The 114901-nt window shown below is 67.2% G+C and carries 116 protein-coding genes (1 of these 116 cut by a window edge); 71 read left to right on the top strand and 45 right to left on the bottom strand.

Annotated features, from left to right (window positions below; all coding sequences use genetic code 11):
• The 4 genes in view from EV192_RS48995 to EV192_RS48980 are tightly spaced (at most 10 nt apart) and all read left to right on the top strand, a layout consistent with a single transcriptional unit that may run on beyond the window.
• Positions 1–509: the 3' portion of an MBL fold metallo-hydrolase gene (locus EV192_RS48995; RefSeq protein ID WP_132125669.1), read on the top strand. It extends 178 nt beyond the left edge of the window; the window shows 509 of its 687 coding nt (coding positions 179–687); the start codon falls outside the window, past its left edge; its stop codon occupies positions 507–509.
• A gap of 10 nt (positions 510–519) precedes the next feature.
• Entirely contained in the window at positions 520–963 is a 444-nt protein-coding gene (locus EV192_RS48990; protein ID WP_132125668.1) for a DUF7144 family membrane protein, read from the top strand.
• A complete protein-coding gene (locus EV192_RS48985) occupies positions 960–2033 on the top strand; it encodes an AI-2E family transporter (RefSeq protein WP_243727566.1) in 1074 nt (357 codons plus the stop codon). Before EV192_RS48990 ends, EV192_RS48985 begins: the two co-directional genes overlap by 4 nt.
• The gene (locus EV192_RS48980; protein WP_132125667.1) at positions 2030–2515 is read left to right on the top strand and encodes a DUF1269 domain-containing protein; all 486 of its coding nucleotides are present in this window, start codon (positions 2030–2032) and stop codon (positions 2513–2515) included. Before EV192_RS48985 ends, EV192_RS48980 begins: the two co-directional genes overlap by 4 nt.
• On the opposite strand, the gene EV192_RS48975 is transcribed toward EV192_RS48980, so the two are convergent.
• From EV192_RS48975 to EV192_RS48945, 7 genes are all read right to left on the bottom strand, one after another.
• On the bottom strand, positions 2505–3620 hold the full coding sequence (locus EV192_RS48975) for an AbrB family transcriptional regulator (protein WP_132125666.1): 1116 nt from the start codon (positions 3618–3620) through the stop codon (positions 2505–2507). The two genes, EV192_RS48980 and EV192_RS48975, sit on opposite strands and share 11 nt — an antisense overlap.
• A gap of 184 nt (positions 3621–3804) precedes the next feature.
• A complete protein-coding gene (locus EV192_RS48970; RefSeq protein WP_132125665.1) occupies positions 3805–4764 on the bottom strand; it encodes an ABC transporter substrate-binding protein in 960 nt (319 codons plus the stop codon).
• Positions 4765–4768: 4 nt separating this feature from the next.
• A complete protein-coding gene (locus EV192_RS48965; protein WP_132125664.1) occupies positions 4769–5830 on the bottom strand; it encodes a serine hydrolase domain-containing protein in 1062 nt (353 codons plus the stop codon).
• The gene (locus tag EV192_RS48960) at positions 5823–7133 is read right to left on the bottom strand and encodes an amino acid permease (protein ID WP_207926881.1); all 1311 of its coding nucleotides are present in this window, start codon (positions 7131–7133) and stop codon (positions 5823–5825) included. The genes EV192_RS48965 and EV192_RS48960 overlap by 8 nt, the downstream gene beginning before the upstream one ends.
• 80 nt (positions 7134–7213) lie before the next feature.
• Positions 7214–7993, bottom strand: coding sequence for an enoyl-CoA hydratase/isomerase family protein (locus EV192_RS48955; RefSeq protein WP_132125662.1), 780 nt, complete (start codon positions 7991–7993; stop codon positions 7214–7216).
• Positions 7990–9480 carry an AMP-binding protein gene (locus EV192_RS48950; RefSeq protein ID WP_132125661.1) on the bottom strand — a complete coding sequence of 497 codons (1491 nt, stop codon included), beginning with the start codon at positions 9478–9480 and terminating at the stop codon, positions 7990–7992. Before EV192_RS48950 ends, EV192_RS48955 begins: the two co-directional genes overlap by 4 nt.
• Complete coding sequence (locus EV192_RS48945; RefSeq protein ID WP_132125660.1) at positions 9477–10109, bottom strand: TetR/AcrR family transcriptional regulator; 633 nt, start codon at positions 10107–10109, stop codon at positions 9477–9479. The genes EV192_RS48950 and EV192_RS48945 overlap by 4 nt, the downstream gene beginning before the upstream one ends.
• Before the next feature lie 86 nt (positions 10110–10195).
• Here EV192_RS48945 and EV192_RS48940 point away from each other — a divergent pair, with 86 nt between their 5' ends.
• Genes EV192_RS48940 through EV192_RS48925 form a run of 4 tightly spaced genes read left to right on the top strand, consistent with a single transcriptional unit; the run spans position 10196 to position 12338 of the window.
• Positions 10196–10468, top strand: coding sequence for a response regulator transcription factor (locus tag EV192_RS48940; RefSeq protein WP_424923449.1), 273 nt, complete (start codon positions 10196–10198; stop codon positions 10466–10468).
• Positions 10469–10500: 32 nt separating this feature from the next.
• Positions 10501–10764, top strand: a complete 264-nt coding sequence (locus EV192_RS48935) for a hypothetical protein (RefSeq protein ID WP_132125659.1) — start codon at positions 10501–10503, stop codon at positions 10762–10764.
• 35 nt (positions 10765–10799) lie between these two features.
• A complete protein-coding gene (locus tag EV192_RS48930; protein ID WP_132125658.1) occupies positions 10800–11708 on the top strand; it encodes a DMT family protein in 909 nt (302 codons plus the stop codon).
• Between the two features lie 45 nt (positions 11709–11753).
• Entirely contained in the window at positions 11754–12338 is a 585-nt protein-coding gene (locus EV192_RS48925; protein ID WP_132125657.1) for a YdeI/OmpD-associated family protein, read from the top strand.
• On the opposite strand, the gene EV192_RS48920 is transcribed toward EV192_RS48925, so the two are convergent.
• A complete protein-coding gene (locus tag EV192_RS48920) occupies positions 12335–12673 on the bottom strand; it encodes a hypothetical protein (RefSeq protein ID WP_132125656.1) in 339 nt (112 codons plus the stop codon). The two genes, EV192_RS48925 and EV192_RS48920, sit on opposite strands and share 4 nt — an antisense overlap.
• A 97-nt stretch (positions 12674–12770) precedes the next feature.
• The gene (locus tag EV192_RS48915) at positions 12771–14276 is read right to left on the bottom strand and encodes an NsdA family TPR-like regulatory protein (protein ID WP_481730822.1); all 1506 of its coding nucleotides are present in this window, start codon (positions 14274–14276) and stop codon (positions 12771–12773) included.
• Between the two features lie 117 nt (positions 14277–14393).
• On the opposite strand from EV192_RS48915, the gene EV192_RS48910 reads away from it, so the two are divergent.
• Complete coding sequence (locus tag EV192_RS48910) at positions 14394–16034, top strand: FAD-dependent monooxygenase (protein ID WP_132125654.1); 1641 nt, start codon at positions 14394–14396, stop codon at positions 16032–16034.
• On the opposite strand, the gene EV192_RS48905 is transcribed toward EV192_RS48910, so the two are convergent.
• Entirely contained in the window at positions 16023–17156 is a 1134-nt protein-coding gene (locus EV192_RS48905; RefSeq protein ID WP_132125653.1) for a glycoside hydrolase family 18 protein, read from the bottom strand. The genes EV192_RS48910 and EV192_RS48905 overlap by 12 nt on opposite strands.
• A gap of 155 nt (positions 17157–17311) precedes the next feature.
• Between EV192_RS48905 and EV192_RS48900 the strand changes: the two genes are divergently transcribed.
• From EV192_RS48900 to EV192_RS48860, 9 genes are all read left to right on the top strand, one after another.
• Positions 17312–18184, top strand: coding sequence for a hypothetical protein (locus tag EV192_RS48900; protein WP_132125652.1), 873 nt, complete (start codon positions 17312–17314; stop codon positions 18182–18184).
• A gap of 98 nt (positions 18185–18282) precedes the next feature.
• On the top strand, positions 18283–19971 hold the full coding sequence (locus EV192_RS48895; protein WP_243727565.1) for a hypothetical protein: 1689 nt from the start codon (positions 18283–18285) through the stop codon (positions 19969–19971).
• 48 nt (positions 19972–20019) lie between these two features.
• Positions 20020–20829 (top strand): inositol monophosphatase family protein, encoded by an 810-nt coding sequence (locus tag EV192_RS48890; RefSeq protein WP_207926877.1) that lies wholly within the window; start codon positions 20020–20022, stop codon positions 20827–20829.
• Positions 20830–21090: 261 nt separating this feature from the next.
• Positions 21091–22131 (top strand): phytanoyl-CoA dioxygenase family protein, encoded by a 1041-nt coding sequence (locus tag EV192_RS48885; protein WP_132125650.1) that lies wholly within the window; start codon positions 21091–21093, stop codon positions 22129–22131.
• Complete coding sequence (locus EV192_RS48880) at positions 22113–23417, top strand: DUF6271 family protein (protein ID WP_132125649.1); 1305 nt, start codon at positions 22113–22115, stop codon at positions 23415–23417. Before EV192_RS48885 ends, EV192_RS48880 begins: the two co-directional genes overlap by 19 nt.
• A gap of 1 nt (position 23418) precedes the next feature.
• Positions 23419–25059, top strand: a complete 1641-nt coding sequence (locus tag EV192_RS48875) for a GNAT family N-acetyltransferase (RefSeq protein ID WP_132125648.1) — start codon at positions 23419–23421, stop codon at positions 25057–25059.
• A gap of 5 nt (positions 25060–25064) precedes the next feature.
• Entirely contained in the window at positions 25065–26228 is a 1164-nt protein-coding gene (locus tag EV192_RS48870; protein ID WP_243727564.1) for an MFS transporter, read from the top strand.
• Positions 26206–26943, top strand: coding sequence for a class I SAM-dependent methyltransferase (locus EV192_RS48865; protein ID WP_132125646.1), 738 nt, complete (start codon positions 26206–26208; stop codon positions 26941–26943). The genes EV192_RS48870 and EV192_RS48865 overlap by 23 nt, the downstream gene beginning before the upstream one ends.
• 278 nt (positions 26944–27221) lie before the next feature.
• Positions 27222–28343 (top strand): HNH endonuclease signature motif containing protein, encoded by a 1122-nt coding sequence (locus tag EV192_RS48860; RefSeq protein ID WP_165960999.1) that lies wholly within the window; start codon positions 27222–27224, stop codon positions 28341–28343.
• 161 nt (positions 28344–28504) lie between these two features.
• Here the strand turns inward: EV192_RS48860 and EV192_RS48855 are convergent, their stop codons facing one another.
• The 3 genes from EV192_RS48855 to EV192_RS48845 are packed head-to-tail and all read right to left on the bottom strand — an operon-like array spanning position 28505 to position 36337.
• On the bottom strand, positions 28505–29827 hold the full coding sequence (locus tag EV192_RS48855; RefSeq protein WP_243727563.1) for an FAD-binding oxidoreductase: 1323 nt from the start codon (positions 29825–29827) through the stop codon (positions 28505–28507).
• 44 nt (positions 29828–29871) lie between these two features.
• Positions 29872–30360 (bottom strand): hypothetical protein, encoded by a 489-nt coding sequence (locus tag EV192_RS48850; RefSeq protein WP_132125644.1) that lies wholly within the window; start codon positions 30358–30360, stop codon positions 29872–29874.
• Positions 30361–30373: 13 nt separating this feature from the next.
• Positions 30374–36337, bottom strand: a complete 5964-nt coding sequence (locus EV192_RS48845; protein WP_132125643.1) for a ThuA domain-containing protein — start codon at positions 36335–36337, stop codon at positions 30374–30376.
• A 153-nt stretch (positions 36338–36490) separates the two neighbouring features.
• Here EV192_RS48845 and EV192_RS48840 point away from each other — a divergent pair, with 153 nt between their 5' ends.
• A complete protein-coding gene (locus EV192_RS48840; protein ID WP_132125642.1) occupies positions 36491–36934 on the top strand; it encodes a VOC family protein in 444 nt (147 codons plus the stop codon).
• Between the two features lie 179 nt (positions 36935–37113).
• Here EV192_RS48840 and EV192_RS48835 read toward each other — a convergent pair whose 3' ends face one another.
• From EV192_RS48835 to EV192_RS48800, 10 genes are all read right to left on the bottom strand, one after another.
• Positions 37114–37836, bottom strand: a complete 723-nt coding sequence (locus EV192_RS48835) for a S1 family peptidase (protein ID WP_132125641.1) — start codon at positions 37834–37836, stop codon at positions 37114–37116.
• A gap of 210 nt (positions 37837–38046) precedes the next feature.
• On the bottom strand, positions 38047–40467 hold the full coding sequence (locus EV192_RS48830; protein ID WP_243727562.1) for a LamG-like jellyroll fold domain-containing protein: 2421 nt from the start codon (positions 40465–40467) through the stop codon (positions 38047–38049).
• 72 nt (positions 40468–40539) lie between these two features.
• The gene (locus tag EV192_RS48825) at positions 40540–41511 is read right to left on the bottom strand and encodes an ABC transporter permease (RefSeq protein WP_132125724.1); all 972 of its coding nucleotides are present in this window, start codon (positions 41509–41511) and stop codon (positions 40540–40542) included.
• Between the two features lie 11 nt (positions 41512–41522).
• Positions 41523–42374, bottom strand: a complete 852-nt coding sequence (locus EV192_RS48820; RefSeq protein WP_243727561.1) for an ABC transporter permease — start codon at positions 42372–42374, stop codon at positions 41523–41525.
• 915 nt (positions 42375–43289) lie between these two features.
• Positions 43290–44408, bottom strand: coding sequence for a protein-L-isoaspartate O-methyltransferase family protein (locus EV192_RS48815; protein ID WP_165960998.1), 1119 nt, complete (start codon positions 44406–44408; stop codon positions 43290–43292).
• Positions 44405–44530, bottom strand: a complete 126-nt coding sequence (locus EV192_RS57050; RefSeq protein ID WP_279495941.1) for a hypothetical protein — start codon at positions 44528–44530, stop codon at positions 44405–44407. Before EV192_RS57050 ends, EV192_RS48815 begins: the two co-directional genes overlap by 4 nt.
• Positions 44531–44609: 79 nt before the next feature.
• Entirely contained in the window at positions 44610–44783 is a 174-nt protein-coding gene (locus EV192_RS54440; RefSeq protein WP_165960997.1) for a hypothetical protein, read from the bottom strand.
• A 14-nt stretch (positions 44784–44797) separates the two neighbouring features.
• Positions 44798–45151 carry a hypothetical protein gene (locus EV192_RS48810; protein ID WP_132125638.1) on the bottom strand — a complete coding sequence of 118 codons (354 nt, stop codon included), beginning with the start codon at positions 45149–45151 and terminating at the stop codon, positions 44798–44800.
• Positions 45152–45163: 12 nt separating this feature from the next.
• The gene (locus EV192_RS48805) at positions 45164–45388 is read right to left on the bottom strand and encodes a hypothetical protein (RefSeq protein WP_132125637.1); all 225 of its coding nucleotides are present in this window, start codon (positions 45386–45388) and stop codon (positions 45164–45166) included.
• A gap of 408 nt (positions 45389–45796) precedes the next feature.
• Positions 45797–46087: a hypothetical protein gene (locus EV192_RS48800; protein WP_132125636.1), complete on the bottom strand. Its 291-nt coding sequence runs from the start codon at positions 46085–46087 to the stop codon at positions 45797–45799.
• A 283-nt stretch (positions 46088–46370) separates the two neighbouring features.
• On the opposite strand from EV192_RS48800, the gene EV192_RS48795 reads away from it, so the two are divergent.
• Genes EV192_RS48795 through EV192_RS48785 form a run of 3 tightly spaced genes read left to right on the top strand, consistent with a single transcriptional unit; the run spans position 46371 to position 48110 of the window.
• The gene (locus EV192_RS48795; protein WP_132125635.1) at positions 46371–46697 is read left to right on the top strand and encodes a hypothetical protein; all 327 of its coding nucleotides are present in this window, start codon (positions 46371–46373) and stop codon (positions 46695–46697) included.
• On the top strand, positions 46678–47214 hold the full coding sequence (locus EV192_RS48790) for a DUF6879 family protein (protein ID WP_132125634.1): 537 nt from the start codon (positions 46678–46680) through the stop codon (positions 47212–47214). Before EV192_RS48795 ends, EV192_RS48790 begins: the two co-directional genes overlap by 20 nt.
• Before the next feature lie 11 nt (positions 47215–47225).
• The gene (locus EV192_RS48785) at positions 47226–48110 is read left to right on the top strand and encodes a helix-turn-helix domain-containing protein (protein WP_132125633.1); all 885 of its coding nucleotides are present in this window, start codon (positions 47226–47228) and stop codon (positions 48108–48110) included.
• A 7-nt stretch (positions 48111–48117) separates the two neighbouring features.
• Here the strand turns inward: EV192_RS48785 and EV192_RS48780 are convergent, their stop codons facing one another.
• A complete protein-coding gene (locus tag EV192_RS48780; protein WP_132125632.1) occupies positions 48118–48483 on the bottom strand; it encodes a hypothetical protein in 366 nt (121 codons plus the stop codon).
• 160 nt (positions 48484–48643) lie between these two features.
• Positions 48644–49030, bottom strand: a complete 387-nt coding sequence (locus EV192_RS48775; RefSeq protein WP_132125631.1) for a hypothetical protein — start codon at positions 49028–49030, stop codon at positions 48644–48646.
• Positions 49031–49543: 513 nt separating this feature from the next.
• Here EV192_RS48775 and EV192_RS48770 point away from each other — a divergent pair.
• From EV192_RS48770 to EV192_RS48735, 8 genes are all read left to right on the top strand, one after another.
• On the top strand, positions 49544–49900 hold the full coding sequence (locus tag EV192_RS48770; RefSeq protein ID WP_132125630.1) for a hypothetical protein: 357 nt from the start codon (positions 49544–49546) through the stop codon (positions 49898–49900).
• Positions 49897–50385 (top strand): ribosome-recycling factor, encoded by a 489-nt coding sequence (locus EV192_RS48765; protein WP_132125629.1) that lies wholly within the window; start codon positions 49897–49899, stop codon positions 50383–50385. Before EV192_RS48770 ends, EV192_RS48765 begins: the two co-directional genes overlap by 4 nt.
• Positions 50386–50533: 148 nt before the next feature.
• Complete coding sequence (locus EV192_RS48760) at positions 50534–51355, top strand: hypothetical protein (protein ID WP_132125628.1); 822 nt, start codon at positions 50534–50536, stop codon at positions 51353–51355.
• Positions 51356–51359: 4 nt separating this feature from the next.
• Positions 51360–52172 carry a hypothetical protein gene (locus tag EV192_RS48755; protein WP_132125627.1) on the top strand — a complete coding sequence of 271 codons (813 nt, stop codon included), beginning with the start codon at positions 51360–51362 and terminating at the stop codon, positions 52170–52172.
• Positions 52173–52297: 125 nt separating this feature from the next.
• Positions 52298–52525 (top strand): hypothetical protein, encoded by a 228-nt coding sequence (locus tag EV192_RS48750; protein ID WP_132125626.1) that lies wholly within the window; start codon positions 52298–52300, stop codon positions 52523–52525.
• A gap of 11 nt (positions 52526–52536) precedes the next feature.
• Positions 52537–53760 carry a hypothetical protein gene (locus EV192_RS48745; RefSeq protein ID WP_132125625.1) on the top strand — a complete coding sequence of 408 codons (1224 nt, stop codon included), beginning with the start codon at positions 52537–52539 and terminating at the stop codon, positions 53758–53760.
• Complete coding sequence (locus EV192_RS48740) at positions 53760–54239, top strand: zinc finger domain-containing protein (protein WP_132125624.1); 480 nt, start codon at positions 53760–53762, stop codon at positions 54237–54239. Before EV192_RS48745 ends, EV192_RS48740 begins: the two co-directional genes overlap by 1 nt.
• A complete protein-coding gene (locus EV192_RS48735; protein WP_132125623.1) occupies positions 54236–54955 on the top strand; it encodes a DUF7341 domain-containing protein in 720 nt (239 codons plus the stop codon). Before EV192_RS48740 ends, EV192_RS48735 begins: the two co-directional genes overlap by 4 nt.
• Positions 54956–55267: 312 nt before the next feature.
• On the opposite strand, the gene EV192_RS48730 is transcribed toward EV192_RS48735, so the two are convergent.
• Entirely contained in the window at positions 55268–55684 is a 417-nt protein-coding gene (locus EV192_RS48730) for a hypothetical protein (RefSeq protein WP_132125622.1), read from the bottom strand.
• A 179-nt stretch (positions 55685–55863) separates the two neighbouring features.
• Between EV192_RS48730 and EV192_RS48725 the strand changes: the two genes are divergently transcribed.
• The 7 genes from EV192_RS48725 to EV192_RS48695 are packed head-to-tail and all read left to right on the top strand — an operon-like array spanning position 55864 to position 60004.
• Complete coding sequence (locus EV192_RS48725) at positions 55864–56472, top strand: ParB/RepB/Spo0J family partition protein (RefSeq protein WP_132125621.1); 609 nt, start codon at positions 55864–55866, stop codon at positions 56470–56472.
• Complete coding sequence (locus tag EV192_RS48720) at positions 56469–57383, top strand: hypothetical protein (protein WP_132125620.1); 915 nt, start codon at positions 56469–56471, stop codon at positions 57381–57383. The genes EV192_RS48725 and EV192_RS48720 overlap by 4 nt, the downstream gene beginning before the upstream one ends.
• 4 nt (positions 57384–57387) lie before the next feature.
• Complete coding sequence (locus tag EV192_RS48715; RefSeq protein ID WP_207926875.1) at positions 57388–57780, top strand: hypothetical protein; 393 nt, start codon at positions 57388–57390, stop codon at positions 57778–57780.
• A 6-nt stretch (positions 57781–57786) separates the two neighbouring features.
• Positions 57787–58239: a 6-pyruvoyl trahydropterin synthase family protein gene (locus EV192_RS48710; RefSeq protein WP_132125619.1), complete on the top strand. Its 453-nt coding sequence runs from the start codon at positions 57787–57789 to the stop codon at positions 58237–58239.
• The gene (locus EV192_RS48705; RefSeq protein WP_132125618.1) at positions 58236–58961 is read left to right on the top strand and encodes a 7-carboxy-7-deazaguanine synthase QueE; all 726 of its coding nucleotides are present in this window, start codon (positions 58236–58238) and stop codon (positions 58959–58961) included. Before EV192_RS48710 ends, EV192_RS48705 begins: the two co-directional genes overlap by 4 nt.
• 3 nt (positions 58962–58964) lie before the next feature.
• Entirely contained in the window at positions 58965–59570 is a 606-nt protein-coding gene (gene folE, locus EV192_RS48700) for a GTP cyclohydrolase I (RefSeq protein ID WP_132125617.1), read from the top strand.
• A 32-nt stretch (positions 59571–59602) separates the two neighbouring features.
• Positions 59603–60004 (top strand): hypothetical protein, encoded by a 402-nt coding sequence (locus EV192_RS48695; RefSeq protein ID WP_132125616.1) that lies wholly within the window; start codon positions 59603–59605, stop codon positions 60002–60004.
• A gap of 572 nt (positions 60005–60576) precedes the next feature.
• On the opposite strand, the gene EV192_RS48690 is transcribed toward EV192_RS48695, so the two are convergent.
• The gene (locus EV192_RS48690; protein ID WP_132125615.1) at positions 60577–60969 is read right to left on the bottom strand and encodes a hypothetical protein; all 393 of its coding nucleotides are present in this window, start codon (positions 60967–60969) and stop codon (positions 60577–60579) included.
• A gap of 42 nt (positions 60970–61011) precedes the next feature.
• Here EV192_RS48690 and EV192_RS54435 point away from each other — a divergent pair, with 42 nt between their 5' ends.
• From EV192_RS54435 to EV192_RS48635, 13 genes are all read left to right on the top strand, one after another.
• Positions 61012–61404, top strand: coding sequence for a hypothetical protein (locus EV192_RS54435; RefSeq protein WP_165960995.1), 393 nt, complete (start codon positions 61012–61014; stop codon positions 61402–61404).
• Positions 61405–62429: 1025 nt separating this feature from the next.
• A complete protein-coding gene (locus EV192_RS57710; protein ID WP_481730789.1) occupies positions 62430–62855 on the top strand; it encodes a phage terminase small subunit in 426 nt (141 codons plus the stop codon).
• Between the two features lie 19 nt (positions 62856–62874).
• The gene (locus tag EV192_RS48675) at positions 62875–64452 is read left to right on the top strand and encodes a terminase (RefSeq protein ID WP_132125613.1); all 1578 of its coding nucleotides are present in this window, start codon (positions 62875–62877) and stop codon (positions 64450–64452) included.
• 11 nt (positions 64453–64463) lie between these two features.
• The gene (locus EV192_RS54430) at positions 64464–64619 is read left to right on the top strand and encodes a hypothetical protein (RefSeq protein WP_165960994.1); all 156 of its coding nucleotides are present in this window, start codon (positions 64464–64466) and stop codon (positions 64617–64619) included.
• On the top strand, positions 64616–65962 hold the full coding sequence (locus EV192_RS48670) for a phage portal protein (protein ID WP_132125612.1): 1347 nt from the start codon (positions 64616–64618) through the stop codon (positions 65960–65962). The genes EV192_RS54430 and EV192_RS48670 overlap by 4 nt, the downstream gene beginning before the upstream one ends.
• An 8-nt stretch (positions 65963–65970) precedes the next feature.
• Positions 65971–66696: an HK97 family phage prohead protease gene (locus EV192_RS48665; RefSeq protein WP_132125611.1), complete on the top strand. Its 726-nt coding sequence runs from the start codon at positions 65971–65973 to the stop codon at positions 66694–66696.
• Positions 66697–66724: 28 nt separating this feature from the next.
• A complete protein-coding gene (locus tag EV192_RS48660) occupies positions 66725–67951 on the top strand; it encodes a phage major capsid protein (protein WP_132125610.1) in 1227 nt (408 codons plus the stop codon).
• Positions 67952–67967: 16 nt separating this feature from the next.
• Entirely contained in the window at positions 67968–68384 is a 417-nt protein-coding gene (locus EV192_RS54425; protein WP_165960993.1) for a hypothetical protein, read from the top strand.
• A 15-nt stretch (positions 68385–68399) separates the two neighbouring features.
• A complete protein-coding gene (locus EV192_RS48650; protein ID WP_132125608.1) occupies positions 68400–68654 on the top strand; it encodes a hypothetical protein in 255 nt (84 codons plus the stop codon).
• 2 nt (positions 68655–68656) lie between these two features.
• Entirely contained in the window at positions 68657–69481 is an 825-nt protein-coding gene (locus EV192_RS48645) for a hypothetical protein (protein ID WP_132125607.1), read from the top strand.
• A gap of 1 nt (position 69482) precedes the next feature.
• Positions 69483–69968 (top strand): hypothetical protein, encoded by a 486-nt coding sequence (locus EV192_RS48640; RefSeq protein WP_132125606.1) that lies wholly within the window; start codon positions 69483–69485, stop codon positions 69966–69968.
• A gap of 61 nt (positions 69969–70029) precedes the next feature.
• The gene (locus tag EV192_RS54420) at positions 70030–70194 is read left to right on the top strand and encodes a hypothetical protein (protein WP_165960992.1); all 165 of its coding nucleotides are present in this window, start codon (positions 70030–70032) and stop codon (positions 70192–70194) included.
• A gap of 3 nt (positions 70195–70197) precedes the next feature.
• The gene (locus EV192_RS48635) at positions 70198–71229 is read left to right on the top strand and encodes a phage tail tube protein (RefSeq protein ID WP_132125605.1); all 1032 of its coding nucleotides are present in this window, start codon (positions 70198–70200) and stop codon (positions 71227–71229) included.
• 14 nt (positions 71230–71243) lie between these two features.
• On the opposite strand, the gene EV192_RS48630 is transcribed toward EV192_RS48635, so the two are convergent.
• The gene (locus EV192_RS48630) at positions 71244–71579 is read right to left on the bottom strand and encodes a hypothetical protein (protein WP_132125604.1); all 336 of its coding nucleotides are present in this window, start codon (positions 71577–71579) and stop codon (positions 71244–71246) included.
• An 828-nt stretch (positions 71580–72407) separates the two neighbouring features.
• Here EV192_RS48630 and EV192_RS48625 point away from each other — a divergent pair.
• The 4 genes from EV192_RS48625 to EV192_RS48610 all read left to right on the top strand — a co-directional run bounded on the left by EV192_RS48625 (position 72408) and on the right by EV192_RS48610 (position 76626).
• Entirely contained in the window at positions 72408–72974 is a 567-nt protein-coding gene (locus tag EV192_RS48625; protein WP_132125603.1) for a hypothetical protein, read from the top strand.
• Positions 72975–72983: 9 nt separating this feature from the next.
• Positions 72984–73328, top strand: a complete 345-nt coding sequence (locus EV192_RS48620; protein ID WP_132125602.1) for a hypothetical protein — start codon at positions 72984–72986, stop codon at positions 73326–73328.
• Positions 73329–73484: 156 nt separating this feature from the next.
• Positions 73485–75779 (top strand): BAR domain-containing protein, encoded by a 2295-nt coding sequence (locus EV192_RS48615; protein WP_132125601.1) that lies wholly within the window; start codon positions 73485–73487, stop codon positions 75777–75779.
• Between the two features lie 4 nt (positions 75780–75783).
• Positions 75784–76626, top strand: coding sequence for a hypothetical protein (locus EV192_RS48610; RefSeq protein ID WP_132125600.1), 843 nt, complete (start codon positions 75784–75786; stop codon positions 76624–76626).
• A 9-nt stretch (positions 76627–76635) separates the two neighbouring features.
• On the opposite strand, the gene EV192_RS48605 is transcribed toward EV192_RS48610, so the two are convergent.
• Positions 76636–77211 (bottom strand): hypothetical protein, encoded by a 576-nt coding sequence (locus EV192_RS48605; RefSeq protein ID WP_132125599.1) that lies wholly within the window; start codon positions 77209–77211, stop codon positions 76636–76638.
• A gap of 63 nt (positions 77212–77274) precedes the next feature.
• Between EV192_RS48605 and EV192_RS48600 the strand changes: the two genes are divergently transcribed.
• The 5 genes from EV192_RS48600 to EV192_RS54415 all read left to right on the top strand — a co-directional run bounded on the left by EV192_RS48600 (position 77275) and on the right by EV192_RS54415 (position 81754).
• The gene (locus EV192_RS48600) at positions 77275–77601 is read left to right on the top strand and encodes a hypothetical protein (RefSeq protein ID WP_132125598.1); all 327 of its coding nucleotides are present in this window, start codon (positions 77275–77277) and stop codon (positions 77599–77601) included.
• A 53-nt stretch (positions 77602–77654) separates the two neighbouring features.
• Complete coding sequence (locus EV192_RS48595; RefSeq protein WP_132125597.1) at positions 77655–79919, top strand: hypothetical protein; 2265 nt, start codon at positions 77655–77657, stop codon at positions 79917–79919.
• 121 nt (positions 79920–80040) lie between these two features.
• Positions 80041–81015: a LysM peptidoglycan-binding domain-containing protein gene (locus EV192_RS48590; protein WP_132125596.1), complete on the top strand. Its 975-nt coding sequence runs from the start codon at positions 80041–80043 to the stop codon at positions 81013–81015.
• Positions 81016–81047: 32 nt separating this feature from the next.
• On the top strand, positions 81048–81416 hold the full coding sequence (locus EV192_RS48585; RefSeq protein ID WP_132125595.1) for a hypothetical protein: 369 nt from the start codon (positions 81048–81050) through the stop codon (positions 81414–81416).
• Between the two features lie 122 nt (positions 81417–81538).
• Positions 81539–81754 (top strand): helix-turn-helix domain-containing protein, encoded by a 216-nt coding sequence (locus EV192_RS54415; protein ID WP_165960991.1) that lies wholly within the window; start codon positions 81539–81541, stop codon positions 81752–81754.
• 89 nt (positions 81755–81843) lie between these two features.
• On the opposite strand, the gene EV192_RS48575 is transcribed toward EV192_RS54415, so the two are convergent.
• The 3 genes from EV192_RS48575 to EV192_RS48565 form a co-directional block, all read right to left on the bottom strand.
• On the bottom strand, positions 81844–83139 hold the full coding sequence (locus EV192_RS48575; protein ID WP_132125593.1) for a tyrosine-type recombinase/integrase: 1296 nt from the start codon (positions 83137–83139) through the stop codon (positions 81844–81846).
• Positions 83140–83289: 150 nt separating this feature from the next.
• The gene (locus EV192_RS48570) at positions 83290–84810 is read right to left on the bottom strand and encodes a sugar ABC transporter ATP-binding protein (RefSeq protein WP_132125592.1); all 1521 of its coding nucleotides are present in this window, start codon (positions 84808–84810) and stop codon (positions 83290–83292) included.
• A complete protein-coding gene (locus EV192_RS48565; protein ID WP_243727560.1) occupies positions 84810–85898 on the bottom strand; it encodes an ABC transporter substrate-binding protein in 1089 nt (362 codons plus the stop codon). The genes EV192_RS48570 and EV192_RS48565 overlap by 1 nt, the downstream gene beginning before the upstream one ends.
• Positions 85899–86030: 132 nt before the next feature.
• Between EV192_RS48565 and EV192_RS48560 the strand changes: the two genes are divergently transcribed.
• From EV192_RS48560 to EV192_RS48525, 8 genes are all read left to right on the top strand, one after another.
• Positions 86031–87032: a LacI family DNA-binding transcriptional regulator gene (locus EV192_RS48560; RefSeq protein WP_132125591.1), complete on the top strand. Its 1002-nt coding sequence runs from the start codon at positions 86031–86033 to the stop codon at positions 87030–87032.
• Positions 87033–87036: 4 nt separating this feature from the next.
• Positions 87037–88197, top strand: a complete 1161-nt coding sequence (locus tag EV192_RS48555) for an acyl-CoA dehydrogenase family protein (protein ID WP_132125590.1) — start codon at positions 87037–87039, stop codon at positions 88195–88197.
• Positions 88198–88265: 68 nt separating this feature from the next.
• Positions 88266–88886 (top strand): dihydrofolate reductase family protein, encoded by a 621-nt coding sequence (locus EV192_RS48550; RefSeq protein WP_132125589.1) that lies wholly within the window; start codon positions 88266–88268, stop codon positions 88884–88886.
• A 4-nt stretch (positions 88887–88890) separates the two neighbouring features.
• Complete coding sequence (locus tag EV192_RS48545) at positions 88891–89226, top strand: YciI family protein (RefSeq protein ID WP_132125588.1); 336 nt, start codon at positions 88891–88893, stop codon at positions 89224–89226.
• The gene (locus tag EV192_RS48540; protein ID WP_132125587.1) at positions 89223–90425 is read left to right on the top strand and encodes an RNA polymerase sigma factor; all 1203 of its coding nucleotides are present in this window, start codon (positions 89223–89225) and stop codon (positions 90423–90425) included. The genes EV192_RS48545 and EV192_RS48540 overlap by 4 nt, the downstream gene beginning before the upstream one ends.
• A gap of 162 nt (positions 90426–90587) precedes the next feature.
• Positions 90588–91094, top strand: a complete 507-nt coding sequence (locus EV192_RS48535; RefSeq protein WP_132125586.1) for an SET domain-containing protein-lysine N-methyltransferase — start codon at positions 90588–90590, stop codon at positions 91092–91094.
• A complete protein-coding gene (locus EV192_RS48530; protein WP_132125585.1) occupies positions 91091–95134 on the top strand; it encodes a non-ribosomal peptide synthetase in 4044 nt (1347 codons plus the stop codon). Before EV192_RS48535 ends, EV192_RS48530 begins: the two co-directional genes overlap by 4 nt.
• 46 nt (positions 95135–95180) lie before the next feature.
• Complete coding sequence (locus EV192_RS48525) at positions 95181–96467, top strand: MFS transporter (protein ID WP_132125584.1); 1287 nt, start codon at positions 95181–95183, stop codon at positions 96465–96467.
• Here the strand turns inward: EV192_RS48525 and EV192_RS48520 are convergent.
• From EV192_RS48520 to EV192_RS48510, 3 genes are read right to left on the bottom strand one after another with little or no spacing between them, the layout of a single operon-like run.
• Positions 96449–96952 carry an NUDIX domain-containing protein gene (locus EV192_RS48520; protein ID WP_132125583.1) on the bottom strand — a complete coding sequence of 168 codons (504 nt, stop codon included), beginning with the start codon at positions 96950–96952 and terminating at the stop codon, positions 96449–96451. The genes EV192_RS48525 and EV192_RS48520 overlap by 19 nt on opposite strands.
• Before the next feature lie 2 nt (positions 96953–96954).
• On the bottom strand, positions 96955–97776 hold the full coding sequence (locus EV192_RS48515) for a hypothetical protein (RefSeq protein ID WP_132125582.1): 822 nt from the start codon (positions 97774–97776) through the stop codon (positions 96955–96957).
• A complete protein-coding gene (locus tag EV192_RS48510) occupies positions 97773–98132 on the bottom strand; it encodes a hypothetical protein (protein ID WP_132125581.1) in 360 nt (119 codons plus the stop codon). Before EV192_RS48510 ends, EV192_RS48515 begins: the two co-directional genes overlap by 4 nt.
• Positions 98133–98174: 42 nt before the next feature.
• Between EV192_RS48510 and EV192_RS48505 the strand changes: the two genes are divergently transcribed.
• The 3 genes from EV192_RS48505 (at position 98175) to EV192_RS48495 (ending at position 103760) form a co-directional block, all read left to right on the top strand.
• Positions 98175–101474, top strand: a complete 3300-nt coding sequence (locus EV192_RS48505) for a CHAT domain-containing protein (protein WP_132125580.1) — start codon at positions 98175–98177, stop codon at positions 101472–101474.
• A gap of 200 nt (positions 101475–101674) precedes the next feature.
• Entirely contained in the window at positions 101675–102508 is an 834-nt protein-coding gene (locus EV192_RS48500) for a geranyl diphosphate 2-C-methyltransferase (protein ID WP_132125579.1), read from the top strand.
• Between the two features lie 178 nt (positions 102509–102686).
• Positions 102687–103760 (top strand): family 2 encapsulin nanocompartment cargo protein terpene cyclase, encoded by a 1074-nt coding sequence (locus EV192_RS48495; RefSeq protein WP_243727559.1) that lies wholly within the window; start codon positions 102687–102689, stop codon positions 103758–103760.
• Here the strand turns inward: EV192_RS48495 and EV192_RS48490 are convergent.
• The 8 genes from EV192_RS48490 to EV192_RS48460 form a co-directional block, all read right to left on the bottom strand.
• Entirely contained in the window at positions 103757–104638 is an 882-nt protein-coding gene (locus EV192_RS48490; protein WP_132125578.1) for a DMT family transporter, read from the bottom strand. The two genes, EV192_RS48495 and EV192_RS48490, sit on opposite strands and share 4 nt — an antisense overlap.
• Before the next feature lie 106 nt (positions 104639–104744).
• Complete coding sequence (locus EV192_RS54410; protein WP_165960990.1) at positions 104745–105218, bottom strand: GNAT family N-acetyltransferase; 474 nt, start codon at positions 105216–105218, stop codon at positions 104745–104747.
• Complete coding sequence (locus EV192_RS54405) at positions 105215–106213, bottom strand: phosphatidylserine/phosphatidylglycerophosphate/cardiolipin synthase family protein (protein WP_165960989.1); 999 nt, start codon at positions 106211–106213, stop codon at positions 105215–105217. The genes EV192_RS54410 and EV192_RS54405 overlap by 4 nt, the downstream gene beginning before the upstream one ends.
• On the bottom strand, positions 106191–107180 hold the full coding sequence (locus EV192_RS48480; RefSeq protein WP_279495895.1) for an SCO2521 family protein: 990 nt from the start codon (positions 107178–107180) through the stop codon (positions 106191–106193). Before EV192_RS48480 ends, EV192_RS54405 begins: the two co-directional genes overlap by 23 nt.
• Before the next feature lie 30 nt (positions 107181–107210).
• Positions 107211–108167, bottom strand: a complete 957-nt coding sequence (locus EV192_RS48475; protein WP_207926870.1) for an SCO2522 family protein — start codon at positions 108165–108167, stop codon at positions 107211–107213.
• The gene (locus EV192_RS48470; RefSeq protein ID WP_165961002.1) at positions 108152–109066 is read right to left on the bottom strand and encodes an SCO2523 family variant P-loop protein; all 915 of its coding nucleotides are present in this window, start codon (positions 109064–109066) and stop codon (positions 108152–108154) included. Before EV192_RS48470 ends, EV192_RS48475 begins: the two co-directional genes overlap by 16 nt.
• Positions 109067–109068: 2 nt before the next feature.
• Entirely contained in the window at positions 109069–110904 is a 1836-nt protein-coding gene (locus EV192_RS48465; RefSeq protein ID WP_132125576.1) for an SCO2524 family protein, read from the bottom strand.
• Positions 110901–111698, bottom strand: coding sequence for an SCO2525 family SAM-dependent methyltransferase (locus EV192_RS48460; RefSeq protein WP_165960988.1), 798 nt, complete (start codon positions 111696–111698; stop codon positions 110901–110903). Before EV192_RS48460 ends, EV192_RS48465 begins: the two co-directional genes overlap by 4 nt.
• 531 nt (positions 111699–112229) lie before the next feature.
• Between EV192_RS48460 and EV192_RS48455 the strand changes: the two genes are divergently transcribed.
• Complete coding sequence (locus EV192_RS48455) at positions 112230–112625, top strand: DUF1801 domain-containing protein (RefSeq protein ID WP_132125574.1); 396 nt, start codon at positions 112230–112232, stop codon at positions 112623–112625.
• A 46-nt stretch (positions 112626–112671) separates the two neighbouring features.
• On the opposite strand, the gene EV192_RS48450 is transcribed toward EV192_RS48455, so the two are convergent.
• Positions 112672–114009, bottom strand: a complete 1338-nt coding sequence (locus EV192_RS48450; RefSeq protein WP_165960987.1) for a hypothetical protein — start codon at positions 114007–114009, stop codon at positions 112672–112674.
• A gap of 538 nt (positions 114010–114547) precedes the next feature.
• Positions 114548–114901: transposase (locus tag EV192_RS48445; RefSeq protein WP_132125572.1), on the bottom strand; the 354-nt coding region annotated here is incomplete at its 5' end.

The raw sequence follows: 114901 nt of genomic DNA, 5'->3' as shown, positions 1-114901 counted from the left end.
CCGCGCGACACGGCGCGGCCGTGGCACAGTGCGTCGCCGATCTGACCGACAAGCCGCTGAACACGATCATCTATCCGCATCACCCGTCCACGGACTGTCGCGGCAGCACCGGCGTCACCGACCCGGACGACGCCCGGTCCGGCAAGGTCGTGGTCCTCGCCGCCGGACCGTCCACCGGCCGGACGCCACGGGGTGTGTCGCCCAACCTGTGGGTCGACCGCGAATGCCTGCTGCGCCTGTCGGGCGTGACCATGCGGCTGTTCCCTGTCAGCACGGGTGAGGTCGGCGGGCTCAACATCTACCTGCCACGGCACCGGGTGGCGATCATCGCCGACGAACCGTGCCTGTGGAAACACCCCCCAGGCCGGCACTCGGCGGTCACCCCGTTCACCCGCGCGGTCAACTGGTTCCTGCGGTTCCCGGTCGAGCACCTGCTGGGCAGCCACCTGTTGCGGTTGTCCGGTCCGGAGGTCCATCTCGTGCTCAGAACGTATCTGAATCGACGGTAAGGAGGCGGAAATGACCGACTACATCCCCCAGTCCCATGCCGACACCGCGGCCCGGTCCCGGGCGGGCCGGGTCTCGGGCTGGTCGGGCTGGATCTGGTTCGCGGCCATCCTGATGATCCTCACCGGCGTGTTCAACGCCGTGGAAGGGCTTGTCGCCCTGTTGAACCGCGCGTTCTACGTCTCCAACGGCGAACACCTCGTGTTGTTCGACCTGACCGCATGGGGCTGGCTGCATCTGGTGATGGGCGGTCTGATCGGGCTCGCCGGGATAGCGCTGCTGTCCGGCGCGATCTGGGCGCGGGTGATCGCGGCCTCGCTCGCGGCCGTGAACGCGGTGGCGCAGTTGGCGTTCATCTCGGCGTACCCGATCTGGTCGACGATCGTGATCGCGCTGTGCGTGCTGATCATCTGGGCGGTCATCGTGCACGGCGACGACACCGGCGACCTGCGTTGACCACACCGTCCGGCCCAGTCGCCGGGATGCCGCGCGCCCTGGTCATCCTCCTCGGCGCCGCGGCGGCGGTGATCACGATCGGCGGGATCAAGACGGTGGCGTGGCTGGTCACGCCGGTGCTGCTCGCGCTCATCATCGTGATCGTGATCAGCCCGGCACACCGATGGCTGCGCCGAGTCGGGCTGCCAGGCTGGCTGGCGACCTTGATACTGGTCGTGCTGGTGTACGGCACACTTGTCGTCTTCGCTGTCGTGATGTTCGTGTCCGTAGCCCAACTGGCCGCCACACTCCCCCGGTACGCCGAGCGGATGGACGGGATCGTCGCGGACGTCACGACGGTGTTGACCCGGTTCGGCGTCGCGCCCACGGAGGTGCGCGACGCCGTGTCCGGGTTGGATCTCGGCAAGGTTCTGCCGTACGTCGGGTCGATCGTGCGTGACCTGACCGGGCTGACCACCAGCCTGGTGTTCCTGCTCGCCCTGCTGCTGTTCCTGAGCATCGAGGCCACCGGGGTCGACGTTCGGCTGGCCGAGATCGCCAAGGGACGCCCGCAGGCCGCGTCCGCCCTGCGCGCGTTCGCCACGCGAACCCGTCGCTATCTCGTCGTGACCACCGGATTCGGGCTCGTGATCGCCGTCCTGGACAGCATCACGTTGGCACTGCTGGGTATTCCGCTAGCTGTCCTCTGGGGACTGTTGTCGTTCGTGACCAACTACGTCCCGAACATCGGGTTCCTGATCGGGGTGATCCCGCCGGCCGTGCTCGGCCTGCTCGTCGGCGGCTGGCGGCTGGCGCTGGCGGTGATCCTGATCTACTGGGTGGTCAACTTCGTGGCGCAGTCCCTGGTCCAGCCCAAGTACGTCGGCGACTCGGTCGGCCTGTCCTCGCTGATGTCCTTTGTGGCGTTGGTGTTCTGGGCGTGGGTGCTCGGCCCGCTGGGGGCGCTGCTCGCGATCCCGGCCACCTTGCTGGTGATGGCGGTGCTCGTGGACATCGACCCGCGCGCCGACTGGGCCGCCGCACTCCTACGCGCCCCCACTCGTGACCGAACGAAAGGCAAGACACTGTGACTACTCTGACCATCTGGCGGTTCAGTTCCGCCGACGGCGCCGACCGCGCCGCGAAGATCCTGTCCCGGCTCGCCGGGGACGGCCTGATCAACGTCGAGGACGCCGCGACCGTGTCATGGCCGGAGGGCCGCCGGAAGCCGAAAACCCGGCAGTTGCACAACATCGCCGGCACGAGCGCGCTCAGCGGCGCGTTCTGGGGAATGCTGTTCGGCGTCATCTTCCTGGTTCCGCTGCTGGGCGCGGCTGTCGGCGCGGGCATCGGCGCGTTGAGCGGAACCATGGTCGACGTCGGCATCAGCGACGACCTGATCGAACGTGTCCGCCGGCACATCGTCCCCGGCACGTCCGCCCTGTTCCTGCTCAGCTCCGACGCCGTCCTCGACCGGATCCGCAACGCCTTCGAGGGCGAGACCCCCGAGCTGATCTACACGAACCTGTCGACCGCCGAGGAGGACCTGCTGCGTGCGGTGTTCACCGAATGACGTCCTCGGTCCTTCGGCGGGTCGCCCAGATCTTGACCAACGGGATGAGCGCCATCATCAGGAACAGGCGGAGGCTCTGCACCGCCGAGATGAGGCCGACGTCCGAACCCGTGGCCGCCGCCGTCGCCAGGACCGCGTTGATGCCGCCGGGCGTGGTCGCCAGCAGCGCGTCGGACAGCGAGATGCTGGTCAACGCCGAGAGCCCGCTGGCCAACAACGCCACGACGACATTGAGCACGATCGTGCACGCCAGAACGAGTGGCAGCAGCTTGCGCAGCCGCAGGACCGTGGCCCGGGTGAACCGCAGACCCACGTCCAGACCGACCATTGTGAACATCATCACTTCGAGCGCCCCGGCCGGGGCGAACTCCAGGTCGATGGGTGACGCGGTGACGATCGCGGCGATCAGCATCGGCCCCAGCAGGGCCGCGCTCGGCAACCGGAAGAGTCGTCCCACGGCGCGTCCGACCAGCACGAGCGCGACGGCTGCGACCAACGACACCACCTGTGAGTCGGCGTTGAAGATCAGCAGCCGCCAAGGGCCGTCGCCGGGCCTCGGCGAGCCGCCGGCCTGCGGAGCGGACGCCACCCACTGCACGATCATCGGCGCGCTGACCGCCACGACGGCCAAGCGCAGGTACTGCATGACGGCCACCAGCCGGGCATCGGCGCCCACGTCGTCCGCGGACGCGACCACGGCGGCCGACCCGCCCGGCATCATCCCCAACGCGGCCGTCGCCCGGCCGATCCGCCCGACCCGGGTGGCGACGATCGCGATCCCCAAGCTCACCACGACGGTCGCCACGGTGACCGCGAGCAGCGGCAGCGCCGACTGGGCCAGCCGGCTGACCGCCGACGCGGTCACGTACGTGCCCATCGACAGGCCGAGCAGGGACTGGGTGGTCAGGTTCACCCGGCGGGGCACCTGGTCGCGGATCACGTTCGACAGGGCCAGGAGCACGCCGAGCATCAACGACCCGACCAGGTGCGCGGCCGGGAAGCCCAACGCCTGGCCGCCTTCGCCGACCGCGACCGCCGCGGCGACGATCGCCACCCATCTGGCCGCGACACGGGGGCGAAAACCCCAACGGATTCCGAAGCTCATCGAGATCGTCCTGTATTTCCACAGTGCGCGGCGAACGATCTCGACGTTGATGATGGCATTCGCCAGCGACATCCAGGTGATTACTGACCGTATCCACACGGTAACCACAGTCGACGGGCTGTGCACATTGGACTAGTCCACACACGACACGCATAACCAACGCGAATCTCACAGGTCAGTACACCTAGGACAGCACCATCGGCCGGACGTCGAACGGGCCGGGCAGCACCCCGAACCGCGTCATCAGGTCGGCGACCGACTGGACCCGGCCGGCGTCCAGGGCGGAGCGGAAGCCCGGCAGGTTCGTCTGCGCGGCGGTCTCCTTGTCCACCTTCGCGTACTCCGGCAGCAGCGGCTCGATCTTGCTGCGGTCGGCGGCCTCGGACGCGGCCCGCCGCATCGCCTTCTGGAACGCCGCGATCGTCTTCGGATGATCGGCCACGAACTTGGCGGTGGCGGCGTAGGCGGTGAACGGCAGGTCCTTGAGCGGGCCGGTCGCCAGGTCGGCGATGACCGTCGCGCCCGTGGTGCGGTGCGCGAAGGTCGCGAACGGCTCGACCATCATGGCCGCGTCCACCTGGCCGCGTTGCAGCGCGGCCGTCATGTCGCCGAACGGCATCTCCACCCATTTCAGGGTGTTCGGGTCGCCGCCGTTGGTCGCGAAGGTGGATTTGACCATCAGATCGGAGAGCGTTCCCCGCGCGGTCACCGCGACCGTCTTGCCCGCGAGGTCCTTGATCGACGACAGCGGTGACTGCGCGGGCTTCACGACGACCGCGGTGTTCGGCGCGGCGAACGAGTTGTCCGCGACGAGCCGGAGATCCGCGGCCTTCTTGGCCTGGGCCGCGATGATCGGCGGGTAGCTGGAGTACCCGACGTCGTACTCGCCGTTGATCATCCCGGTCACCGTGGCCTGCCCGCTGGCCGCGACCGCGACCTTGACGTCCAGTCCCTGGTCCCGGAAGTACCCGTTGCGGACGGCCAGTTGCAGCGGCGCGGTCTCGACCGTGGTCAGGACGGCCACGGTGATCGTCGTCTGCTCCACCTGGCCGCTCGACCCGCTGTCCGGCTTCGACCCGCCGAGCGCGCCGCACCCGGTCAGCATGCCCGCCACCAGCGCCATGATCAGAAAGTATCGCCCCATATGCCTACCGTAACGGGTTCGTAGCCACCCGATAGGCGTCGTTCACGAGCGTGATCAGGGCGTCGTTGGTGTCGTCGGCCTGGTTGACGGTGGCGACGATGGAGAGCCGGCGTTCCGGGACGTATCCGATGAACCCACCCCAGAAACCGGGGTGGAACCACATGCCACCCTTGCGCTCGATGCCGAGGCCGTAGGTGCCGCCGCTCTGCGGGGTGGTGGTCAGCATGGCGTCCAGGGTCGCCTGCTGCCGGAACACCTTGCCCTCGAACAGACCCCGGACGAACGTGGTGAGGTCTTTCGCCGTGGTCACCAGGCCACCGCCGCCGAAGGTGTCGAATGTCGGGTTCCAGTACCGGGTGTCCACCGCGCCCAGGTACGCGTGCGAAAACGAACAGTGTCGCCGCTCCCAGTACTCCAGGTACGTGTCGGACATCCCGAGCGGGTCGAGAACGAGCGAACGGTAGGCCCTGTGCAGCGGTGTGCCGGTCACCTTCTCGATGACGAACCCGGCCAGGACGTACCCGGTGTCGGAGTAGTGGAATCCGGTGCCGGGCGCGAAATACGGCTGGCCGTGGGTGAACGCCCAGTCGAGGAGATCCCGGGGTGTCCAGGTCCGCCGCGGGTTCGCCTGCACCTCAGCCATGAACCCGTCGTCGGTGGCATAGTCGTACAGGCCCGCCGTGTGGTCGAGCAGCTGGCGCACGGTGACCCTGTTGTCCACGCGGGAGATCAACGCGGGGTCGAGGTACTTGCTGATCCGGTCGTCGAGCCGCACCTTGTTCTGCTCGACGAGTTTGAGCACGGTCGCGGCGGTGACCGTCTTGGTGACGCTGGCAGCCCGGAACGCGTCAGTGGGCCGCAGGTCACGGCCGCCGAGCACGAACTTGCCCGCGGCGCCACTGAACCGCACGCCCGGCCCGTTGACCGCCAGGATCGCGCCGGGAACTGGCGGTTTCACCGCGTTGGTCAGGAGATCCTGGAAGGCGGATCGCGGCGACGCTGCGGCAGCGGGTTGGGCCACGGCGAGAACCGTGACCACTGCCGCGGCGATCAGTTTGCTACGCATGAACAACTCTCCGAATCCGTACGATGTACGCGAGCAATGTGACGGCAAGGACGACGGCGACGCCGATCACGACCGGTCCGATGCCGGGTGACGTGCACACCGCGACCAGGGCGACGGCCAGGACGCCGATCACCACCCAGCTCAGCCACGGGAAGCCCCACATCCGGACCCGCAGCAGCTCCGGGTCGGTCGAGCGGCGCAAGCGGACCTGGCTGACCGCGATGAACAGGTAGATCGTGAGCGTGAGCAGCCCGGAGCAGTTGAGCAGGAAGCCGAAGACCTTGTCCGGGCTGATCAGGTCGGCGCCGAGCATCACCAGCACGCCGAGGCCGGCGCCGGTGAGGATGGCCGCGGCGGGCACGCCGGACGGCCGGACCTTGCCGAGGGCGGCGGGCGCGTCTCCGCGTTGGGCCAGGGACATGAGCATCCGGGACGATCCGTAGATCCCGGCGTTGAGGATGGACAGCACCGCGACCAGCACCACGGCGGTCATCAGGTCGGCCGCGCCCGGGATGCCGAACTTGTCGATCGCCGCCGCGAACGGGCTGTCCTCGCCGTTGGCGGGCACCTTGTTCCACGGCACGACCGCGACGATCAGCAGGACCGAGCCGACGTAGAAGATCAGCACCCGCCACACCACGCGGACCGTCGCTCGGGCGACCTCCTTGGCCGGTTCCGCGCTCTCCGCGGCGGCGATGGTGACGATCTCCGCGCCGAAGTACGAGAAGATCACCGTGACCAGCGCGGTGACCACCGCGCCCCAGCCGTTCGGCGCGAAGCCGCCGTGGTCGGTCAGCGCGGACAGGCCGACCCCGCCGTGCGGCCACAGCCCGACCAGGTACAGCACGCCGACCAGGAGAAACCCGCCGATCAGGGTGACCTTGACCGACGCCAGCCAGAACTCGGTCTCCCCGAACAGCTTCACCGAGACCAGGTTCGCGCAGGTCAACGCCACCAGCAGGACCAGCGCGCCCAACCACACCGGTAGACCCGGAATGAACGCGGCGGCCAGTTTCGCCCCGGCGACGGATTCGAACGCGATCACCGCGACCGTGAAGAACCAGTACGTCCAGCCGACCAGGAACCCCGCCCAACGGCCCAGCGCGAGCTCCGCGTACCGGGAGAACGACCCGCTGGCCGGGTGCGCGGTGGCCATCTCGCCCAGCATCCGCATCACCAGGACCACGATCAGGCCGCCGAGTGCGTACGCGACCACGGCGGCCGGGCCGGCGGACCCGATCACCGAGCCGCTGCTGACGAACAGCCCGGCGCCGATCACCCCACCGATGCCGATCATCGTCATGTGCCGTCGCTTCAAACCACGGTGTAATGCCTCTGTCATAAGGGAATCCCTTGTGGTCGCCCCTGACCCCCGGGAAATGGTCACTGGAAGTCGGGCGCGCGTTTCTCGGCGAACGCGTCGAGTCCTTCGGCCAGGTCGTGGCTGCGCATGCACGCCATCGACCCGTGTACCTCCAGGTCGAGTACACCTTCAAGATCCAGGTTCCAGGTGCGGCCGAGGTCCCGTTTGATCAACCCGACGGGTACGGGAGCGGCCGAACCGATGGTTTCGGCGACCGCGAGCACACCGTCGATCAGGTCGTCGTCGGGCAGCACACGGCTCACCAGGCCGGCGGTGAGCGCGTCCGCGGCGGGTAGCCGGTCGCCGGACAGCAGCAGGTCCATCGCACGGCCGTGGCCGACCAGGCGCGGCAGGAAGAAAAGCACGCCGTTGGTCGGGTAAAGGCCGCGCCGGACCTCCATGAACGCGAACTCCGCCGACGCGCCCGCGATTCGTAAGTCGCTGGCGATGGCCAGTTCCGCGCCGACGCCGACCGCGATCCCGTTCACCGCCGAGATCACGGTCTTCGGGTAGGCCACCAACCGCCGGGTGACGTCCTGGAACGCGGTGAGCCGCGCGAGCGTCGTCTCCTCGGTGGCGTCCCGCAGTTGTGCCCTGGTCTCGGCGAGGTCGACACCGGCGGAGAAGGCGCGGCCGGCGCCGGTGAGCACCACGACCCGGACGGCCGGGTCGTCCCCGGCCTCGTCCAGTGCCGCGTGCAGCTCGGTGAACGTGTTGTCCCGGAAGGCGTTGAGCACTTCGGGACGGTCGAACGTGATCAGTGTCGTGGTGCCTTCGCGGGTCACCTTCAGGTCGGTCATGGGGTGTCCTTCGTGCCGTCGTACTCGTCGTCACGACCGGTGGGCAGCATGTGCTTGGCGATCCGTTCCGACGGGGTCATGGGGAAGCTGTCGACGTACTGCACGAACCGGGGCACCTTGAACGGCGCCAGCCGTTCACGCACGAACGCGATGAGGTCCTTGGCCGGCACGGGCCGGGCGAGTTGGACGAACGCCTTGACCTCCTCGCCGCGCAGCTCGTCCGGCACCGGCACCACGGCGGCGGCGTGTACGTCGGGATGTTGGGCGAGGACGGCCTCCACCTCGGCGGCGGCGATGTTCTCCCCGCTGCGCCGGACCATGTCCTTGCTCCGGCCGACGAGGTGGAAGTAACCGCGGTCGTCCTGGCGCGCGAGGTCGCCGGTGTACAGCCAACCGTCGCGCACTTTGCTCGCCGTCGCTTCCGGGGCGTTCCAGTACCCCTGCATCATCGGCGCGCCACTGATCGCGAGTTCGCCGTCGACCAGCTTGGCTCGCTTGCCTTCCACTGGACTACCGACCGCGCCACTGCCCACGCACGTGTCGTCGTCGATGGGCACGGCGAGGTCGAATCCGGTCTCCGTGGAGCCGTACGCCTCGCGCCACGGCACACCCCACCGGTCTTCGAGGGTTCGGTGCAGGTCGGGAACGATGCCGGAGCACATGACGATCCGCACCCGGTGGTCCCAGTCGAGCGGGTCGGGCGGCTGTCTGAGCAGGTACACCGGCATGGTGCCGAGCAGGTAGAAGAACGTGACACCCTCGTCGCGGACCGAACGCCAGAACGTCGACGCGGAAAATCTCGGCAGGATGACCAGGGGAATGCCCGCCTTCAGGCAGAGCACGGTGTTCCACTGTGGATCCATGTACGAAAACGGTTGCGCGGTCAGGTCGACGTCGTTCTCGCGGGCGCCGATCCAGTCGCGCGCGTGCTCGGCGAGACCGAGCCAGTAGTCGTGGGTGAGCATGCACCCCTTGGGGAACCCGGTGGTTCCGGACGTGTACTGGAGGTTGACGAGATCGCCGTCGACCAGGTCGAACCCATCGTCCGCGGCGGCCAGCTCGGCGCCCGCGTCGAACGTGCCGGGGAGCGCGAGGCTGCCCGCGTCCGCCGGGTCCAGCGCGCCGACTTGGACGATTCCGCTGTCACGTAGGGCAATGGCGGTGTCGTGCGCGCCTGTCAACGCCAGGGTCGCACCGGAGTCCTTGATCACGTGTGCGAGGTCGGCGCTGCGGTATCCCACGTTCACCGGAACCATGACCGCGCCGAGCTTGGCGATCGCGAGCCACGCCACCGGGAATCCCACACCGTTCGGCAGCATCACCGCGACCCGGTCGCCGCGCGCGATGCCGTGCGCGCGAAGGACGTTGGCCAGCCGGTTGGTCCTGCTCTCCACCTCGGCGACAGTCGTGGTGGTTCCGTCGAACCGGAACAGCGGCCGGTCACCGGCGACCTCGGCCTGTTCGCGCAGCAGCCGCCCGAGGCTCATTCGAACGTCCTCGTGGCCATGGTCACCATGCTGATCAGCTCGGCCATGCAGTCGGCCAGGTCGACGGCGCGTTCCTCGAAGACCCACTGGAGCATCACGCCGTCGATGGCGCCCTGGATCACGGCGGACAGCGTGCGTCGGTCGAACTGCCGGAACTCACCGGTGTCCTGGCCCTTGCGCAGGATGCTCTCGATGTGCCGGCGGCACGGCTCGTAGGCGGCGGCGTTGAACGCCCGCTTGGCCTCGACCGTGCCGAAGCTGCCCCAGATGTCCACCAGGGCCACGAAGTTGGCCCGGTGTTCGATCATGAACGCGAAACTGCCCTCGATGTACGCGCGCAGCTTGGCCGTCGGGTCCGGCGCCCGGTCCACCCACGACTTGATCACCCGGTTGGACTCGCTGAGCAGGCTGGTGATCACCTCGGCGATCAGCTCGTCCTTGCCGGCGAAGTGGTACGAGATCACGCTCTTGGAGATCCCGACCTCGTCCGCGATCCGCGCCAGCGACGACTGGGCCAGCCCACTGCCGGCGATCGTGGTGATCGCGCTGGCCACGATCTGCCTGCGCCGGGCCTCCTCGATGAACGTGGGTGACCGCCGCCGGCTGCGTGGATCATTTTTCGACCGCATGGCCGAAATTTAGGGTCTATGGTTCGATACCCGCAAGTGACCAGCGAAAACTCTCGGGTTTTCCCTACCAGGAAGGTGGTGCCCGGGTGACCGACCTGGTCGATCTACGGCCGCGTGAGCGGGAGGTCCTGGCGCTGATGGCGCAGGGCTGCTCCAACGCGGGCATCGCACGACAGCTCTACCTGACCCCCGCCGCGGTCGAGAAGCACGTGTCGAGCGTCTTCACCAAACTCGGCCTGTCCCCCAGCCCGGACGAGAACCGCCGAGTCCACGCCGTCCTGTGGTACCTGTCGTTGACTCAGCCCGCCTTTCGACGGGTATCAGTTGTCACCCAAGGGAATCGGCCGAGCGGGCGATGATCGTCGCCGGTGCGCCCGGATAGGTTTAGACCATGCAACGACCTGTCAGGATCGCCCTAGGACTCGCCGTGGCCGGCACCGCGGCCGTCGTCGGGCTCGCCGCGCCCGCCAACGCGTCCGCCACAGTCCTCTACCACTCGTACAACTACGCGGAGGCGTGCAACTACGTCAGCCAACAGGGTCTGCTGAACCACACCTGGGTGGCCTCCTACTGCGACGAGGTCTTCCCGTCGCACTACTCCCCGTCCGGCGGCATCGTCCCCGGCCTGTACAACCTGTACGTGCAGTACAGCTGACCCGGGTGGGGGCGATCACCCCCACCACGCCCCGGATGGGCGTTACGCTGCGGGAAAGCCGGGCGTACCGAGATTGGCGACTGCTTGCCGTGACCAATTTGATCATCGCGATCACGCTGTGTGTCGCCGTTGCCGTCGCCTATGCGGCGGCCGCGCTCATCCAGGCCCGCTACGCCCACCTGAAGGTCCGTGAGCTGGCCCGAGTCCCGGCGTGGTGGGCGGCGATCGGCCTCAACGGTCTCGGCGCCGCCCTGCACGTCACGTCGCTGAACTTCGGCCCGTTGTCGCTGATCCAGCCCCTCGGCGTGCTCACCCTGGTCATCGCCGTGCCCCTGACGGCGGTGACCGCACGACGCCGGGCGACCCGACTCGAACTGACCGGGATGGCCAGCACCGTGGTCGGCCTGGTCGGGCTCACCCTGATCATCAAAACGGCGGGCAAGGCCGACACGCTGACCCGGCCCGAACTGACCGGGCTCATTGTGGTGACGATCGTCCTCGTCACCCTGCTCGGCCTGCTGGGGCGCAGGCCAGCGGCGTCGACGTTGTGGGAGGCCGTCGCGGGCGGTATCGCGTTCAGTGTCTGCTCGGCCCTGTGCCAGACCGTCGTCGTGACGGTGGGCGACGCGGGCGCGGCAGCCCTGTTATGGCCCACCACGCTCCTCGCCATGCTCGCCATCAGCACGTTCGCGATCGTGGCGACCGTGCTCACCCAACGCTCCTACCGCAAGGGCCTCAGCGCTCCCCTGGCGGTCACCAATCTCGTGAACCCGGCCACCGCCACCGTCATCGGGGTGTCCTTACTCGGCGAAACCATCGCCAGCACCGGCGCGGAGATCGTCCTCGCGGTCGCCTGCGGCCTGCTCAGCGCCTTCGGCGTGGCCCAACTGGCCCGCGCCCGCGAAACCGCCCCCACTCCCGAACCCAAAGTGCTCACTGGGTGAGCACTTTGCGCCGGATCATGGTCCCATCACCAGAAAGGGACCACGATGACCACAGTGTTCGCGAGCACGAGCGCCGACTGGCGCACCTGGCTGGCCCGCCACTGCCAGTCCGAGAAAGAAGTGTGGCTCGTCATCCACCACAAGGACAGCGGCGTCCCGAGCCTGCGCTATCACGAGGCGATCGAGCACGCCCTGTGCTACGGCTGGATCGACAGCCACGCCCGTAAACACGACGCTCACAGTTCCATGCTCCGCTTCACCCCACGGTCCGCGCGCAGCACATGGAGCCGCGTCAACCGCCACCGCGCCGCCACCATGGTCGAACGCGGCCTGATGACCCAGCACGGTCACGCCGTGATCGAAACGGCCAAAGCCACGGGAACCTGGCAGGTCCTGACCGACGAGCAGAGCACGGCCATCCCCGCCGACCTCCAGGAGCACCTCGACCGCGACGAGACCGCACGCGCGAACTTCGCCAAGTTCCCGCCGTCGTCGAAACGGCTGATCCTGCAATGGATCGCGACCGCGAAGAAGCCCGACACCAGACAACGCCGCGTCGACCGAACGGTCACCCTCGCCGCGGCGAACATCCGCGCCAATCACCCGGGCGCGCCGAAAACGCCGGTCTAGGCGATCGGCACCGCCCAGTGACCGAGCCAGTGTTCGCGCCAGGACACGGTGATCTCACGGACTCGCGCCAGTGAGTTCTTCTTCACCGCCGTCGCGCCCTTCCAGGCGTCCTCCAGTGCCACGCACAGTTGGGAGGCCGCCGGCTCGGTCTGGGTCTCGGCGAACCGCTTGGCGATGAACGACTCCGGAACGGACACCTTCGCCTTGCCGCGGAACACCGAGTTGCCGAGATCCCGGCACACCATGTACTCGAGGTTCGCGCGCACCGGCGCGCCCGGCACCGGGATCACCCGAATGGCTTCGGTAAGCGCCTCGTAACCATTCATATCGTCCATTTGTGACCTCCTCGCCGGACGTCGCGTCCGAACGTGCGACAGATACGTCGGGAAGTCACATTTGGTAGTTACAGCCTTCACTCGTTCGTTCTAGTCGTTACGCCTGGACTGATATGAACGGGTGAACCCCTTGTGCGAACAGGAAATCCCGCAGATCGCACACTTCCCGCGTGCTCGCGTCGGCAGGTGAGATCCGAGCCATCAGCCGCGATGTGGTTCGTGGAACCTGGCCGGTCCGGAATGGGACGGGCAACTTGTTCCAGGCGTGCTTGACCGTCCAGCACGCACGGTCGAGTTCACCAGCGTGAAACAGCGATGCCGCCTGATCGAGGACAAGCAATGTACGCCCGTCGTCATCCTTGACTGACAAGGGCAACTCCATTGCCCGCCTGCGCAGGGTGTTCGCCCATTGATGGCGGCCGATCACAGTGAGCGCGTTCGATTGGTGCCACCGTAACAGGTATTCCGGAAGGCGAACGCCGTCTTCCACTTTGGCCGTGCTGGGCAGTGCCGACCACATGCGGTCCGCCTGCCGGACCGCGTCGATCGCCTCCCGCGACCGACCAAGCCGGGCCTGGACACCAGCTTCGGCCAGGTAACCGAAAACCGCCGCGGAACTCAGCCGGGACCGCTCGACACCCTGTGCCGACTGGGCCAGTCCCAGCCCACTGGCCAGGGACTGGCCGAAACACGAGTGCGCGTCCGCGAAATGCCCCAGTATCCACGCTTCGGTGCTGGTGTCCTCGGCTCGCCGGGCTGCTTGCACCGCGATACGCCACCAGTTCACCGTGTCCGGGGCGTCGGCGACATCGGTCAACCTGTTCGCGACGAAACCGGCATTCCGCGCGACCACGCGATGAGCCCTTCGCTGCGCATCACTGGACCGGTCAGTCAGAAGTAAACGTTGCGCGGCGGCGATGTCCGCCACACAAGATGAGACGAAATCAGCCGGATCAGAGATGTACATCCGATAACCGCGCCGGTGAACCAGCTCTTCCAACTTCTCGACCGTCACCTGGTCGCTGTCCTCACATCGCTCGCCATCTGTTTTCTCAGTCTTCGACGGATGAGTCGCCACAATGGTGCCCACGGCGGCCGCGCGCAGAAACCGACGGCGCGCCATTCCGACATCCGCTTTCGAGTAGTCGCGACCGAATCCGAGCCGGTCCGGCCTGGTCCGATACAGTTCGCACAGGGCGTCCATATAATGACTGGTCGGGATGTCGAGACCCTTTTCCCAGCTGGAAACACGTTGGTGGGCTGGCCCGTCGGAGGGTGTACCGTGCTCACGAAGGATGGTCTTGAGAGAGTCCGACACCTCCTTGAGCGTGTATCCGAACGCGATCCGGTGGGCTCGCAGAAGTGATATCCCACAGTGTTCATGAACAGCGTTGATCACATCAACACGGCTCCGGCCGGCGGCAGTGACTTCGCTGGCCACTCGTCGCCAACAGGAACTGTCGTGCTCGGACTCCATGGCACGCTCCAGAATTGATCGACTTTTCTGATCGACATCCTCCCGAACCAGGTTCAGCGTACAATTTCGCCGACGCACGGTCGACTCATTGAATTGGTGTGCACGCAACGCGTGCAGCCCGACCATCTCGATCACCGGACGTGACGCCGGTCACTCTCGCTCCCCAGCTGACGGGACGGCTCAGCCGGAGTACGATTTAAACGAGTGGTTAATTTCTCGTCGTGGAGAGTGAGGGGGCTCCAGATGCCCGACACTGAGTCGGTTCTGGTTGTTGGTGCTGGTCCGAGTGGGTTGACGATGGCCAACGAGTTGGTGCGGCATGGCGTTGCCGTGCGGATCGTGGACCGGGCGCCGGCCGCGGCGACCACGTCGCGGGCGCTGGTTGTTCAGCCGCGGTGCTTGGAGATCTTCGAGGACATGGGCGTCGTCGACGACGTACGCAGGGTCGGCCGCCCGATCCCCAGCCTGAACGTGGTCTTCGACGTGGACAAGAGCGCGCGGGTCGAACTGGGCGATGTGTTCCTCGATCCGGTGAACTACACGGCACACCAGTCGCTGTACTCGCTCTCGCAGGACGACACCGAGCGGATTCTCACCGCGGCGCTGACGGAACGCGGTGTGCACATCGAGCGGGGTGTGGACGTGACCGGCCTTGCGACTGACGCCGACGGTGTCACTGTGTCCGTTCGGGATGGTGACCCGATCCGGTGTGACTGGGTTGTCGGCTGCGACGGCGCGCACAGCTCGGTCCGTCGGGCCGCGGGACTTCCCTTCGAGGGGGCGACGTACGCGGACGAGTTCATCATGGCGGACGCCGAGCTCGAGTGGGACCTGGCGGACGGGGACATCTATGCCTTTCCCAACCGCGAAGGGTTTTTCGCCGCGTTCGCGATGCCGGGGACGCACCGGTTCCGCATCTTCGGCAACGTCGGGGTCGGTCCGGACGGCCCGGCCGCCGAGTACAGCGAGCCGACCCACGAACAGTTCCAGGCGATGATGGACGAGCGGCTTCCGTTCCCCGCCAAGGTCGTCAAGGAGTACTGGGTCAGCCGTTACCGGCTGCACCGCCGCATTGTGCCGCACTACCGCAAGGGCCGGATCTTCCTTGTCGGCGACGCGGCGCACGTGCACAGCCCGGCCGGCGCCCAGGGCATGAACACCGGCATCCAGGACGCCTACAACCTCGCCTGGAAGCTCGCGCTCGTGGTCCGGGGCATCGCCGAGGAGCCGGTCCTGGACAGCTACCACGCCGAACGTCACCCGATCGGCGAACGGCTGCAGAAGACGACCGACCGGTTCTTCACCATCCTGTCCGGACACTCCCCCACGGCCACCTTCGTGCGCACGCGCGTGGCTCCCCAGGTGATGCCCCGCGTACTCACCCGGTTCTCGTTCCGCAAGTGGTTCGCGGGGATCCTGACGCAGCTACGGACCGCGTACCCGAACAGTCCGCTCAATCACCAGAACGGTTCCGGTTGGAAGACCGCGCCCGCGCCCGGTGACCGCGCCCGGCAGGCGGACGTCATCATCGACGGAGAACCCGGGCGCCTGCACGATCTCCTGCAAGGCACGCAGCACACAGTGTTGCTGTTCAACGGAATCGGCGACGAGGCGCAGCCGCTGACCGAACTGCGCCGCGCGGCCGAGCGGATCGAACGTGCCTACCCGGATCTGGTACGCGCGCACGTGATCAGCACGGAACTGTCCGCGGACGGCGTTGTCGGCGACCCGGATCGCTCGGCGCACGGCAGGTACGGCATCACGCGGGCCGCCGCGTTCGTGATCCGGCCGGACCTGCACATCGGCTTCCGCGGCACGCCGGTCAACGCCGATTCGTTGCTCGCGGACCTGGCCGCCCGACTGCCGGGCGCGTCACCGAGGTGACCCGGCCCATCCGGCGAAGTACTGGGCCCAGTCGTCGTCAGTGGCCGTGACGTCCACGTAGAGAGCGGCGCCGACGGCCCGCCCTGGCGGGTCGTCGCCCAGAGCCAGCCGCAGCCCGCGGAGCGCGGGCGCGACCGTCTCGGCGCTGGTGTGCATGGCTTCGATCTCGTGATACGCGGGAATTCCCAGCACGAGGTCCACGTCCGCCGGCACGACCCGCACCGCCAGTCGCGTTTGGACACTGAAGTAGCCGCTGTACGCCCCCTCGGTGGGGATACCCGTGTCGTACGTCATGATCGCGATCTGGTCGACCGCGCGGGCCACCTGACCGAAGTAGTCCACGGACCACCAATGCGGTCGGCCGAACAGCACCTGTCCCGGGATGTGCGCGCCGGGTATGGGTTCGAGTTGGTTCGTCGCGACGGACAGAACCGCGTTACGGGCCCTGGTCAGCGCACGGGTGCCGGTCAGCACGTCCAGGAAGCCGCGGCTGCCTTCCGCGACGGGTTCGAAGTCGTAGTGGATCCCGTCGAAGCCGTCGGCGAGCACCCGCGTGGCGCTGTCCAGCACCCGGGTGCGTGTGGCCGGATCGTCCAGCCTCAACCGGTCGGCCGCGACCACGTTGCCGAGCCATGCCTGCACCCGCACGGTCGGCGCGGCCCGATGCACCGACTCGATCAGCCGGTTCGCGGTGGGACGCAGCGACGGGTCGAGCGATCCGTCGTCGGCCAACGGGCCGGCGTGGACGTACAGGTCCCGGATCCCGGCCTGCCGCACCCGGCCGACCAGGGCGTCGATGTCGGTCTGGGACCGTCGCCCGTCTACCCACGCGTGCCCCAGCCACAGCGCATCGGTACCGCGTCCCCGCGCGGTTTGCGCAGGTGTGCCCATGTTCTCGACGAGCAACCAGCCGTACATCCCGCCCACCACCAGCAGCGGGGACAGCACGACCGCCCCGGTCACGAGCAACGCCCGGCGGAGGCGCGTGCCTCGGGAGCGGAACACCACAGCCGCGACCCACAGCAACACCACGGCCACCCCGGCGACGGCCCACAACCAGTCGTCGCCACCCACCCGCACACGTACCCAGCACAACACCCCGACGAGAACGACCACAGCCACCAGACACACCGACAACTCCGCCGCGGTGCGCCATCGCTTGTCCGACAAATCCATCCCCAGTTCGCCGCGTGTCCCAGAAAGGACGCGCCGACCTACCGGCCGGTTGCAACCTGCGCGGTACAGCCTTCCGTCTACCCGGTCAGAAAGGGGGCGCCATGCGCTGGAAGGCTTGGGTGACGGCCGTTGTTCTCGTGGTGGCGGGCTGCGGCCACGCGACGCCCACAACTGGGGCGGGCGCCGCGGTGGAGGTCACGCCCACCTGTCCGACGGACACGGAGAACGTGACCAGGGGCGCGGTGCCGGACGGCTTCGTCACCGCGTGGGTGCTGCGGTGTCGCAGCGAGGTCCGGGACGTCCCCGACAAGGGCAAATGGGCGGTCCGGATCGAGGAACGAGCCGATACCGCTGCCCCGGATCTGATCGCCCAACTGCGGCGGCCCTCGGACCCGGCATGGAACGGCGCCTGCTCCATGGAACTGGTGGTCCCGCCGTACTTCGTCCTGGTCGACGCCGCCGGCAAGGCGATCGTGCCCGACATCCCGAGGGACGGATGTCGGAAACCGCGCCGTGAAGCGATCGCGGCGGTGAACGCGCTGCCGTTCCACGTCGTGTCCGAGACCCAGGTGAACCAGGTGCAGAGCCAACAGTCGATCGAGTCCGGTTGCTCGGACGCCCGGAAGAACACGGTCGCTCTCAGCGAGGGCCGACCCGGCTCACCCACGCCGACCTGGCCGAAGGCCGTCACCACGATCCGTGTGTGCGTCTACGACCACGTGACCGTGGACAGTGTTCCCGTCGGCAAGCTCGCGTCCGCGCGCACGGTCAGCGGGGATGCCGCGAAGACGTTGACGGACGCCCTGGACAAGGCCGGCCCGGCCGCCGCGTGCACGACACAGGCCAGCCGATTCGCTTACCTGATGGCCGGCGGCGACGGCCCGACGGTCGAACTCGACGGGTGCCACCGCATGCTCCGCCAGAACAACACACTCGGCCAGCTTGACGACGCCACCCTCGCGTTGATCGGATAGGCAGGTCGTCTTTGTCCGGTACGCGGGCCCCGACTGAGGGTGACGTCGGCCGTCGCCCTATCCTTCCCTGGTCTGACTGTGAGATCAGGGGGTAAGGCGTGCCTGAGGCGGCACTCGACGTGGCACCGGAACAGGCGCCGGAGAAGCCGAGGTCCCGGCCGAACTGGGCGGCGATCGGCGCGGTCGTGGCCGGAACGGTCGCGATCACGCTGCACGCGTCCAGGTTCGGCAAGTGGATCGTCGATGACGCCGCGATCACGTTCGCGTACGCGCGGAGCATCGCCGAGGGGCACGGTCCCGTGCTGCAGCCCGGTGCGGAGCCGGTCGAGGCGTTCTCCAACCCGTCGTGGCTGGTGTTGCTCAGCGTCGGCCGGCTGGTCGGGCTGTTCGACCACGGTTCGATCTTCGGGATCCCGGACTACGTCGTGTATCCCAAGGCCCTGGCGGTGTTGTGCTGCGCGGGAATCCTGGTCGCGTTCTACCGCACAGCGGCCGCGCTGACCCGACGGCCCGCCTTGGTGACGTTGTGCGCGGGCATCGCGCTCGCCGCCATCCCCTCGTTCGTCATCTGGTGCTTCTCCGGCCTGGAGAACTCGCTGTTCGCGCTCGCCGTGAGCTGGCTGGCGGCGGTGGTGTGCCGGGGTGCGGTCAACGATCGGCTGTTGACACCGAGAGTAGCGATCACAGCCGGCTTGCTGGCCGCTCTCGCCGCGTTGACCAGGCCGGATGGTGCCATCTACGTCACCGCGTTCCCTGTGCTCGCGTTGCTCAGGGTGACCAAGCCGACCTGGCGGCCTGTTGTTCAGTTCGCGCTCCTGTCTGTGGTGGCGTACGCGGTGCCGTACGGCGCGTACATCGGGTGGCGGGTGCTCGAGTTCGGCCAACTGCTGTCGATGCCCGCGGTCGCCAAGGGCCAGCAGCCGCCCGACACGAGCACTCTCGGCCGGGTCAGCGAAGTGGTCACGTACGGAGGTGCGCTGGCCGCGCTGCTGCTGGCGATCTGCGTCGGTATCGCGTTGGTTCAGCCGTCCCGGCTGCGCGTCGGCCTCGCCGCGTTGCTGGTGCCGCTCACCCTCGCGCTCGTCGCGTACACCATCCTGATGCCTGACTGGATGGCCCAACAACGGTTCGCCACCCCGATCTGGCCGCTGATCTGCCTCGTCGGCACGCTCGCGATCGGCCGGGCCATCGTCCGTTCGAACATCCGCGGCCGCGTCGTGATCGTCCTCGGCACGGTTGTCGCTCTCGTGCCGTCCGTGTCGACCTTCGCCGACGCGTCCGACAGCTTCCGCGCGTCGCCCACCGTGCCGATGTGCGTTGTCCTCGAACGATTCGGCCTGCCGTTCAACCACTACGCGGACCTGCTCGGCGTCCGCCAGGGCTCAGTGCTGATGCCGGACATCGGCGGCACCGCGTTGGTCAGCCGCCTCCAGATCATCGACCTGGCCGGCCTCGCCGAGAAGCGGATCGCCCAGATCCGCGGCGGCGGCACCCTGGTGCAGCAACTGCCCGACTACGTCTTCGAAACGGCCCGGCCCACCTTCATCCACATGCACCAAGCGTGGGGCGCCTCGCTCTACGAAGACCCACGCCTGGCCCGCGACTACGAGGTCATCTACACCGCGGGCAAGGCCTACGACGGCACGGACCTCGTCCGTCGGGACGCGGTGCCCAACCCCGGAGCACTCACCGCCGCCCGCGCGTACGCCTCGCAAGCCATCGCGACCGCCAACGCCCAGGCAGTTCAGGCGCCTCTCCGCGCGTGCGGTGCCACTTTGCGCCCCTGAACGGCACAACCTCGCTCACGGTTCGCGCGTCCCCCGACCATGACCGCTGTGGACAGGTCCCTGCTTGACTTCGCTGTCGACCTGACGCTCCGGGCCGGACGGTTGGCGGCCGAACGGTTCATGAACGGGGTCGGTCCGGTCAGCGTGAAGCAGGACGGCTCCGAGGTCACCGAGGTCGACCTGATGGTCGAGGACCTGATGCGGACCGCGCTGGCCACATACGCGCCCGACGACGAGATCTACGGCGAGGAGGCCGGGACCTCCACCGGTTCCTCGGGCCGCCGGTGGGTGATCGACCCGATCGACGGCACCACGTACTTCGCCCGACGGGTGCCGTTGTTCCAGAACGTCCTCGCGTTCGAGGACGAGCACGGACCCGCGGTCAGCGTCATCAACCGGCCGATGTCGAACGAGTTGATCTACGCTGGCCGGGGCCACGGCTGTTGGCAACTTCTCGCCGGAAACGAGACCCGCCGCCAGGTCCGGGTCGGCTCCCGGCGCACCCTCGGCGGCGCCGGCACACAGACCGGGAACCCCGCCACCTGGTCCGACGAACTCCTGTTGGCGTTGCACCGCAAGGTGTTCCTGATGGGTTACACCGGCGGCGTCACGGATCTGGTGACGGACCGCGTCGACGCGGTGGTCGTGGCCGGTTTTCCTATGGGCTATGAGGATCTCGCTCCGCTGCCCGTGCTGGTCGAGGAAGCCGGCGGCAAGGTGACGGATCTCAGTGGCGGGCCGGTGTTGACCGGCGACGGCACTGTGTTGGCCACCAACGAGTCGCTGCACGGCGCTTTCCTCGATGTGGTCCGGGATCTGCCGCGATCACGCGACTGGCGGGCATTGCAGGAACACTGACCTTTTGGCCGGAACCGGCCATTCCGTTGTCACCCAATGTGTCCAATTGGCACGGCAGCGGCCGGAAGACGATCAGGCTGTGACACTTCGGTTACCGCGGGTTCGTCGAATACACCTGAACTGTCCCAGTTCGCTTGGGAAAGTCTCCCGGGTTTGCCCGGCCGTGTACCTCTGTCGTTCGGGACCGGCCGTCCTTCACGATTTGCGGTATGGTCTGGACCACTGGGACTGGTCCAGACCAACCGGCTGTGAGGGGAACACATGTCGTCATCTGACCGATACCTTTACCGAGCCGCTTCGGACATTCCGTACTTCAGCGCCGACGCGGACACCTATCTCGCCGAGACACCGTTGCGGGACTTACGTAAGACGCTGCCGCTTCGGGTGTTGTCCGAGGAGGACTTCACCCATTGGCAGACATACGGGCATGTTGTCGTCCGGGAGGCGGTTCCGGCTGCCACCGCGCGTCGACTGCTGGACTTCTCGTGGGAGTTCCAAGGGATGGATCCGACGCGGCCGGACACCTGGTACCCGGACCGGATCCACCGGTCCGACCTGGACCGCGACCTGTACATCTACGGCTTCGTCGAGGCGTACCACCACCAGTTGCTGTGGGACAACCGCCAGGCGCAACGGGTCTACGACAGTTTCGTGGACGTCTGGGACTGCGCCGAGCTGTGGGTGACGTTGGACCGGCTCAATCTCAATCCGCCCAATGTGGGCAACCGCGACCGGGCGCTCATCCCGCAGACCGAGACCGGGTTCGACATCGACCTGCACTGGGACGTCGACAGCACGTTGAGCGTTCTGCCGCAACGGGTTCAGGGCATCATCGCGTTGACCGACACGAGCCCGGACGAGGGCGGGTTCCAGTGCTGCCCCGAGTTGTTCCGGCAGTTCGACCAGTGGAAGGTCGGCCAGCCCGCGGACCGTGACCCGATTCGACCGAAGGTCGACCGGGCCGAGTTCCCGGTGGTCCGGCCCCAGCTCAAGGCCGGTGATCTGTTGATCTGGAACGGAATGCTGGCGCACGGGGTGGCACCGAACAAGTCCGCGAACGGTGTTCGCGCGGTTCAGTACCTGTCGATGATGCCCGCCGTCGAGTCCCATGTGGACCTGACGCGGTCCCGTGTCGACTCGTGGCGCCGCCTGACCACACCGGAGTGGAACAGGACGCTGCTCGGCGACGCCACAAAGCACGAGTCGCTGCGGTACCAGACGGCGACGTTGACCGACCTGGGCGCGAAGCTCTTAGGTCGCACGTCCTGGACGGGAGAGTCGGCATGCGCGAAATCTGCCTGACCCTACCCACGAACAGGGCGTGCGCCACCGCGATCGCCGCGATCGCCGAAGAGGCCGCGTACGCGGTCGAACACTTCGATGTCCGGGTGTACGTGGTCGTCCTGGACTCGTCCGACGAGGCCACGTTCGCCGAACACGCCAAGGTCATCGACGCGACATCGGCGACACCGAACGTGATCGTGCTGCATCTCGACGAAGCCGACCAACGGCAGTTCCTGCGCAACGTGATCCGAAGTGCCGAGGTGGCCAAGCCTGACCTCGTGCTCGACCTCATGCTGCCCGAAGCGTTGTCGTACGGCGCCTGCACCAACCGCGCGTTCCTCATCGCCAGCGCGCTGGGGTGCGACTCGGTGCACCGACGGGACTCCGACAGCGACTACCAGGAACTGAACGGGCGCAAGGTCTTTCCTATCCACCACGAGCTGGCGGCCATCGGGCTGCGCGCGGCGGACGTGGCGGTCAACGTCACGGAATCCTTGCTGGACAGCGATCAACTGGCCAGGACCGTGGCCATGGTGGCCGGCTCGTTCATCGGCGAGCTGTCGGTCGACATCGACGAGATCCGACAGCACGCTCCGGATGTCTACTACGATTTCGTCAGCCTGTGGGCACCTGGTGACTCGACGGACGCCCAGAAACAGGAGCTGGTCGCCGAGTCCTTCACCGGCGCCGGCACCGAACCGTTCACCCACGATCGCTCGGTTCTGTCCATTGTGGACCCGATGCGGGTGGACATGTGCAACATCAGTTTCCACCAGGTGCACGAGGACGTTCCGTTGCCGCCCGCGACCGACACCATCGGCAGCGACTACTTTCTCATCCACGTGGTCCACGACGCCGCCCTGCCGGGTGTCCTGCACAACCGGCACATCGTGAACTTCCACACCCCGGACCGCAAGACCGGCCCCGGATTCATGGCATACCAGCTACGGTATACAAAGTTCGTGCTGTCCATGCTGTACCTGCATTACGTATACACGAAGATGGCCGAAGGGTCCCTGCTCGACGAACGCGGTCGCGTCCGCGCGTCGGTGATCGCCGAGTTTGTCCGGGAAAGCACGTGGCTGGGCAAGGACGAGAACGTCCGACGGTTGGACAGCCTGGATCGCGCGTACCGCAAGCTGGGCGGCGGATACACCGAGTTCGCGGACACGCTTGTGCCGCGCCGAGAACAGTTGCTCGCCGAGGCACAGCGGGACATGGAGGACTTCGCCCTGCTGATCGACGTCTGGGACCAACTGGTCCGCGCGAGCAAGATCACCGCCGTCCCACGGGCAGCGCGTTAGGATGCGCGGGAACGCAAGGCTGCGGGCCGCATTGGCGGCCGCGGCGGAAGATCAGATCGTCTTCGATCTCGCCGGGATCGAGGAGCAGTACGACTCGCTGACCAGTGCACTGCCCGGTGTCGCCATCAGGTTCGCGATGAAGGCGTGCCCGGTGGACGAGGTGCTCGCCGGCCTGGCCGCGAAGGGCGCCGGGTTCGACGCGGCCAGCCCCAACGAGATCGCCCAGGCGCTCCGGACGGGTGTGCCGGTCGCCGAAGTCCACTACGGCAACACGATCAAGTCGGACGAGAACATCGCGGCCGCGTACCGGATGGGTATCCGCGACTTCGCGACCGACAGTGTGGAGGACGTCACCGCGATCGCCGAACACGCGCCCGCCTCCCGCGTGTTCTGCCGCGTCGCCACCAGCGGGACCGGTGCGTTGTGGGGACTCAGCCACAAGTGCGGGTGCTCAGGCCTGGATGCCGTGCACGTGTTGGACACCGCGCGGACACTGGGCCTGACCCCGGCCGGCTTGTCGGTGCATGTCGGCTCCCAGCAGATGACCGTCGACGCCTGGCACGAGGCGTTCGACGATCTGGCCGAGGTGATCGCCGCGCTGGGTGAGCGTGGCATCGTGCTCGACCACGTCAACCTCGGTGGCGGGCTGCCCGCGCTCGGGTATCTCGACCGGCGGGGCCGGCCGCTGGAACCGCCGATCGACGGAATGTTCGCGGCCATCCGGGCGGGCATGCGGCGACTGCGGGAGGTGTCACCGGGCCGGCTGGACTTCGTGCTGGAGCCCGGCCGGCACCTGGTCGCCGACCACGGCGCCATCCGGGCGCACGTGTCCCGGCTGTCCGTCCGCCACCAGCCCTGGCTGTATCTGAGCTGCGGGAAGTTCAACGGCCTGTATGAGATCGACCAGCTGCGGTACCGACTCGTATTCCCGACGCACACGGGTGAACGGATTCCGGCCGTGATCGCGGGACCGACGTGCGACAGCGACGACAGTTTCGGGCACGAGCACAGTCTCGTCGAGGTGCCGAAAGCGGTCGCGTCCGGCGATCCGGTGTGGATCCTGTCGTGCGGCGCGTACTCCACCAGCTACACCACCGAGGGCTTCAACGGCTTCGATCCGTTGCCGCGCAAGGTTGTGTACGATGTATACAGTATTCGGCAGATCCGGCGGGACGACTGGGACGGCATCGTCCAGCTGGAATCCCGGACGTACTCGGAGAAGGCGCTGTCGGAGGGGCGGGCCGCGCTGGAGTCCCGGGCCCGCTCCTCGCCGGCGACGTGTTTCGTCCTGGACGTCGACGAGCAGTTGGCGGGGTACGTCCTGGCGTTGCCGTATCCAATGTTCCGCTGCCCGGATCTCACCGAGGTCGAACAGCGTCCGTTCGACTCACGCAACCTGCACCTGCACGACCTCGTCATCGCCGACCGCTTCCGCGGCGGCGGCCTGGCCAGTCAACTCCTCGGTCACCTCACCGACACGGCCAGGTCGAATCGGTACGAACGGATGTCGCTGGTCGCGGTGGCGGGCAGCGACGCCTTCTGGTCCGCGAACGGATTCCGCGCTCATTCCGAGGTGCCGCTGCCGCGCGGTTACGGCGACGACGCCGTGTACATGTCCAGGTCGCTCCTTCCGAAAGGTTGACACACGTGAGCGCGTTCCGCAGGTCTCAACTGGCGATCGCCGCGCTGTTCTGTCTGCTGGGATTCCAGTACGCCACGTGGGCGGCCCGGATTCCGGCGCTCAAGGCGAAACTCGACCTCACCCCGGCCGAGGTCGGTGTGCTGCTGTTGGCCTGCGGAGTGGGTGCCGCCGCCTCCTTCCCGGTCGTGGCGGCGCTCATGGCCAAGTTGGGGTCCCGTCACCTCGCGTGCCTGTCCGGTCTCGGGCTCGGCGTGGTGCTGCTGGCCCTGGCCGTGGTGCCGAACTATCCGGCGGCGCTGGTGGTCATGTGCTTCGACGGGGTCGCGGTCGCATGCCTGAACGTCGCCATGAACGCGCAAGGGGCCGCACTGGAGGTCAAGTTCGAGCGCAGCACGATGGCGCGGCTGCACGCGACGTTCAGCGGCGGGACGCTCCTCGCCGCCCTCCTCGCCTCCGGCGTGACCTCGTTGACGCAGACGTTGGCGGCACATTTCGGCGTGGCAGCGGCGATTCTGGTGCTGCTGATCGGTTACGCCCGGCCCGGGCTGCTGACCGAGGACCTGCCGGGGAAGGAGAAGAAGGAACGTCGGCGGCTGTCGATGCCGTCGCGCGTGACCATCCTGCTCGGCCTGGCAATGGTGTTCGGCACGATCACCGAAGGCGCCATGAACGACTGGTCGGCGCTGTACCTGAAGGACATCGTCAACGCGTCCGCCGAACTCGCGCCGATGGGCATCGCGGTCGTGTCCGTCATGATGGTCATCGCCCGCCTGCTCGCCGACGGTTGGCGGACCCGGTGGGGCGACCGGACAATCGTCCTCGTCGGCAGCGCGCTCGCCGCGTGCGGACTGGCGTTCGCGTTGCTGCTCGGCGGTGTCGTGCCGGCGCTGGTCGGGTTCGCGTGCGTCGGCCTCGGCATGGCTGCCGTGACGCCGTGCATTTACGTCGCCGCAGCCAAAGCAGGCCCGAACGCGCTGACGCTCGTGGCGGCGATGGGCACAACCGGTCTGCTGGCCGGTCCGCCCGTCATCGGCTTCATCACGAACGCCACCACCCTGGTGTGGGGCATGGCCGCGGTCGCCGCCTCGGCCTTGCTCGTCTGCCTGTGCGTCACCCAGATCCGCTGGCCGGCCGATATGGTGAAACGTGACCAACACACCGCTATATGACGCCATCGGAACCACCTACACCGTCACGCGGCGGACCGAGCCACGGATCGCCGAGCAGATCTGGGCAGCGCTCGGCGATGCGCGGACGGTACTGAATGTCGGCGCGGGAACCGGCTCCTACGAGCCCCCCGACCGCGACGTCACCGCGGTGGAGCCGTCGGCGGTTATGCAAGCGCAACGCCCCGCAGGCGCAGCACCATGCATAACCGCCATCGCGGAGAACCTTCCGTTCGAGAACCAGTCCTTCGACGTCGCGATGGCCGTCTCCACCGTGCACCACTGGCGTGACCCCATCGCCGGCCTGCGCGAGATGCGGCGGGTCGCCCGCCGCGTGGTGGTGTTCGAAGGCGACACCAGCGACCCCAGCCAGTTCTGGCTGACCCGCGACTACCTGCCCGAGTTCGCCTCCCTGGCCGTCGGGCTTCCCACTCTGCCCGAACTGGCCCGTGCGATCGGTGCTCGGGTGCGGCCGGTGCTCATCCCTTGGGACTGCGCTGACGGCTTCTTCGAGGCGTACTGGCGCCGTCCCGAGGCTTACTTGGACGAGAACGTACGTCGCGGGATATCGGTCTGGGCTCGGGTTGGTTTGGATGTCGAGCGGCGGGTTGTTCGGCGCCTTGGTGATGACCTTGCTTCGGGTCTATGGGCCGAACGTAATCGCGATCTCCTTGGGCTTTCGGTGGCGGACTTTGGTCTTCGGTTGTTGATCTCGTGAGGTTGTCTACGCCTTCCTTTGCCCTTTTACGGACCTTTCGAAAAGAATGATTGTGCTGGGCGCGAAACGTTGTTTGGTCACCTTGGAGTGCATCTTCCAGCCTCGGGTTCCGGTTCCAGCGCTGGTTACCCTTCTGTGGTTCCATTCCAGCCAAAGACCCTCCTCGCTCAATTTTCGATTAGCCACTACCCTTAATTCTTCGGTATCATGGAGGCATGGGTGGGGAACTATCTCTCTTTCGTACACCGCTTCCGCCGGTGGACATTCCTGTGGAGGAGATGTCCGCGTCAGAATGCTTGGATGTCCTGACCGCCGCCGAACGGGTTATCGCCGAGGCAGAGGCCGCCAAGGTGCGTGTGTTGGCTCGGTTTGCCGTGTTGCGGCCACCGACCCGCCGCCACGCCGAGTTGGCTGATGGCGCGCGGGAAGAAGTGGCCATTGAGATCGGGATCAGCCCGCAAGCTGCCGCCACGCAGATCATGCGGGCACAGCGTCTCGCCACTCGGCTACCCGCGACCGTGGACGCGTTGACAGCCGGGGACATCGACTTCAAACGGGCGTTGGCGATGGATGACCTGACCGAGGTGTTGTCGGTGGAGGATGCGGGGCGGGTGGAGCGACGGGTGCTGGCCTACGGAGGCCGCACCAACCCCAGCAGGTTCCGCGACTCCATCCGCTACCACGTGATCAAGGTCGACCCGAGCTCGGCCGAACGTCGTCGGGTGGCTGCCCGGGAGGAGCGTGATGTCACCTATATGGCAGGCGAGGACGGGGTGGGGCACCTCAGCGCTGCCCTGACTGCGGAGCAGGCGTTGGCCGCCCACCAGCAGATCGACAAGCTGGCTCGCAAGGCCAAGACTCCCGATCGGACGCTGGGGCAGTGCCGGGCGGATGTGTTGCTGGGATTGATCTTCGGTGAGCAGCGGGACCGGGTGAAGGTCCAGGTGAACGTGACCGTCCCGGCCACTACCTTGATGGGCCTCAATGAGCAGCCCGGCGTGCTGTCCGGCTATGGGCCGATCACGGCTGAGCATGCCCGGGAGTTGGCGCGTGATGCCACCTGGCGGCGGATCCTCACCGACCCGGCTGGGCATCTGTTGGAGGCCAGTCCACGCCGATTCCCCTCACCGGCGATGGCCGAGCACGTCCGGCTACGCGACCAGCACTGCCGCATGCCGGGCTGTACCACCACCGCCCACCGGTCGGAGATCGACCACACCGTCCGTCATTGCGATCAGGGACTCAGCAGCACGGACAACCTCGCCGCGTTGTGTAAGTATCACAATCTGCTCCGCGAGCGCAGCGGCTGGGATATTTATCAGCCCAGTGAGGGTGTGTTGGTGTTTACCAGCCCTGAGGGTCGCCGGTACCAGACCACACCTCCAGCGCTGGTTGGGTGAGGATCATTTTTCTTTGGCTGGAATGGAACCACAGAAGGGTAACCAGCGCCGGAACCGGAACCCGAGGCTGGAAGCCACACTCCAAGGTGACCAAACAACGTTTCGCGCCCAGCACAATCATTCTTTTCGAAAGGTCCGAAAAAGAGCAATACCCAGCCGAACTACCCCAGACTAACATCACCATGAAAAAGCCCACCAGAATCCACCCGCGAGCGCACACGGTTGACCGCAAGAACCTGCGAGTCGGTCAAATGCCCCTGAGGCTGGGTACGGCTACCGACGAAGGCGGGGACAGTCCGCCCGGTGTCCCAAGGTGCCAAAGCCGCCCGGACCTTAGCGGCGCCGTCCACATCGGACGCAGCGCCTGCGTAGTGGTACACGTACCGGGCGTCGATGTGGTTGAGCACACCGCCGTTTGTGTCCGGGACGCCCAGGGCGCCGCCGGCTTGACGGAGTTCGGCTGACGTCACCGAGGTTGTACCGGCGATGCGGACGAAGTTCGTGATGCCGTCCGGGCCGAGTTCGTTCAGGAGTAGATGGTCGCCCAGGGCGTTGACTGGGTTCGGTGGGTCCATGTGGGTTTGGGGCACGTCTTCCGGGCCGGCTTCGTGCCAGGTGTCCAGCACTGGTTCGGCGACTGCCCGGAGGGGTTTGAGGAGGCTCTCGTACACCGCGCGGGCCTCGGTGAGGTCGGTTGTCTGGCTGAGCACCGCGCCGTCGACGCTGACCACGGGGCCGGACCGCAGGGCCACCGGCAGGGTTGGGATCGGCGGCAGGTTCATCACCCGCAGGGCGGTTGTCGCGATGTCCGGCGCGGTCACGGTCCAGGCCTGCCACACCTGGGCGATCTCGGCGGCGTGCGCCAGCGGCCAGAACGACGCGCCTGTGATCACCGCCGGGACTGGGAACAGGGCGATCTCCACCGCAGTGACGACACCGAAGCCGCCTCCGCCGCCGCGCACCGCCCAGAACAGTTCGGCGTCGGACTCCGCGTCCACCCGGCGCACCTGGCCGTCGGCGGTGACCAGCTCGATCGCCCGGATCGAGTTGGTCGCGACCCCGAACTTACGTCCGTAGAAGCTGATTCCGCCGCGCAGCAGGTAGCCCACGACACCGACTGTGGACGAAGTCCCGTGCACCGCGACCAACCCGTGCGGCGCCGCGGCTTCGACAACATCACCCCACAGCGCACCCGCTGGCACGCGCGCGGTCCGAGCGTCGACGTCCACCTCCACGGCGCCCTGCAGCCGCGTACGGACCAGCAACGCGTCGGTCATCGGCGCGAACGTCGGCGACGCGTGTCCGGTGGTGAAGGTACGCACGCGCAGCCCCTGGGCTTGGGCGTGCTCGACCGCGGCCTGGACGTCGTCGACTGTGGTGGCGGTGACCGCCGCGACCGGTGTGACGGGCGCCGCGGTGTTGAAGACCTTGGTCGCCTCCTCGTACGCGGACGTCCCTCGCAAACCGACTTCGAACGAGCTCACGTGTCCCCCAGTTGGCGGTATACCGACGCCGCCACGGTACATGATCAGGAGTGGGTTCGCCGCCATCGAAGCAGGATGGCGGCGGCCACCGCGAGGAGGATCACGCCGTTCACCGCGACGAGGATCACCACGGTCGAATCGTTCGACGGCACGGTCAGTGTGGGCTTGGCGGGCAGGATCTTCGACGTGACCGCCGCGGTTTTCGTCGCCGCCGACGGACGGGTCGCGATGACGGTCACCGTCCACGCCCCCACCGGAAGCGACTGTTCGCTCACGTAGAACGACTGCCCCTCGGCGGCGGCCACCATCCGGACAGGCCCGAAGGCCCGTCCGTCGGCTGTCACCGCGGTGAAGTTGAGCACGACCTCGTCGGTGACCGGATGGCCGTCGTTCTGGTAGGTCACGGTGGCGGTGACGCCTTGGCCGCCGTCGCCCTGGACCTCCAGCCGGATCGGGCCGCCGTGCGCGGACGCCGGCATGCCGGTCACGAGGAGCATGAACAGGCACGTGATCAGCACACCGGCATGTCGCATCCTCAGTCCCCTGTCATCGCACTCGGCCGCCTGGCCCGGTCAGCCGCGCGATGATCGCGTCGGTGTCCCGGGTCAGGGTCTGCTTGACGTCCACCACCAACTGGTCGGCGGCCAACTGGCGGAACGCCCGCAGTTCCTTGACGGTCTTGCTGTCGTTGCCGCCCGCCTCGGCCTTGCGGGCCTTGGTGAGCTGCGCCTGCAGCTTGTTCGCACCCGCCTGGGACAGCCAGCCGACCGCGCGGTACCGGTCCACCAGGTTGGCCAGGTCCCTGGTGGACGTGGTGACACCGAACGTGACGGTCTGCACGGTCTGGTTCCCGGCCTTGTCCACCGCTGTCACCGACAGCGAATGGATGGACAGGCCCAGTTCGTACAGTGCCTGCAGGGTGCCAGACGCGTAGGCGTTGCCGTCCAGTGCGCCGCTGACGGTCTTGATGCCCGACGTGGAGTCCACGGCCTGCCAACTGATCCGCAGGTCCTGGCTGTCGCCGTAGATCCGGCCGTCAGCCACGCCGGACACGAGAACTGTCGGCTTGGTGCCGTCGATCTTGACCGTCGCCGCCTTGTCCTGCTCGACGTTGCCCGCCTTGTCGGTGGAGTGATAGGCCACGGTGTGGGTGCCGTCGCCGGTCACGTTCACCGGCTCGGTGTAGGGCTTCCACGGTCCGCCGTCAAGCGAGTACTGCGTGCCCGAAACTCCCGCCGAAGCGTCCGTTGTGGACAGTGTCACGGGTACGGCGCCGGCGTGCCAGCCGTCGTCGTTCGGCGCCGCGAACTGGGCCGTGGTCAGCGGCGCGGCCGTATCCTTCCTGATCGGCAGGCTCGCCGAGACCGTGTTGCCGGCCTTGTCCGTCGCCCGGTACGCCACGACATGACTGCCGTCGGGGACGCTGACCGGGTCCGTGTACGCCGTCCACGGCCCGTTATCCAGGCTGACCTCCGTGCCGGCGATCCCGGACGTCGAGTCGGCCGCCGTTACCGCTACCGAGACATTCGAGGCGTACCAACCGTTCTGACCATCCGGCGCCCCAGGTGTCGTGGTGGCTGTGACGGTCGGCGCTTGACTGTCCACCTTGAACTCGACGGTCCTGGCAGTCTCGACGTTGCCCGCCTTGTCCACCGACCGGTAGCCCACCTGATGGGTTCCGTCCACGTTCACGGTGAACAGCCCGGTATACAATATCCAGTTTCCACTGTCTACCGTATACTCTGTACGGTCCACACCGCTGCCGGTGTCGGTCGCCGCCAACGTGACCGTGACGGGGTTGGTGTACCAGCCGTTGGCGTTGGCCGGGTTGGCGGTCAGGGCGGTGACTGGCGCGTCCGTGTCGGCCGGTTGGCCCCAGGAGGCGTGGAAGTAGTCGAACTTCGCCGTCTTGGACCCGGTTTGGTTGGCCCCAAGGGCGAACAACCCGACCTTGCCGGACAGCGCGTTGGTCACCGCCTGGCCGACGTCCGTCCAGGTCGTCCCGTCCGCGGAGTAGAACCCGTGGTACGTCGTGCCCTGCTTGGTCAGCCGCAACCACCACACACCCTGACCGAGGCCGGTGGCCTGTGGTTGCGGATCCTGCACGACGTCACCGGACTCGCTGCGCAACTCGATCCGGCGTACCAGAACCGCGCCCGGCGCGTTGTCGACTACATAATCCAGCTTCACGTAGTTTCCGTCGTCGGCGTATGCGATCAGGCCGCCCTGCTGGTAGGCCTCGGTGAACGCGCTGCCGTCGAGTTTCGTCTCCACGGTCCAGTCACCGCTCGGCGGTGTCTGCAACGTGAAGTTCTTAGCGTTGGTGTTGCCCGTGCCGTAGATGTCACCGGTTTGCGTGTCGATCTCCAGGTTGCCGCCGGTGACACGCTCCGCCGTCGGGTCGGGCCGGACGACCGTCGCCCAGCGGCACGTGTTCAGCGCGGTGCCGGTGAACTCGTCGTTCGGCGGCGTGGTCGCGGTGGCGTCCGGCGTGATCTGGAACCAGTCGAACGCCGCGTCGATCACCGGGCGGTTCCCGGTGCTGGCGAACGACATCAGGCCGATCCGCGGGTTGGGGATCCCGGCGATCAGCTTGTCCGTCTGCGGCATCTGGGTCCATGACACGCCATCGGCCGAGTAGGACGCGGTCAGGTGCGTGCCGTCACTGGCCAGCCGGACGTACGCGGTGTCCGGGAAGGACGCGCCGAGGTTGCCCGTGTTGGAGTCGGCGACCTCGTTCGGAACACCCTTGTCCTCACGAATGAACTGGATGATCCGGGCGTTGGCGTCGTTGGTGCCACGCGCCTCGAACACCAGCTTGGCGTAGTTGTCGTCGTCGCCGTACAACACCAGACCGGCCTGCTGGTAGGCGTTCCGCGCGGCCATGGTGACCTTGGTGGTGGCCTGCCAGGCGCCCGACGGCATCGCCTGGACAACGATGTTGGGCACCGGCGTGCTGTTGTTCGTCCCGTAGATCTCACCAAGGGCGGTCGGGATGTGCAGGCTGCCACCAGACACACTCAGGTCCTGGTTCTCCTGGATGACCGTCCACTTCGTACGGTCAAGCGGACCGTCGAACCCGTCCGACCGGCCGGTCAGGCAGCTCGTTCCCGGACTGTCCACTGTGATCGGAACGTGCTCGGTTCTGGCCGCGCCCTTGGTGTCGGTCACCGTGACCATCGCCTCGTAGCTGCCCGGCACCTGATAGGTGTAGGCGGCGTCCGAGGTGCTCGGCCGCGGCGCGCCGGCCACCCCGAAGTCCCACTTGTACGTCAGCGGGGTGTCACCGTCCGGGTCGGTCGCGGTCGTGTGGAAGTTCACCGTCAGCGGCGCCGTGCCACGGTCCGGCGTGCCGGTCACGTTCACGTCCGGTCGCTGGTTCTCGGTGACGCCCTTGCCGACGAAGTCGACCCAGTTGACGTTGAACAACCCGCCGTTGTTGCCGGCCGCCTTACGTGCCACGAAGTACAGCGGTCCGGTTGCCGTCGGCGGGTTAGCAAGCGTTAACGTCACGTCGGTGTAGACCTGCCAGCCGGCGGTCACCGGTGCTACGACCGAGCCGACCAACGGCCCGTCGGTGGCGCCCGCGTGCACCTCGATGGTCCCGCCCGAGGAGCCTGAGGACACCCGGAACCGCAGCGCGGTCACGTTGCTCAGGTTCACCGGGTCGAACGACCACCAGTCGCCGTCCTCGATGAACCCGATGTCCTTGAACCCGCCCGCCGAGTCGGCCGCGGTCTCCACCTGCACGCCGGGGTTTCCGGTCCCGGTGCCGTCCGCGACGCGGCCGGTGGCGCTGAAGAACTCGGCCTGCTTGTGCTTGGGCTGCAGGATCACCTGGGCGCGCCCGGTCAACGCCCCCGCGCCACCGGCCCCGCCCTTGTCGGTGTAGCTGGCCTCAAGCACGCCGAACACGTTGTCGCCGTCGCTGTGCCCGGACGACAGCGTGGTCTGCACCAAGCCGTTGCAGCCGGTGTACTGGTCGAGCGGGTGGCCGTGGGTGTCGTGGCCGAGGATCGACTGCAGCTTGACGTCGTCGCAGTTGATCGTGCCGTCCTCCGGATCGGTGACAGTGACACCGAAGCGAACCTGGTCGCCCCAGTCGAACACACCGCCGTTCGGCGGCAGGTTCAACGTGACCGTCGGCGCGGTGTTGCCCACCACGATCGGCACGCTGGCGGTGGCGCTCTTCCCGCTCGGGTCGGTCACGGTCAGCGTCGCGCTGAAGTTGCCGTTCGTCGGGTACGTGAACGTCGGGTTGGCGGTGGTGGAGTCGGTCGTGCCGTTGCCGTCGAAGTCCCAGGCGTACGTGATCGGCGTGCCGTCCGGGTCACGTGAGCCGTCGCTGGAGAAGTGCACGGCCAGCGGCGCCGGGCCGGACGTCCGGTCCGCCGTCGCCTTGGCGATCGGCGCCCGGTTGCCCTGGACGTAGTCGATCCGGTAGATGCCGGAGTCGGTGTTGTCGCCGCCGAAACCGGATCCCCACTCGATCAGGTACAGCGCGCCGTCCGGGCCGAACTTCATGTCCATCGGCTTCTTGAAGGTGAAGGACGGGAAGATCTGGTTGATGTCGGTGAGCTTTCCGCCGTCCTCGTTGAGCTGGAAGGAGTAGAGCTTGTTCTGGTTCCACTCGCCGAAGATCTCCTTGCCGTCCCAGTACGCCGGCCACTTGCGGTCGGACCCGAGCGCCGGGTCGTACCGGTAGACCGGGCCGGCCATCGGCGCGCCACCGCCGCCGATCTCGGGGAACGCCGGGTCGGCACTGTAGTGGTAGTAGACCATCGCGGGCAGGGCGGGCGGCAGCGCGGTGAGACCGGTGTTGTTCGGCGAGTTGTTCACGGGGTGCGCGCAGTCGAACAGCGCGCCGGAGGTGCCGGTGGCGAAGTCGTACTGGTTGTACGCCTTGTTGTTGCCGATACAGTACGGCCAGCCGTAGTTGCCCGGCTGGTTGAGGATGTCCCACTCGACCGTGTTCTCCGGCCCGCGCGTAGCGCTCGCGGTGCCGGCGTCGGGGCCGTAGTTGGCGACCATCAACTTGTGCGTCTTGGGGTCGATGCCGATCCGGAACGGGTTGCGGAAACCCATCCCGTAGATCTCGGGCCTGGTGTTGGCCGTGCCGGGCGCGAACAGGTTGCCCACCGGGATGGTGTACGTGCCGTCCGACTGTGGATGGATGCGCAACACCTTGCCGCGCAGGTCGTTCGTGTTGGCCGAGGTCCGCTGCGCGTCCCAGGACGACCGGCCGCCTCGCTGGTCGATCGGGGCGTATCCGTCGGACGCGAACGGGTTGGTGTTGTCGCCGTTGGCCAGCCACAAGTCACCGGTACCCGGGTCGAACACCATGCCGCCGCCGTGGTGACAGCACTCCGCGCGTTGCACAGGGACTTCGAGCACTACCTTCTCGCTGGTCATGTCCAAGGTGTTGTCGGCTTTGACGGTGAACCGGGACAGCCGGTCGACGTCCTTGCCGTTCGGCGAGTAGTACAGGTACATCCAGTTGTTCGTGGTGAACCTCGGATCCAGCGCGATACCGAGCAGGCCGCTCTCGTTGGCGGTGAACACGTCCAGGTGCCCGGCGGTGAGCACGCCACCGGCCGGCCGGATCACCTTCACGTCACCCAACCGGTCGATGTAGAACACGCGGCCGTCGCCGGCGACGTCCAGCATCATCGGGTTGGACGTGTTGTCGTCGAGCGTGACCTTCTGGAAGCTCTTGTCCAGCGACGCCGAACAGTCCGCGGGGACCACACCGGCGGCGGTCTGCAGGCCGCCGAGCAGCAGGTGCAGGAAGTTCGGCTCGGTGTAGCTCTCCTTGGTGTGACCGAGGCCGGTATACCAGGACCGGCCGCCGTCATAGTCCTGACACCAGGTGTTGGGGTGGTCCGCACCCATGGTGCCGCCGGTATACGACTTCTCGTCCAGCTCGGTCAACACGTGCACGTTCGGCCGTGGATCGGTCTGGTAGTCGTACCACTCGTCGGTCCGGCTCCACAGCGTCGGCAGGCCCTTCGTCGACGGGTGAGCCGGGTCCTCGACCTTGACCACAGCCTGCTGGGGCGCGGGATGCTGCTTGAAGTACGCCCCCGTCAACGAGCCGTACCACGCCCACCCGTACTCGGTGTCAGCGGCGGCGTGCACCCCGGCGTACCCGCCACCAGCACGGATGTAGCGTTCGAACGCCGCCTGCTGAGTGTCGTCCAGGACATCCCCTGTGGTCGAGAGGAAGACCACGACCTGGTACTTCGCCAGGTTCGAGTCGGTGAACGCGCCGGCGTCCTCGGTTATGTCGACGGTGAAGTCGTGCTCCTGCCCCAGCCGCTGGATCGCGGCGATGCCATCGGGGATCGAGTCGTGCCGGAACGCGGCAGTCTTGGAGAACACGAGCGCCCGAAACCCCGGATCCGCCGCGGGCGCGGCCGTCGCTGTCTGGGTGACGGACAGACCAAGCACCACAACGGCCGCGGCGGACACCAGTCGTCTGCCCACGGCCCCGAGTCGTCTGCGGATCATCTGATCTCCTCCACACAGCGTCGTTGCTTCCCGGAGAGGCCCGCATTTGTTCGTTGCCTGAACCAATTAAGAGCATGGCGGGGTCGGCGTCAAGGGGTATGTGAACAGAAGGCGCCTAAGATCCACCGGTACCGACCCGACGGGAGCGACCGAATGGCTGTCCGATACCAACTGGTGATCGACTGCGCCGACCCGGACCTGCTGGCCCGCTTCTGGGCCGCGGCCCTGGGGTACGAGCTCGAGCCGCCCCCGGACGGCTTCGCCACGTGGGACGACTGGCGGCGCGACATCGGCCTGCCCGAGGAGGCCATGGGACCCGGCGCGGACAGCATCGTCGATCCGAGCGGCGACGGACCGCGGATCTGGTTCCAGTCGGTGCCGGACCGGAAGACCATCAAGAACCGGCTCCACCTCGACATCCACGCCAGCGGCGGGCGGGCGTTCCCGATCGAGACCCGCAGGCTGCGGGTCGACGCCGAGGCGAAACGGCTGGCCGATCTAGGCGCCACCATGGTCGGCGCGATGAGCACGGCGGGTCTCGACCACTACGCGGTGGCGATGAAAGACCCAGAAGGCAACGAGTTCGACATCAACTAACCGGGCCGCCGTATTGGCCGGACCGGCACGGCTCCCCACTCCGTTGACGTCCTTCGGCCGCACCCGCCAGGACTGAATGCAGTATCCCATTGTTGGTGAATTCTGGATACAAATACGGAAGTGGGAGAGGCACCGTTGGTCAGTACCTCTCCCACTGGGGGGTTTAGCGCATCAGGCCATCAGACTCCCGTCTGTTGTTGGATCCACGCCCGGTGCGCGGCGATACCGGTGTAGAGCGTGGTGGTGGCACATTCGCCGTTGTTGTCGCCGGGACCGTGGGTCTCGCCGACCAGCGTCCAGTTTCCGCGCGTTCCGGTGACAGCTGGGCCGCCGGAGTCGCCGTGGCACGCCGACTGGCCGCGGCCGCCGGAAACACACACGTCGTTCGATGTGCCGCCGCCCGCGGCGCACCGACTGCTCGGCAGGATCGTCAGGTCGATCTCTTGCAGGGTGTTCGGCGTCGAACAGCTGGGCCAGTTCAGGCAGCCCCAGCCGAGCAGCCGGACCGGGCTGCCGGAGGCCGGGTTGGCCGTCGCCATCCGGACCGGGGTGGACCGGGCCGGTGTGGACAGGTGCATCAGGGTCAGGTCGGTGCCGGGCTTGGTGAGCCGCCGGTCGATCCGGCCGACCTCGCCACCAGAACTGTGACTGGTGGAACCGATCCGCCCCTGCGACGCGCTGCCGCAGTGGTTCGCCGTGACAATCCACTGTGGAGCAATCAGGCTGCCGCCGCATCCGTTGCTCAGCCCGACCATGAACGAGTACGTCTCGGAGGCGTTGTGCCCACCGATGATGTTCGGCTGTGCGCCGCCATCGGGTTGGGCCGCCTGCGCGGACGTGGTCCCGCCCATGGCGAGCGCGAGAACGCACGCGCCGAAAGCCGCCATGAGGACCTTACGCATAAGACTCTCCCAATCTGCAGGGTTGACAAGGGAGTCATACAACGAATGCAGCGTCCTACCATGCGGCGTGCCCGACCACCCCCAAAAGTAGGTTCCAATCCGAGCGATAAACGCAGGCTGTCAACCGGCATAAATCGAAGCGATGCACGTCCGTTATCCGAACAGTTCGGCAGGCGTCCGTTTTCCGAACAGTTTATCGCTCAATATCATTCATCGGCCGGAGTTGTACAGGGCCGCGACCTCACCGGCCGGCAGCGCCCGGTCGAACAGGTGCACCTGGTCGATCGCGCCCCGCCAGAAGTCCACCGGCCCGCCGTTGTACTTCGCCCGGCCGATCACGGTGTTGCCCGCGCCCGGCCCGCCGTCGCACATGGACGCGGCACCCGCCTGCTGACCGTCGACGTACAGGGTCAACGACCCGGCGCGCGCGTCCCGAACACCCACGAGGTGATACCAGCGCCCGGTGTCCGGCGCGGACGGGGCCAGTGCGCGCACGCCCGCGAAGCTGAACGCGAACCTGTTGTCCTGGCCGGAGTACTGCAGGAAGAACGCGCTGTGGTCCGGGCCATCCTGGCTGACCGCGGTGGCGAACCCGCCGAGGCTGTCCAGTTTCACCCACGCCGCCACGGTGTAGTTCCCGTTGGTGTCCAGCACGTTCGCCCCGGTGTCCACTGTGGACGTCGAGCCGTTGAACCGGACAGCCGAACCGGGGTGGCCGTCGGTCCAGGTCGCGTCGCCGGTCAGGGTGGCGTTGTGGTGCCCAAGGGCGTCCGCTGTGGTCGTGCCCGTTCCCTCGCTGAACGGGTAGTAGGCGATTCCGTCCGGGCCAGGTGTGCCAGGGCCGGGCGCAGTGCCGCCGCCGGAGCCGTCGGCGGTCCGGATGATGGCCTCGTTGACCGCCTTGACCTGCGGGAAGTCCATCTTCCTGACTTGCCGGTCATAGGTGAAGAAGCCGTTGACCTCATGCTCGACGTCGGTGATCTGGGTGTACACGGCCGCGCTGATGCCACACCGTTGCGCGGTGGCCATCACGTCCCGCTGGTTCTCCACGTACCGGCGGGTCAACGTCGCCGAGTCGGGCTCCATCTCGTACGCGCCGCCGTCGCCGAACCACATGTGGTCCTTGACTTCCAGGCCGAAACCGCCGTGCTCGCCGTCCACGGCCACTCGTGTCGGCGACGGCACGGGTGCCGCCGGACCCACGTACTGGTGGTAGTCGATGATGTCGCCGCGTCCCGAGTCGCCGTGCGAATCGCAGCAGTTGACGCCGGTGTGCGCGTTGACCAGGCGGGTCGGGTCCTGTTTCTTGACGTCGTCGGCGATCCGGCCGGTGGCGCCCCGGTCCCACTCGCCCCAGCCCTCGTTGAACGGCACCCAGACCACGATGGACGTGTCACTCTTGTGCTTGTCCACCATGGTGTGCATCTCGGTCTCGAACTGCTGCTGGGCGTCCGGTGGCGGCGTTCCACCGGTCCGCATCGCCGGCATGTCCTGCCACACCAGCAGACCGAGCCGGTCGGCGTGGTAGTACCAGCGGTCCGGCTCGACCTTGATGTGCTTGCGGACTGTGTTGAACCCGAGCACCTTGTGCTGTTCGAGGTCGAACCGCAGGGCCGCGTCGGTCGGCGCGGTGTAGATGCCGTCTGGCCAGAACCCTTGGTCCAATGTGGACATCTGGAACAGGATCTTGCCGTTCAGGGTCATCCGCAGTTTGCCGTCCGCACCCGGTGCCATGCCGACCTCGCGCATGCCGAAGTACGAGCCGACATCGTCGACCGTCCGGTGGCCGCGGACCAGACGAACCCGCAGGTCGTACAGGAACGGCGAGTCAGGCGACCACAGCTTTGCGTGGGGTACAGGCACTTTCAGCTCGGTGTTGGGCGCGCCGGTGGCACGGCCGACCACCCGGTTGTGGTCGTACGCGGTCGCTTCCACGGTCAGACCGTTGGTGTCGCCGGTGGTCCGCGCAGTCAGTCGCAGGGTGGAGTCAGCGAGCTTCGGGGTCTGGTCGAGTTGCGTGATGCTGGTCGACGCGACCGGCTCCAGCCACACCGTCTGCCAGATCCCCGAGCTGGACGTGTAGAAGATGCCCTTGTCCGGGACGTTGCGCTGCTTGCCGATCGGCTGCCACGTCTTGTCCGTCATGTCCGTGACACCGACGACGACTTCCTGCGGGCCACGGGATTTCAGCGCGTCCGTGATGTCCACGCTGAACGAGTCGTAGCCGCCGCGATGGGTGCTCACCTGACGGCCGTTGACCCAGACAACACTGTCGTAGTCGACCGCGCCGAAGTTCAGCCGCACCCGGTTGTTCCGCCAGTCGTTCGGTACGGTGAACGTGCGGCGGTACCACATGCGATCCTCGTGCCGCATGATGCCGGACAGCGCGGACTCGATCGGGTACGGCACGAGGACGCGTTCCGCCAGGGACTGCCCGATCGGCGGCGCCTCACCGGCGGCGGCGCCGGCGAACTCCCAGACGCCGTTCAGGTTCTGCCACCGGTCCCGGGTCAGCTGCGGCCGCGGGTACTCCGGCAGGGCGTTGTTCGGCCCCACCAGCCGCGTCCACGGCGTGGACAACGGTGGTGTCCTGGGTTTCCACACTGGCTCGGCGGACGCGGCGTTCGTCACGCCCAAGACGCTAACAGCGGCGGTGATCAGGGTAAGGATACGGATCGAGGTTCTCTTCACCGGGTAACCTCCTTATTGGTCGCGCTTCCTCCCGAGATGGGCACGGCTCAGGTACGCCTGCACGGCGACGACGACAGCCAGGAACGCGCCGCTGACCACCGACTGGTAGTACGACGACAGCGTCCCGATCTGGTTGATCACGTTCTGGATGACCGAAAGCAGCACCACGCCGGCCAACGTGCCGCCGACCGTCCCGGCGCCGCCGGTGAGCAGCGTGCCGCCGATGACGACGGCGGCGATCGCGTTCAGCTCAAGGCCAACCCCGACAATGGTGACCCCAGAAGCGATGTACGCGGCGGACAAGGCGCCCGCGAGCCCGGCCAACAGGCCACTGCCGGTGTACAGCCACATTGTGCGTCTGGCGACCGGCAAGCCCATCAGTTTCGCGGCCTCGGCGCTGCCGCCGATCGCCCGTACCGAATGGCCGAACCTGGTGCGCTGCAACACGAAGACGCCGACGGCGAACAAGACGGCCGCGATGAACACGGGATACCCGATGCCCAGCAACGTGCCCTGGCCGATCCGCGTGAGCAGAGCATCGCGGGGCATCACCCGGGTCGTCGCGCCCTCCTTGGTGATCGCCAGCAGCAGGCCACGGGCGCCAAGCAAGGTGGCCAGGGTGACGATGAACGGCGCCAACCGCCCGTACGCCACCAGAACCCCGTTGAGCAGGCCGATCCCGCCGCACACGACCAACGGCAGCGCCAGCCCCGCCACACTCCCCCACTGGATGCCCAACGCGGCCAGCACACCGCCGAGCGCGTACACCGATCCCACGGACAGGTCGATGCCGCCGGACATGATCACGAACGTCATGCCCAGCGCCACGATCGCGAGGAACGAACTCTGCATGGCGACATTGCGCGCGTTGTCGACGGTCGCGAACGAGTCGAACGCGAACGACGACACCAGCACCACGATTGCCAGCACCACAACGGAACCGCGACGCTGCACCACACCGGCGAGCCACTCACGACGGGTCATGCCCAGGGCAGTCACGCGCGTGACCTCCTCTGCAGGAACACGGCGACGATGATGATGGCCGCCTGCACCAGCAGCGAGGCCGACGTCGGCAGGTTGTTCTTGATCAGCGTCGCCGAGATGAGCTGCATCAGCAGCGCGCCCGCGACCGTACCGAGCACACGGACCCGTCCACCGGACAACGGTGTCCCCCCGACGACGACCGCGGTGATCGCGGCCAACTCGGCTAGTTGCCCGATGGCCGACGGGTCGGCCGCGGTGAGCCGTGCGGTGGCCACGACCCCGGCGACCGCGGCCAGGACACCGCTGATCGCGTACGTCACCATGAGCACCCGCCGCACCGGCAACCCGGCGAGCGCGCTGGCCGACCGGTTCCCGCCGACCGCCACCAACTGCCGGCCGAACGTCGTGTACCGCACCAGGAACCCGATGACGAGCGTGAGCGCGGCGGCGATGACCACGACGATCGGGACGCCGACCACCCGCCCGGCGCCGATCTCCAGCAACGCCGGGTTGTGAATGTCCTTGAGCTGCCCGTTGGCGATGACCAGCGCGAGCCCGCGACCCCCGACGAGCAGAGCCAGCGTGGCCACGATCGGCTGAATGCCGGCAACGGCAACAAGCGTCCCGCTGAACAACCCGCACAACGCCCCACCCAGCAACGCCACCAGCAGCGCAGGCGCCAGCCCATACCCCAGATACAACGGAAGCAGGGCAGCGGACAACGCCATCACGGACCCAACCGAAAGGTCAACCCCCTCAGTCCCGATGACCAAAGCCATCCCCAAAGCCGCGATCAGCGTCGGCGTGACCTGAACAAGCTGAGTGTTGAGATTGGTGACACTGGCGAAGTTCTGCGTGAACAAGAGGTTATAGCCAACCAGTAACACAAGCGCCGCATACACCCCATAGTCCTGAAGCAAGCGCCCACCGGTGTGTCTCGCGTTCCCGGACGGTGTGTCGCGCATTTGAATTGTGACCCTCTTGTTATGGGGTTTTGGGGAAACCGCAGGTCAGCAGTGGTCAGTGGTGGCCAAGTAAGGTTACTGTGACCACCTGGTGGTCCCCGTGGGAACACGACATGGGACCACCTTGGCCGCAAGTGGCCGCAGGCACCAAGCGGGCGGGGCACCCGCAGATCGGGGGTGTCCCGCCCGCTTGGTTTGTACGTCGGCTGCACGGCCTACCCACCTGGATGTCACGCACTGCGGTGTTCCGGACACGGGACGTGTTCGCCCTGGGGCGGCCGGTGAACAGCAGATAACCCGGATATCGGCATACCGACTACCGGTGAGCCAGCGCCCCCACATCACAGAGTGCCCCATGCGGAGCCGGGTCAGGTTGTACTCGCACCGTTCGGCCATCGTGGACGCTCCGGTGTTCCGGTCCGGATGCATCTCGGGACCGAGTCGTTCGCGTTCAGTGCGCATCCAAGTAGGCCCACGCCCAAGAGGCCCGTCACCTCTGCCTGAGGTGACGGCCCTTTCGCGTGCGGTGCCCAGCAGTCAACGCTTTCGCAGGCGAAAGCAGTCCAGCGAACCCGAAGGGTTGCACGTGCAGGGCCTGCGGCCCATTCCCGTATGTAACGGGACCAGCCATTCCACGTGACCACACCGCCACAGCACGCCGTCGGTGTGTACACAATACGGTTCGTCTCTACGGCACCGTGGACACGGGTAAGGCGGACTGGCCACAGTGTTCAGACACGGACCGAGATCCAGCGTTCAACCCTTTCGGCTCGCGATCTTCTCGACCTTAGGAGTCATGGCGGGGCCTTAGGCTCATTCGCTGGCAAGCCGAATGGTCTGGCTGTCCGGGGTGATGGTCCATTCCCAGTCAGCGCCCGCCGGTTTACCGCGATCCAGCCACCAGCCAAAGGCCGCTTCCGCGTCATCCCACAGCCGGCGAACCCCGTACTGCCGGACCACACAGCCGCCACGGTCGTCTGGCCGCACGACAGCCCACGACCCCGACACCGGGTCCATCAACCTGAGGTACTCGCGTTCCCGCAGGTCGTACTCACAAGACGGCAACGCCACCGCCAACGCCCACCGGGGCGCGAACTGCCCGAACATCAACCACGGATCATGCTCTGTGGAACGCTGCGATACGTCGCCGGCCGACTCGTCGATGAGTTCGTCGTCGGCCCACGCGACGCGCTGCGACCGCAGCTCCATGAACGCCGCGCCCATACTCGCCATCCGGCCGGTCGCCGTGCCGTCGTTGTTGACCACGAACCGCACCAGCGGCCCCGATGTCAGAGCGGCCCGCACAGGGGTCACGATCACGCCCCCTGGCTGTGTCTGTTCCACCCACGTGTAGGGAACGTGCCCGAGCTGCACGGCCGCGGTCGAGATCACTCGGTCGAACGGTTGTCCCCAGTTAGGCAGACCGTGGGCGCCGTCCTTCGTGAACACCTGTACCTCGGTGGTCTTGTACCCGCTATGGCGCAGGTTTTGTCGTGCCGTCCCAGCGAGATCGGGATCGACCTCCAGACTCACCACCTCACCGTCGCGGCCGACCAGCTTGGACAACAACGCCGTGTTAAACCCGCTCCCGGCGCCGATCTCCATTACGCAATGCCCCGGCTGCACGTCCAGCAAGGCGAGCATGCCCACCACTACGGACGGCATCGACAACGAACACGACGCCCGATCGCCAACCTCTGGCCACGAAGTGAAGCCGTCGTCGTACTGCGTGACGACCGACGTGTTCGAGTAGACCGCAGTCCACCATGCCGTCGGGTGCTCTCGCTTGCTGAGCGGCTTGCCGTCGACCCAGACGAGGTCAGAGGTAAAACGGTCACGGAGCACCTCACACAGCAGCAGGCCGAACCCGGCCGGGAGCAACCCGGCCGAGTCCAGTTCCCGCACCAGCGACTCAGGGCCGATGCGACTCATTCGTCCTTTTCCTCGTCGCCCAACACGTCCGTGTTGCCCTTCGAGCCCTGACCGGTGTGATCGGTCTCGCTGTCGTTCTCGCCTCGGTTCTTGTTGCCCATCAGGCATGCCCTCTCATCCATGTATCGACGTACCCGGTCTACCGCTCCGGTCCGAACGCACCGGACCTGTTGTCACGCAAGACAGTCACACCTCCTCTCATCACACGCTTCCCGGTTCCTGCATGTCGAGTTCGTCGAGCCACAGCATCGCTTCCGCCGTAAGCAACACCGCCCGCCCTTCCCGGTACAGCTCCCGCGTGGCATCGCCCTGACGGATTCGATCTATCAAGACCGGAATCGTCGTCGTGGCAATAGTTTCCAAGTAGTCCGCCACCGGGTTTCTGCCGCTTACCATGGGGGGCATGGGTTCCATGCGTCACACTTGATCCAGCACCGGTAGCCTGACGGGTCGTCCGCGTTCAGCCGCAACCCGGTAGGTGCGCCAACTCGTTCGGTGTCGATCAGCCCGAGGAACATCAGGTTGGTCAGTACCTGGTGCAGGTCGTCGTGGGGATACTGCGGGAACACCGCGTACACATCGGACACTAGCGGCCTCTCCATGTCCTTGCTGCGCTCGTGAACGTCCGCAAAGAACCGCATGAGGTCGTTGCCTATCCGTGCTTGGTTCTCGTCGAGGTTAGCCAGCAACTGGCCCGCCGTGGCGAGCACAGCCACCACCGTCTCGTCGTCCTCACGGCGCACCGCTCCACCTTCCTAAGCCGCGTATTTCCTGTCCCACAGCAGAGTCGCCACGTCCAGCTCGGGCACTTCGTCCCTGGACTCCACGGCATAGAGGAACAACTCCTCCGCCTCCGGGCCGTTGGTCCACACCACCCGGTACCGGCGGATCTGACGGTCGTAGTAGATCCGGACGAAGATGCTGAATTTGTTGCCAAGCATGCTGGCGAGCCGACGCGCGTTACGCGCACGCTTACTCATGTTGGCTGTCCACCACGAACGGTTGAGCTTCGATGCCGCCGGTTGTGTACTTCGGCGGCAGACCTTGACTCGCAAGCTCCAGAGCCTGAGCACCCCGGAGACCGTGCAAGGTCCTGGTATCACTCGCGTGCTGGAAGATCTCCAGACACGGCCCACACGCAGCCCCTGGAACGGGGTGAAGGACCCCAGGCTCAGCCAGCCCAACAACAGGGTGGCCACACAGCGCACGCACCCTCGCCTCAGAGATGTACGTGTAGTGGAACTGGAGGCCACCGCACGGGCCGTAGTCAGGCTCTTCGTCCCCATACAGCCTCGTTAGCGCGTCCCCTAGGAACTCGATCAGGACGTCCGTGCCCAGGTAGTCACAGTCAGCCGTGCAACATTCGTGCCACGGCTCATGCCAGGCGGTCATCGCAACCGCTTTCCGTTACGCAGGGTGAGCACGATCTTCATTCCGTTGTGTTGACAGGACACAGGACTGTCGGGGTACGAACGCCGTCCCGCGTCCACAGGGGACCGTGGACAGTCGCCCGACTCCTGGTCAAACTGGGCGAGTACCGCACGCACGTGCGCGTTGATGTCCTCGAACATCGCTCGGTGGCGCCGCGCGCCGCGATGCATCCTGATCAAGGCCGTGGCAACGAGAAGCAGGAGCGGACCGCCAAACGCTGCGACCACCAGCACGTTCCAAGCGCTCATCGATTCACTCCCTTCTGGTTCGGCAGGCACGCTTAGGCGGAGACGGCGGCTAGTGCCGCTCACCAGCGTGGCTTGGTGCCCGCCGTCAGGGGTGGCACCGGGTGGTCACCGACCAAAGACAGCTCTTGTGACCGTACGTGTCGGCGCTGTCGCCGCCCCAGGAGTTTGCTAGAGTTTTCTCGACAAGTTTCGTGCCACTAGGATTCGTTGACGCATGCCAGCTTGTCAGGGCACCATCAGGAGGTGGAGAAAATCAGCGCAAACTTCTAGTTAGGGGTACAACATGCAGCTAACGTTCCTGGGCAAAGAAACACAGGGTGGGGGCTCACCTACCCTGTTTGCCACTGACCGAGGTACCTACGTGGTGCAAGGCTGGAAGGTGGCGGGTCACGACAAGATCGAGATTCCCCAGCGCCTGCTGGCCCATCTGGAACCCCACACCTACCTCGGCACCAGGCTCAGCGATACCGGGCGGGGCACGTTCATGTTGTCGGGTGCGCCTGTCACGGATGACGTGGCACTGTCTCAGATGGACATTCCCGGGCATGAGACCTGTGTCGAAGTCCCTAAGAACGAGGAGAGTTGGTTCGGTGAACCTGCTACAGGGTGAGGCGTTCGACAAACTGTTCCACAGCTTCAAGCATGCGGCGTTTCATCTTGAAGTGCAGGACAGCTACCACACCCCGGAGGAATCTGTGCCATTTCGCCTCTTCCTCACTGGGCAGCCGGACGACTTCGCGTGGCACGCGCCTTGGCTTGCCTTGATTCGAGAGGTGACGGGCGGCGGCAAGCGCGTCACCCGGGCGCGAGTCGTCACCGTTCCCCATGGCGACTACACCCGGTGGGGCTTGACCGTAGCGGCGCACAACATCGCGGCAGGGGAAGACATCCGCTGGTTGCCGCGCCACCTCATCGATCCAGCGGAGCTCACGACGGACGACTACTGGCTATTCGACGATGAGCGCGTCGCCTTCACCGTGTTCGAGCCCGGTGGCCGGTTCGCAGGCGGCGCCGTCACCACTGATCCGGTGATCGTGGCCCACTGCCGTGCCGTCCGCGACCGCGTCTGGCAGGCAGCCATCCCATATCGCCAGTACCTCGCAAGCGAACACACCTCCTCCGCGTAAGACCGCTCGCTGTGACAAGCTCGATACATCAGGCCCGTGAAGCACTCGGCCACCGGCTCCGGGACATCCGCAGGAACGCCGGTCTAACCGGCGTGGCGCTTACGGCCCGGGCCGGCTGGCCCAGCAGCTCAAAAGTTTCAAAGATCGAACACGGCAAGCAAACACCGTCCGAAGACGACATCCGGACATGGTGCAGACACGCCGGGGCCGAAGAACAGATATCCGACCTGGTCGCCACCGTCCGCAGCATCGAATCCATGTACGTGGAGTGGCGACGGATGTTGGAAGTTGGCACCCACCACCGTCAACACGCCTCTAAGATCGTGGAGGCCCAGACAAGGCTCATGCGCTGGTACGAACCGCTCCTCATACCCGGCATACTCCACACCGCCGAGTACGCGCGAGCGGTGATGGGGCGGGTGATCGACTTCTATCGCATCCCGGATGACCTTGAAGCGGGCGTAGCGACCCGAATGGAACGCCAGCAGATTCTGTACCGAGGCGGCCGACGGTTCCACTTCGTGGTCGCCCAACAGGCACTGCACACAACCGTTGGCAACGCTGAGATCATGATTGGCCAACTTGACCGGCTGCTTGCCGTTACCTCGCTTGCCCGCGTCCTGTTCGGCGTGCTGCCGACCGGAGCCGAGTATCGTGTGCCCACGAACCAGTTCATCATCTTCGATGACCGGCTCGTCAACATCGAGACCATCTCCGCCGAGTTGGCCGTTAGCCAACCACGAGAGATCGCCCTCTACGCCAAGGCATTCAACGAACTGTCCCAGCAGGCTATCTATGGGCGAGCAGCACGAAGGCTCATCTCCGATGTTCTCGAAAACCGTCGTACGGAGCAACCGCCCGAGTGTGAACCTGAGTTGCCATCAGGCCATGAGTAGTAGATGTCTAGGCCAATCCTGACCTTGGGGGTGGACGTCCGCCCCCGCTCCGGAGCCAGCCCGAATCCAGCACGGCGTCGCGAAGGCGGAACGTGCGCAGGGGCGCGGCTACCGAGAAGTTGGCGATGGTCGTACGTGACCTTTGGACCGGGATGGACAGACCCGATGGCCCCGAGTCGTCATCGCCTGGTGGTTGGTTGTCGCGGTTGTGCTGCTCGACGTCGCTGATGAACTGGGCGAGGTCGGGTGTGATGGTGGTGCCGTGGGCGATGGCCACGGAGTAGAGGTTGGTGGGGCCGCAGACGAGGCGGTATGGCTCGTCTGGGAGTAGGTCGGTACTGGGTACGAGGTGCACCAGCTGGTGCCGGGCCATGGTCGTTCCTCCCCTTGTGCACGTCTGGCTTACGCGGTGGCGGCCGTGCCGTGCGGTGTCTGGTGTGTTCGGTGTCCCTCCTGGCTGCCGAACGCACGGTGGTTGATCGGATGAATGTTCTTCGTGTTGGCGCTGGTAGTCCTTACAGGACGATCCTCGGTCACCGCTTGGACGGTTGGGGTGGTGCCGGCTGTGGGTGGGGGTGTCGTTCGAAGCTGGCCACGATGTCCTTGATGCGTTGCTGGTCTGCCTCGGGTAGGGCGCGGATGCGGTGCATGAGGTCGACTTCTGCGGGGGTGAAGGCTGGTTCGATGGATATGCCGAGGTCGCGGATGCATGCCTGGGTGACGACTTCCAGGGGTTTGTCGAGTGCCTTGGCGATGTACTCCATGACGTTGAGTTTCGGCAGTCGTTGGGTTCTGTCGGCTGTTGACGGTCGGGTGTAGTAGGAGATCGACCCTTCGGGGAGGCCGGTGTCGCGCTCGATCTGTCGGACCGGTCGTGGGTCGGCGTCGATGAGTGTGGCGAGGTGGGTTTGCGCTGGCACGGGTGGCCCCCTTGGCGTGATGCCCCAGCGGACTGGGGTCGGCTGAGGACTAGCCCACTTGGCGGTGGACCTGATCATGCGTGCAGAGCAGTGCGGCGGTCTGCTGGTTGGAGATCTTCGCAGGGGTGGCGGGTCGACCGGCACCCCTCTTGTGTCGTGTGTCCGTTTAAGTGGTGTCCAACTGTGAGGATGTCCCTCGCGGGACAGTTCAACACAGAGTGTGCCAGCTGTGAAGATCGCTTGACAGACTGGTCGGGTTCGTGGACTGTGGTGAAACGGACAGTTTGTTCGAAACGTGATGCGGCACCAGGGGTGCCGCTGTTCGGAGCATTGGGTGAGGGGGCTTCGATGCGTGGTTGTCGCGCGCTCTGCTACGGCATGCGCGGCGTGTCGCTCGGGGCCCGGCTCGCTGATCTACCCCGGGGCTGGCCATCTTGATGGGTGACTGGCCACCCAGTGTCGTTCGTTCACCATCTGCGGCCCAACCCTGCCGTCAAAGGAGGCGGCACAGTCATGTCCTTTTCCCTCGATATCCCGACCACTGAGGACACCAGCGGCCGGGACAGACCCGACGAGCCCGATCCGGTCGGGGTGGATCTGACCGACCTGCACCTGATCTATCACGCGTTGCTTGCGGCCAAGGCTGAGGAGGAGCGCGTCGCGCAGGTGTGCGAGGACCTCAGCGCGATCATCAAGGGCCGTTTGGGTGATGCGGAGATCGGCCTCCTCGGCGGACGCCCGGTGGTGTCCTATAAGCAGGGCAAGCGCACCATCCTGCGGGCCAAGATGGTCCAGGACGAGTATCCGGACATCGCGCGGAAGTGCTCAGACACGATCCCGGTCCGGCCGTTCAAGTTGCTGACACGGTGACCACCGCCCGGCGCGTCCGCCGGGCACCGGGGACGGTCGCGGCTACGGGTGCTGTTGCGGGGGACCCGGCGGCGATGGCGGACGAGGTTTCCCGGCTGGCGGTCGTGTTGCCGTTGGACTACGGCGATGAACTGGCCCACATCACCCGGGTGTTGACGATCGATCCGCCGAACAAGTCGCATGTGGACGAGATCGTGAAGGCCATCATCAGCTCGGCGTTGATGGACCCGTTCTTCCAGACCACCGCCAACCGGTGGCGGGTGTTGCTGCCGCCGTGGGTGCGGCGCGGGTCGATGAACGGCGCGACCGTCAACGTGTTGCTGAATATGGGAATCCTGGTTCCGACCGGGCGGTACGTGCGGTGTGACGATACGACCTCGCGCAATGCCAACAAGTTGCAGCCGATTCACGCCCTGGACGTGATCGCGCTCCGTGATCTGCTTGCTCGCTCGGCCGACGCCGGTAGGTCGGCCGAGACAGCGTGATGGGCCGGTCCATGCCGGACAGTTGCCTTCCTCGCCGCGCGTAGCGGCGAGGTCCCTTTCGTCCCTTGGCGAATCCATTGTGTAAGGAGCGTTCTATGCCCTTGTTGCAGTCCGTGCCGACCGGTGCTCAGCGGGATGGCGCGGCGCGGTGACCGAGTTGGCTGTCATCACCTCGGACGCGATCGAGCGTGCGACCGACCCTGCGCATGAGGTGCTCCGGGCCTGTCAGGCCGCCAAGACGGCGTTGGACTATGCCTTGGAGCACAACAACATCGAGCAGATTGTGGAGGTGAAGTCTCAGGCTGAAGCCGTTCGAATCTACACGGTGCAAAAGCAGCTCGGTAAGGACGCCGAGCTGGCCGCCGCCGAAATCGCCCGCCGCGCGGAGCGGGGCCTAGGTCTGGCCATCCGCAAGGGTCAGCAGGCCGGGACGATCGCCGCGAAGGGTGCCCGCACCGACCTACTCGGCCCGACTGTCGGAGGCGAGACCGCAGTTGACGCACGCATGCATCAAGTGCGGCGACCTGCGGACTTCGCCGGTCGGGAGGAGTTGACCAAGGCGATCTACCCAGTCACCGATGGTGTGTCCGACGAACGGTACGAGGCTGCGCTCGCCGAGGCGAAGGTGGAGGGAAACCTCTCGCGAGCGAACGTGGTGCGCAAGGTGACGCCCACCGAGCCGGCAGAGTCCCGCCGGGATGCCACCGATCCAGCAGACACGCCGACCGCGTTGGGCACGCAGGTGCGCCAAGTGGGTGTCCGGCGGCGGCCCATTGTGGACTCCTGCCATGACGCGGCAAGGGCTGTTGTGAAGGACGCGCAACGGTTGGCGCGGCTGTTTGCCGACGACCGGTTGCCGCGCAAGCGGGAGCAAGTCGCGGACGCCTGCGCCGCGGATCTCACCCAGGCCGCGGCGATCATCGCCGCCGCGATCACCCAGCTACGCCCTACCGAGACAAGCGAAGGATAGATCCGTGTCCGAAGAAATCGTGGAAATCGTGGTCATCACGCCGGAGATGGCCACGCAGATGTTGCGACGTAACACCCGCAACCGCAAGCTGCGCGAGGAACACGTGCGGGATCTCGCGGGCAAGATGGCCCGGGGCGAGTTCCAGTTCAACGGAGACGCGATCCGCTGGAGCAGACAGCGAGAGATCCTCGACGGACAGCACCGGCTGCATGCCGTGGCGCGTTCCGGGGTGAGCATCCGCGCCGTGGTGGTGCACGGGTTGACCAGTGACAGTCAGGTCACCATGGACCGGCAGAACCGGCGCACACTGGGCCACCACTTGGACATCATGGGCGAGAGCAACACGAGGACGTTGACCGCCACGCTGAACCTTGCCGTGCAGTGGGATCGGGGCGTCCGATCGAAACTCGGCACGAGCGCGCACCGCGTCCCGAGCTACGAGGAAGCCTACGACTACCTGACCCACAACCCCGGTATCCGGGCGTCATTGGATGCTGGCAAGCAGTTGGCGTCCCGCAAGATCATGCGCGCGGCGACCGGCGCGTTCCTGCACTGGGTGTTCTCCCGGATTAATGTGGACGCCACTGAGGATTTCTTCGACCGGCTGATCTCCGGCATGCACGTGGACGAGGACGACCCGGTATGGGCGCTGCGTGAGCGGTCAAAGGACCTGCGGACCGGCAAGATGGAGAGCCCGGCCACGCTTGTCCCTTTGGCGTGCAAGGCATGGAACCTCTACCGGCGCGGCAAGGGCGTCAGGTTCCTGCGCTTCCGCACCAGCGGGGACTGCCCCGAGACGTTCCCCGAGCCGCGATAACCCCTCGCCCCTGCGCGCGGCCGTCTGGCCGTGCACCATCACCGACAGACCTACGCGGGCCAGCCCGTCCCCTGGGGGTATGGGCTTGGCTCGCGCCTTTCCGCACCCCTTTTTGGCGGACGTTGATGATCCCGGCCGACCGACACGTGGACGCCGACGCCGCCCGCCGTTGCCTGCGCGGTGAACTGCTGGCCGAACAGCTGACCACTCACGCTCGCGAGCTGGTGGTGGCCTGGCTGCATCGGCGGGGATGCACCGACGCCGCCGTGGCGGCGCGGACCGGCATGACCACCTACACCGCCGCGCGTATCCGTGCGCGGCTGCACCTTCCTGTTGTTCCACCCGACCTGTAAGAGGGGTTCTCATGGCGCGTGATCACGCTCGTATCGATGTGTCCATTTGGGACGACCCGGATTTCCTGGAGTTGTCTTGCCAGGCTCAGCGTCTGTACTTCCTGCTGTTGTCGCAGCGGGAACTGTCGTACTCGGGACTGTTACCCATGCGGTTACGGCGGTGGGCATCCCGGTCCCGGTCGACCACGGTAGAAGCCATCACTGCCGCGTTGGCTGAGCTGGATGCCGCCCGGTTCGTGGTCTGCGACCACGACGCCGAGGAGGTGCTGATCAGGTCGCTGATCCGCAACGACGGGATCTACAAGCAGCCGAACGTGTTGGCGGGCGCGTTGCGAGAGGCGTTCCTGATCACCAGCCCGGTCCTGCGGGCGGCGTTGGCGTCCGAGCTGCGGCGCCTGCCCACTGAGGTGGTCGGCGCCGGTCCGGAGATGGCCGCAGTCGCTCTGGTCGCGGGCGTGACCGAGCTGCCCGCCGCGATCAAGACCGCCGGGACTGGTGGCCGCAAGCCGAAGGCCGCCGGTGCGGAGGAGCGTCCCCGTACCCGTCCCGCGCCGTCCCGGCCGCAGCAGCCTCCGCGCTCGCAACGCCCGCCACGGTCCACACCGGAGCAGGCGCCGCCGGCTGGCCGTTCGCGCAGGTCGAACAGCCCGGCGAACCCTTCGGCGAAGGGTTCGCCGCAGGGTCAGGGGGGAGGGGGTAGGGGGCAGAGGGCTTCTGTTGCCCCCCTTACGCTGGAAACTCCTACCGTTGGCGGCGACCCGCGCGCACGTGAGCACGCGCACCCCCGCGCAGACGCACCCACACGCGAGCAGGCCGCCCGGCTGGTGGACCAGGAGATCCCTGGGCAACCCCAGGTGGTTGCCGCCCGCCTGGCGCGTGAGGCGGCCGAGCTGCTGTTGGAGGGCATCGACCAGGCGCACGTCGCGGCTGGGCTTCAGGTGTGGGCGGGCAAGCAGCTCGGGACGCGCCTGCTGCCGGATCTGGTCGCCGAGGCGATGCGCGCGCCGACGATCGCCGTCGCCTCCGCGCGCCGGGCACGCTCGACCACCGACGAGCGGGTCGCCGCAGCGTTCGCCCTGGCCGACCACTTCGCCGCTGAGGAAGCCCGTGACCGCCAGCACGACACGAGCGCACGCCCGGACGACGGCCCCAGGGTGGGTGATCTCTGGGACGGCGAGCACGGCTGGGACGGGCAGGCGGGGCCGTTGGCCGGGTTGCTGGCGGGGGTGGCCTGATGGGGCTGGATCGGTCCGAGGTCGCCAAGCTGCTTGGCCTGGCCGCGAGCCTGGATCAGCGCACGGTCGGGGTGGCGGACGTGTTCGCCTGGCAGGCCGCGCTGGAGGGGGTGACCTTCGGCGAGTGCGAAGCCGCGATCATCGCGCACGCCAAGGCCGCCCGGGAACCGGTCCGCCCGGCTGACATCCTCGTCGCGGTCCGCGATCACAGGCGTCGGCGGGCGGAGCGGACGGCGATCCCGCACAGGCCCACCGACCGCGCCACCGCCGCCGCAGCAGCGAAACACGGGATGGCGGACGTGTACGCCGAGATGGGCTGGACCTACAACGCCCAGCGCGCGGCCGCGATGACGGTGCCCTGCCCGCTGGTCGGCTGCTGGGCGCCGGTCGGTCGACCGTGCCGCAAGTACGGCAACCGCTACCAGGACATGCACCACGAACGCCACACCAAGGCAGCCACCAAAGGGGTACGCAGGTGACCGTCCACAGCGAACACGTCGATGCGGTGGTGGTGACCCGCGACGAGGCCGCCGCCGCGCGCCTGGAATGGGAGGTCGCGGTGGATCAGCTGGTACAGCCTGGTCAGGTCCTGATCACCCGGGAGAACGGGACCCGCGAGTACGCGGCGGTGCATAGCCTGCTGGACCAGGTCGCGGGCGCGGTCATGCCCGGCCACGAGCACAACGCCAAGGTGTCCGGCGGTGGCTCACGGCCGCCGGGATCGCTGGGTGCGGTGAGCCTGCTTGCTGAGATCCGCCAGGAGGTGACGCGGGCCTGTCTCGGGCATGAGGATCACGGGCAGCCTGAGGCGGTGGCGGATCGGTTGCGGTTGTGGGTCGGTCACGCGGAGGCCTGGCAGCACCAGTATCCGGACTATGTGGTCTGGGCTGCCGCTACCGTGTCGGACTGGGTGCGTCAGGCGAGGCGGTTGCTGGATCCGCCGCCACGTGTCGGGTTACGGGGCCGGGCCTGCCCGGTCTGTACGGCTCGGACAGTGCGGGTGTGGTCGGACGACGAAGGCGACTTCGTGCGGCAGCCTGCGTTGGCGATCGATCCGGAACGGGTACAGGTGGTGTGCGCCGACTGCGGCCGGTGCTGGGGTCTGGAGATGTGGACGCAGCTGGCGGCCACGCTGGATCGACAACTACAGCACGAAATCCTTGCCGTGTCAGCGGCCCCGGCGCTGTCGGGCTGAAAGTGCTTGACTGGCCCGTGTTACAGCGGCCATACTGACCCGGCTAGGTACTCCTGTGCCCGCAACCAGGACCCGGCGTCGAGACCCCCGCGCGAACCTCCCTCCCCCAGTGGTTCGCGCGGGGGTCTCCGCCATCTAGGGGCGCCGTGGTCCCCAGTTCCGGCGATGACGGGGTGGCTTGGGGCCGGTAGGCTTCCGGGGCCAGAGCCGGGTTACAGCCTTTCACAGGCTCTGGCACAGCGCTGCGCCCCCGGGACGGTTGTTTGCCGCAACCATTCGACCGGGGGCGCAGTCACACTTATGTGTTCAGTCCTAGCCCGACACTGTGACTTGTCCGGGGGTCCAGTTCCCGCTGTTCCAAGCAATCTCGGTCAGGATGCGTACCGAGGAAAAGAATCGCCGATCCCACGGGTCGCGGTCGTTCTTCCAGTTGTAGGAATCCACAAAGTCGATGATGTAGTCGATTAAGGAATCGGCCTCCTTGCTGTACTGGAGGATGCCCCCGCCGGTGAACGTGAAGTCGTTCGTCAATCCGCCGATACACACCTGGAGTCGTTCGCGTTCCCGGATGGTGATGCTGAATTGGATGTCGGCTGGCACAGGATCGTGTCCGACCAGCTTGTACAGGTCTTCGAGCATCCGGTCGGCCAGGATGTCGAGAGGGCGGACCACGCGGACTCGGTCGAATCTGGGACCGTATGTACGGTCTCCATGGACGTGCTTGTTCATTTTCAGCCTTTCACGTAACGGCGTCGAGGATGTTTGCCGCATCCCCATGCCGTGGATATCACTTACATGATCACAGGGCACCTCGATCTGGACAACGCAATACTCCGTCGGTCACTGGAATGGACCGTGACACGCATTCATTGGTTACGCGCAGCGAATGACCCGAGGCGGGTGGAGTAGTGGCGAACGTCCTTTCTCAGCAGTACGTGACCGTCCGTTTGGACGAGATCCGGCCTCACCCGGACAACCCGAACAAGGGTGATGTCGACGTGATCGGGGACTCGATCGATGAGAACGGGTTCTTCGGCGCCGTGCTGGTCCAACAGGCCACCGGGTACATCCTGGGCGGTGAGCACCGCTACCGCGCCGCGCGGCAGAAGGGGTTGGCCGAGCTGCCCGCGCTAGTGCTGGACGTCGACGACGACCGGGCGCGTCGCATTCTGCTGGTGGACAACCGTTCCGCGCAGCGTGCCGTGTGGGATGACCAACGGCTGTTGGCGATGCTGCAAGAGCTGGCCGAGGCCCCGGCAGGGGTCGCCGGTACCGGGTTCACCACGACCGAACTGGACGACCTGGCCGGGGTGATGGCTGACCGGCCGACGCTGACCGAGCTAGCCGCCCGGCACGGCGAACCCGACGAGGCGCTGATGCTGCCTGAGATCCGGCTGAAGGTCACGGCGGAGTTGTTCGACCAGTGGCGCGCCGCGCTGGATCGCTACCCCGGCAAGGACGACGTAGAGAAGCTGGCCGGACTGCTGGACGTGCTCGCAGCGGAGAGCGGCCCGTGACCGCACCCGAGCCGTTCAAGATGCTGTGCAGCTATGCGTACTTCCGGGTCAAGCGCATGGACGAGTTCCTCGGCAGCCTGCCCGGCGGTGAGGCATCCATGTTGTTCGGCGACTCAGGCGCGCACTCCGCGCGGACACTGGGTATCCACCTGACACTGGAGGATTACGCGGCCTGGTGCAGACGCTGGGATGACCAGCTGACGGTGTACTCCAACTTGGACGTGATCGGGGCGCCGGAAGCGACCTACCGCAACCAGAAACGCTTAGAGGCCATGGGGTTGCAGCCGCTTCCGGTGTTCCACACTGGCGAGCCGTGGTACTGGCTTGAGCGCTATCTGGATGAGGGGTACACCTACATCGCGTTGGGCAAGCTGCTGGGCAACCCGGTCAAGGTGGTGACTCCGTGGCTGGTCAAGGCGTTCCGCCTGGCGGAGGGCCGCGCGGTGTTCCACGGGTTCGGCATGACCGTATGGGAGCTGTTGAAGACGTTCCCGTTCTACTCGGTGGATTCCTCGACCTGGGGCCGCGGCTTCCGGTGGGGAACGATCCGACTGTTCGACCGTGGCCGGTGGGTTCTCGTGCGACTGCGCGACCGGGCTGCCGTGCTGCGCCACCGCGACTTGATCCGCAAGCACGGGTACGACCCGGTGATCTTGGCCCACCACGACACCTACGACCGCGCGGCGATGGGCGGGCTGTGCGCGGTGGCCTACCACCGCGCCGAAGCGTGGCTCCGCGCCCGGCACCACCCGGTCGGCGTGCCCTCCGGAGTGCACAACCCGTTTCGCTGTGACCCGGCCGGTGTGCCTGCCGGGCTGCATCTGTACCTCGCGGACGCCACCACGCATTGGCTGCTGCGCGCTGCCACCGGCGTACACCGCTACGACCATCCACCGACCACGAGGGAGTAACCCGTTGGATACCTTGCGGCGCACCATTTCCGTCGGACCGTTCGACATCTTCTTCACCAACGTCAACAAGGCCATGGGCCTGCGCGCGCACTCGCACTACGGCCGGGTCCTGGTGGTGTACGACACGTTGGGGCGTCATGGGTATCCGTCGTTCGCCGATACCAACGAGGCATTGAGAGCCCGGATCCATGAGTTGACCCGGCAGGTGTTCAAGGACGCCACCAACGAAGACGCGGCCGAACGGATCTTCGTGCACCTGGACGGGTGGGTCGCGCCGCAATGGGAACCGTGGGGCGGGGGCTACCGGTTGCGCGCCATCCACTTGGACGTGGTCGGCGTGCGCGACGACATCGGTCACGACTCGTCCACCACCACCTACGTCGTGAGCCGGGGGTGACACGGCGTGCACAGCATCACCGTTCGGCACAACTTCGAGACCGCACACCGGCTGCCCCACCTGCCCGGCAAGTGTGAGTCGCTGCACGGGCATTCCTGGTGGGCTGCGGTCACCCTGTGTGCCAGCGAGCTGCCCGAGGACAAAGTGGTCGTGGATTTCGGCACGGTCAAGCGCCTGTTGCGCGGCTGGATTGATCACCACCTGGACCACGGCGTCCTGCTCGGCGACGGTGACCCACTGGTCCCGGTGCTGGCCGACCACGGCAAGGTGTTCGTGATGGCCGGCTGGCCAACCGTGGAAGCGGTGGCCGAGCTGCTCGGCGAGGTCGCCGGCAAGCTGCTGTCAGGCATCCTGGACACCGACGAGGTCCACGTCGCCGAAGTGACCGTGACCGAGACCCACCTCAATCAGGCGATGTGGCGCCCACCAGCCACGCCCGTGCCGGAGGCGGGGCCGTGACCACCTCGGACCGAGCCAACACACTGGAGATCGCGGAACTGTTCGGCCCCACTGTGCAGGGCGAGGGGCCGAGCCTCGGACGGCCAGCCGGATTCCTACGGCTGGGCGGCTGCAACTTCACGTGCCTATGGTGTGACAGCGCCTACACCTGGGACGCCACCCGGTTCGACCTGCGGGTGGAGCTGGACCGACGGGACGTCGCCGACGTCGCCGAGCAGTTGCGGGCGATGGCGGTGGGCCTGGTGGTCATCACGGGCGGCGAACCGTTGATGCAACAGCGAACCCCAGGGTTCGCGGCACTGCTGGGACTGCTGGCCGACCTCGATATCGAGATCGAGACCAACGGGTCCATCCACCCCACCGATGCCCTGATGGACAACGCGACTGTCCGGTTCAACGTCGGGCTCAAGCTGGCCAACTCCGGGGTGCCGGAACACCTCCGCATCCGCGCGGCATCGCTTCGGGCCTTTTGGCGCCTGGCGGGCGAGGGTAGGGCGTGCTTCAAGGCGGTGTGCTGTCACCGGGGCGATGTCGCCGAGCTGGCGGGCCTGGTCGATCGGCTGGAGCTGGACCCGGCCACGGTGTGGGTGATGCCCGAGGGACAGACCGATCTCGACACTGTTCATCACTTGCGGCGCATCGCCGAGCCCGCGATCCAGTACGGGTTCAACATCACGCCTCGCCTGCACATCAGCATCTGGGAGACCGAAAGGGGCCGATGACCCATGATCGCCAGCAACACCGACACCACCGCGCCACAGGGGTTTGCCGACGCCTGCGTGGCGGTCCGGACGCTGCTGCGGTTCGCCGGCTACGACCCTGACCAGCCGGTGATCCGCGACACCCCGGACCGGGTGGCGCGGGCGCTGGCGGACATGACCGCCGGCTACCGTGAGGACCCCCGCGTCTACCTGGAGCGGGTGTTTCCCGAGCAGGGCGCGGACGGCATGGTCGTGGTGTCCGGTATCCGGTTCGCGTCGCTGTGTGAGCACCACATGTTGCCGTTCTCCGGGACGGCCACAGTCGGGTACGTCCCCCGTGACGGGCGACTGCTCGGCTTGTCCAAGCTGCCCCGGCTGGTCGGCGTGTTCGCGAGGCGGCTGCAAGTGCAAGAGCGGCTGACCGCGCAGATCGCACGCACTATCCACGAAGACCTTCCGGCCGAAGGCGCGGCGTGCGTGGTGTCCGCGACCCACACGTGTGTGAGCGTGCGAGGCGTGACCCAGCCGCACGCGGTCACCATGACCCGAGCCTGGGCCGGGTCCTTCCGCGACGATCCCGAAGCGCGGCTGGAGTTCCTGGGCCGCGCAGAGTCCACTCCTGACTGGTAACCCCACAGTCCGGTACGCCGCAGGGGGTGCCGATGAGCATGGACCGTCAAGCGGCTGCCGCGGAGCGCCGCGGCCGCGCGTTGGAACTGCGCAAGGCAGGCGCCAGCTATGAGCAGATTGCCCAGCAGTGCGGCTACTCCCACCGAGCCACCGCGCATCGGGCTGTCACACAGGCTCTCGCGTCGGTCGCCGACGAGTTGGCGGCCGACGTCCGGACCCTTGAGCTGTCCCGTTTGGACTCTATGCTGATGGGTTTGTGGCGCGCGGCACGTGACGGGGACGCCTCGGCGGTGGATCGGGTGTTGAAGATCATGGAGCGGCGGGCGAAGATCCTCGGTCTGGACACACCCGCCGACCAGACCGATCGCGTGGTTTCTCCGCTGGGACAGGTGCGTCAGCGGGGTCACGCCTCGTCGGGGCGGGACACCGCGTAGGGCTGTGCGGCTCGCCGACCCGAGGCCGTGCCTCCGTGTGGGTCCGGTGTGGACACGGCGGCTCGGCTGGCGAGGCGGTGAGCGAACCATGACGCGACGTCCGTGTCTGGACTGTGGTACCCCCACCACCGTGACGCGTTGCGATTCGTGCAAGCGGGCGCGGGAGCGGGCCCGATCCACGGCGCGCGGGAGTACCACCCACCGTGGCTACGGTTCGGCGTATCGACGTCGCCGCGAGGTCGTGATCGCGACCGCGACCCACTGTTGTCTCTGCGGTGTCCCCTTTGGACCTGAGGACCTGAGGACCGCTGAGCATCTTGTTCCGATTCGCTTCGGTGGCCGCGACGGTCCACTCGGCGCTGCTCACGCTGCGTGTAACTATGGGTGGAGGGGACGGGATGGGTAGGGGGTACCCAGTGCCGCGAGGCTGACCAGGGGAAACGCGACCCATCTCTTACCCTTCCAGAACTGTGTACGGGTCTGGGACCTGACGGCAACAAGCAATCGTTGGGTATCAACTCAAGAGGTGTTGACGCATGACTGTCCGGTATTCCAAGGCATGCGAGCCCCGATCAAGAGGACTTTGCCCGGCTTCGCGCCTTGTCGTGTGTATGGATTTCGTAGAGGTCAAGGCCGATCTGTTCGGAATGCTGGTCGACCCATCCTTGGAGTTCTGGGGGCCACCGCGTGCCCGTGGACCACCGCACACCGTCAAGCAAGCGTTCACGATCATCCATGTCTCGCAGGTCAATACCCCGCAGGTCCGTGTCGATCATGTTGCGTTGAGCGCTGTCGAGCCGCTTCAACGCATGGGACATCGCGTCCAGTTCGGTTTGTGTGGTGTGTTCCGTCACCGCAGGTACCACGAACGTGTCTGAGGCGAAACCGGCATCACGGCCGCGAACCAACAAGTCGGTGAGGACACGGATCAGCACGCCAGCCAGCACGCCGGCCAGCACGCCCACCAAGTCGAGGCCGAGGCCAAGGGCCCGGGCAAGGGCGGGGTCGTGTTCGCTGGTGCGTTCGAGGAGGCGGACGAGGAGGCGGACAAGGACACGGGCAAGGGTGAAGTCGAGGTTGTGGTCGAGTTTGTGGGCGAGGTTGCCGGCGAGGCTGTGGGCACGGTCAAGGAGGCGGTCAAGGACGCGGTCAAGATCGGGTGCGACACGGAGCTCAAGCTGGGGTTCGAGGACACGGTCGAGGATGACGTCGAGGACCGGGACGAAGACTGGGCCATGGGCACGGTCGAGGACGCGGTCGGAGTCGAGGAGGCGATTGAGGTCGACGGTGCGGTCGAGGGTGCGGTCGAGGTCGAAATCGGGGGCGCGATCAAGGTCGAGGGTGGGGGCGCGGTCGAGGGCACGATTGAGGTCGAGAGCGAGGACGTGGCTGTGTTCTAGGGCCTTTAGAAGCGTCAGGGAAAGTTGCATCTCGGTGTCCACAAGCCAGCTACGGGCTGCAAGGCGCTCCTGACCGGGCAGAGCAGCGAACTGGTCAGCGAACTGTGTGAGCGCGCTGTCGTCGGTGTTCGTGGGAGGTTGGTTGGGCGCAACAGGAGTGGGTGGATCGCGGTGGTGGTGCATCAGTCGGTGGACGGCGGCGCCGAACGTGGCGGGTTGTCCTGGTGCGGGTGTGAAGGCGGGGGTGCGTCGAGAGAGGACAGCCACGATTTGGGCCAGCAGCGTGGGCCCGCTCATGGGGTCTCCTGACGTTTCGTCTGTGCGTTGGGTGGCGCCGTGAGGGTCCGTGGCCGCGTCACCTTGGTTGTATGCGGCTGGGTGTTGGACATGGTCCGAGCGTTGGTGGAAGGGGCAGTATTGGAGGGCGGGGTATCTGGGGCTGGGGCGGACGGCAAGGGTAGGTACGCGGCAAGATGTCCGGCAACAACCGGAGCAGTGGCTCCGATTGCCAGCGCGGGCAGAGGCGCGGTGACCTGGCCGGCTAGTGCGGCCCCGAGGATTCCGCCCACAGCCAGTCGTATGAGTTCGGCGATGAAGTAGCCCAGCGGCCCGGCAGCCGTGCCCCCCGTGGGCGCGGTCGCCTCGGCGTCGACCTCCCAGGGCCATTTGCGGTACCTGCGTTGCAGTGCGGCGAATTCTAGGCCTTCCGCCACGAATCCGCCCGCGAGGGCCCATAGGCACGCCTGCCACCACACCATCCATTGACCCTAGATGTCCGCCAAACACCGAATCACTTTGGCCCGCAAGGGCGTAGATTCTCTGGACTGTAGAACCCGGCGAACTCGATCACCAACACGCGCCGAGTCGCCAAAGCGCCAGACAGAACCCAACGGTGGCTGACCTGTGCCGACACCTGTCAGGGGTGTGGTCTCGCCGATTGGAAAGGTGTTCGCCACAACGGTTGCGTGTCAGGGCTTCCGGTGGACGCCGTTCGTATTCGGCCCGCTGCTCCGGGAGGTATCTCCATGGCTGGTCGCGGCCCGACACCGAAGGATCCATCGAAACGGCGTCGCCGTAACGCTGACTCAGTTCCATCGACGGCGGTTAGCGCGGATGGTCAGGTTCGTGGTCCGCAGCTTCCCGACACTGTCGACTGGCCGGAGCAAACCCGACATTGGTGGCATACCTGGCGGACCTCGCCGCAAGCGCAGTCCATGACCGGGACCGATTGGGACTTTCTGTTGGACACCGCGTTGTTGCACGCGGAGTTGTGGTCGGGTGTGGCCTCGGTCGCGCCGGAACTGCGGCTGCGGGTTGGCAAGCTCGGTGCGACTCCGGAGGATCGCCAGCGGCTACGGATGCAGATCATCGAACCCGGCGCGACTCCGCCGCGTGCACCACGGCCAGGCCGCTACGCCCACCTGACCGTGGTGTCCGAAAAGGACGACTGACCACGCCTCGGGGGTTGTGATGCCGTGGCGTGGCCCGCAGTATCCCGGTGAATTTCCCTCGCTGGGCTGGTCGTTGCTGGAATGGTGGGCCGACTTCCTGCCCGCGCCGAGCGACCCGGACGCGCCGCTGCTGCTGACCGACGAGCAAGCCCGGCTGGTGGTCCGGTGGTGGGCGCTGGACCCGGTGACCGGGGCGTTGCGCTACCGCCGTGGCTGCTCACGCCGGTCCAAGGGATGGGGTAAGAGCCCCCTTGAAGCAGCCAAGGCTTTGGCCGAGCTGGCCGGTCCGGTCCGGTTCGCTGGGTGGGACGCGCGCGGGGACCCGGTCGGCCGCCCCTGGGGCACCGCTGGTGATCCATCGCCCTGGGTGCAGATCGCGGCCTGCTCGGAAGACCAGACCGATAACACCTACGGCGCGCTTTACGAGGCGTTGACGGCCAACGACGGCCGCGCCGCTGACGACCTGCGGATTGATGTCGGGTTGACCCGGTGCTTCCTGACCGACCGGCCCGGTCGGCTGGAGCCGGTCACCGCCTCGGCTGGTTCCCGGGAGGGCCAGCGGGTCACCTACGCCACGTTGGACGAGACGCACCTGTGGCTGCCGTCCAATGGGGGGCGCAAGCTGGCGCGGACGTTACGCCGCAACGTGGCCAAGATGTCCGGCCGCTCCTATGAGACCACCAACAGCTACACCCCCGGGGAACGGTCGGTCGCCGAGGACACCCACAAGGCCGCGGACCAGGGCGCGGCGGGGTTGTTCTACGACGCGGTGGAAGCCCCCGAGGTCCGCGAGGACGCCCCGGACACCGAGCTGCGCGCCGCGCTGGCGGTCGCCTACGGCGACGCGCATTGGGTGGACCTGGACCGGCTGGTCGCGGAGATCCGCGACCCGGACACCGAATGGGAAGAGGCGCTTCGGTTCTTCTTCAACCGGCCGACCGACGACCGGCTGAAGGCAGTCGAGGCCGCACGATGGACCGCGCTGGCCCGCCCGGATATCCAGGTGCCGCACGGAGCGCGGGTCGGCCTTGGCTTCGACGGCAGCATCAGCGATGACGCCACGGCGTTGCGTGGCTGTGTACTCCTACACGGCAAGCCACACACGTTCGTCATTCGCGTGTGGACTCGCCCGCCCAACGCGCCGCGCGGGTGGCGCATCCCGCGCACCGAGGTACACGAGACGGTGGCGTGGGCGTTCGACCACTACCAGGTCGGGCTGATGCTGTGCGACCCGGCGAAGTGGCACACCGAAATCGAGGGCTGGGCGCAAGCCTACGGCGAGGACCGGGTGGTGTTCTTCGACACCAACAGCCTGATCCGGATGTCCCGGGCCTGTGACAGGTGGCTCACCGCCGTGGCCGAAGGCGCGTACTCCCACGACGGAGATCCGGTCACGACGGATCACGTGCTGGCCATGCACCGCAAGAAAGTGCACGTGCGGGACGCGGATGACGACGGCCGCACCAAGTACGTGTTCGTCAAAGGCCCGGACCGCCGCAAGATCGACGCCGGGATCTCGGACGTGTTGGCGCTGCAAGCCGCCGTGACCATGCCCGACCAACCCCCAGCTGCCGACCCGTGGGCGCTGTACGGCTAACAGGAGAACCCATGACGCCTCAGGAAATCGCACTTGCTTCCCTGCTGGTCTTGGCGGCTGGTCTGGTCGTGACCGGCGTGCTGCTGCTCTCGGTCCCCATCGGACTCATGGTCGCCGGAGTCCTGGTCGCCGCGCTGGCCGCGCTGTTTCTGGTGGAGGTCTCGTGAGGCTCTCCCGCAAGGTCACTACCCCGCACGGTCGGGGCCGTAAGGAGTGGACTGAACCGCCGTTCTGGCAGCTCGATCTGTTCCGGCAGTCCTGGCAGACCGGCAGCACCTCGGACCGGGAACGGATCGAAAACGACTTCTCCGGCTACGTCCAGGCCGCGTACAAGACCAACGGTGTGGTGTTCGCGTGTGTCCTGGCGCGGCAACTCGTATTCGCTGAAGCCCGGTTCGCGTGGCGCGAGTTCACCGACAACGGACGACCGGGCGACCTGGTCACCTCGCCCGAGCTGGCCCTGTTGGCCAAGCCGTGGCCGTCAGGCACCACGGGCGAACTGCTGGCCCGGATGGAATCCGACGTGTCCCTAGCGGGAAACTTCTACGCCACCACCGTGGACGCCGCTGGGAACGTCGGGCGGGCCGCGACCGGTCCCGGTCGGCGCGTGGTGCGGATGTCCCCGGACCGGGTCACGATCGTGATCGGATCAGCCTCCGGCGACCCGGACGCGTTAGACGCGCACGTGGTCGGGTTCGACTACCAACCCCGCCAAGGGGACCCGGTCGCGTTGCTGGCCGACGAGGTGTGCCACTACTCGCCGATCCCCGACCCGGCCGCCCGCTGGCGGGGCATGTCCTGGCTGAGCCCGGTCCTGGAAGAGATCGGCTCGGACAAGGCCGCAACCATCCACAAACGCCGGTTCTTCGACAACGGCGCGGTCCCGTCGATGGTGGTCACGTTCGACAAGGACGTGCAGCCCGAGCGGTTCGAACGATTCCGCGCGGCGATGGACGCCCGGCATCGGGGCGCGCACAACGCCTACCGGACGTTGTTCCTCGGCGGCGGCGCGGACGTCAAAACCGTAGGCACCAACCTGCTCCAGGTCGATCTCACCGGCGTGCAGGGCCACGGGGAAACCCGGATCGCCGCCGCTGCCGGGGTCCCGCCGGTCATCGTGGGCCTGTCCGAAGGCCTGGCCGCAGCCACCTACAGCAACTACGCGCAGGCCCGCCGTCGGTTCGCGGACGGCACCATCCGCCCATTGTGGAGGATGGCAGCCGGGAGCCTTCAGAACCTGCTGACGCCGCCCACGGTGGGCGCGTCACTGTGGTACGACGACCGCGACATCCCGTTCCTGCGCGAAGACCGCCGCGACGTCGCGGAAATCCAGTTCCGGCAGGCATCCACCATCCGCCAACTCGTCGACGCCGGCTTCGAAGCCGCAGCGGTCACGACCGCCGTGGCCGCCGAGGACTTCACCCTGCTGCGGCACACCGGCCTGTTCTCCGTGCAGCTCCAGCGCCCCAACACCACCCCACCGCCTACCGACGTCCCGACTCCAGTGTAGGAGCAATCGTGAATACCAAACGCCTCCGGGTGGAGGTCAAGGACCCGGACCGGGGTGAGGTAACCGCCGTGTTCGCCACCCTGGACACCATCGACGCCGACGGGGATGTGACCGTGCCGGGCGCCTTCACTGACGGTGCCCCGGTTCGCATCTCGGCCTACGGTCACACCACCTGGCAAGGCGTGCTCCCAGTCGGTAAAGGCGTCATCCGCACTACCGACCGGGAAGCCATCCTGGACGGCCAGTTCTTCCTGGACACCGCCGCCGGGCGCGACACGTTCGCGGTGGTTAAGCAGATGGGTGACCTTCAGGAGTGGTCCTACGGATACGACCCGGTCACCTTCTCCTACGGCGAGCAGGACGGCCGCCCGGTCCGGTTCCTCGAAGGCATCACGGTGCACGAGGTGTCGCCGGTCCTGCGTGGGGCCGGTGTGGACACCCGCACCCTGGCCGTGAAGAACGGCCCCATGAGTTTCGGCGATGAGGCGCGGGCGGTCCTGGCCGCCATATCGAGCCTGACCGAGCGAGCCGCTGACGTCGTGGCGAAGCGGCAGGCCAAGGGCAAGGGCCTGGGTGCCCAGTCCATTGAGCTTCTGGCCCAGGTGGACACCGAGTTGGCCCGCCTCGGGTCGTTGCTCACCGAGCCCGAGATCCCGCCGGATACCGACGTCCAGCGGGAGTACGTGCGGCTGCTCGCGCGCCGGGCGAATCCGCATCCCGCACTCGACGCCTAGCGTCCCCACTGTCAAGGAGTAAACCGTTATGTCTTTCCCCGCGCTCAAGGACGCCCAGGACCGCCTGGCCGCCAAACAGAAGGCGCTGCATGACATCTTCACCGAGGCCGGTCCCGAGCTGGACATGGACCGGGTCAAGTCCCTGCCCGGGACCACCGAGGACAAGGTCACCGAGATCCGGGCCCGCAATGACGAGCTGGACGAGATTGGCCGCCAGTTCGACGACCTCCAAGCCATCGCGAAGGCATTCGCCCGCTCTCGCCAGGCCCCCGAGGAACACAGCGAGTCCGGCGCTGATCCCTCCGGCAGCCCAGCACAGCCAGACGGCACCAGGACGTTCGGCGACCTGTTCACCGAATCGGTTGCCTACAAAGGTGTTCAGGGTCAGGTCGGCCCCGAAGCACACTTGGATGTGGAGCTGAAGACGCTGTTTTCCACCACGGCGGGGTGGCTGCCCGAAACCACCCGGACCGGCAAGGTCGTTGAGTTCGCGACTCGCCCCGTCCAGCTCATCGACATCATCCCCGCGACCACCACCGGCCAGGCCGCCGTGGTCTACATGGAAGAGACCGTGCTCACCAACACGGCAGCCGAGACGGCGGAAGCCGCGGCCTACCCCGAGGCCGCATTGCAGCTCACCGAACAGACGTCCCCGGTACGCAAGGTCAGTGTCTGGTTGCCGGTCACCGACGAGCAGCTCGACGACGAGCCCCAGGCACGCGGGTACGTCAACAACCGAATGCCGTTCATGCTGCGCCAACGTTTGGACGCACAGATCCTGATCGGTAACGGGACCGCGCCCAACCTGCGCGGCATCCTCAACACCCCCGGCATCCAGACCCAGGCCAAGGGCGGCGACCCGGTCCCGGACGCGATCTACAAGGGCATGGTGAAGTGCCGGGTGACCGGCCGTGCCCTGCCGAACGCGGCGATCATCCACCCGAACGATTGGCAAGACATTCGGCTGCTGCGCACGGCGGACGGCCTGTACATCTGGGGCAGCCCGAGCGAGGCCGGACCGGACCGGATTTGGGGCTTGGGTGTGGTGCAGTCCGACGCCGGCCCGGAGAACACCGCCGTGGTCGGGGACTTCGTGAACTTCAGCGAGTTGTCCACTCGGCGGGGTGTGGACGTGCAGGTGTCCAACAGCCACGCGGACTTCTTCATCAACGGCAAGCAGGCCATTCGCGCCGACGTGCGCGCGGCCCTGCTGGTCTACCGGCCCGCCGCGTTCTGCACCGTGACCGGAATCTGACAAGGGGTGGCCAGGTATGCCGATCATCGAGAACACCGGTCGAGTCCTGGGTGGACTCGGCCTGGGCCGTATCAAGCCCGTGACCGCCGTCTACGACTTCGCGGTGGACGGGGGCGCGGTCGGGGACATCGTGTTGCGCGGCGACAGCGTCCCGGCTGGCGCGATGGTGGTGGACGCGTTACTGCACGTGGACACCGCGCTGGCCTCGGCCACCGGCACCGCCGCGTTGCGGGTCGAGACCGCCGGGGACCTGCAACCGGCCACGGCCGCGACCGCCGCCCCCTGGACGTCGACGGGGCCGAAGCGGGCCGGTCTGACCGCGACCAGTCCACCCGTGAAGACCACCGCCCGCCGACCCGTCGTGCTCACCATCGGCACGGCCGCGCTGACCGCTGGTCGGGTCACGGTCGTGGTGTGGATCGTCGAACTCTAGGAAGGAGGCACCAGGATGAGCGACCACGAACTGTCCGATGTGGTGTCCTCGGTCGAGTCCGGCGGGCAGGTCAAGATCACCCAGCGTTTGTACCGCACCACCGACGACCGGATCGTCCGCGAGGGCCACCCAGACGCCGCGTTCCTGTACGTAACGCCGGGTACGTACATCCCGACCTGCGAGGCCCAGCGGTACGGACTGCTGCCCGCGACCGACGCGGCTGTGCCGGGCAAGGCTCGCCGCAAGCCTGCCAGCTCGCGCGGGGGGTGACCGTGCCGTTCGACCTCGGGGACACCGTCACGTTGGCAGCGGACTGTCACGCCCCGGGCGGGCAGCTCGCCAACGCGGCCACGGTCGCCCTCACCATCACCGCCCCGGACGGCACGACCACCACGCCCACAGTCACCAACCCTCCCACCGTGGCCGGTCGGTACCGGTACGACGTCGTGCCGATACTGCCCGGCCGTCACCTCGCGCGCTGGGTATTCACGAGCCCGGCTGACGCCTACGCGGACGCGTTCGACGTCGACCCGGCCGACGTCCCCATGTTGCTGTCTCTGATGGACGGTAAGCGCCAGCTCAACATCACCAGCATTGATCATGATGAGGAGATCCGCGACTACCTCACTTCGGTGACCGATGTCATCGAGGCATTGTGCGGCCCAGTCGTCGTCCGGCCGATCACCGAGGTCCATCACGAGCAGTGCGCCCGGGTCTTGGTCCTGCGGCAACCGCCCGTGCTGGCCCTCCGGTCGGTGACTCCGGTCCTGACCTATGGCATCGCACCCACCGTGTCCGAACTCGACGTCGATAGCGACACGGGGACCTTGCGGCGCAAGGACGGCCGGTGGTTGACCGGCGGCCCGTGGCGGGTCGGGTACACCGCTGGGCGGCCGGTCGTGCCTGGCGGTATCCGGCTGGCCGCCAGGGTCATCCTGGATCACTTGTGGCGTACTCAGAACGGCGCGGACGGTCTTCCCGCGCTGGCGCATGACGACTACGCCGTCACCCAACCAATTGCCGGCCTGGGGTTCGCGGTCCCCAACCGTGCCCTGGAACTGGTCGACCGCTACCGGCGAACCCCCGAGGTGGGCTGACATGACTGACGTGTCCCGTATCCCCGCAGCCATTGACGGTCTGGTGGCGTTGTGCACCACCGCAACGGCCCCCGCCGAGCCGCTGCACGGGGTGCACGTCTACGACGGGCCACCCGTCACCGACCTGTCCGACCCGCTCATGCTGTTCCTCGGCGACACCCCCGACACCCTGGAATCGGTGACCGGGACCCAAACATTCGCCGAGCTGGGCGGCGCAAGTCGGGACGAAACGTTCTCGATCTCCTGTACCGCCGTGGCCCGCTCGGGCGACACCGACATGAAAGCCCGCCGCGACGCCGCGCACGCGATCATGGCCGCCGTCGAACGCCTACTCCGACCGGGGGAGCCGGGCGCGGACATCACCCTCGGCGGGGCGGTGCTGTGGGCGCAGGTGGGCGGCGACATCGTGCTCTCGCAACTCCAGTACGCCAAAGGGTCGCTCGCCCGGCTCAGGTTCGCGGTGACCTGCCGCGCCCGCCTCACCTAGGAGACCCCATCCCATGCCCCCACAGACCACACCAGACACCCGCACGGATGAGGTCCGGAACATGACCGGCGAACCGCGCGAACTCCCGATCATGTTCCGGACAATCCAACCGGGCGAGTCCGTCACCCTGCCCGCACCGGTCGCGCAGCGGCTGGCCGAGCAACCCGGCTGGGATCTCGTCACCCCCGGCAAGCCCACCGCCCCCACCGACAAGAGCGAGGAGTAACCCATGGCCACAACAGGTTCGGGCCTGTCCGCGCAACTCGGCGTTGGCGAAGAAACCACCGTCGGCACCGGCGTGCCCCCGACCCGGTTCCTACCCTTCACCAAGGAATCCCTAAGCGGGGACTTCCACACCGTCCGCAACGACGTACTCGCGGCAGGCGGCCAGTACCGGCGGGCCTCCCAAGACGTCCGCACCACCCGCACCGCCAAAGGCGGCGTGGAACTCCCGGCCACCGACCGGTCCATGAGCCTGCTGTGGAAACACATGCTCGGCGGAACCCCGGTCATCACCGACACCGCACCGACCGGCGGCAAGATCCACCGCATCCAACCCGGACCGCTCGCCGGGAAGTCCCTCACCATCCAGAAAGGCGTCCCCGAACCGGTCACCGGAAACCCGGTGTCCGCGTTGAACTACACCGGCGCCCGCGTCACTGAGTGGACCCTGGGCGTGAAAGTCAACGACCTGTTGCGGCTCAAGCTCGACATTGACGCCTTCGACGAGGTCGCCGACACACCCCCGCTCGCAGTCGCCAACTACCCGATCACCCGCCCGTTCCACTTCGCCCAATGCACCATCAAGACCGGCGGGACCGCGACCACCAGCAACAGCATCGTGTCCGTGGCCGGCGGCACCCGCCTCAACCGCGTGACCGGGTTCGAACTCAAAGGCGCCAACCCCATGGACACCACGAGGTTCTTCCTCGGCGCGTCCGGGCTGAAAGACGAGCAGATCGAAAACGACTTCCGCGACCTAGCCCTGAGTGTCGACGCGGAGTTCAACCGCGCCCAGGTCTACGACACCTACCGGGCCGGCGCGTTCCTCCCAGTCCAGATCACCTTCACCGCCGGCCTGATCGCCACCGGCGTGAACGCCGTGTTGGACATCGTGTTGCCGGCCGCCCGGTTCGACTCCAACCCGGTCAACGTCGACGGCCCCGACATCGTGCAAGCCAAGGCCGAACTCGTGATCGAGAGCGACGAGACCAACCCGCCGATCCAGGTCACGTACACCACGGCCGACACCACCGCGTAGAGAAACGCGCGGGACTACCCGCCCGGTAGAGCCACCGCCAGGTTCCGCAGGGCGTCCCGCACCGGGGACGGCATCGCCCCTCTCCGGATAAGAGGACTGCCGCGCCACAGCATCTCCGCAAGCAGAAACGCCGTGTCCGGCGCGAGCGCGGTCAAGTACGCGGCAGTGCCCGACGCCCACACCCCACCGAGGGTAGCCACGAGTTGCTCATCGCGGCCCAGCACGTGAATCACGCCGTCCACGGCAGGCACCGCCCGCCAGACCCCGGGCGCTGCGTTGCGCCCCAGCTCCCGCAACCGATCGGACGCCTGACGAACCGCGTCGGCAACCTGACTATCGCCATCGAACACGCGTTCGATCATGGCCGGCGAACGTGGGCGGCGCAAGAAGTTGGTCACTCATGCGGGGGAGTCGACGCAGGTCACGAGCGCCAAGGCAACACGTAGCGGAGCACACATGGTCCTCTCTGTGTAGCTCCCGGCTAAGGTGTGGGTCGCTGACACAAGTTCGGACACTATGAGACACGGCAGATGTAGTACGGCTGACGCCGGGCGCGACCCCAGCATCAGCCGTACCGGTTGGATACGAGCTAGCTAGCTGCGCCCTTCAAGCCGCTTAGCAACGCTACGCAATCCAACGGCCAAGACCCGGCATTCCTTCTGGACGGCCGGGTCTTGGTGTCCGACCTCAATGGCTACATCTGCCATCACGCGGAGCCAGTCTGCCGTGGACAGTCCCTGCACGCTCCCTCCTCTCTCGCCTGTCCCCACTCACGGCGGGATGCCGGGACCATACAGCATGTGCTTAGTCGCGCCATTGTGGGCGCACAATCATCCTGAGGCCGTTACGGTGATTCCGGAATCTTAGATTCGAGGCAACAGCCATTAGGCAAGTCAGACTTGCATGTCTATTCATTCGCACGTCAAGTGTGACTGGAGCAAGGCGCACGATGTGCGGCTCACGTGCGGAAACGCTGGCCGACAAGCCATTGGCCAGGCGACATGAAATGACTGTTATGCCTCGTCAATCACTCTATTGTCACCCCCCGCGTACATCTCGTTTCGAGGTAGTGGTCTGGCAGCTGCATCCGCTGACTCGTGCCGTTCCACTTGACCGACGATGTTTGTAGTGGATCTGTTGTAGCCACTCGCGATGTGCGGTGTGTCGACGGAGCCGCCATGGTTACCTCAGTCACGGTCGCAGGGACCGAGGAGTTCCGGCGCCTTGCGGTACAGCTCAAGCAGGCAGGTCGGGGCGAGTTGCGCCGTGAGCTGGCGCGGGCGATGCGGGAAGCCGCGGCTCCGGTGGTGCAGGACGCGCAAGAGCGGGTCCGGTCGCTTCCGGTGGTCGGAGTTGGTGGTGGCGCGTCCGGGCGGGCAGCTCGTGCAGCGCATGCGTTGGGCCGTCGGCGGAGATTCACCGATCGGGCGAAGATGCGGGCTCACGAGCGTGCGGGCTTGCGCACCACCATCGCCCGTGCGGTCCGTGCCCAGGTCAGTACGTCGGGTGCGTCTGCGCGGGTGCGGATCCAGGTGAACAAGAACGCGCTCCCGCCCGATCAGCGGACCCTGCCCGATCACCTGAACACAGGCAAGTGGCGCCACCCGGTGTTCGGCGACCGGGACGTGTGGGTCACCCAGGTCGCGCCTCCGGCGTGGTTCGACGACGCGATGCAGTCCGGTGGCCCGCGCGTGCGGCAAGAAGCCTTTGACGTTGTCGAACGATTCCTTGACAGATTGGAGTAACAGTCCACAATGGCCAAATTCGTGTTAGGCGGTATCGACTACCCGTTCGACACCGACCACCTGACCAACCGCGAAGTCATCGCGTTGGAGAAAGCGACCGGGGCGAGCATCGGGTACCTGGTGGATTCCTTCAACGCCAACGGCGGCACCGGCCGTGACGCGTTCTTCTGGCTCGCCCGCCGCCGCCTGGGCGAACACATCGAGTACGCCGAACTGGAGTACAACTACGCCGCGCTCCGGTTCATCCCGGACACGACGCCCACCCCCGAGCCCGGCCAGGACACCGCCCCGGAACAGCCGGACCCTACCGAGGCGCCCCACAATGGAGCGCCCCCGAACACCGCCAACGCGTAGCCGAGTACAAGCCGTACCTGTTGCTGCTGTGGAACATCACACCCGCTGACGTCAACGACATGTCCTATGCGGACTTCATGATGTGCGTCGACCTTGTCCAGCAACGCCTAGCCGACCTCAACACCAGATAACCCAGTAGGCAAGGGGTGATTCCCCTTGCGCGATCTGGTCTTCACTATCCTCGGCATTGACAAGGCGTCCCCCGCGTTCAACGAAGTCGGGGCCTCCGCCGACAAAGCACACGACAAGTTGGACGCGTTCGGCTCGTTGTCGGTCAAGAGCCTGGCCGGGGTCACGGGTGGAGCGGTCGCCGCTGGTGCCGCCGTCGGCGGTGCCCTGGCCGGCGTCACGCTGGCGTTCGGCGGGATGGGTGCCGCCGCACTGAAGAACAACGCCCAGGTCAAAGCCTCTTTCGGTGGCCTGTGGGACGAGATCCGCAAAGGCACCACCGACGCCGCACAGCCCCTCGTCCCGGTGTTCCAGAACGTGGCCGGGCAACTCTCAGACGCGTTCCGCTCGGTCCAGCCCGACCTCAAAGGCTTGTTCGCGGCGGCCGGCCCAGGGATCGAGACCCTGACAGCAGGGTTCACCGGGTTCATCACCAACACCATGCCCGGCCTCAAGGACGCGGTCGCCTCGGGCGGACCAGTGTTCGACGGGCTACGGTCGCTGGCCGAGCAGACCGGTAGCGGACTGTCGGACTTCTTCCGCAACACCAGCACGGCCGCGCCCGCCGCCGGTCAAGCCCTGTCCGGCCTGGGCGGGATCGTCCGCGACGCGCTCGGGTTCGCCGGCACCCTGTTCGCGCAACTGGCCACCTCGGGCGCCCCCGTCCTGGCCAGTCTGCGCGAGCTGTTCGCCGCGCTCACGTCCACAGTGTCCACATTGGCCGCTGGAGCGCTGCCAGTCCTGTCGGCCACCGCGACTAGCTTGATCACGATCTTTACCGGTGTGCTCAACGTGGTCCGCCCGTTGGCGGGTGTGCTCGGTCCGTTGGCCGGGATCGCCTTGAGCACTGCGGGCGCCTTCAAAGTGTTCTCCGGCATCGGAAGCGGGGTCACCGCCGCAGCGTCGGCGTTGACCGGGTTCGCCAGCCGGGCCAAGGAAGCCGCAGCCGCCGGCGGTACGCTCGGTGGCGGGGCCGGAGTGGCCACCAGCGCCCTCGGCAAAGTCGGCGGGGTCCTCGGTAAGGTCGGCGGAGCGATCCCGGTCGTCGGCGCCGCCCTGACCGGCCTGGGCGCCATCTTCGAACTGATCGGGAACGACTCCGACAAGGCCAGCCAACAAGCCGACCACCACACCACCGCGCTCGGCGAGACCGAACGCGCCACCCAAAAGGTCAAGCAGGCCCAGCAAGCCTACGACGAAGCCGTGGCCCGCTCCGGCCCCGGCTCACATGCCGCGATCGACGCACAGAAACAACTCGCCGACGCGGTGGACAACGAGGCCCGCGCCCAGAAACAAGCCTCGGACGCGACCAAGAACCACACCCAACGCATCACCGAACAAACCCTGGCCGTGTTCGGGTCCATCGGTGCGCAGCAGCAATACCGCGACTCCGTGCTCGCTGAACAGCAGGCCCACCAGAACGTGATCACCGGGCTCAAGCAGCACACCGCCGCGTCGCTGGAAGGTAAGCAGGCACAGGAAAGCTGGAACTCCGCGATCCTGCAATCGATCACCCAAGCAGGAAACTACAAGGCATCCTTGGTGACCACGGGGGTAGAGGCGGACGTCAACGCCGCCAAGCTCAAAGGAATGAACGAGGAAACCCTACGACTGGCCCAAATCTACGGCAAGGACGCACCGCTCGCGTTGCAGCAAGCAATCGGCGCGATGGACAAGGCCGCACTGTCGGCTGCCGGGATCACGGTCACAGTGGACGCCGCCGGAAGATCGATCTTCAATCTCAAGGGCACGACCATTACCTTGGACGCGAAAGACGACTTGACACCGAAGGTCAACGCGGCACAGTCCGCCGTGGACAAGCTGCGTAGCCAGCCATGGATCGTCATGTTCATGGGCATGATCCACCCACCACCGGCCGCCTCCGGCGACGGGTTTCCTTCCTTACCGCTGCCACCCATGGGTCCCGTCGCGCATTACGCGGACGGCGGTCGATGGACCCCGATGGCAGCCGGGCGGGCCACCATGGTCCCGCCCAACACATGGCGGGTCGTTGGCGACCGGTCACGGGACGACGAGGCCTACATCCCGATCAACCAGGCGCCACGCAGCCAAGCATTGCTCGCCGAGACCGCCCGGCGGATGGGGTTCGACCTCTTGCCCCGCACGGGCAACGGATCTACCGTGCCAGCGGGCAGGGGCGGCGTGAACGTGGACGACCTCGCCGAAGCGTTGCGGATCGCACTGTCCGGCGCCCGGCTGAGGCTGGACGATTCCCTGGGCCGATACGTGCGGCTGGACACCCAAGCCAACGCCCGGAGGTGACACTGTGCCGTTCTACCTCGGACGCCTCGGCGCCCTACGCAAGCTGCGGGACCCTATGAAGGGCTTGGACGCCACCAACGAGCGCATCGGGGCCACCCACCGATCACTGAATGGAACCACCAGCCTGGACGTCCTCGGCCACAAGCGAACGTACAAGATCCAATGGGACTATCTCACTCATGATGATCTGTCCTACCTGGAAGCGCTGCATCTCGGGCTAATCGACGGCCCGCTACGACTGGTCGACCCGCAACGCCGGAACCGGCTACGCGCCCAAGTCTCCTCGGGTGGCAGCCGGTCACGCACCACCGCCGGATTCACCGCGACGCAAGGCACACTCGCGTTCACCTCGGGCGCCACGCCGCCGGACGTGTTCGCCGCTGGCGCGATCACCTGGACACTCCCAGCAGCGGCCGGCGGCCGGCTGACCGCCAACGACACCCTCACCGACCGAACCCCGCTGATCCCCGGAGAGCCGGTCACGCTCTCCCTCTACGCCGCCGGGGACCCTGTCACCGTGCAAGTCGTTATCACACCGGTAGATCCGTCCGGACAGCCAGGCTCGCCCGTGTTCGGTCCACAGGTGACGCTGACCGGCAGCTACCAGCGGCTGCCCCTCACCTTCATCCCAGGCCCGTCCCATGCCGGATGCGCGGTCGGCGTAGACGTCCCCATTGGCGGACCCACCGGGACGATCACCACCACCGGGTGGCAACTGGAAGCCGCGCCCACCGCCTCACCCTGGGTGCCCGGAACCGGCTGCCCGGTCGTGGTGATCGACTCACTGACCGATGTCTACCCCGAATACGGATACCACGCGCCCACCCTGACCCTGCTGGAAACCTGACATTCTCAGTCACGGCAACGTCCACTCCACACTGTTGCTGCCGTTCACGATCTTGACCGTGCCGTCCGGCAGGAACACTTCGACCCCGCCCGAGTACTTCTTGTTCGGCTGCCAGGCCACAGTGGGCACGCCGAGACGCTGATGCGTCGGCAGGCACGGCCCGTCATAGTCGCCCCGAATCGAACCCGAGGTCACGCCACGGGCATCCACCGCCGTGAAACCCGTGACACTTTCCTGCACTTGAATGGGGTTACTGAAGTCGGGACCGGTCGCCACGTCCATCCACACCACCTTGCGGTGCGTACCCGGCGGTGGCGGCCTGTCAAAAGACGCCCCCGGCGCGCAGTCGGTCAGCTTGATGACGGTGAGCCGGATATTGCAGGCGGGGTCATTGCGGCTCTGACAATTCGGCCCGAACCCGACGTACTCACCGAATGCCCGGGACTCGACCTGTGGCCTGCTCGGTGACGTCGAGCCATGAACGGCGGTGCGCGGCGGGCCGTCTCGACTGGTGTCACCGTAGTTGCCGCACGCGGCCAGCAGTACCGCGCACCCAAGCATCACCACAGCACCGACGCGACTCATTTGTCTCCCCCTCGAACAGATCATGGTCCGCGCCCTCAGGCGTGCCACTGATGATCGACCAGCATGACGCCCTTCTGGAGCGGCCACATGGACCAACTTCCCGCGCTGGGCATCAGCGGCGCCCTCGTGCTGGTGATCGCGTACCTGCTGGCGTCCAACTTCCGCGACCGGGTCCAACACGAACGCGCTCTCGCGATGCACGACGCCGAACACGCCACCGAGCTGGCCCAGGCCCGCGCCGCCCATGACGCCGACCTCGCCGGCCTACGTGCCCGAGTGGCGGTGCTGGAACGACGCCTGGGCGAGCTGGAGACCGAGCTGGACAAGGAACGTCGACGGCGCCGAGCGGCCGAGGACGCCGCCGCACAGGCCCGCCGCACCCAGCAGTAGCCGACCGAGTCCACCCCGCGCCCAACGCCCGGCTGTGATGGAGGTGTGCCCCGATGTTATCGACCGGAACCCCCGCGCTGGATGACGCACTCGCCGAAGCTCTCGCGCAACCGGTCCGCGAACCGGTCTGGCGGCTGCTGGTCGACCTCGCCAGAGACGGCAGGTTCGCTCACCCCTGGTCGGACGTGACCAGCCTGGCCACCGACATCACCGTGGACCGCGCGATCACCGGGGACCTGCCCGAAGGCACCACCCTGACCGAGGGCTACGCCTCGGCGAGCCTGACCGCCAGCCTCGAAGGCCGGTTCTCCGATGGGACCTCCATCGTGGACGCGGTCGCATCGAAGGCTGGAAACCCGTCGTGGGTGGGGGTGAGCCTGCGCTACGACCTCGGGCTACGGACCCGGCTCGGCCCGGTCCTGCTGCGGCAGTTCACCGGCATCATCCGCACCACGTCCATGCGCGCCTCAAGCGGGTCGGTGGACATCACGGCCGCTGACGGCGCGGAACAGTTGCGCGCCGGGATCACGCTCCCGTCCATCAGCCTGGACGGCCTGCAACAAGCCAAGTACGGCGATAGCGGCTACCGGTACTGGATGAATTCACAGTGGATCATCGACTACGTGCTGCGCGCGAACGGGATTCTGACCGCCGCCGCCCCGATGCCCGGCTGTGTGCTGACGATCTCCGGCCACGGCAGCCTCGTGTCCGAAGTCGGCTTCGGTGGGCAACCCATCGGCACAACCGACACCTACACCGGTCCACTCTGGACAAGCGGGCCGGACGGGATGCTCGCCCCGAACGGCGGCGACGGCATCCCGACCTACACGTCCCGATACACCGCCGCTGGCATGACGCCGGTCCGGGGCGGTGCGGGATTTGGGATGGCCCTGTGGGTCTACCACGGCGCAGGCGCCCCGCTCGGCGGCGGCGTGTCCACCTCGCGGGTGGTGGAGGTCGTCCCGGGAGGAAACCAGATCTTCAGCCTGGTGCTCCAGCCCAACGGAGGCATCGCGATATCCACCGTTCCCGGCGGAACGGGCCTGTTCACCGTCTGCCCGATCACCCTGGACGCCACCGTCCGATGGCGACAGATCGCCGCCCACATCGCGTTCACCGGCACCGGCGGCGGCGTCTCCGGTTTCACGGTGACCTGGAACGTGGACGGGCAGATCGCGACCAGCAGCACCAACCGCGCCATGGTGAGCGGCGGGGAATACCCCTCCGCCCTCGTGAACCTCTACGTAGCCCGCCCCCTCAGCGGTGTGCAGGTCTGGGTCTTGCCCACCGCGCCCGCCCCCGACGCCTGGCCAAAGCTGCCGGCCACGCCACCGGGCGACATTGACCCCGGGCTCAACCAACTGACCTACTTCCCGGCGATCACCGGGCGGGACTCCTGGGAGCTGATCAAGGAAGTCGCGCAAGCGGAGTTCGGGGTGCCGGGGTTCAACGAGTCCGGTCGGTTCTCGTTCCTCAACCGCGACACGTTGACCAGTCGCCGATCGGCACCACCGACCGCGACCCTCACCGCCGACCAGTTGGCCGAGGTCACCGCCACCACCAGCATGGACAGTGTCCGCAACGACGTCTCGATCACCGCCGCCTCGGCCTACACCCGCAACCCCAAAGTATTGATCGAGTCCACCGATCCACTGTCCTATGTGTTCGCCGCAGGCACCCTAGAACGTCGCGTGTTGGCCCTGCCCGAAGGATCGTCCGGCCTCGTCGGACTGTTCGGGTCGTTCAACAACGGCTCCGTAGTCAGGGTCGCGTCGTCGGCTTGGAATGACACCGTGCTGACCGGGTACGCCTGTGTCCGGGCAGATCAACCCGCGACCGAGGTCACCAGCAACGTGTCGATCGTCGTGCGCCGACTGACCGCGACCAGTGCGCAGGCGTCGTTCTCCAACACCAACACGTTCCCGATCCAACTGACCACGAACGACGCCACACCCCGGCCCGCGTTCCGGCTCTCCGGGGCCGTCGTCACCCCCGACCCGCCGCTGACCGACATCCTCACCGATGACACCTCGATCGCGACCTACCGACGGCGCTCTCTCGACCTGGGAAGCGGGCCGTGGCGGCAACGCCTCGATCCGTTCCGGGCACTCGCGCAAACACTGCTGGCAGAGCTGGCCCGCCCGTCCACTGTGTACGACCGCATCCCCCTGCCCGGCGATCCCCGCCGGACACTCACCGACACCGTGACCGTGACCTACCCCGCCACCGTGACCGCGTCCATCATCGGCATCACCCGGCGACTGTCGACCACAGACGGACTCGTCGACGAGTTGACCGTCCGCCCACAGCACCCCTGACCGGACCAGTCAGAGCCTGAACGGCTCTACCGCCGCCACTCACGCCCGCACGCACCCGCACCGGGATCTCCTCCCGGTGCGGGTCGCTGGCGCGCCCACCGAAAGAAAGGGATCAATCCTCGTGACCGACTATGGCATTGACCTGTCGCACCACAACACCGTGGACGACTGGAACGCGGTACGCGGCAACAACATCACCTATGCGTCCATCAAGCTCACCCAGTCCACAGACTTCGTCGACTGGGCCGCCGGGAACCACGTCGCGGGGGCTCGCTCGGTCGGCATCAGACCCGGCGGCTACCACTACGCCACCGGCCTGGGTGACGTCGACGCGCAGGCCGACCGGTTCACCGACAACCTTCGTGCTCACGGCCTATTGGACGCGGGGTCGCTCGCGCCGATGCTCGACATGGAAGCCGCGGACCTGCGCGGCAACGCCAACCCGTTCGTGCGCGAGTTCATCGCCCGCTATCGCATCGCAAGTGGACAGTCCAAGATCCTCGTGTACGCCAACCTGGACTGGTGGACCCACGTACTGAACCCCGACGAGTGGGCCGATGACGACGTGTTCCTGTGGATCGCCCGCTACAACGGCGACCCCGGCAACCCCGGCTGGAACCACCCACGCCTCGCCCTGCACCAGCACACCAACAAAGGCACCGTCCCCGGCATCCCCGGCAACGTCGACCGAGACGCCACCATGGCCGGCTTCGGCCTCGACACTCTCACCCTGGGCGGCGACGCACCCGCGCCACCTCCACCGCCGCCCGCGCCGGCCCCGGACGACACCTACACCGTCCAGTCCGGCGACACACTCTCCGGGATCGCCGCCCGGTTCGGCACCACCTGGCAGGAACTCCAACGCATCAACGGCATCCCCAACGCCAACCTGATCTTTCCCGGCCAGGTCCTCCGGCTACACGGCGACCCCGCACCGCCACCACCGGACGAGCCACGCACCTACACCGTCGTGCGCGGCGACACCCTGTCCGGCATCGCTGCCCGATTCGGCACCACCTGGCGCACCCTCCAAGAGATCAACGGGATTGCCAACCCGAACCTGATCTTCCCCGGGCAAGTCCTGCGCCTGCCCTGAACATCGTTACCTGGCAACAGGACAGACAACCCATGGACCCGATCGACCCGGCCACCGCCAACGCGGCGCTGTGGTTCTACGCCATGGTGTTCACCGGCTGGTTCTCCAGCGCCGCAGGCCGCGGCTTCGTGCGGCTCTACACCTACCTCGACACCCTCCCATCCAGAAAGGACAAAGACAGCATGCCCACCACCGACACCCGCAACCGCGCCCTGCGGACCCTCGCCCAGAACCTCGCGTTCGACGCACTACTCGCCGTCATCCTCGTCCTACTGCCCGCGATCCAAGCCGAACACATCAACTGGTCGCTGCTGCTGGCCAGCATAGCCAAGACCGCCGCCGTGACCATCCTCGCCGGGACACAACGGTGGCTGGAAAACCGCCGCAGCGACCCGGCATGAGACCGCCCGTCAACACGCTGTGCGCCAGTGGCCCCACCCCCTCATCGGAGACCCATGCCAACGATCCACCCGGGCGACCTCCGACCTGCCGACACCAGGCAGGCCGGACATCGGAGTCCGCCATGACCGCCGACGTCCCCGAGTTACTCACCTACCAGCAGGCCGCCGACCAGCTCACCATGTCCGTCCGGTCCCTGCGCCGCCTGGTCAACGCCGGCAAGGTGCCGCATCGGCGCATCGGCCACCTGGTCCGCTTCACCACAGACGACCTCACCGAGATCCTGGCTTCCGCGCGCATCGCGCCCCTGCCGCGCTCGCCGAGGCGTCCCCGACACTGACCCTCGGCGAGTCCTGCCAGGGACGCACGCACACAAACAACGGGGTCCCCGGGGACTACCGCCCCGGGGACCCCGTCACCGACCGTGGGTTACGCCACCCGGCGAGTACCCGCGACCTTGCGCGGCGCACGCCCCGCCGACTTACGCCCTGCCGAACGCCGCACCCCCCGCTTGACCTCTGTCGCCCCCATGGACTTGCGGCGCAACGCGATCACGTTGCGGATCTCGCAGTCCGCCTCCGGCATCAAATGCCCGTAGGTGTTGGCCGTGATCCCGATCGACTCATGCCCCAACCGGCGCGACACCGCCAACAACGGCACCCCATCGGTGAGCAACCACGCCGCGTGCGTGTGCCGGAGATCGTGTACCCGGGGACTCTTGGTCAACCCGCCCGACTGGGCCAGCGTGCGAGCCCGCGCCCACGCCGTGTTTACCCGATGCTGAGGCCACCACCCCCCGTCCAGCGGGTCGGTGAACACCGGCTCATCCGGGCGCTTGCCCTCAACCAGCCGCCGCAGGACCCGCGCCGTGTCGAAGTCCACCACCACCCGCCGCTGGGACGCATTGCTCTTGAGCGCCACCCGGCCCAGCACCACACTCGGGTCCGCCTTCGAGGGCCTCGACAGTTGCCACTCGACATCCACCCACCCGGCCGCGAGGTCCTCCACATGCACGTCCGCGACAATCAGCCCGAGCGCCTCGGAGATCCGCAACCCCGTCCCCAGGATCACGTCCACCAAGTCCGCCAGCGCCGCACCCACCTCCGTAGACACCGGGTCCGCCTGGCACGCGGTCAACAACAGGTCCGCCTCATCGGTGGTCAGGAAGTTCGCGGTACGACCGCGCCGCTTCGGCGGGTCCACCAACAGCGTCGGGTTACCCGACAACGACCACGGCCCCTTCTTGTTCACCGCGTACCGGAACACCGACCGCGCCAACTCATAGGCCCGCTGTGCCGACCGGCCCCGGTCAGTGATCGCGTTCAACACCCGCCGGATCTCGTCCTCATCAATCGCCTCGATCGGTCGCCGGACCAGGTCCGCCAACCCCGCGACCTCCGAGTACAGCGTCTGGCGGTAGATCCCCTTGGTCTTCAGGCTGGCCCGGGTCCGCGACGCGATGTAGTCCTCACCGACCGACCCGAACGTCGGCCCCACAAATGCCACCGGCCGCTGGCCGGTTACCAGCTCGAACGTGACCACCCGAGGGTCCTCGTCGTACACCAGGTGACCCAGCGCCTCCACCGCGCCCTTCATCCGCCTGGCGTCCGCCGAGTCCGTGTAGGTGACCGACTGCGGCGCACCGGCCCGCTTCCCGCCAAACAGCCACTTCAACCGGTAGGACTTCGTGCCATCCCGGCGGGTGCGGGTCTCGATCGTGGCCATGCTCACTCCTGATGATCGACTATCGGGGACCGTACTCCCGTGGTGATCCCACAGGAACCGAATTACCCCATAATCAAAGGTCAGAAGGGTGGCCGATGAAAGTCGCGCGTTCCCGTACGGTGAGACTCCATCACAGCGTCCACTCTCTGGTCAGTCATCCGCGGCTCCTGTGTCGGCGAGGGCGGCGATCAGGGCCGACTCCGTCACGTCCTTGCCACGCAGTTCCGTGACGACACGGCCGTCGCGCAGGACCACGATGGTGTCCGAGCCTTCGACCACTTCCTCGAACTCCGAGGAGATCAGCACCACGCCCAGGCCCGCCGCGGCCAGTTCGCCGATCAGTGCCTGCACCTCCGCCTTGGCGCCCACGTCGATACCCCGCGTCGGCTCGTCCAGCAGCAGCACTTTCGGTTCCCGGCACAGCAGTCGGGCGAGCAGCACCTTCTGCTGGTTGCCGCCGGACAGCTCGCCGACGCGTTGGTCCGGACTGGCCGCCTTGATCCTCAGCCGGCGCATGAAAGTGTCCACAATGGCGTCCTGGCGGCGACGGGACACCAGGCCGGCCGCGGACAGCTTGGGCAACGCCGCCAGGACGATGTTCTCCCGCACGGACAGGTCGGGCAGGATGCCGTCGGCTTTACGGTCCTCCGGCAGCAGGACGATGCCGGCGCGGATCGCGGCGGCCACCGAACCCGTCCGGATCGGTCTCCCCCCGACGGAAACCGAGCCGGTGTCCGGTGGCAACGCGCCCGCGATCGCCCGCACGGTCTCGCTGCGACCTGCGCCGAGCAGACCGCCCAGGCCGACGATCTCGCCCGGCCGGACCGTCACGTCCACGTCGTGCAGCTGGTGTTTCAGCCCCAGTCCCGCCGCGGCCAACACCGGCGGGGCGTCCACCGAGCCGGTGTGGGTGTCGAACTTGGTGGTGCCTTCGCGGCGGACCTGGTCCAGGTTGCGGCCCAGCATCATGGCGACCAGTTCGAGCCGGGACAGCGCCGCCATTAGTCCATTGTGGACGAGGCGGCCATCGCGCAGAACCGTGACCACGTCACAGATCCGGTACAGCTCGTCCAGCCGGTGGCTGACGTACAGCACGGCGACCCCGTCCGCGCGCAGCCGGGAGATCACCTCGAAGAGCGTGTCCACCTCACGCGGCTCCAGTGACGAGGTGGGCTCGTCCAGGATCATCACGCGCGCGTTGGTGGCCGCCGCGCGCGCCACGGCGACCATCTGCCGCACGCCCGCGCCCACGGTCCGCAGCGGCCGAGTCACGTCCACGTGCACGCCGTACGACCGCAGCAGTTCCGTCGCCGCCGAGTTCATCGCGCGCACGTCCATCGACCCGAACCGGGTCCGTGGCTCACGGCCGAGGAACAGGTTGCTGGCGACCGACATCAACGGCACCAGGTTGACCTCTTGGTAGACCGTGCTGATCCCGGCGGCCTGCGCGTCCGACGGCCGGCCGAACCGGGCCGGCGCGCCCTGGTGGAACAGCTCCCCCGAGTCCGGCGAGTACACCCCGGTCAGCACTTTGATCAGGGTGGACTTGCCGGCCCCGTTCTCGCCCACCAGGGCGTGCACCTCGCCCGGCCGGAGCGTGATGTCCACATCGGACAGGGCGACCACGCCGGGAAACCGCTTGCCGACCCCGCGCGCCTCGAGGCCGGCCATCAGTACGAGTTGGCCAGTTCGACCGAAGCGTTATCCTTGCCGTACAACTTGTCGCTAATCACGACATTTTGCTGTACAGCTTGTCCACTAAGGAACGTCTGCAGGGTCTGGAACGCCAGCGGACCGAACCGCGGGTTGGACTCCACGACCGCGTACATCTGCCCCTCGGTGACCTTCTGCACGGCGTTGTGCGTGCCGTCGATGGACACCACCTGGACGTCCGTGCCCGGTTTCCTGCCCGCGCCGCTCAACGCCACCAGTGCGCCGAGGCCCATCTCGTCGTTCTCCGCGTAGACCCCGTTGATGTCCGGCTGGGCCTGGATGATCTGCTCCATCACCTGCTGGCCCTTGTCCCGGGCGAACTCACCGGTCTGCTGGGCGACCACCTGGATGTCCGGCGCGCTCGCCTTGAGCTCGTCGACGAAGCCGCTGGTCCGGTCGGTGGTCACGTTGTTGCCGGACGACCCGAGCAGGATCGCGACCTTTCCCTTGTTGCCCAAGGCCTTCGCCATCTGCTGGGCGGCCCGCTTGCCCTGGTCGACGAAGTTCGAGCCGAGGAACGCGACGTAGTCCTTGCAGGCGGTCGAGTTGACCTTGCGGTCGATGGTGAGCACCGGGATGTTCTTGGCGCGCGCCGCGGACAGCGCCGGCTCCAGCCCGTCGGAGTTGAGCGGCGCGACGACCAGCACCTGCGCGCCCTTGGTGATCATGTCCTGGATGTCGGAGATCTGCTTGGCCAGCTGCGAGTCCGCGTTGGTGGTCAGCAGCTGCTTGACGCCGACCTTGGCGGCCTCGTCCTTGATCGACTGGGTTTCGGCGATCCGGAACGGGTTCGCCTCCTTCTCCGACTGGGAGAAGCCGACGACCGCGTTCTTCAGGTCGATCTGGCTGCCGCCGTACTGCTGCAGCGTGCAGGTCGGGCCGCCGGCGGCGGACGTCTGCGGGGCCTGCGCGCCCCCGCTGCCGGACGGTGGCGGGGTGGAGCTGTTCTCGGCCTTGGTGCACGCGGCGGTGAGGAGCAACGCGCACAACGCGGCGCCGACGAGCCGGACTGGACGTAACTGACGCGGAAAACCGTTGGGCGGCACGGCTGGCTCCTCGTTGAGCTCGGTCCTGGTACCTGACAGGTTTCGGACGTTACATCGTTGGCACAACGTTGTAAATATGCTCCACTTGATAGGTTCTCCCCTGCTGTCGCCGCCAGGAAGGTTGGGTCTTCAGTGGCCACTCTGAAGGATGTCGCCCTGCTCGCGGGGGTCTCGGTGAAGACCGTGTCCAACGTGGTCAACGGCTACAGCTTCGTCAAACCGGAGAACGAGCGGCGGGTCCGGGAGGCGCTCGCGGCCACCGGCTACCAGCCGAACCTCGGCGCCCGCAACCTGCGCCGCGGCCGGACCGGGTTCATCGCGCTGATGGTGCCCGAGTTGAGCATCCCGTACTTCGGTGAACTGGCCGGCGGCGTGATCACCGCGGCGCACGAGCACGACTGGAGCGTGCTGATCGAGCAGACCCAGGGTCAGCGCGACCCCGAGCGCACCACGCTGGCGTCGCTGGGGCCGCACATGGTCGACGGCGCCATCATCAGCCCGGAGGCGCTGGAGAAGGACGACTTCACCCGGCACGCCCCCGGGATTCCCCTGGTCATGCTGGGCGAGCACGCCCTGGACGTGCCCATCGACCACGTCGGGATCGACAACGTCCTGGCCGCCCGGACCGCCGTGCGGCACCTGATCGAGACCGGCCGTCGCCGGATCGCCGTGATCGGCCAGAACCCGACCAGGGGGACGGCGACCCAACGGATGGCCGGTTACCGCGAGGCCCTCGCCGAGGCCGGGCTCCCCCAGTCGCCGGAACTCATCGCGCCGGCCAACCGCTACCACCACAAGGACGGCGCCGAGGCCATGGCGCAACTGCTCACCCAGGGGCACGTGCCGGACGCCGTGTTCTGCTTCAACGACATGCTCGCCCACGGCGCCGTGCGGGCCGCCGCCGAGCACGGCTACGTCGTGCCGCGTGACATCGCGATCGTCGGCTTCGACAACACCGAGCACAGCGCGTACAGCCTGCCGTCGCTGACCACCATCGCGCCCGACAAGACCGCGCTCGCCCAAACCGCGGTCGACCTGATCCGGGACCGCGCCAACGGCGGCGCCGGCGAGCCGAAGGACATCCAGATCCCGTTCACCCTGAAGATCCGGGAGAGCACGGTCGGCGCAAGATAGATCCATGAGCGATGACGTCGGCGCCGAGGATTTCGCGGACATCCTGGCCCAGGTGCGCAGGTTCGTCCGCGACGACGTGGTGCCCAGGGAGAACGAGATCCTGGCCACCGACCGGATCCCCGACGACCTGCGGGCGGCCGCGGCCGGCATGGGCCTGTTCGGGTACGCGATCCCGGCCGACTGGGGCGGCCTGGGCCTGAACCTGCGCCAGGACGTCGAACTGGCGATGGAGTTCGGCTACACCACCCTGGCGCTGCGGTCGATGTTCGGCACCAACAACGGCATCGCCGGCCAGGTGCTGGTCAACTTCGGCACGGACGTGCAGAAACGCACGTGGCTGGAGCGGATCGCCTCGGGCGAGGTCGTCGCGTCGTTCGCGCTGACCGAGCCGGGCGCGGGCTCGAATCCCGCCGGACTGCGCACCCGGGCCCGACGCGTCGGCACCGAGTGGATCCTCGACGGCCAGAAGCGGTTCATCACCAACGCGCCCATCGCCGGCCTGTTCGTGGTCTTCGCGCGGACCCGTGAGGCGTCGGACCGCGACACCGGCATCGCCGTGTTCCTCGTGCCGGCGGACACGCCCGGGGTGAGCGTCGGCCCGAAGGACGCGAAAATGGGCCAGGAAGGCGCGTGGACAGCGGACGTGATGTTCGACGACGTACGTGTGCCGGAGTCGGCGTTGGTGGGCGGCTCGGAGGAGATCGGCTATCGCGCGGCCATGACGTCACTCGCGCGTGGCCGTATCCACATCGCGGCGTTGGCTGTGGGGACCGCGCAGCGCGCGCTGGACGAGTCGGTCGCGTACGCGGCGTCGAACACCCAAGGCGGCGTGCCGATCGGCGAGTTCCAGCTGGTGCAGGCGATGATCGCGGACCAGTACACAGGGGTCGCTGCGGGCCGCGCGTTCGTCCGTGAGGCTGCGGCAGCGTACGACGACGGCACCGACCGGCGAATTGCGCCGTCGGCCGTGAAGCTGTTCTGCACGGAGATGGCCGGCAAGGTCGCGGACCTGGCAGTGCAGGTGCACGGCGGAACCGGATACATGCGGGAGGTTCCGGTGGAACGGATCTATCGCGACGTCCGGCTGCTGCGGCTGTACGAGGGCACCAGCGAGATCCAACGGCTGATCGTGGGCGGCTCACTGGTCCGTGCTCACCGAACCTGACCCGGTTGTCGATTTCGACCTCGTCCCGTTCGCCGTAGTGGCTGAGGGGGACGAGCGGAGGAGACGACATGCGAAAACTGACCGTGATGGTGTGGACGACCCTGGACGGGGTCGCGCAGGCGCCGGGTGGGCCGGACGAGGACTCGGGCAGCGGGTTCGTCCATGGCGGCTGGGCCGCGCCCTACGTCGACCGGCGGATCCTGGATGTGGCGACGGCGATGGTGACGAGGGCCAGCGCGATGCTGATGGGCCGGACGAGCTACGAGATCTTCGCCGGGGCCTGGCCCGGGGCGGACGACCCGATCGGGGCCCGGCTGAACGCGCTGCCGAAGTACGTCGCGTCCACCACCCTGGACAGCGTGGCCTGGGAGAACTCGACTCTGCTGACGGGCGACGTGGCCGAGGCCGTCCGCGAGTTGAAGCAGGGTGACGGCGGTGAGATCCAGGTGCACGGCAGCCTCGGGCTGGTCCAGACACTGCTCACGCACGATCTCGTCGACGAGTTCCTGATCATGGTCGCCCCGGTGGTGCTCGGCACTGGCAAGCGCCTGTTCGGCGACGGGGCGTTCCCGGCCGGGCTGCGGCTCGTCGGCACGATGACGTCCGGCAACGGCGTCGTGGTCAGTACGTACGCGCGGGACGGCAAGGTCCAATACGGTGAGGTCGGGCCCAAGACGGAGAACTGGTGACGTAATGCCGCAGTACGCGATTCTGATCTACGAGAAGGAACTCCCTGGCGGCGTGGCGGACATCCCGCCCGACGTGATGGAAGCGAACATCGCCGCCGAGGGCAAGATCGCCGCGATGGGTGTGCGCATGGTGCACCAGCAGGCGCTGGAGCCCGTCCGGGAGGCTCGGACGATCCACAAGGGCGGGTTGGTCACCGACGGTCCGTTCCTGGAGACCAAGGAGGTCATCGGCGGGTTCTTCGTGATCGAGGCCAAGGACATGGAGCAGGCGCTGGAGGTCGGCAGGCTGTTGCCGATCATGGATGGGGCCGTCGAGATACGGCCGTTGCTCGACCTATGACGTCTGCTCAGCAGGCGGTGGCCGACGCGCACCGGAGCGAGTGGGCCGCCGTGCTCGCCGCGACGGTGCGCGTCACCCACGACCTCGACCTGGCCGAGGAATGCGTGCAAGACGCGTACGCCGCCGCACTCGACTCGTGGCAACGCGACGGTGTCCCAACGCGCCCAGGCGCCTGGCTCACCACCGCGGCCCGGAACAACGCGCTCGACGCGTTGCGACGCGCGAAGACCCTGCGGTCGAAGTTGCACCTGCTGGTGGAGCCAGATCCGCCCGAGGTGCACGACGACCGGCTGCGGCTGGTGTTCCTGTGCTGTCACCCGGCGTTGGCACCCGAGGCGCAGGTCGCGCTCACTCTCCGACTGGTGTGCGGGGTGTCCACACCGGACGTCGCGAGCGTGTTCCTGGTGCCGCGGGCGACCATGGCCGCCCGGCTGACCAGGGCGAAGAAGAAGATCACGGCGGCCCGTATCCCGTTCCGGATGCCGCCGCCGAGCGTGTTGCCCGACCGGCTGGACGCCGTGCTCACAGTGATCCACCTGCTGTTCACCACCGGCCACACCGCGCCGACCGGCGACACGCTGACCAGAGATGATCTTGTCGCGTACGCGCTCGATCTGGCGCGCATGCTGCGGGACCTGATGCCCGACGAACGCGAGGTCCGCGGGCTACTCGCGTTGATGCTGGCCGACCACGCCCGCCGCGGCACCCGGACGGACGCCGACGGACGACTGGTCCTCCTCGAAGACCAGGACCGTTCCAACTGGGACCGGGCGGCCATCGTCGAAGCCGATGGCCTGGTCAGGAGCGCGCTGCGAGGCCGTCCCGGTCGGTTCACGCTCCAGGCTGCCATCACGCTGCTGCATGCCACGGCACCGACCTATGCGGAAACGGACTGGCACCAGATCGTGGTGCTGTACGACGAACTGGCCAAGGTGTGGCCGTCACCCGTGGTCGCCCTCAACCGCGCGGTGGCTGTGGCCATGGTGGACGGACCCGTGCGCGGCCTGCGCGAGGTCGAAGCGCTCGACGGGCAGCTCCCCGGCTACCACTACCTCGCAGCGGTGAAGGCGGACCTGCTGCGCCGTCTGGACCGGCCGGCCGAGGCCGCCGTGGCCTACCGGCAGGCGATCGAGGCCACCGGCAACGAGGCGGAACGGGCGTTCCTGACAAGTCGCCTCGACGAAATCGGTCATTCGTAACGGATTCGAACAATATCGGTTTCGCATTCTTGTCAATGAACCGATGCCTTTTCCACATATCGCCGCCGATTGAACCGCCGGGGTTGCTTCCAACGTGCCTTGGGTGAGTCCGTGGATCATGTCCGACCAGCGGAGACGGTCCCGCGTGTCCAAGGAGGTCCAGTGCCAGAGGTCGCCGAACTGACCCGAGCCGCGGTGATCCGCACCGGCGGCGAATACAAACTCGTCGCGATCGAACCGGTGGCGGCGAACACGTTCCTGTTCAGTCTCGAAGGCGAACTGACCAGCCGGCCGACCCGGTACACCGTGCAGCTGGCCGCGGACACCCACGTCGACCTGCCGGCGGAATGCCCGCTGGAGGACGTGCTGGACACGTACTTCTGGCGGTTCATGAACCACAGCTGCGAGCCGAACACGATGATCCGCGGCCGGGACGTGTTCAGCGTGACCGCGATCGAGCCGTGGCAGGAGATCCGGTTCCACTACGCCACCACCGAGTACTCGATGGCCGAGCCGTTCGAGTGCCGGTGCGGCAGCCGCCGCTGCGACGGCCTGATCCGCGGCTTCCGGTATCTGTCCACACCGGCGCGGGAGCGGCTGCGGCCGTTGCTGTCCGGCTACCTGCTGTCTGTTTTGGACGGCGCGAAAGCGGAGTCGGAAGCCCGGTGAGCGCGGCGCTGCCCGAGTTCTTCGACCGGTCGGCCCGGCTGTGGCCGGACGCGGTCGCGATCGACGTGCCGCCGGCCGAGGGACGGCCGGAACGCACTGCTGTCACGTACAAGGACCTGCAGCGCCGCGCGGACACCGCGGCCAGGGTGTTCCGTCAGGCATTACCCCACGGGGGTATCGTGGCGATCCTGTTGCCGCGGACCACAGTGCACCTGTACGCGACCCAATTGGCCGTGCTGAAGGCCGGGTGCGCGTACTTGTGCATCGAACCGTCCTTTCCGGACGACCAGGTCGGCTACATCCTGCGGGACTCGGCGGCCGCGGTGCTCGTCACCGACGAATCCGGGCACGAACGGGCAACGCGCGCCGGATACCAGGGCGCGGTCGTCCGGGTCGACTGCCCCACTGACACCTCGGGCTGGCCGTTGGACGCGTCGGCCATGCCCGAGGGCCTCGCTTACGTCATCTACACCTCCGGCACCACCGGCCGGCCGAAAGGCGTGCTGATCGGGCATTCGGGCGTCGCCAACCTGATCGGAGCGGACGTCGCCGAGTTCGCGCTGGCCCCGGGCGACCGCGTGGCACAGGGATCGTCCGCCGCCTACGACTCGTCGGTCGAGGAGACCTGGATGGCCTTCTCGACCGGGGCGACCGTGGTGGTGATGGACGACGAGACCGTCCGGCTCGGCCCGGACCTGGTCGGATGGCTGCGCCGGGAACGGATCACCGCGCTGTGCCCACCGCCGACGCTGCTGCGCGCCGCCTCGTGCGACGACCCGCAGGCCGAACTGCCGGACCTGCGGCTGTTGTACGTCGGCGGCGAGGCCCTGCCGGACGACGTGGCCGAACGGTGGTCGCGCGGCCGGCGCATGGTCAACGGCTACGGGCCCACCGAGTGCACGGTCACGTGCCTGCGCGCGGACATCGTGCCCGGCCAGTCCATCGCCATCGGCAAGCCTGTGCCGGGAATGCAGGCGTGGGTGCTCGACGAGAACCTCCTGCCAGTCGCGCCGGGCACGCACGGCGAACTGTGCATGAGCGGTGCCGGCCTGGCCATCGGGTACCACAACCAGCCCGAGCTGACCGCGACGAAGTTCCCCCAGCATCCCACGCTCGGCCGGATCTACCGCACAGGCGACCTTGTGCACGCCGAACCGGACGGCACGTTGTACTACCACGGCCGGATCGATTCGCAGGTCAAGCTGCGCGGCTACCGGATCGAACTGGAGGCGATCGAGTCGTTCCTGGCGCGCTGCGCGGGCGTCCGTGAGGCGGCGTGCCGGGTCCAGGGCGAAGGCGCGGCCGAGGTGATCGCCGCCCACCTCGTCCCGGTCGATGCCACCCAGCCGCCGAGCTTGGACGACATCAAGCAGTACCTGCGCAAGGTCCTGCCCGCGTACATGGTTCCGGCGGTGTTTGGCCTGATCGCCGACCTGCCGCGCAGCGCCGGCGGCAAGCTCCGCCGCGGCGACCTGCCCGTTCTGACGGTCGCGCGACCGGCCAAGGCCCGTGGCCAGACGCCCGGCAGTCCGATCGAGAACGCGATCGCGCGGGCCATGTGCGAGGTGTTCACCCTCACCGACGTCTCGGTGGCCGACGACTTCTTCGACGACCTTGGCGGCAGCTCACTGCAGGCGGCGATGCTGGTCTCCCGGCTCCGCGCCGACCCACTCACCAAGGGCATCGCGGTCCGGGACGTCTACGAGATGCGGACCATCCAGCGACTCGCCGGACGCGCCACTCCCCCGGAACCCGAACCACCTGCGCCGCTACCGCCTGAGCCCGAAGGAAAGCCGATCGCTGTGACGCTCGCGCAGTCCGCGTGGCTGCTCGCCGAGCTCCTCGTCGGCGCGCCCATCGCGTACCTGGTGGTGTTCAAGCTCCTGCCGTGGCTGGCCGGGTTGATCGGCCTGATCCCGCTCGTGCTCATCGCGCCGGTGGTGCTGTTCGTCTTCGGTCTGGTGTGGACACCGGTGTCGGTGCTGATCGCGGTCCGCGCCAAGAAGATCCTGATCGGACAGTACCGGCCGGTGAACGTGACCGTCTGGAGTGGACTGTACGTCCGGATGTGGATCGTCCGGCACCTGATGCGGTTCGTGCCGTGGAGCGCGTTCGCCGGCACCGAGTTCCAGTGCGTCGTGCTCCGCCGGCTGGGCGCCCGGATCGGCCGGCGGGTGCACATCCACGGCGGCGTGAACCTCGTCCAGGGCGGCTGGGACCTGCTCGACATCGGCGACGACGTGACGCTCAGCCAGGACAGCACGCTCGGCCTGGTGCAGCTGTCCGCCGGGCACGTCATCGTCGGCCCGGTCACCGTCGGCGCGGGCGCCACTGTGGACGTTCGGGCCGGCCTCGGGCCGAACACCCGGATGGGCCGGGACACCTGGCTGGCGCCACTGTCGTTCCTGCCGTCCGGTGGTGTGATCCCGGACGGCGAACGCTGGGACGGCGTCCCCGCCCAACCGTCCGGCCGGACGCCACGGCCGCCGACGCCCAGGACCACAGGGAGCCTGCTCTCCCCGATCGTGTGGGCCGTGTTCATGATGTTCTGCCGTGCCCTGCTGAACTTCGTGGTCGCGGTGCCGGCGTCGGTCTCGGCGATCGTGCTGATCGCGTACTACGACCTGAGTTACGACGCGCTGCTGGTCGGGCTCACGCATCCGCTCGACAACATGGGTTTCCTGATGACGATCGCGGTCGTCACCTGCCTGACGTTCGTGGTCACGGTGTGGTTCGAGGCCTTCGTGGCGCGCTGGCTCGGGACCGTCCGGGAAGGCGTGATCAGCCGCTGGAGCCCAGCGTACGTACGGATCTGGCTGAAGAGCGGGCTGGTGACGTCGGCCGGGAACTGGCTGTCCGGCGGGCTGTTCTGGCCGGTGTGGCTGCGCTGGGCGGGCATGCGGATCGGCCGCGGCTGTGAGATCAGCACGATCATCGACGTCGTCCCCGAACTGGTCGAGATCGGCCCGGACACGTTCTTCGCCGACGGCATCTACCTCGGCGGCCCGCGAATCCAGCGCGGCACAGTGCTGCTGCGCAAGGTCCGGCTGGACCACGACACGTTCCTCGGCAACCACGCGGTGATCCCAGCCGGACAGCACCTCCCGCCGGATGTTCTTGTTGGCATCTGCACGACGGTGGACGAACACAAGGTCAGACAGGGCAGTTCGTGGTTCGGGCACCCGCCGTTCGAGCTGCCACGGCGAGAAGTCGTGGCGTACGACCGGTCGCTGACCCACAACCCGTCGTTCGCGCGACTGCTCACACGCGTGTTCTGGGAGTGGTTGCGGTTCGCGCTGCCGTTCGTGCCGTTGGTGGTCGTCACGGCGTGGACGGCAGCCCTGCAAGTCGTGGCGGACGCGGTGCCGTACGGGGTGTTCCTGGGGATCGGCGCGGCCGTGGTTACCCTGGGCGCCGCGCTTCTGCCGTGCCTGATCGTGTTGGCACTGAAGTGGCTGCTGCTGGGCAAGGTCCGGGAAGGTGTCCACCCGTTGTGGTCCTGCTGGTGCAGCCGGTGGGACTTCCTGTACGTGGCATGGGGTGTGATCGCCAGCGGTGTGCTGTCGGCGTTCGAAGGCACCCTGTTGCTGCCGTTGTACCTGCGCCGGATGGGCATGAGGATCGGCAAGCGGGTCGTGCTCAGCGAGGGGTTCGCCCAGGTCGTCGACCCGGACATGCTGATCATCGAGGACGGGGCCACGGTGAGCGCGATGTTCCAGGCGCACACGTTCGAGGACCGCGTGCTCAAGATCGGGCACGTCCGTGTCGGCGCATACTCCACTTTGGCCGATGGCACGGTTCCCTTGTACGGCGCGGACATCGGCGCGAGCACGATGGTCGCCCCGCACAGCGTGATCATGAAACACGAACGCCTGCTGCCAGGCCTGAGATACTCAGGTGTTCCCACTACCCGTGAGACCGACCCGTTCGAGCGATCCGGTCATCGGACCACCAGGTTCACTCGGATCAGCGGACGGCTTGACGAGCCGACGGAATCCATTCAGGTTACGGTTCAACCGGTTGGTCACTTCGGCGGTTGACATCTCCCGGCCGGAAATCCAACGTGGAGTTGCCGGAGGTGCTGTGATGACCGCACTCAACGAAGAGACTGTCCGGACCGCACGCCGACGTGCCGTGGTGGCGAGCGCGGTGGGCACGTCCGTCGAATGGTATGACTTCTTCCTCTACGGGACGGCGTCGGCGCTGGTCTTCCCGAAGCTGTTCTTCCCGGGCAGCAACCCGTTCGTCGGCGTGCTCGCGTCGTTCACCACGCAGTTCGTCGGGTTCGCCGCGCGGCCGATCGGCGCCGCGATCTTCGGCCACTTCGGCGACCGGCTCGGCCGCAAGGCCACCCTGGTCACCACCTTGCTGCTGATGGGTGTCGCGACGTTCCTGATCGGCTGCCTGCCCGGCTACGAGAGCATCGGCGTGCTCGCGCCCGTCCTGTTGGTGGTGCTGCGGATCCTGCAGGGCATCGGCGTGGGTGGCGAGTGGGGCGGCTCGGTGCTTCTGTCGATGGAATGGGGTGAACGGTCCAAACGGGGTCTGATGGCCAGCGTCCCGCAGCTGGGTGTCCCTATTGGACTGTTGCTGTCCACCGGCGCGGTCAAGCTGATGAGCTCGATCACCGGTACCGACTTCGGCGTATGGGGCTGGCGGGTGCCGTTCCTGGTCAGCGTCGTCCTGGTGGTGATCGGGCTGTACGTGCGGCTGCGGGTGCTGGAGTCGCCCGAGTTCGTCGAGCTGCGCCAGGAGAAAGCCGTGCTGCGGCTGCCGGTGTGGCAGGCGATCCGGCGCTATCCACGGGAGATCCTGTGTGCCGCGCTCCTGCGGATGTCCGAACAGGCGCCGTTCTACCTTTTCGTCACTTTCGTCCTGACGTACGGCACCACCAAGCTGAAACTGAACCAGGACAGCGTCCTCGGCGACACCATGGTGGCCGCGGCCATCGGCCTGGTCAGCGTGCCACTGTTCGGGTGGCTGTCCGACCGGATCGGCCGCAGGCTGGTGTACGGCATGGGCATCGTCGCCACTGCCGTGTACGCGTTCCCCTACTTCGGGCTGCTGGACACCAAGGCCGCCGGCCTGGTGCTGGTCGGGATCGTGGTGTCCCTGATCGTGCACGACATGCAGTACGGACCCCAGGCGGCGCTGATCGCGGAGACGTTCGACCGCGACGTGCGCTACTCGGCCGCCGGCATCGGCTACCACCTGGCGTCGGTGGTCGCCGGCGGCCCGGCGCCGCTGATCGCGGCCGCGATCCTGAAGAACACCGGTTCCAGCACGTGGATCAGCATGTACATCATCGGCTGCTGTGTGGTGTCCATGATCGCTCTGCTGGCCCTGCCGCGGGCTCAGAGCGTGGCGAAGTAGTCCCGCGCCATCTGGGCGTGCTGCGGGAACGCGAGGTTCTCACTGAGGTCGAAGATGACCTTGCGTTCGGACACCTCCCTGTTCGGCACGAACGGCGGCAGGTCCTCGGCCTTGACGGCCGGCGCCTGCGCGAACAGCAGGACGTACACCGGGTCGGGCGCGGTCGAGGTGAACCACAGCGGCCGCAACGCCTCGGGCGCGATCTCGACGCCGGTCTCCTCCTGCATCTCGCGCGCGGCGGCCTCCTGCCACGTCTCGTGCCGCTCGACGAATCCGCTGACCAGGGTCAACGCCCCGACCGGCGGAATCGCCCGCCGGATGGCGAGCAACCCGGTCCGGTCGCCGTCCACCACGGGCAGCAGCACCACGGCCACCGGAGCCGGATTCACCCACACCTGACTGCCACACGCCTCGCATCGACGCGGATAGCCCGTCACGTCGGCGTAGGCGGTGCCGCAGGAGGAACAGAAGGAGTCAGCAGCCATGGTCAGGTACCTTTGCGGAACTCGGCGGTGAGCGCCTCGCCCACCTCGGACGTGAACCGGTCGTGGTCGCCCACGAACCCCAGTCGCCTGGCCACCACCACCGCGGTCAAGTCCACAGTGGACTCGATCAGGTCGGCGTAGGTTCGCACGGCCATCCGCCCCCTTGACCATCCGGTGATCCACACGACGACCGCGACAATACCCGCCGGCCACCAGAACAGGCCGGTCACCAGGTACCCCACCGCCCACGTGGCCCGGGTCGCCGCGTCGTCGAACGCGGCACGTGCCGCCCGCAGCTCCGCGCGGGTGGGGTCGTCCAGGACCAGCCACAGGCGCGGCCACCACGCCCGCAAATCGACGTCGTACTGGTTGAGCACCCGGACGTCGGACGCGGCCAACCGGTCGCCCATCCACGTCGGTCGAGCCGGGCGGGCAAGGGAGATCTCGTTGCGCCGCACGGGATCCTGCTCGTTCATCCAGCGCGCCGCCCGACGGCGGGCGCCCCACCGGGCCAGCGGCGTCCACCACTGCCCCAGCCACAGCCGTTCAGTGAGCCCGGACAACGCGCGCACAGCCAGCCCCACCCCGAAACTCGCCAGCAACACCGCCGCCAACAGCCCGATCTGGGCCACCGCCGGCCGCGTCCCCACCGCCCTGGCCCACTGGTCGGCCCGGCGGACCAGTCGGTCCCAGTCGAACGGCGCCGAGTGCCCAAGCGTGGCCCCGACGGCAGCCGTGGCCAGCACCAGCAAACCCGGCATGACCAGCAACGACAGCCACTTCTCGGCCAGTTTCCGGCCCAACTCGCCGAAGAACGTCGTCATGCCCGTTCCCTGCGCAGCGGTTCGTCAACGATCCAACAACGCTCCCGCGGCACAGGCCCACCCGGCTCACGATCCACAGCCCGATCGCACAACGTCCATGGGCACACGTAGACCTCGGCGCGCGGCCGGTCGTCCGCCCACGACAGCTGAGTCTCCAGCCAACGGGTCTGCTGCGACTCGGATCTCAGCACGTCAGCCGGGATCCCCAGCCGTTGGAGAAGATCAGCCACCGGCCGGCCCGCCTTGATCTCGGTGAGCACGCCGGCCAACTGGTCCGTCAGGCCGTTCCGGTCCGCGGCCACCTTCAACTGCGGCAACGCCCGGCAGAACGCCGCCAGGTTCTCGTCCGTGCTCATTCCGCCCATCCTGGCAGACCCCCGGTGGGACGATCGGGAGCCATGCGCGACGAACTGGTCAGGTCACTCCAGGCCCGGACGGCGGCCGCCGCCGCGGGCGACCCCGGGCCGGTGCTGGCCGACGAGGCACTGGTGGAGGCAGAGCGACTGCAGGAGTTCATCTTCGACGGAACGCAGCTGGATCTTGAAGTCCTGCAGGCGGTCGGGGTGCTGCACTCGGCGCGCTGGGGTCTGCTCGGTGACCAGGCGGGATACTCGCCGCGCGCCGCGACGGTCCTGCTGCGACTGCTGTACCTTCTCGACCGCAACGGGGTGCCTGAAGGGCTGTGGCCCCTGTTCGACCAGGACCTCAGTCCAGGCGAAGCCGGGCGGTGTCACGACCTGGCCATGGCGATCGCGGAACTCGCGTCGGTGTCCGGCAAACCCGACATCTACCCGCTCGCCGTCGGCTGGTTGCGGCTGGCCGTCGACACATGGGGCGACACGGACGACGAACGTCGGCTCATCGCGCTCGCCACTCTCGCGGACCTGACGAAACGGACCTACTTCGCCTCCCTCGAACCCGAGTGGCTCGATCAGGCCATCGAAGTCCTCCGCCAGGTGCGCGAATCGGTCGACACTGTTCCGTTGTCGCTCAACCTGGCGGAGATGCTGCACCGTCGGTTCGACATCACCGGCGACCACGAGCCGTTGACCGAGGAGATCGCACTGCTGCGCGCCGCGTCCCAGTCGACCGAACTCGACGACCAAGCACGAACCGAGGCACAGATCCGGCTGGCCTCGGCCTTGCTGGGCGCCGGCGAGCGATCGGAGGCGATGTCGATGACACGGCGGCTTCTCGACGGCCCAGCCGACCGCGCCACGGGCGTCCACTGGCACAACCTCAGCGTCGCACTGAGCAACCACAACGTAAGGACCGGCGAGCCACTGGCCGACGCCATCGAGTCCAGCCGACGGGCCGTGACCTTCGAAGGCACCCCGGCCACGTGCGAATGGCGCGCTCATCTCGCCATGCTGCTGGCCAGAGCGGGAGACCTCGATGACGCGGTGACGGCCGCCCGCATGGCGATGGCCGAGTGTCCGCCGGACAGTGGTCACCGGCAGACAGTGGTCCACAGCGCCGGTTTGGTGTTGTTCCTGCGGTACCGGCAGTTCGGCGTACCGGCGGAACTGGACGAGGCGATCGTGTTGCTACGGACCGTTCAAGTGTCTCTGCAACTGGGCGCCGCACTGCGCGAGCGGTACGCGCTCAGCCCCGATCTGGCCACCTTGACCGAGGCGATCCAGGTCTACCGCCGGATCCTCGGGGAGTTGCCGCGGACCCATGACCATTGGCCGCAGACGCAGGCCAATCTGTCGGTCGCGCTGGTCGCGCACTACAGGCACACGGACGACGAGGAAAGCTTGGCCGAGGCTGTTGACCTCGCGCGGAACGCCGTCGCCGGGACCCCTGCCGGGCACACCGACCTCGGCCTGCGGCTGATGAACCTCGGCGCCGCGCTGGGCGCGGATTACGAGCGGACTGAGGACCCGGCGACACTGCGGGAAGAACTCGAGGTGGGGCGCCGGGCCGTCGCGATCGCGTCGCCAGGAACCTGGGCGCGACAACGCTTGTTGGCGAACCTGGGTGCCACGCTGTTCCGCCTTGGGCAGGTCACTGACGACCCGGCTGCCTTCACCGAAGCGGTCGACGTCACCCGCGAAGCGATCGCCGCCACCCCGGCCGGCGATCCGAACGTGGCGTTCAGCCTGCTCAACCACGCCGTGGCCCTGATAGCCGCCAGCGAGTACCTACAGGCGCTCCGGGTCGCGCAGGCCGCGGCGGGAATCGAACTCGCGGCGCCGTCGGTCCGATTGCGGGCGTGCCGGGTCTGGGGGCAGGTCGCCGCGGTATCGGAGCTGTGGGACGAGGCAGCGGCCGGGTTCGGTCAAGGAGTGCGGTTGCTCCCCCTGGTGGCGCCCAGGAACCTGCGCTCGACGGACATCCAGGGCGTCCTGTCGAAAATGGACGCCGTGCACGTGAACGCGGCCGCGAGTGCCATCTGGGCCGACGACCCCGACAGCGCCCTGGAACTCCTCGAACAGGGGCGCGGCATCCTGTCCGCGTACGAACTGGACAGCCGCACCGAACTCACCGACCTGCGCGCCAAATCGCCCAAGCTGGCCGACGAGATGACGGAAGTCCTTGCCGCACTGGACGTGCAGGGCGAGCTCTCCACCGACCAACGGCACGCCCTGCAGTCCCGATGGACGTCCGTGCTGGGCAGGATCCGCGAGCTGAAGAACTTCGAGCACTTCCTGGAACCACCGTCCATCAAGGACTTTGTGGCCGCCGCCGAGGACGGCCCGGTGATCACCGTCAACGTCAGCGAGTTCCATTGCGCCGCACTGGTTCTGACCACAAAGGGAGTCCAGGTCGTTCCCCTGGGTGATCTGTCGCTCGAAGACCTGGAGACCCGCGTTCCGGCCTTTCTGGAAGCACTGCGCCTGACCGGAGCCGGCGACCTCGTCGAACAGATGGACGCGCAGGCGTACGTGCGGGAAACCCTGTCCTGGTTGTGGAACGCGGTCACCGGACCGATCCTCGACGCCCTCGGTTACCCGCCCGAAGCCGACGAACTGCCGCGCGTCTGGTGGTCCCCGACCGGGCTGCTGAACTTCCTCCCGCTGCACGCGGCCGGCGACGGTGACCAATGCGCCCTTGACCGTGTCGTCTCGTCGTACACACCGAGCATCCGGGCTTTGATCCGTTCTCGATCCCGCCCGCCGACCGAAAAGACCGGCGTGCTCGCCGTGGCCGTGTCGCCGGGCGAGGTGAAGTTGCCGGCCGCGCACGCCGAGGCGGAATCGTTGGTACGCATGCACAATGCCACTCCCCTGTTCGACGAGAACGCCACCCATGAGAACGTGCTCAAGGCACTCCCGGCCGCGCCCTGGGCGCACTTCGCCTGCCACGCCCACAACGATCCGGCTACCCCTGGGCAGAGCCGGCTGCTGCTGCACGACCGGCCGCTGCGGGTTCCCGAGATCAGCCGGTTGCGGATGGCGGACGCCGAACTGGCGTACCTCTCGGCCTGCTCGACCGCGTCCGGCACCACCGTGCTCGCCGACGAGGCCATCCACATCGTCTCGGCGTTCCAGCTCGCCGGCTACCGGCACGTTGTCGGCACCCTGTGGTCGATCCAGGACACCACCGCCACCTCCCTCGCCGACGGCTTCTACACGGGGCTGGACCAAGGCATGTCCCCGGCGCGGTCGCTGCACACGGTCGTGCGGCGGTTGCGTCAGGAGCGGCCGCTCATGGCTTCGGACTGGGCCGGCCACATCCACGTCGGCCCGTGACCAGCGCTCGACCCACTGGATGACCCCTACCGGCACGCGGGTCCCTGCCCATCGGCGGGGACCCGCTCGGTATTACCGGCCGGCAACGGAACCACCCGTTCGTGGGTCGGCGGACCCCCGCCTGGCGGATGGCCCAAACCACCTCCGGAGCTGCACTCTCGATGGCGGAATGTTTCCCAGCAAATGGAGGAGCACACGGGATGTCCACTGTCGAGCCGGTACTGCGCAGCGACTATCAGCGTTCCATCGCCGCGTACTGGAACAACGAGAAAGATCCGGTCAACATCCGGCTCGGCGAGGTCGACGGCCTCTACCACCACCACTACGGTCTCGGCGACTACGACCGGTCGGTGCTCGGCGACGACGCGGCCGTCATCGCGGAGATGCACCGGCTGGAGACCGCACAGGCCGAGGTCCTCCTGAGCCACCTTGGCGACGTCGGCACGGACGACCGGCTGCTCGACGCCGGCTCCGGCCGCGGCGGCACCAGCTTCATGGCCAACCAGCGGTTCGGCTGCCGGGTGGACGGCGTCAGCATCTCCGAGTCGCAGGTGGCGTTCGCCAACGACCAGGCCGCCCGGCGCGGGGTCGCCAACCGGGTCCGGTTCCACTTCAAGAACATGCTGGACACCGCCTTCGAGACCGGGGCCATGCGCGGGATCTGGACCAACGAGACGACCATGTACGTCGACCTGTACCAGCTGTTCGGCGAGTTCGGCCGGCTGCTGCGGCGCGGCGGCCGGTACGTGTGCATCACCGGGTGCTACAACGACGTGACGGGTGGGCGGTCGCGCGCGGTCAGCCAGATCGACCAGCACTACATCTGCAACATCCACCCGCGCAGCGAGTACTTCAAAGCGTTGGCCGCCAACGACTTCGTGCCGATCAACGTGGTCGACCTGACACCGGCGACGATCCCGTACTGGGAGCTGCGGGCGCAGTCGTCGGTCGCGACCGGGATCGAGGACCCGTTCCTCACCGCGTACCGTGAGGGCAGCTTCCACTACCTCCTGATCGCCGCCGACAAAATTTAGTGTCCCGCGCCGGAAGTCCGACACCTTTCTCGACGGCCCAGCTTCCCGCTGGCCGCACCGGCCAAAGGCACTGGTACAACCAAGGTACAAGCCCCTTCGTCCGGCGCGCCCAGCGGCAACCCGGATCCGCCGAATAAAGGCGCCGGACTTCCGGCGCGAGACACTAGGAGATACGGCGATGACCGAGACCGCCGAGGGCATCCCGTTCGAGTTGTCCGGCCTGGGCATGTCCGCCGCCCGCTTCGCGGCACAGTTCGCGCACGACCCCGCGTACGTCGAACGGCCATGGGGCGACGGGTCCGCGTCACCCCTGTACGTTCCCGTACTGGAGCGGGAGAACGACGTCCTCGCCGCCGAGGTCGACGACCGGCTGATCGTGTGGGCCGAGGAATGCGGTTTCGACGAGGACGAGCGCGAGCTGATGCGAAAGGCCCAGTTCGGGCGGTTGGTCACGCTCGCCCACGTCGACACCGACGACCTCGACCACCTGCTCATCGCCGCTGAGATGAACGCGGCCTGGTGGGCCGCTGACGATCTCTACGCCGACGACAGCGAAATGGGCGCCATACCAACAGAACTGCCGCCACGGCTCGCGTTGGCCATGGCGGCGATGGACCCGGTCGCGCCCGCGGGCGAGTTCTCCGTCCAACTCGAAGACGCACTGCGCGCCGAGAAAGTGCTGGTGGCGCTGCGTTCCGGTACTGACCACATGTCCCGGCTCGGTACGCCCACCCAGGTCCAACGGGTGTGTTACTCGACGTTCGCGATGTTCGTCAGCTGGAACGCGTACGCCGCGTGGCGCCACACGGGGACGTATCCGCCCGCGTGGAAGTACCTGGCCACCCGCCAGCACGACACCTTCTACACGTCCATGACGTTGATCGACATCGTTGGCGGATACGAACTTCCCGCGCACCTGTACTACGACCCGCGCGTCCGTCGCGCGCTCATGCAGGCCGGCACGGCGTCGGTGATGGTCAACGATCTACATTCGGTGGCGAAGGACGCCGCCGACGAGAAACCGGTGTGCAACATGGTGTTGCAGATCGCCGCCGACCGGGACTGTTCGATCCCGGAGGCCACCGAGGTCACCGTGGAGTTGCACAACGACCTGGTCCGCGGCTTCGAGGCGTCCCATCGCAGCCTGCAACCCGTTCCTTCGCTTGAGCTGCAACGGTTCCTGCGCGGCACCAGGGCGTGGATGGGTGGCGGCTTCGAGTGGCACGCCACCAACCCACGCTATCGGAGTTAGGTGGGTTTCAGTTTCGGCCCGGCGAAGCCGATGCTGGCGATCGCGGCGCAGATCAGTCCGATGCCCGTCCACTGGGCCAGGCTGACGTGTTCCCGGAACGCCACGGCGGCGATGATCGCGGCGCCGGCGGGTTCGAGGAGGCTGATGGTGACGGCCGTGGCCGCCCCGAGATGACGTACGCCGCGCGCGAAAAGCCAGTACGCGATCCCGGTCGTCACCACACCCAGGTACACCACGCAGGTGACGACCGGGCCGGACAGCAGCCCCTGCGGGCCGATGGCGACGGTGACCGGGATGAGCAGCAGCGCTGCCAGGCCGAACATGGCCGTGAGGGTGGTGGCCGGGGTCTGGCCGCTCGTGGTGAGCTGGATCGCGATCGCGTGCATGCTGAAGAACATGGCCGCCAGCAAGGACAAGATGATGCCCGTCGGCGAGGCCGGGCCGGTCACCCCGCGGCCGTACATGAGCAGAACGAGTCCGGTCGCCGCGATCGCCGTGCCGACCATCCAGCCGATCGCCGGCCGTTCCCTGGTCCGCAGCCACGTCCACATCCCGGTCATGACCGGGGAAAGGCCGATGGCCAACGTCGTGCTGATCGCGACCCCGCTGTGCCCGATGGCACCGAAATACGTCATCTGGAACCCGGCTATCCCCACCGCCCCCACCGCGAGCGACCGCAGTTCCGAGCGTCTCCACCGGGTGGTCAGCGGCCGTCCGCCGACGACCGCGAACAGCACCAGCGTGCCGATCGCGAGCCGGACGGCCGCCGCGGCTAATCGGTCATGGGTGTCGAGCAGGGCCGCCGCCGGCCCGATGGTCGCCCATAACAGGGCGCCACCGGCCGCGCTGATGACCGCGCCCGGAGCGTGCGACGTCATTGACCACTCTCCGGTGTTTCCTATACCGCATAACGGTATTTCCGATGAACACTACCGGAGTGACAACGACCGCCCGGAGAAATGAGTACGGCCCCTAAGGGTTCCGCTAGAGCTGAGCGATCATGATCAGCCGGTCCTCACCCGGCCCGAAGTACTCACGTGCCAAGGTCTCCACGGAGAACCCGAGTTCCCGGTACAGGCTGATCGCGCGACGGTTGCCCGGCTCGACGGTCAGGTGCACGTCCCGAACGCCGACGTCGGCCAGCTTCCGCAACGAGCTGATGGTCAGCGAACGACCGTAACCGCGTCCCTGGAACTCCGGCCGGACACCGAGTCCGAGCAGCCACGCCCGACCGCGGTCGAACGTCGGAACACCCAACGAATAACCACGAAGGCCGTCGGGGTGCACGGCCACCATCCACCACCCGGTGAAGATGTCGAAGAACTGGCGCAGCACGAAGTACGGATACGCCAGGTGTTCGAACACCGCGGCGTCCAACTCCTTCAGCTCGCTCAGGTCAGCCGGCTCGGCCGGCCTGATGCTGACATCCTCGTCGACGACCCCGCTGAGGTGGATCATCGGCGCCGGCCCTGCGGACTGTCGCCGACCTTGTGGTCGTACAGGGCGGAATGGGGTTTCGCGGACGCCCAGAACTGGCGGTACTGCTCCTTTCGTTCCGCGAGCTTGTCGGGTCGCAGCACGAGACGCGTGTAAAGAATCAACGGATCCGCTTCCTCGTCGAGAGGCCGCGCGGGGACGACCTCGTAACTCACGGCGTCGTCGAACAGGATGAAGTCGTTCAGGTAGTTCTTCGTGAAGTCGGTGATGTCGGCCGGGTACAGCACGCGGACCTCGATGCCCAGGTCGGCCTGGTAACGGCAGGTCGCAAGCAGACCGGGGTCCTCGGCCAGTTCCGGTCGCTTGATCACGAAGATCCGGCGGACGTGCACGCCACGGCAGACCGCCTCGCGTTGCAGCGCGAGATAGCGGTGGCCGAGTTCCGATCCCCAGAAACCTCGTTCGAACTCGGTGCCGCCGGCGTCCACTGTGGGCATGCTGACCGCGTCGATCGTCCTGCCGGCGCTGCGGGCCAGGCCCAGCAGCCATTCCCGGTCCTCGCCGTCGTAGGTGGCCTCCTGTTCGCCCAGCGCGTGCAGGAACTGCGTCATCCGGACCATCTCGCCCTGGACGAACGTCCGCAGCAGCGGCGCCATGCCGGGCCCCATCGCCGCGGCCTGGGTGACCAGCTGGCTCACCGTCTCCGTTTTCAGGCCGGCCGCCTCAAGCTGGGCGAACAGCAGGGTGGCCGCGCTGACCTTGGCGAATCCCTCGTCCACCGCGACCCGGATCTCCGTGGTCTGCACCTCCTGGCTCTCCTCGACCGCGGCGAGGCGCTGCTCGAAGTCGACCAGGAACTGGATGATCAGGATGACCGCGCCGACGCCGACCGCCATGGCCAGCTGGGTGGCCACCGAGTCGAACAGCAGGTTCGTCAGCGGAAACGACAGCGCGCCGACGACCGTGGTGATGGCGATCTTGCGAACGACCGAGCTACCGGCCTGGAGAAGGAACACCAACGCCTCCCGATCGTTGAGGTTCGCCGCCTGCGACCGCGTCCATCCCGTGGAACGCGATCAGGTTCCGCAGCGCGAGCTGGTCCCGGATCCGGTTCACCGTGGCGGTCCACTGCCTGGTGAACCCCGGTCGCCGCTCCAGCGCCTCCCACAGCGGCATCATCGAGTCCGGCACGTGCGCACCGGGCATCCACACGTGCATGAGGTGGTCGACGGCCGGGCGCAGGCGTTCCACCACCTGCTGGCCGTCGAGGGATCCCAGATCGCCGCGCTCCACGATACGCAGCAAAGTGGTGAGCACCCAGTCATGCAGCGCGAGATCCTCGCAGAAACGCACCGCGGCCGGCAGATCCTCCGGTCGGACGGTCAACGAGATTGTCCTTGTTGTGTCACCTTCCACCGTGAAGGGGTCAATGATCCGCGCCGGTTCGTCGCCGACGACGGCGGTCCACCGCATTCTGGTCCGGGCCGACCGAAACGGCATGGCGTGATCGAGCCGCGGGCTCATCTGCACCCCGTCGATCAGTCGCTCGCTGACCGAACCTAGATCAAGAAAAGCGGACGACGACCATTCCCGGAGAAATCCCTCGGCCAGATCGCCGACTCCCAGAGCCCGGCCGATCATCTCAACGACACCAGGTCGGCCGAGATAGTGCGGCCACGGCAGCCTGTGGTCGGCGTTCGACCGCTCGACCCGCGCCGTGACCGATCCCTGCAGCACCCGTCCCGCGCTGATCACCGCGTGCGCGGCGACCGTGCCGACGCCCCTGACCCTGGTGCCGGAGCTGGTGGGCAGCGGACAATCGACACCTCTGATCACCTCGGGGGAAAGGGCGTGCGCCATCGGTCGCTCCGACATCCACACCGGCTCGCCCGGTATCAGACCGAGCAGGTCACCGACCACAGTCTGGCGCACGCTCGAAGAGTTCCGCAGCAGGCAGGTGCGTATTTCCCCCAATATGAGCATCTGCACCCTCCGTACGGCCCAGGTCGGACGTCACTCGTTGAAGAACAGGTAATCCACCCGTTGGGTCAAATCCGGTGAGAGCTCGAAGTTGTCCCTGGCGCTGCGGTCCATGATTTGGTCCAGCACGTCCCCGGCCGTCGACACTTGCGACAGAATGATCCGCACCGCGTTCTCCACCGGCAGGAAGCGCGCGGGCAGAACAGAGAATGTCCGGTATGCGCTGAACGGTTTCGCCTCGGGGTTCAGCTTGGTGATCGGCGGCAGGTCGTCCCATTCGCCGGGAAAGTCGCCAGTCCACGCCCGCGGCTGCGCCACGGCCTCGGTGCCGTTGCGAATCAGTCCCAGCCGCAGCAACTGCCACACGGCCGCGAGGTACGCACACGACCACGTCCGCCGGTTGTCCTTGTCGTGCCACAGTTCCACGTCCACGAACACGGAGTGGTTGCGTGCGTCGATCTCCACCGGCGGCTGCCAGGACGACCGGCGCATGGCCTCCCCGCCGGCCACCGGCGAGCGCTCACCGTTGCTCAGCCACCCGGTCTCCGACGTCGGCGGCCGGGAACCGTTGCTGCCCACCGGCGGCACGGCCGTGAGCCGGCCCGCCACCAGGCTGGCCAGTGGCACGCCGTCGGCCTGCGCGCACGCGGACTCCCGTGCCAGGTAGTCGATGCGCAGTCCGCTCCGCTCGGCCACGTCCAGCAGCATCGGCACCACCTCGGCCGGGCTGGCGAACCGGGTGAAGTAGTCGTCGATCAGGAAACAGGTGCTGACCCTGGCCCGGTCCGGCAGGCCGACCCGGCCGGCCAGCTCCGCCCACCGCGCGACCCGCCGCAGCTGGGCGCCCAGCCGCTCCGGTCCGGCCTCGAAGTCCTCCATGTAGACGTGCCCGAGTTCCAGCGACAGGTGGGACAGCGGCACCGCTTGCGTCCGGGGCTGCGCGGCGGTTTCCCGGAACGGCACGTCGATCGGGATCACAGTCCTTCCCACGCCCGGTCGTCGGTCAGCTTGCGGGCCAGGTCGTCGAACGCGGTGAGGGTGCCCACGTTGGCGATTCCGTTGGCCACGTCGTCGGTGGAGATCAGCTGCTCCCGCCACTGCAGCACCGGGTCCAGCGGTGTCTGGCCGAGTAAAGTGCTGCGCCCCAACGACTTCTTCGACGCCTCGGCCTGCAGTTCCACGTCGCACGTCTCCAGCCAGGCGGCCTGCGCGCCGCGCAGGTACTTCAGGTCCGGCGAGTCGAGTTCGAGGATCGCGGTGCGGACGAAACGGATCGAGTCCAGCAGGTCGTTCTCGTCGTGCCCGCAGGCCAGACCGGTCTCCAGGATGCCGCGGTCGCCGAACACCAGGCCATGCGCGGCGATGATGTGCTGTTTGGTCCACCGGTGGAACACCATCCAGCGGGCGGTCACCGGCCGCAGCTCCGGTTGCGCGGTGGCTTCCAGCGCCATGTCGATCGCGTGCGACCGGCCGGCGCTGAGGTCGATCAGGCAGACGTCGAACTCGTCGTCGAGCTTGGCGAACAGCTCGGTGCACCGGCGCACCGCGTCCGGGCCGACCGAGAACTCGCCGCCGCCCTTGTCGCCGGGGAACAGCACGAAGCTGCCGGCCACCGCGGTCTGGTCGACCAGGTTCTGTCTGTCCGTTGTGGACCAGACGTCCAGCCGCAGCGGCGCGCTCACCCGGCCCTGCAGGTACGAGTGCAGGCCGCCGTCGTCCGTGCCGGTCTCCACCGCCGGCATCTGGAAGATCGCGCCGGCGGTCGGCGAGCCGAAGTCGAAGTCGACGTAACACACGTTGCTGCCCTGCAGCGCCCGCCGGTACATCAGGTTGCAGCTGGTGACCGACCGCCCTGTACCGCCCTTGTCGGACGTGGCGAAGACGAGCATCGTCACACGCTCCTGGTAGCGTCCTGCCTCGCGACGGCCAACTGGTCGAGTTCCCGCAGTGCCTCGTTCACCAGCGCCGACGCCGTCCCGGGGCGCTCCTGCAGGATCTCCCTGGCCCGCACCAGCTTGACCTGGATGCCGCGCATGGTCGTCTGCATCGCGGAGTTCTCATGCTGCGACGCCTCCAACTGCTCGTTGCTGAACAACTGGTCCGCCTCACCGAGCAGGTCGGTGGCGATCTCCAACAGCCGGGTGCTGCGAATCGGCGACTCGCTGACCGTCCGGGACGCCAGGATCAGGCACTCGATCACGCGCTCGGTCAGCCACCACGACGGCATCTCCCGGTCGACGACGACGTCGGGCAGCAGGTCGCCCGGGTCGTCCCACAACCCGGCCGCCGGCCCGTCCTTGAGCCGCCGCCGCCACACGTGTCCCAGCGCCTCCTCGGCGACCGTGAGCAACCGGTCGCGGGCACCGCGGTTGCGCGACAGCCCAGCCGCCCGCACCGAACGTTTCAGCAGCAGCACCGCGAAGTCCGAGACCATCCACGTCATGTCCGGCCCGAACTTCTCCGCGCCGGTCATGTCCAGGCGCACACCAGGGCTGTGCAGGTCGATGGCCCGGTCGCCGCGGACCACGCGGCGGTTGATCCGGCCCCGGACCGCCAGCTCCTCCAGCACCGACACGGTCCGGGTCAGGTCGTCGTCGGTGGCGCGCCGGGCCAGCAGGTCCAGCAGCACGACGGCGGTCACCAGCAGACTGAAGTACTCCGACTCCTCCTCGTCAGTGGTCCGCCAGGGAATGTCCTCCAGCGGCCACCGGCTGGCCCCGAACCGGGCGACCGCGGACCAGTAGTCCAGGGTCAGGTCCCAGCGCAGCTGCAGGGCCTGCGCCAGCCGCTGCTGCTCCTCGTTCAGCAGGCCGAGCACCCGCGTCCGGTCGGAGAACAGGTCACTGATGCCGTCGAGCGCGACCACGGTGAAGTACAGGTAGGGCGCGCCGAGCGCCACCCCGTCGGCCTGCTCGCCCACCGTCTCGGTCGTCACGACCTCCGGCGCGCCGGTCACGACACCCCATGACCAGCCGCACTCGAAAAGCATGTTCTCGTTGTCGAGCGCGTCGTCCTGGCTGAGGCCGAGCTTGGCCTCGCGGAAACTCGCCCGCACACCTTCGAGCCTGCGCCGCAGCCGCTCCAGCACCAGCCGGTCCGGCTCGTCGTTCTGGTTGAGGGTGCGGACCAGCGCGCGGCCGGGCACCGAGTCGGGTTCGAAGACGAACACGCAGAAGCTGCGGAGCAGGCCGACCATGGCGGCGGACAGCCGGTTGTTGGTGGCCGCCTCCAGTTCGGCGATCTTCTCCCGCATCGCCGGCCGCCGGACCGCGCGGCTGAACACCTTGAGGAAGCCGAGCGTGGACAGCGACAGCGAGATGGCGGTCGCGAACGAGTCGACCACCGCCAGCGACAGCTGCTGCTCGCTCAGCTCGGCCTTGGGGTCCGCGGTCTGGAAGTAGTGGCCGCCGCCGAACAACGGCGTGCCGTCCTCGCCGGTGTAGGTCGCCATGTACTCGCTGATCACGTCGATCAGCAGTTTCGGGATCTCCACACCGTCGCCGAGCTTGTGCAGCGCTTCCAGCACGTCCTTGGCCGTCGAGTCCGGTTCGTCCAGGCGCAGGTTGCTGACGTTCGCGGCCGGGTACATCAGGCACAGCAACTGTTCAGCGTCGCTGATGGAGTTGCGCCGCTGGCGGCCACCCCACCGCCACGTCCTCGACCGCATCGAGTACTGCGCCACACACCGCCAGACGTCCAGAATTTGCTGTCGCGGCTGCAACCTCATGTCAGTGCCCTGTCCTCCCCGTCCCGCATCTGGCCAAGCGCGATCAACATTCCGGTGTAGCCGTCCCGCAGCGGCCGGGCACCGACGTCGATGTGCTTGATCGAAATGCTGCTCACCCGGTTGCGGAAGCAGCTGCTCACTGCCCCTTCGTCGATGTCGGTGGCGGGAAAATGGCTGTCCGCCACGTGGTATCCCGTGGAGTGTTCCATCAACGCTATCGCGAACGGCGCGCCCGGAGCCAGCACGTCGAGAAAGTGATCCATCGCGGACCGGAACTCGGATTCCTGACCGGTGATCGATTCCGCCACGAAGAACATCGTTCCGACGTTGAATGGTGCCAGCGTTTTGAGCTCGTAGACGTTGCCCTGGTGGATCTCCACCCGCTTGGCGAGGACGGACCGCGGGTCGGTGATCCGCGCGTATGCCTGCTGCGCGCGCAGCACGTCCCAGAACTGGTGCCACGCGGTCGACCAGGACGGCCAGGTGTTCCGCTTCTGGTCCTGCAGCCAACTGATGTTGGGCTCTGCGTGCTCGAACAGGGTGACATTGTCACAGAACGGCAACATCGACAGCGCCGGGTACAGGTTGGGCCCGGTGCCGACGTCGATTCCCCGGTATCCGGCCGGGAGATCCCGGCCGTCGAGCAGGCTGGCGAAATGATCTCGGACGAACCCGAGGATCTCCTCGTCATCGGCGCGCAGCTTCAGGTAGTTGTGCCGGTAATACTCGTCGGCATCGAAGTGACCCCAGTCGACCTCGTCATTGTGGACCTTGCCGCCGCTCCCTGGGGCCATTCCCGGGATTATATCGCACATCTGCGGGTCAACCATCATGATCCCCGATCGAGTTCGTCAATGACACAGCGTTTACGTCATCTCGTTCGCGACAGTTTCTGTCACCCGAACGGGTTTGGGCGCCTCTTGCCCAACTGATTAGCACGCGCGGCCGGTTCGGCGACATGCGAATAGTGCCCACTTCGTGACCTGGGCACGTAGGGAGGGCCGGCGACACGTCACTCCAAGGTGGACCGTGGACAGAGGGTGCGAGAACCTTAGACCCCGCGAAACCGCGGGGTACGGCGGGTCCGCGCAGTCCACGCCATCGTCGACCATGTCCTACCCCCAGTCCTGCCCGCGCTGTGCGCCGATCCGGACGTCGCGCCCCGGTCGTCCCCCACCACGACGTCCCCCGGCCCCCAGATTAATGCCCCGACCTGGGGATCGTCGCGGGCCAAATGGAGTCTTCGGCAAGATGCGTGGATCATGTCGAGATCGCGCGGACGGCTGCGACGTCCCGGGTGTGCAGCGAAAACAGGGAGGATGACCATGGGCTACGAGGTCGACCCGCGCGTGGACGACTACATCAACCGCCTGCCCGACTGGCAGCAGGCGATCTGTCACGAGGTCCGCGACCTGGTGCACTCGGCCGACCCCGAGGTGGTCGAGACGATCAAGCGGACCGTCCAGCCATATTTCGTGCTCAACGGCAACATCTGCGCGCTGCTCGCCGCCAGGGACCACGTCAACGTGTTCATGTACGACGGGGCGATCGTGCCCGACCCGGCGGGCATCATCACCGCGGGCCACGAGAACAAGACCGCGCGGACCGTGGCCGTCAAGCGCGGCGAGAAGATCAACAAACCCGCCCTGCTGGCCATGTTCAAGCAGATCATCGCGAACAACCGCGCCGGCGGCTGGCGCAAGCTGAAGCGGGAGCAATGAGCCCGGGGGTGGTGCGCCCACGGCTTGGGCGCACCACCACGTCAGCTCACGAGTGCTGATCAACTCGCACAGCCCGGACCCACGTGCGGAAGAAGCGACGATTGCCCGTCACTTCCGGCGGGACGTTGCCCTTGAGCGCCTCCACGCTCGCCTGCCGCTTGAGCGGGGCCTTGGCCGGCGGCGCCGAGGCCGCGTTGGGAATGGAGACCCGCTGATACCCCTTCCAGTTGGGCGATTCGGCGAACAACGTGTCGATCTGGTCGTTGCCCAGGCCCGCGTCGAGGAGGTGGGCCCGACCGAACCACTTGTCCGATGTCTCGGCCACCTCGATCAAGCTGAACCACTTGGCCGCGTCGGTCTTGGCGATCACCTTCAGAAAGTCGCCGAAGGGCTTGCGCGCGGACACGACCGACCAGAGCTTCGCGCTGATGGCATCGGAGTCCTGCCACCGGAACTCGCGGTAGGCCTGACGGGCATCCTCAACCGTTTTGTCGCCGAACAGTTTCTTCAGGAACGAGTCGACTTCGTTGCCCTTCACCGCCCGGCCGCCGTAGTGCGGGGTCATGTGGTGGATGGCCTCGTCGACGAACGCGACATAGCCGTTGGCCGGGATCGTGGACATCGAGATCTCGGTGGGCTCACCCAACTGGCCGCGTACCCAGTGCAGATCGTTGAGGAACTCCTTCGGGAGCGATTCGGCGATCTGCAGCTCGTGCTCGTCAACAGGCGGTGGGTTGAGAATGTACTCGGGACCGGAGATCGCGTGGTCCGAGTCATAGTTGAGGTTGACGAACAGCGTCTGCCCGTACGTGTCCTTGTGGAACTCGTGCGTGATCTGGTTGCGTTCACGGTAGTAGTGGATCTCGACCAGGATCTTCCACCCTTTCCCGACAATGCCGCTCTTGCGGAGATACTCGAGCTGGTGCGCCTGGCTCATGGTGAGCATCGACTGTTGGACAAGGCCAGCGGCAGTGGCCTCCTCAATCAGGCTGAACCCGTTCAAGTTCGCCCCAAGGGCATGCGTCGGAACCTTCAGCTTCCCAGCCTCGAAGGTCGACGGCAGATTGATCAACTTGACCTGGCGGGCAACCGCCGCCTCCTCAGAAGCATCCGGAATAAAAGACAACTCGAAGGCGCCGACAAAGAGAATGTACTTGTCAAACTTCGACGGCCCCGCCTTGATCGCCTTCTCGAGTTGCTCGATCAGGGACTTCTGCAACTGCAGGTCGGCACAGTCCGCGATCAGCGGCCTGGCCAACTTCAGGAGCAGTTCGGCCGATTCGGTGTGAACGGCCGCTTCGGCTTTCTTGTTGGTGCCTTCCATCATGGGAGATTCATCGCAATCTGTCGACGCACGCGGATCGGGCGAACCTATGTCCGCCACGCGGTTGCCGGCGTTACCCCCAGCGGACCGCCTCCCTGAACGGACTAGCCCATCCGAGCACCAGTTGCGGCAGCTTGCGTTTGGCACACCGTTATGCACGGGATCAACATGCCTGCCCGGCGACGGCTCGCGCAGCACGCGACTGCCAACCCTCTGGGAACCTTCGTGGCTCAAGTAGGTTCCAGCCCTGGGCCACCAGTTCTTGGCCCATCGGCCATTGGGGATTCGGCTGGATTTGCTAATTCACGGCTTTGATGTCGGGCTGGAAAGATTGTTCGCTCGCCGCGAGGGCAGGCCACCATGAGGGGGTCCCTTTCCTAAGCATCCTGCATTGTTGGAGGACTATAGGTCGCGGCGCCTCCCTCCCGTATGGCCTGCCCAGAGGGAATCATATCTGGCACGTGGTGTCCGGCTTGCGTTTCGGTCCGTATAGCTACCGCTTTTTGCTGATTTCCGTAGGCGGACCGCACGGTTTTCGAGGGTTCGGACACCACGTGCCAGATGTGTTTGGCTTCGCCCAGGAAGCTCCTATGGGTTGTCAAGTGGTGGGGTGGGTTTTGTTGAGGTCGGTGATGTCGGCTTTGAGGCGGGGGTAGATCTCGCGGGCGACGTAGCGTTTGAGGCAGCGGATGAGGTGTTTCTTGGTCATGGTGGTGCCGCGGCGGAGTCGGGTGGTGATGTAGTCGCGGGTGGGTTGGTGGTGGGCCATGCGGGTCAGGACGATGTAGTAGAGGGTGGAGTTGGCTTGGCGGTCGCCGGCGCGGGAGAGCCGGTGGTGGGAGTGGTCTTTGCCGCTGGAGCAGTCCAGTGGGGCCACGCCGGTGATGTTGGCGAGGGATCGTTCGGTGGGGATACGGCCGGGGTCCTGGCCCATGGTGAGGACCAGTTGGGC

This window comes from Actinocrispum wychmicini (assembly GCF_004345645.1).
Classification (GTDB): domain Bacteria; phylum Actinomycetota; class Actinomycetes; order Mycobacteriales; family Pseudonocardiaceae; genus Kibdelosporangium; species Kibdelosporangium wychmicini.
The sequence above is the reverse complement of the archived record's forward strand: the minus strand, read 5'-3'. Positions and strand labels throughout refer to the sequence as shown.

Excerpts from the sequence above, each read along its gene's own strand:
- EV192_RS48990 (WP_132125668.1), top strand. The coding sequence starts at position 520 with ATGACCGACTACATCCCCCAGTCCCATGCCGACACCGCGGCCCGGTCC.
- EV192_RS48975 (WP_132125666.1), bottom strand. The coding sequence starts at position 3,620 with ATGAGCTTCGGAATCCGTTGGGGTTTTCGCCCCCGTGTCGCGGCCAGA.
- EV192_RS48970 (WP_132125665.1), bottom strand. The coding sequence starts at position 4,764 with ATGGGGCGATACTTTCTGATCATGGCGCTGGTGGCGGGCATGCTGACC.
- EV192_RS48965 (WP_132125664.1), bottom strand. The coding sequence starts at position 5,830 with ATGCGTAGCAAACTGATCGCCGCGGCAGTGGTCACGGTTCTCGCCGTG.
- EV192_RS48960 (WP_207926881.1), bottom strand. The coding sequence starts at position 7,133 with ATGACGATGATCGGCATCGGTGGGGTGATCGGCGCCGGGCTGTTCGTC.
- EV192_RS48955 (WP_132125662.1), bottom strand. The coding sequence starts at position 7,993 with ATGACCGACCTGAAGGTGACCCGCGAAGGCACCACGACACTGATCACG.
- EV192_RS48950 (WP_132125661.1), bottom strand. The coding sequence starts at position 9,480 with ATGAGCCTCGGGCGGCTGCTGCGCGAACAGGCCGAGGTCGCCGGTGAC.
- EV192_RS48945 (WP_132125660.1), bottom strand. The coding sequence starts at position 10,109 with ATGCGGTCGAAAAATGATCCACGCAGCCGGCGGCGGTCACCCACGTTC.
- EV192_RS48935 (WP_132125659.1), top strand. The coding sequence starts at position 10,501 with ATGCAACGACCTGTCAGGATCGCCCTAGGACTCGCCGTGGCCGGCACC.
- EV192_RS48930 (WP_132125658.1), top strand. The coding sequence starts at position 10,800 with ATGGGCGTTACGCTGCGGGAAAGCCGGGCGTACCGAGATTGGCGACTG.
- EV192_RS48925 (WP_132125657.1), top strand. The coding sequence starts at position 11,754 with ATGACCACAGTGTTCGCGAGCACGAGCGCCGACTGGCGCACCTGGCTG.
- EV192_RS48920 (WP_132125656.1), bottom strand. The coding sequence starts at position 12,673 with ATGGACGATATGAATGGTTACGAGGCGCTTACCGAAGCCATTCGGGTG.
- EV192_RS48915 (WP_481730822.1), bottom strand. The coding sequence starts at position 14,276 with ATGGTCGGGCTGCACGCGTTGCGTGCACACCAATTCAATGAGTCGACC.
- EV192_RS48910 (WP_132125654.1), top strand. The coding sequence starts at position 14,394 with ATGCCCGACACTGAGTCGGTTCTGGTTGTTGGTGCTGGTCCGAGTGGG.
- EV192_RS48900 (WP_132125652.1), top strand. The coding sequence starts at position 17,312 with ATGCGCTGGAAGGCTTGGGTGACGGCCGTTGTTCTCGTGGTGGCGGGC.
- EV192_RS48885 (WP_132125650.1), top strand. The coding sequence starts at position 21,091 with ATGTCGTCATCTGACCGATACCTTTACCGAGCCGCTTCGGACATTCCG.
- EV192_RS48880 (WP_132125649.1), top strand. The coding sequence starts at position 22,113 with ATGCGCGAAATCTGCCTGACCCTACCCACGAACAGGGCGTGCGCCACC.
- EV192_RS48875 (WP_132125648.1), top strand. The coding sequence starts at position 23,419 with ATGCGCGGGAACGCAAGGCTGCGGGCCGCATTGGCGGCCGCGGCGGAA.
- EV192_RS48860 (WP_165960999.1), top strand. The coding sequence starts at position 27,222 with ATGTCCGCGTCAGAATGCTTGGATGTCCTGACCGCCGCCGAACGGGTT.
- EV192_RS48850 (WP_132125644.1), bottom strand. The coding sequence starts at position 30,360 with ATGCGACATGCCGGTGTGCTGATCACGTGCCTGTTCATGCTCCTCGTG.
- EV192_RS48845 (WP_132125643.1), bottom strand. The coding sequence starts at position 36,337 with ATGATCCGCAGACGACTCGGGGCCGTGGGCAGACGACTGGTGTCCGCC.
- EV192_RS48840 (WP_132125642.1), top strand. The coding sequence starts at position 36,491 with ATGGCTGTCCGATACCAACTGGTGATCGACTGCGCCGACCCGGACCTG.
- EV192_RS48835 (WP_132125641.1), bottom strand. The coding sequence starts at position 37,836 with ATGCGTAAGGTCCTCATGGCGGCTTTCGGCGCGTGCGTTCTCGCGCTC.
- EV192_RS48825 (WP_132125724.1), bottom strand. The coding sequence starts at position 41,511 with ATGACCCGTCGTGAGTGGCTCGCCGGTGTGGTGCAGCGTCGCGGTTCC.
- EV192_RS48815 (WP_165960998.1), bottom strand. The coding sequence starts at position 44,408 with ATGAGTCGCATCGGCCCTGAGTCGCTGGTGCGGGAACTGGACTCGGCC.
- EV192_RS57050 (WP_279495941.1), bottom strand. The coding sequence starts at position 44,530 with ATGGATGAGAGGGCATGCCTGATGGGCAACAAGAACCGAGGCGAGAAC.
- EV192_RS48805 (WP_132125637.1), bottom strand. The coding sequence starts at position 45,388 with ATGAGTAAGCGTGCGCGTAACGCGCGTCGGCTCGCCAGCATGCTTGGC.
- EV192_RS48800 (WP_132125636.1), bottom strand. The coding sequence starts at position 46,087 with ATGAGCGCTTGGAACGTGCTGGTGGTCGCAGCGTTTGGCGGTCCGCTC.
- EV192_RS48795 (WP_132125635.1), top strand. The coding sequence starts at position 46,371 with ATGCAGCTAACGTTCCTGGGCAAAGAAACACAGGGTGGGGGCTCACCT.
- EV192_RS48780 (WP_132125632.1), bottom strand. The coding sequence starts at position 48,483 with ATGGCCCGGCACCAGCTGGTGCACCTCGTACCCAGTACCGACCTACTC.
- EV192_RS48770 (WP_132125630.1), top strand. The coding sequence starts at position 49,544 with ATGTCCTTTTCCCTCGATATCCCGACCACTGAGGACACCAGCGGCCGG.
- EV192_RS48750 (WP_132125626.1), top strand. The coding sequence starts at position 52,298 with ATGATCCCGGCCGACCGACACGTGGACGCCGACGCCGCCCGCCGTTGC.
- EV192_RS48745 (WP_132125625.1), top strand. The coding sequence starts at position 52,537 with ATGGCGCGTGATCACGCTCGTATCGATGTGTCCATTTGGGACGACCCG.
- EV192_RS48740 (WP_132125624.1), top strand. The coding sequence starts at position 53,760 with ATGGGGCTGGATCGGTCCGAGGTCGCCAAGCTGCTTGGCCTGGCCGCG.
- EV192_RS48730 (WP_132125622.1), bottom strand. The coding sequence starts at position 55,684 with ATGAACAAGCACGTCCATGGAGACCGTACATACGGTCCCAGATTCGAC.
- folE (WP_132125617.1), top strand. The coding sequence starts at position 58,965 with ATGATCGCCAGCAACACCGACACCACCGCGCCACAGGGGTTTGCCGAC.
- EV192_RS48695 (WP_132125616.1), top strand. The coding sequence starts at position 59,603 with ATGAGCATGGACCGTCAAGCGGCTGCCGCGGAGCGCCGCGGCCGCGCG.
- EV192_RS57710 (WP_481730789.1), top strand. The coding sequence starts at position 62,430 with ATGGCTGGTCGCGGCCCGACACCGAAGGATCCATCGAAACGGCGTCGC.
- EV192_RS48675 (WP_132125613.1), top strand. The coding sequence starts at position 62,875 with ATGCCGTGGCGTGGCCCGCAGTATCCCGGTGAATTTCCCTCGCTGGGC.
- EV192_RS54430 (WP_165960994.1), top strand. The coding sequence starts at position 64,464 with ATGACGCCTCAGGAAATCGCACTTGCTTCCCTGCTGGTCTTGGCGGCT.
- EV192_RS48660 (WP_132125610.1), top strand. The coding sequence starts at position 66,725 with ATGTCTTTCCCCGCGCTCAAGGACGCCCAGGACCGCCTGGCCGCCAAA.
- EV192_RS54425 (WP_165960993.1), top strand. The coding sequence starts at position 67,968 with ATGCCGATCATCGAGAACACCGGTCGAGTCCTGGGTGGACTCGGCCTG.
- EV192_RS48650 (WP_132125608.1), top strand. The coding sequence starts at position 68,400 with ATGAGCGACCACGAACTGTCCGATGTGGTGTCCTCGGTCGAGTCCGGC.
- EV192_RS48640 (WP_132125606.1), top strand. The coding sequence starts at position 69,483 with ATGACTGACGTGTCCCGTATCCCCGCAGCCATTGACGGTCTGGTGGCG.
- EV192_RS54420 (WP_165960992.1), top strand. The coding sequence starts at position 70,030 with ATGACCGGCGAACCGCGCGAACTCCCGATCATGTTCCGGACAATCCAA.
- EV192_RS48635 (WP_132125605.1), top strand. The coding sequence starts at position 70,198 with ATGGCCACAACAGGTTCGGGCCTGTCCGCGCAACTCGGCGTTGGCGAA.
- EV192_RS48625 (WP_132125603.1), top strand. The coding sequence starts at position 72,408 with ATGGTTACCTCAGTCACGGTCGCAGGGACCGAGGAGTTCCGGCGCCTT.
- EV192_RS48620 (WP_132125602.1), top strand. The coding sequence starts at position 72,984 with ATGGCCAAATTCGTGTTAGGCGGTATCGACTACCCGTTCGACACCGAC.
- EV192_RS48605 (WP_132125599.1), bottom strand. The coding sequence starts at position 77,211 with ATGAGTCGCGTCGGTGCTGTGGTGATGCTTGGGTGCGCGGTACTGCTG.
- EV192_RS48600 (WP_132125598.1), top strand. The coding sequence starts at position 77,275 with ATGACGCCCTTCTGGAGCGGCCACATGGACCAACTTCCCGCGCTGGGC.
- EV192_RS48595 (WP_132125597.1), top strand. The coding sequence starts at position 77,655 with ATGTTATCGACCGGAACCCCCGCGCTGGATGACGCACTCGCCGAAGCT.
- EV192_RS48585 (WP_132125595.1), top strand. The coding sequence starts at position 81,048 with ATGGACCCGATCGACCCGGCCACCGCCAACGCGGCGCTGTGGTTCTAC.
- EV192_RS54415 (WP_165960991.1), top strand. The coding sequence starts at position 81,539 with ATGACCGCCGACGTCCCCGAGTTACTCACCTACCAGCAGGCCGCCGAC.
- EV192_RS48575 (WP_132125593.1), bottom strand. The coding sequence starts at position 83,139 with ATGGCCACGATCGAGACCCGCACCCGCCGGGATGGCACGAAGTCCTAC.
- EV192_RS48570 (WP_132125592.1), bottom strand. The coding sequence starts at position 84,810 with ATGGCCGGCCTCGAGGCGCGCGGGGTCGGCAAGCGGTTTCCCGGCGTG.
- EV192_RS48555 (WP_132125590.1), top strand. The coding sequence starts at position 87,037 with ATGAGCGATGACGTCGGCGCCGAGGATTTCGCGGACATCCTGGCCCAG.
- EV192_RS48550 (WP_132125589.1), top strand. The coding sequence starts at position 88,266 with ATGCGAAAACTGACCGTGATGGTGTGGACGACCCTGGACGGGGTCGCG.
- EV192_RS48545 (WP_132125588.1), top strand. The coding sequence starts at position 88,891 with ATGCCGCAGTACGCGATTCTGATCTACGAGAAGGAACTCCCTGGCGGC.
- EV192_RS48540 (WP_132125587.1), top strand. The coding sequence starts at position 89,223 with ATGACGTCTGCTCAGCAGGCGGTGGCCGACGCGCACCGGAGCGAGTGG.
- EV192_RS48525 (WP_132125584.1), top strand. The coding sequence starts at position 95,181 with ATGACCGCACTCAACGAAGAGACTGTCCGGACCGCACGCCGACGTGCC.
- EV192_RS48520 (WP_132125583.1), bottom strand. The coding sequence starts at position 96,952 with ATGGCTGCTGACTCCTTCTGTTCCTCCTGCGGCACCGCCTACGCCGAC.
- EV192_RS48515 (WP_132125582.1), bottom strand. The coding sequence starts at position 97,776 with ATGACGACGTTCTTCGGCGAGTTGGGCCGGAAACTGGCCGAGAAGTGG.
- EV192_RS48510 (WP_132125581.1), bottom strand. The coding sequence starts at position 98,132 with ATGAGCACGGACGAGAACCTGGCGGCGTTCTGCCGGGCGTTGCCGCAG.
- EV192_RS48505 (WP_132125580.1), top strand. The coding sequence starts at position 98,175 with ATGCGCGACGAACTGGTCAGGTCACTCCAGGCCCGGACGGCGGCCGCC.
- EV192_RS48500 (WP_132125579.1), top strand. The coding sequence starts at position 101,675 with ATGTCCACTGTCGAGCCGGTACTGCGCAGCGACTATCAGCGTTCCATC.
- EV192_RS48495 (WP_243727559.1), top strand. The coding sequence starts at position 102,687 with ATGACCGAGACCGCCGAGGGCATCCCGTTCGAGTTGTCCGGCCTGGGC.
- EV192_RS48490 (WP_132125578.1), bottom strand. The coding sequence starts at position 104,638 with ATGACGTCGCACGCTCCGGGCGCGGTCATCAGCGCGGCCGGTGGCGCC.
- EV192_RS54410 (WP_165960990.1), bottom strand. The coding sequence starts at position 105,218 with ATGATCCACCTCAGCGGGGTCGTCGACGAGGATGTCAGCATCAGGCCG.
- EV192_RS48480 (WP_279495895.1), bottom strand. The coding sequence starts at position 107,180 with ATGCTCATATTGGGGGAAATACGCACCTGCCTGCTGCGGAACTCTTCG.
- EV192_RS48470 (WP_165961002.1), bottom strand. The coding sequence starts at position 109,066 with ATGCTCGTCTTCGCCACGTCCGACAAGGGCGGTACAGGGCGGTCGGTC.
- EV192_RS48465 (WP_132125576.1), bottom strand. The coding sequence starts at position 110,904 with ATGAGGTTGCAGCCGCGACAGCAAATTCTGGACGTCTGGCGGTGTGTG.
- EV192_RS48460 (WP_165960988.1), bottom strand. The coding sequence starts at position 111,698 with ATGGCCCCAGGGAGCGGCGGCAAGGTCCACAATGACGAGGTCGACTGG.
- EV192_RS48455 (WP_132125574.1), top strand. The coding sequence starts at position 112,230 with ATGGGCTACGAGGTCGACCCGCGCGTGGACGACTACATCAACCGCCTG.